Below are 101,999 nucleotides of genomic sequence, written 5' to 3'. Positions count from 1 at the left end.
CGCTGCCGCGCCGCGCTGCGCGCTGCCGCGCCGCGCTGCGCGCTGCCGCGCCGCGCTGCGCGCTGCCGCGCCGCGCTGGCGCCACGGTTGCCGCCGAAAGGTGCGATATCTCGCTCATTCGGCTCCATGACGAACATTTCGCACCTCTCGCGTGCGAGCCTGGCCGACCACAGGTCTGCCACCCGAAGAGGCGACAATGTGCACGGTAACATCGCGGCCGGATTTCCGATAGGATTGCAGCGGCTTGGTTCTCGAATCGATTCGATCGCCCCGAATCGCCAGAGCCGGCCAGCTCCGCCTCTTCCGGCACCGTCCCACATTTCGCACCGCGGCCCCGTCCGCGGTGTTCGCTTTCTCCTGCAACGAATCAAGGAATCCGTACGTGACTACCGTCGTCCACCCTGGTGACTCCCTCACCGGCCGCCAGCGGCTGACCTACATCCTCGTGCTCGGCGCGCTCACCGCACTCGGACCGTTCACGATCGACATGTACCTCCCGGCGCTGCCGACGCTCGAGAACGAGTTCGGCGTCTCGACCGCCGCCATCCAGCTCACGCTCACCGCCACCACGATCGGCTTCGGTCTCGGTCAGCTGATCGTCGGCCCGTGGAGCGACAAGGTCGGTCGCCGGCTGCCGCTCATCCTGGCAACGATCGTGCACATCCTGTCGTGCCTGGCGGCCGCCGTCGCCCCGAACGTCGAACTCCTCGGGGTCGCCCGTGCCTTCCAGGGCATCGGCGCCGCGGCCGGCGGTGTGGTCGCCATGGCCATGGTCCGCGACCTCTTCGGCGGGCGCCCGCTGGTCCGGATGCTCAGTCGCCTGGCCCTCGTCAACGGGCTCGCCCCTGTGCTCGCCCCGGTGGTCGGTTCGCAGCTGCTGCTCGTGATGCCGTGGCGCGGCATCTTCGTCGTGCTCGCCGTCTACGGGCTGTTCGTCGTCGTCTGCGTGTCGCTCTTCATCGTGGAGACGCTGCCCAAGGCCCGCCGTCACGACGCCGGGCACTCGACGGTCGGCCAGCGCTACAAGGCGGTGCTGAGCGACCGCGTCTTCGTCGGCATCGCGATCGTCGGCGCCATGAACTTCACCGGACTGTTCTCGTATCTGTCGTCGAGTTCGTTCGTCTTCCAGGACATCTACAACTTCGACGCCCAGCAATACGGGCTGCTGTTCGCGGTGAACTCGATCGGCATCATCATCGGTGTGCAGTCGTCCGCGCGGCTCACGAAGTACTTCGGACCGCAGTGGATCCTCGCGGTCTCGACCATCGTGATGTTCGTCTCGGCGGTGACGATCGTCGTGCTCGACCAGTCGCACGCCGGGCTGTGGGGAACGGTCATCCCGCTCTGGTTCTTCATCGCGGCCTGCGGCTTCGGATTCCCCTGCGTGCAGGTGATCGCGCTGAACGGTCACGGACACGAAGCCGGCACGGCGGCTTCACTGCTCGGCGCGCTCAACTTCGGCATCGCGGGCATCATCTCGCCGGTCGTCGGCATCCTCGGTGTCGGAAGTGCCGCTCCGATGGGCTTCGTGATGGCCATCTGCGCGGCGGTCAGCATCGCCGCGCTGTGGCTCATCGTGCGCCCGAAGACCGTTCCCGAACTCGCCCACTGAGCCGGATGCCCGCGCGCGGGCAGCGCGCAAGCCCCCGTCGCAGAATCGCGCGATTGGGTACGGTGAATGGATGGAGCACCAGACCGACGTCCACCAGGCCGCCCGGATCGCCCGCCGCTGGCCGGTGGTCTCCGCGTCGGTCGCCGTCGCGGTCGTGATCGTCCTCGGCGCCCTGATCGCCTTCCGGCCGACCGAGCCGTTCGCGATCGATCGCGAGTGGATGGGCGAGATCGTCGAGCACCGTTCGCCGCTCTGGCTCGTCCCCGCCCTCACCTTCAACAACATCGGCGGCGGCATCCTCGGCTCGGTGATCATCCCGTTGCTGATCGTGCTCGTGCTGCTCGCCTTCCGAAGGCCGTGGGGAGCCCTGTACTTCGCGATCGCCAGCATCGCATCCGTCACGCTGGTGCAGGTCATCAAGCACACCGTCGGACGCGCGCGGCCGTCGGAGATTCTCGTGCAATCCGACACCGGTTCATTCCCGTCGGGGCATACAGCGAACGCGGCGACGATGATCGTGGTGCTCAGCATCCTGTTCCCGCGGGTGTGGGTGTGGATCGCGGGCGTGCTGTACGCGGTGCTGATGGCCCTGAGTCGCACCTACCTCGGCGCGCACTGGCTGAGCGACACCATCGGAGGGCTGATCCTCGGGGCCGGCGTCGCCGTCATCGTGTGGGCGCCGCTCGCCTACCGCCTCGCACGCGAGAAGACCGTGCCGCATCCGTTCGTGCTGCGGCGTGGCCCTGCCACGCCGGCCGGGCCTCCGCCGGCCTCGTAGCGGCGCCGGCGTCGACCGGCGATCGGCCTGGCCGCTGCTGCCGCCACCATAAGATGACTGCATGAGCGAGAGTGTCGCGTCGAAAGAAAGTCGCGAGGCCGCCATCGCCCAGGGCAGCGCCGGGCGCGTGATGCTCGAGATCCTGATCCACGGTCCCCTCTCGCGCGTCGAGCTCGCCGAGCGCCTCGGCCTCTCCGGCCCCAGCCTCACGCGCATCACCAAGAGCCTGCTCGCCGACGGCCGGCTGTTCGAGGGCGAGCCCCGGCTGCGCGCGACCGGCCGGCCGCCGCAGCCCCTCGAGCTGGATGCCTCAGCCGAGCATTTCGCCGGGGTGAAGCTCACCGCCGACACGGTCTACAGCGTCGTCACCGACCTGCGCGGAACCGCGCGGGCCGAGCACGAAGAGACGCTCGCCGGCCACGCTCCCGCACTCGTGGCGGATGCCATCGCCCGCAGCGTGCGCAGTCTCGCCGGGTCGTTCGCGTCCGTCGACGGTGTCGGCATCAGCCTCGGCGGCAACAGCGCCGACGGCCTCGTCGTGACGGAGTCGCACTTTCTCGAGTGGACGGATGTCCCGCTGGCGCGTCTTGTGCACGACCGGCTCGCCGTCCCGGTCGTCGTCGCCAACGATGTCACCGCGCTCACTCAGGCGCAGCACTGGTTCGGCGGCGGGCGCGGCCTGGACAGTCTCGCCGTCGTCACGATCGGTGCCGGCATCGGCATGGGGCTGGTCGCCGACGGTCGCCTCATCATCGGTGCTCACGGGGCGCTGGGAAGCATCGGCCACCAGCCGCTGCTCCCGTCCGAGGCCGTGTGCTGGCGCGGGCATCACGGCTGCGCCAGTGCGCTCCTGACGACCGGCGCGGTCGAGCAGGCGGCGCTGCGGGCATCCGGTCGTGCGTTGTCGTACGGTGAGGTGCTGCACGATGCGGAGCAGGGCGACCCGTCGCTGCGCGCGGTGGTCGACGAAGCGGGTGCGGCGCTCGGCGCGCTCCTGGCCGGAGTGACCAACCTGATCGATCCGCAGAAGATCGTGCTCGCCGGCGAGGGGGCGCGTCTCGGCGAGGTCGCGGAGCCGGCGATGAGCGCGGCCTTCGCCGATACGGTGGCCTGGCGGACCGTCTCGGCGCCGATCGACGTGCAGCCGTTCGCGTTCAACGAATGGGCGCGCGGCGCGGCCGCCATGGCCATCCGCGCCCGGATGCTCCGCTGACCGTCAGATCGAGATCACAGCGCGGTCAGATCGCGGTCAGATCGCGGTCACCTCGATCAGCCAGGACTGCTCCGGATACGACTGGGGCGCCTGTACCCCAGCGGTCGCCAGCGCTCGCCCGCTGAGCACGATGCCCTCTGGCTCGTTCCCGGCCGCGATGACAAGAGACCGCGGTGTCACGCCGTCCGAGCCCAGCTGCGCGCCGCCGGCTCGGTCACCGACCCCGAACCAGGGCGGAACGTGGTAGCCGTGCGCGGGGTTGCCGATCGTCAGCGGGCGCACCACGTAGCGACGCTCCGGATCGAGCCCGCGAAGAGTGATCCGGCCGGCGGATTCCGTGTCGGAACGTGCCACGTAGACGAGGGAGAAGAGCGCCGCCGACCGGTCCGCGGCAACGACCCCGCTCACCCACAGTGTTGGATCGACCTGGTCCATCCGCACCAGATCGCCGGTGTGCAGCAGCGAGCGGCGCGACCGGTAGAGCTCGATCCACGCGGCGAGCTCGTCGAGCTCCGCCGGGGTGGCCTTCGTCAGGTCCCATTCGATTCCGAAGTGCCCGAAGAAGGCGGTGGCCGCGCGGAAGCCGAGGTCGTGCACGCGCCTGGTGGTGTGCGAGCGCCCGGAGGCGACGTGCGCGCCGAGCAGTTCCGGCGGCAGCAGCTGCTGGGTCCAGCGCTGCATCTGCTGGCGTTCGAGGGGATCGTTGCAGTCGGAGACCCACACCCGGTCGGTGCGCTCGATCACCCCGAGGTCAACGCGTGCTCCCCCGGAGGAGCACGACTCGATCTCCAGGTCGGGGAACCGCTCCTTGAGCTCGTCCATCAGCCGGTACGTCGCGAGCGTCTGCACGTGCACGCCCGGTTCGCCGCCCGGCGCTGTGCCCGCATCCACCAGGTCGCGGTTGTGGTCCCACTTGATGTACGCGATGTCGTTGGCGGTCAGGATGTCGGTCATCCGGTCGCGGATGTAGGCGTACGCCTCCGGGATCCCGAGGTTCAGCACCTGCTGGTGACGCGACGGCAGCGGGAGGCGGCCGCCCGTCTGCATCACCCATTCCGGATGCGCGCGGGCGAGGTCCGAATCGAGGTTGACCATCTCGGGTTCGAACCAGAGACCGAATTCCATGCCGAGTGCGCGCACGCGATCGATCAGGGGCGTCAGCCCGTCGGGCCACACGTCGTCGTCGACGTACCAGTCGCCGAGTCCCGCCCTGTCGTTGCGGCGGTGCCGGAACCAGCCGTCGTCGAGCACGAAGCGCTCCACGCCGATGGCGGCGGCCGTCTCCGCGAGGGCGAGGAGGCGGTCCAGATCGTGGTCGAAGTACACGGCCTCCCACACGTTCAGGGTGACCGGCCGCGGGGATGACGGATGCTGCGGCCGTGCGCGCAGGTGACGGTGCAACCGCTGCGCCTGGTCGTCGAGACCGATGCCGTAGACGCCGTAGACCCACGGCGTCTCGTACGACTGATCCGTGCTCAGAGCGATCTCGCCGGGCAGGAACAGCTCGCCGCCGCCGATGACCTGCTCTCCGCCGGTGCTGCGCTCGGCGTAGTGCCGGTGGTTGCCGCTGAAGCCGACGTGGAGCCCCCACACTTCGCCGGATGCGAAGCCGAATCCCGGCTCGCCGACGGTCAGCAGCAGGGCGGCATCGGCTCCGGTGCGGCCGCGCCTGCCCTCGCGGAGGTGGGTGCCGACAGTGAGGGGCCGGCGCTGCGGAGTGCGCTCCTTGCTCCAGCGACCCGCGAAGTCGAGCACCTCGCCGGCACGGGCCGGCACCGGCAGTGCGAGCGAGAGCTCTTCGAGCCGGTAGGTGTCTCCCCGGTTGGTGAGAGCGGCGGATGCCCGGAGCACCCCGGCCGCCGAGAGCTCGATGGTCACCACGAGGTCGAGCTGCGCCTCGGGGTCGGTCGCCGCCACCCGGATGCTGCCGCCTCCGTCGATGGTCGTGAACGCGTCGTCCGCGATCGTGGTGGTGCTGGCGAGCGCGTCGGCGCCGGCGGTGGCCGTGGCGGCGAGCTCGGTCGTGCGGAACCAGGGCGACCACGCCCGGCCGTCTCTGCTGCCGCTGAGTCCCGGGCGCCCGAGCCATCCCGTGCGCTGCTCCGGCAGGATCGCCAGTCGCAGCGGCTCGTCCACCGTGTTGTTCGCCTGGGGCGCGACGCCCGCGACCGCCAGGGCGATCGCCTCGTCGGCGCCGATGCCACCGAGGTCGGCTCCCCAGTGGACGATCGAGGGCAGCAGCCCGCCACGAAGATCGAGCAGGACGCTGACACCGGATGCGCGCAGATGCACGAGACGATCGGCGGCCAGCCGGGTCGGCACGACGGTGGGGGATGGCGTGTTCACAGCGGGCATCGGCGCTCCTGATCGGTTACTTTCTGTGCAGAAGTATTGCACGCGCTGGTCGCTGTCGGCCGGGGCGTATAGCGTGTCCCGCATGAGAATCCTGCTCGTCGGCGCCGGCGGAGTCGGCGACGCCATCGCCAAGATCGCGGCGCGGCGCTCGTTCTACGAGACCATCATCGTCACCGACTACGACGTCAGCCGGGCGGAGCGGACCATCGCCTGGATCGCTGCCAAGCACGGCGACGACGTCGCAGCGCGGTTCACCGCGGCCTCGATCGACGCCTCCGATCCGGATGCCGTCGCGGCCGTCGCCCGCGAGCACCGTGCCACGCACGTGATGAACGCCGTCGAGCCGAAGTTCGTGCCCACCATCTTCGCCGGCGCGCTCGCCGCGGGAGCCGACTACCTCGACATGGCGATGAGCCTCTCGGAGCCGCATCCCACCGATCCGTACGCCAAGACCGGCGTAAAGCTGGGCGACGACCAGTTCGCGCTCCGGGGCGACTGGGAGTCCGCCGGGCGGCTCGCCCTCGTCGGCATGGGCGTCGAGCCCGGCCTCAGCGATGTGTTCGCGCGCTACGCCGCCGACGAGCTGTTCTCCCAGATCGACGAACTCGGCACGCGCGACGGCGCCAACCTCGTGGTGCGCGACTCCGACGGCAACGAGATCTTCGCACCCTCGTTCAGCATCTGGACCACCATCGAGGAGTGCCTCAACCCGCCGGTCATCTTCGAGAAGGAGGCCGGCTGGTACACGACCCCGCCGTTCAGCGAGCCGGAGGTGTTCGACTTCCCGGAGGGGATCGGCCCCGTCGAGTGCGTCAACGTCGAGCACGAGGAAGTGCTCCTGATGCCGCGCTGGATCGACGCCGAGCGGGTCACGTTCAAGTACGGCCTGGGCGAGGAGTTCATCGGGATCCTTCGCACCCTGCACCGCCTCGGACTCGATTCGACGACGCCGCTGCGCGTACGCAGCGCGAACGGACCGGTCGAGGTCGCACCGCGCGACGTGGTCGCGGCGGCGCTGCCCGACCCCGCGACGATCGGCCCGCTGATGTCGGGCAAGACCTGTGCCGGCGTGTGGGTGACCGGCACCGGCGTCGATGGGTCTCCGCGCGAGGTCTACCTGTACCACGTGAGCGACAACGACTGGACGATGCGCGAGTACGAGAGCCAGTGCGTCGTCTGGCAGACGGCGCTGAACCCGGTCATCGCGCTCGAGCTGCTGGCGACCGGCGTGTGGTCGGGCACCGGCGTGCTCGGTCCGGAGGCGTTCGAGGCGGCACCGTACCTCGAGCTGATGGCGCGTCCGGAGGCGGACGGCGGCTACGGCCAGCCCTGGGGCCTGCGCGAGGGCTGAGCCTCTCTTACCCCTCGTCGCGAGCGGTGCGATATGTCGTTCATTCGGGGTGAATGAGCGACATTCCGCACCTTTCGACGCGAGCGGGGCGCTCACTAGAGTGAGCGCATGAGCGACGACGCGGATGCCCTTGCGAAAGCCCAAGCGGATGCGCAAGCCGCCGCCGAGAACGCCGCGAGACTGCAGGCCGAGGCCGCCGAAGCGCTGAGGAGGGCCCAGGATGCGGCTGCCGCGGCCCAGGCGCAGGCCGACGCCGCGCAGGCCGCCGTTGCGGCGGCGGCAGCGGCGGCTGCGGTCCCGGCTGACGAGGCTGCGCCGCCCGCGGCAGAGCCCGCCGCGCCACCCACCCCGACTGCAGGACCGCTCGACGCGGCCGCCGTCACCGCCATCCGTGACGGCTACGCCTTCACCGGAGCCGCGCTCGAGATGGGCGCCCTGCTCAACGGCGACCCGCAGCCCGACGTCCCGGTGCGCATCCCGTTGGCGATGACCAACCGCCACGGCCTCGTCGCCGGCGCGACCGGCACCGGCAAGACGAAGACGCTGCAGGTGCTCGCCGAGCAGCTCGCCGCGAACGGCGTGCCAGTGTTCGCCGCGGACATCAAGGGCGACCTCTCCGGCATCGCCAGCCCGGGCGAGCCGAACGACAAGCTGATCGAGCGCACCGCCGGCATCGGCCAGGACTGGGCGCCGCGTGCGACCGTGACCGAGTACTTCTCGCTCGGCGGCATCGACAAGGGCGTGCCGATCCGCGCCACCGTCGCGGGCTTCGGGCCGCTGCTGCTCTCGAAGGTGCTCGGACTCAACGACACCCAGGAGTCGAGCCTCGGGCTCGTCTTCCACTACGCCGACAGCGCTGGGCTCCCGCTGCTCGATCTGAGCGACCTCCGCGCCGTGCTCACCTTCTTGAACAGCGCCGACGGCAAGGCCGAACTCGCCGGGCTCGGCGGTCTGTCGAGCGCGACCGTCGGCGTCATCCTGCGCGAGCTCATCGCGTTCGCCGACCAGGGCGCCGACGCGTTCTTCGGCGAGCCCGAGATCGACACGGCCGAGTTCCTGAAACTCGCCCCGGACGGCAGCGGCATCGTCAGCCTGCTCGAGGTGCCGGGGGTGCAGGACAAACCCGCCCTGTTCTCCACGTTCCTCATGTGGCTGCTCGCCGACCTCTTCAACGACCTGCCCGAGGTCGGCGACCTCGACAAGCCCAAACTCGTCTTCTTCTTCGACGAGGCACACCTGCTGTTCAAGGACGCGTCGAAGGACTTCCTCGCCTCGATCACGCAGACGGTCCGCCTCATCCGGTCGAAGGGGGTCGGCATCTTCTTCGTGACGCAGACGCCCAAGGACGTGCCGTCGGATGTGCTCGCCCAGCTCGGCTCCCGCGTGCAGCATCAGCTGCGGGCGTTCACGCCCGACGACGCGAAGGCGCTGCGTGCGACGGTGTCGACCTATCCGAAGTCGGGCTACGACCTGGCGGAGGTGCTGCAGTCGCTCGGCACGGGTGAGGCCATCGTCACCGTGATGAACGAGAAGGGTGCGCCGACCCCGGTCGCGTGGACGCGCCTGCGCGCTCCGCAGGGGTCGATGTCGCCGACGCCCGAGACGCAGATCGACGCGACCGTCGCCGCGTCACCGTTGTTCGCGACGTACGGCACGGCGATCGACCGAGACTCCGCGCGCGAGATGCTCACCCGCAAGCTGGATGCAGCGGCCGCGGCCGCAGAAGAGCAGGAGCGCGTGATGGCGCAGGCGAAAGCGGCCGTCGATGCGCAGAAGGCCGCCGAGAAGGCGGCGGCCGCTCAGGCGAAGGCGCAGAAGGCCGCCGACGCCGAGTACGACCGGCTCATCAAGGCCACCGGTCCGTCCAGCGGCGGCCGGCGCACGACCGCGAAGCAGCAGCCGAACCTCCTCGAACAGGTGCTCGGCTCCAAGGCGACGGCGTCGATCCTCACCGGCGTCGTCGAGGGGATCTTCGGCACCCGTCGCCGGCGCTGAGCGTCCCGCGCTCCCGCTCAGAGCAGGTCGCGTGCGCGCAGTCCGACCTGCAGCGTGTGACCGGGATCCTCGCCCGACCGTTCCATCCAGCACGACGACAGGCCCGCCCAGGCCAGCGTCCAGCGGAGCATGCGCGCCCGGTCGATCCCGGCCGCCTCGGCGATCACGGCGACCTGCCGCTCCAGGCGACCCGGCGCCAGTGCCACCGGGGCCGTCGGGTTGCACAGGATGTTGGCGAAGTCGAAGCCGGGGTCGCCGAACACCTGCTTCGGGTCGATCGCGAGCCAGCCGTCGGATCCGAAGTCGAGCACGTTCCCGTGGTGCACGTCGCCGTGCAGCACGACCTCTCCCGCCGGCTCCGCCAGGAGCTCGCGCGCCGTGGCGGCCGCCAGCGCGTAGAACCCGCCGTGGGCATCCGGATGCTCGAGCGCATGCGCGAACAGCTCGCGGAACCATTCCGGCAGACCCACGAGTCCGTCGGGGAGCGGCCGATCGTCGACGGCGTGCAGCCGCAGCGCGGTGCGGCACAGGATGCGCGTCGCGTCGTCGTCGCCGGCGGATCCGTCCTGCGCCATCCGGGCCAGGTCGCCGTCGCCGACCGCGCGCTCCAGCACCAACGCGTCGCCGTCGTGGGCCAGCACGGGCGCCGCACCGCGGCCGTCCCACCACACCATGACGCGCCCTCCGACCGCTTCTTCCGCCACGGTCGCGATCTTGAGGAACGCCGGGCGGGAGCGGAACAGCACGGGCTGCAGCACGCTGCTCGGTGTCGCGAAGGCGGGACCATCCGGGGTGAGCGACCACTGACGCAGCCGGGGAGCCGTCAGCGCGGTGAGGTCGGCCGTCATGCAGCACCCGACTGGTACGCGCCCGGGGTCTGCCCGACGACGGCCTTGAACTCGCGCCCGAAGTGGGCCTGGTCCGCGTAGCCGAGCGCCGACGCGAGCTCGGCGAGCGGAGGAGCGTCGTCCGAGCGCAGCGCCGCCGCCGCCTCCTGCAGCCGGTAGCGCTGGATGAGCCATTTCGGGCTGAACCCGATGTGGCCGGCGATGAGCCGCTGCAGGTGCCGCACGCCGATCCCGAACCGGTCTGCCAGCTGCTCGACCCGCACGATGTCCCTGTCGTTCTCGACCGCGTCGACGATCTCGGCCACGAGCGGGCCGTCCGGCCCGGGTGGGGGTACGGCCGCGGTCAGCCAGGCCTCGAACGCCTCGACCGCTCCGCTGTCGTCCTCGTCGCGCATCCGGTCGCGCACGTGGGTGAGCAACTCGGCCGTGCCGGGGACAGGAAGCGCGCTGAGGGGGACCGAGACCGGCAGCGTGCGGACGCTCACGCCCGCCAGCCCGCGCGCGACGCCCGGGTGCAGCAGCACGCCGAACGCCCAGCCCTCGCCGGCCAGGATGCGCGTGCTGCGGCCGCGGCGGGCGCGATGCAGCGACGACTCCTCCGGTTCGATCACGAGGTTGCTCGTCGGGTACTCGAGCACCTCCTGCCGGAGGCTCTCGCCCGCGGGCAACGACCAGCGGGGGAGCCAGTAGTGACGGACGCAGCAGGCCGCGGCGTCGCCCGGCCAGAGGCGCGAGATCCGCACGGGCGCGCCCGGATCCTCGGGGGTCAGCAGCCCCTTGCTGCGCGGCCCGGCCGACGTGGCGGCCGAGGCGGCTGCCGACGTGGCGGCGGAGGTGGCGGTCACACTGCAATACTTTCACGGTGAGCGTGATCCGTCCCTACCGAGCCAGCGACAGAGACGACGTCTACGAGATCTGCGTCCGAACCGGCGACAGCGGCGGTGACGCCACCGGAAAGTACAGCTCAGACGACCTGCTGCCCGACATCTTCGCGGGTCCGTACCTCGCGTACCAGCCCGACCTCGCGTTCGTGGTGGACACCGGCGAGCACGTCGCCGGATACGTCATCGGCGTCGCAGACAGCCGTGCGTACGCCGACTGGTACGACGAGGCCTGGCTTCCGGGGTTCGTGGCCCATCACCCTCTCGACGCCGCGTCCTCCGATGACGAGCGGTCGATCATCGGAATCGGTCTGGACCCGCGCGGTTCGATCGTTCCCGAAGTCGAGGACTACCCCGCCCATCTGCACATCGATCTGCTTCCGGAGCTGCAGGGTCAGGGCTTCGGCCGTGCCCTCATCCGCCGGATGCTCGGCGAGCTCCGCGTGCGCGGCGTACCCGGCCTGTACCTCACGATGTCGTCGTCGAACCGGTCGGCCCGCGCCTTCTACGACCGACTCGGATTCCGCGACCTGCCGTCGAGCAGCTCTGACGGCCCGGCGCTCGCGATCGCGACGGACGCCGAAGTCTGACGCCTCTGCCGTCGTGCCGTCGTGCCCGACGGCTGCGCTCAGCGCCTGCCCTCGGCGGTTGCGCTCAGCCGCCGCCCCGACGGCTGCCTCAGCGGCCGACGTGCGGAAAACGCTCGAACCAGTAGAGCAGCTCCGGCGAACTGCGACGGAGCTCGGTGAGCGTCATGGACTCGGTACGCCGGGTGATCGGCACATCGAGCTCCTCGGCGACCCGCTCCATGTCCTCCACCGCCCAGAACTGGCCGCGCATCCGGATGAGCACCCGTCCGTCTGTACCGGTCACGAACAGCTGCGGCTGGGTGTCGAGCGTGCTGCCCTCGTAGAGGTCGATCAGCTGCACCGTGCCGACGGCACCGGGCCGCACCTCAACGGTGCGCCCGAAGAACCCGCGCTCGCGCACGCCGTCGGGGCCGAGCTGGATGACCGTGCTGAAGAACGCGAGCACGGCGAGGGTGGTCGCGACGATGACGGCGATGTGGATGCCGAGCACCAGCGGCCATCCGCCGTCCGGGATGGTCAGCCAGTAGAGCACGGCGAAGACGGGTGTGGTGAGCGCGAGGACCGCGATGATGCCCCGCGTGAACAGGTGCGGGTGCGGACGCAGCACGACTTTCTGCTGCGTCACGACCATCTCCTGTCTCAGCTCATGCTGCCCCTCCATGCTTTCGAGCCTGACGCACGAATGTCCTGCCCGGTAGCGGCATTTTGGGGGACACGAGGGGTTTTGAACGGTCGAAAGCCGTCGAAAGCGCCCCCAAAGCGGGTGGCAGGCACTGTTTTCCCGCCGCGCGCCCGGTGTCGGGCGGCATCACGATCGTCGTCCGCGCTCTATATGGTGGCGATCATGACTGTCGAATCGCCGAACCTCACGTGGCGCCCGTTGGCCGTGTCCGACGGCGCCGCGATGGCCGACCTCCTGAACGCGGTCGACGCGGAGGACCACGTCTGGGGGCAGTACACCGTGGAAGACGCGACGGAGGAGCTGGACTCGCCGGTCGACGATCTGCCGACGTCCACTCTGGCGGTGTTCGACGGGGCGACCATGCTCGGCTTCTCGGCGGTCCACTACAAGCCTGCAGCCGATATCGTCCACCGGGTGCATGCCGCCGGCGCCGTGCGCCCCACCCATCGTCGCCAGGGGCTCGGGACGATGCTCATGCAACACGGGGTGGCGACGGCCGAGGAACTGCATACGCTTCATCACCCCACGCTCCGCCTGGTCGTCGAATCCGTCTACGGCGAGCATGTCGACGGCGCCGTCGCCCTGTACCGTGCGGCAGGCATGACGGCGACGAAGTGGAGCCGGCACATGCGGCATCCGCTCGGCACCGCCATTCCTGACCTCCTTGTCCCCGACGGCCTGCAGATCGAGGGCTATACGGCCGCGACCGACGAGGAGTTCCGCGCGGTCCGCAATGAGGCCGCCCACGACGCCGGCTCGTCGCAGCTCAGCGCCGAGGAGTGGAAGGTCTGGGCCGTGAACGCGAACTTCCGGCCCGAGTCGAGCTTCCTGCTCCGCGACGTCGAGACCGGGACCGCCGCCGGGGTCCTGCTAGTGGTCTCGTGGGAGGCGGAAACGGCGGCGACCGGCATCCGTGACGCGTACTTCAGGGTCATCGCCACGCGGCCGGCATACGAAGATCGCGGCGTGGCCGAAGCCTTGATCGCACACACGCTCCGGGTGGCGCAGGAGCAGGGCTACGGACGGGCCAGCCTCAGGGTCGATGCCGACGGTTCGAGCACGGAGTTCGGAGTCTACGAGAGCGCCGGGTTCGTCACCCACGACACCCAGGTCCATTACTGCATCGAGTCCGTCGGCAGGTCGTTGTAAATTTCCCTGATTCCCGGCGGGCAGACCGTCAAACGCACGCGCTGCCCGACTCCTCGGCTTGCGGGGGAGACGTCGAGGGTGCCCCAGAGGAAACGACCCTCGGATAGTCGCAGCACCATCATCGTCACCGGCCGCATCCCGTCGCGGGCCGCATCCCGTCGCTGGCCGGAGGAAAAGCGTTAGTACTCCGGTCGACAGCGTATTGATTGCGTTAGGACCGGCATTCGGCGGGTTTCAGTCCACTTGTATGGACCCCGTGGTTCTGGCAGAGCGCCAGATCCCATCGCTTCGCCGGAGCCGGCGAGGCGGATGACCCGGATGGAGAAGTTCCGTGTTGGACCTCATTTGCGTTGTGGGGATTCTCGCGCTCGGCGCGATCGTCGCCCTGGTCGGACGAGGGGTGGAGAAGCTGTGATCTTCTTCAACCTGCTGGCGGCGGCGCTGGCTGTCGCGTCGATCGCCTACCTCGTGTACGCCCTGTTGAAGCCGGAGAGATTCTAGAAATGTTCTGGCTGTTCGTGGCCTTCCTCGCCACCCTCGTTCTGCTTCTCGGCCTTTCGTACCGCCCGCTGGGCGATTACATGGCCGCGACCTTCACCACGCGCAAGGACCTGAAGGTCGAGCGCGGCTTCTACCGGATCATCGGCGTCGACTCCCGCGTCGCGCAGAGCTGGCCGGTGTATTTGCGCAGCGTGCTCGCGTTCTCGGTCCTCGGCGTGCTGCTGGTGTACGCGCTGCAGCGGGCACAGGCGATCCTTCCCTATTCGCTCGGTCTGCCTGCGGTGCCGGAGGGACTGTCGTTCAACACGGCGATCTCGTTCGTGACGAACACCAACTGGCAGTCGTACTCGCCGGAGGTCACCGTCGGCTACACGGTGCAGATAGCGGGACTGGCGGTGCAGAACTTCCTCTCCGCTGCGGTCGGAATCGCTGTCGCCATCGCCCTCGTACGCGGTTTCGCGGCGCACCGCTCCGGCACGATCGGCAACTTCTGGGTCGACATGACCCGGGCCACCCTGCGCATCCTGCTGCCGCTCGCCGTGATCTTCACGATCATCCTGATCGTCGGTGGCGCTATCCAGAACTTCAACGGATTCACCAGTGTGAGCACGCTCACCGGCGGAACGGCGACGATCCCCGGGGGTCCGGTGGCGTCGCAGGAGACCATCAAGCTGTTGGGCAACAACGGCGGCGGATTCTTCAACGTCAACTCCGCGCATCCGTTCGAGAACCCCACCGCCTGGACGAACCTGATCGAGATCTACCTGATGCTCCTGATCCCGTTCTCGCTGCCTCGCACGTTCGGCAGAATGGTCGGCGACAACCGGCAGGGCTACGCCATCCTGGGCGCGATGTCCACGATCTTCATCGTGTCCCTGGTCGCGCTGACCCTCTTCGAACTGCAGGGCGGAGGCACGGCCACCCAGGCGGCAGGCGGCGCGCTCGAGGGCAAGGAGCAACGGTTCGGGATCCTCGGTTCTACCTTCTTCGGAACGACCAGCACTCTGACGTCCACCGGCGCGGTCAACTCGATGCATGACAGCTTCACGCCATTGGGCGGGATGATGACCATGCTGAACATGATGACCGGCGAGGTTGCTCCCGGCGGTATCGGCGCCGGCCTCTACGGCATCCTGATCATCGCGATCATCTCGGTGTTCCTGGCCGGCCTGATGGTCGGCCGCACTCCGGAGTACCTCGGCAAGAAGATCGCGTCGCGAGAGATCAAGCTGGCGAGCCTGTACATCTTGATGACGCCGACGCTGGTGCTGCTGGGCACGGGGCTCAGCTTCGCGATCCCGGCGATCAAGGACAACATCGAGAAGGTCTCGATCTGGAACCCCGGCCAGCACGGCTTCTCGGAGGTCCTCTACGCGTTCACGTCAGCGGCGAACAACAACGGTTCGGCATTCGCCGGGCTCACGGCGAACACCCCGTGGCTGAACGCGGCACTCGGCACGACCATGTTCCTCGGCAGGTTCCTGCCGATCGTGTTCGTCCTCGCGCTCGCCGGTTCGTTGGCGGCACAGGACAAAGTGCCCGCCACCTCCGGAACTCTTCCGACGCATCGACCCCTGTTCGTCGCCTTCGTGGTCGGCGTCGTGGTCATCGTCGCCGCACTCACCTACTTTCCCGTTCTCGCGCTGGGTCCCCTGGCGGAAGGGCTTCACTGATCATGTCCACTCTTACCGACACCGCGGACAGCCGCGGTCAGCACCGGCCTCATGGAGGCAAAGCGCCGACAGGTGCGTTCAACGGGCGCCAGCTTTGGGCGGGCCTACCGGGGGCCTTTCGCAAACTCGACCCGCGGGACATGTGGCACAACCCGGTCATGTTCATCGTCGAGGTCGGCGCCGCGCTGACCACCATCCTCGCGATCGCGGAGCCGTTCCTCGGTCAGCAGAAGTCCGGCGGAACGGTCACGACGATCGCCTTCACCTGGTCGATCGCCGTATGGCTGTGGCTCACCGTGCTCTTCGCCACGCTCGCCGAGTCGGTCGCGGAGGGCCGCGGTAAGGCGCAGGCCGCCAGCCTGCGGAAGACCCGGACGACGACCGTCGCCAACCGCGTCCCCGACTACGACCCGCAGACGGATGCGTCGGCCACTGGCGCGACCGTCGCTCAGGTCGCCTCCGCGGACCTCCGGCTCGGAGATGTCGTAGTGGTGACCGCCGGTGAACTGATCCCTGGTGACGGCGACATCGTCTGGGGCATCGCCTCTGTCGACGAGTCCGCCATCACGGGCGAGTCGGCACCGGTGGTGCGGGAGTCAGGCGGTGACCGCAGTGCGGTGACCGGTGGCACCCGTGTGCTCTCCGACCGCATCGTCGTGCGGATCACCAGCAAGCCGGGCGAGACCTTCGTCGACCGGATGATCAAGCTGGTCGAGGGCGCATCGCGGCAGAAGACCCCGAACGAGATCGCCCTGAACATCCTGCTGGCCGCGCTGACGATCATCTTCGTCGTCGTCGTGCTGGTGCTCGGCCCGACGGCCGGATTCGCGAATGCAGCCCCGAGTGTCACGGTGCTCGTCGCCCTACTGGTCTGTCTGATTCCGACCACGATCGGCGCGCTTCTGTCGGCGATCGGCATCGCCGGCATGGACCGCCTGGTCCAGCACAACGTGCTGGCCATGTCCGGGCGCGCGGTCGAGGCGGCCGGTGACGTGACGACGCTGCTGCTCGACAAGACCGGAACGATCACCTACGGCAACCGCCAAGCGGCGGAGTTCACCGCCGTGCAGGGTGTGGATCAGGCCGAACTCGTGAGGGCGGCGGCCTTGGCGTCGCTGAGCGACCCCACCCCGGAAGGCTCCTCGGTGGTCGCGCTGGCCGGGCAACAGGGCTTCGTGCACGAGGGGACACTCGACGGGGAGGTGGTGCCGTTCACGGCGCAGACCCGGATGAGCGGTGTCGACTTCGCCGACGGCTCGCAGGTTCGCAAGGGCGCCGCATCGATGGTCGTCGCCTGGGCGCAGGAGTCCTCGCCCGTGGCCTCCTCGATCCTGAGCGACCTCGACGAGAAGGTGCTGCAGATCTCCGAAGCCGGCGGAACGCCGCTGGCGGTCGCCACCAGGTCGGCGACAGGAGAGGCCACCATCCTCGGAGTCATCTACCTGAAGGACATCGTCAAGACCGGTCTCACCGAGCGGTTCGCCGACATGCGACGGATGGGCATCCGCACCGTGATGATCACCGGCGACAACCCGGTCACCGCGAAGGCGATCGCCGCCGAGGCCGGAGTCGACGACTTCCTCGCCGAGGCGACCCCGGAGGACAAGCTCGCGCTGATCCGCAAGGAGCAGGAGGGCGGCAACCTGGTCGCGATGACCGGCGACGGCACCAACGACGCCCCGGCCCTCGCCCAGGCGGATGTCGGGGTCGCGATGAACACCGGCACCTCCGCGGCCAAAGAGGCGGGCAACATGGTCGACCTCGACTCCGACCCGACCAAGCTGATCGACATCGTCAGCATCGGCAAGCAGCTGCTGATCACCCGCGGAGCCCTGACCACGTTCTCCATCGCGAACGACGTGGCCAAGTACTTCGCGATCATCCCGGCGATGTTCGTCGGCGTCTTCCCCGGTCTGCAGGCGATCAACATCATGCAGCTGCACTCGTCGTCCTCGGCGATCCTGTCGGCGGTGATCTTCAACGCGATCATCATCGTGATCCTGATCCCGCTCGCCCTGCGCGGCGTCCGCTACCGAGCCACCTCGGCGTCGTTGCTGCTGCGCAGCAACCTGCTGATCTACGGACTCGGCGGAATCATCGCTCCCTTCATCGGCATCAAGCTGATCGACCTGCTCATCAGCCTGATCCCCGGATTCTAGAAACCAGAACGGAACTCATCATGAATGCTTCGGCACGTGGAACCGGGCGCCAGTACTGGGTGGCCCTGCGGGCGCTGCTCATCTTCACCGTCGTCCTCGGCGTCGCCTACCCCCTGGTGCTGACCGGGATCGGCCAGCTCGCCCTCCCCGGCCAGTCGAACGGGTCGACGGTCAGCTCGCACGGGAAGGTCGTCGGATCCAGCCTGATCGGGCAGTCCTTCACCGACAAGAAGGGGCACCCGCTGCCGCAGTGGTTCCAGTCCCGTCCCTCCGCGGCCGGTGACGGGTACGACGGCGGCGCATCCAGCGGCAGCAACCTCGGCCCGAACAACCCCGATCTCGTGAAGGCGATCCAGGAGCGCAAGCAGGCGATCGAAAAGGCCGACGGCGTCAGCGCCGCACAGATCCCCGCCGACGCGCTGACCGCCTCCGGATCAGGGCTTGACCCGCACATCTCGCCCGCTTACGCACAGCTCCAAGTGGATGCCGTCGCCAAGGCACGGGGGATCAGCGCCGACTCGGTCCGCACGCTGGTCGACAGTCACACCCAGCAGCGTGACCTCGGCTACCTGGGCGAGCCCACCGTCAACGTCCTGCAGTTGAACATCGCCCTGGCGGCGATGGACCCCGACGGCAACCAGTAGGCCGCGAGGATGGCAGTTCGAGGCCGGCTCCGGGTGCTGCTTGGCGCAGCACCCGGGGTCGGCAAGACCTACATGATGCTCGAAGAGGGGCATCGCCTGCATGATCTCGGCAAGGACGTGGTCATCGGGGTCGTGGAGAGCCACGATCGCGAGGCCACCGCCGCCCTCCTGGACGGCCTCGAACTCGTCCCGCGCAGAACGGTCGAGCACCGCGGCATCACTTTGACGGAGATGGACCTCGACGCTGTCATCGCACGCCATCCGCAGATCGCCCTGGTCGACGAACTCGCCCACACCAACGCACCGGGCTCCGCCAATGCGAAGCGATGGCAGGACGTGGAGGCGATCCTCGCGGCGGGCATCGATGTGATCTCGACCGTCAATGTCCAGCACATCGAGTCGCTCAACGACGTGGTCGAACAGATCACCGGCGTCCCGCAGCGGGAGACCATCCCGGACTCCATCGTGCGAAGCGCCGACCAGATCGAGGTCGTCGACCTCACCCCCCAATCGCTCCGCGATCGCCTGGCCGACGGGCAGGTCTACCCGGCCACCCGGATCGACGCCGCTCTCTCCAATTACTTCCGCCTCGGCAACCTCACCGCGCTCCGCGAGCTCACGCTGGTGTGGCTGGCTGACGAGGTCGACAGCTCCCTGCAGCGCTACCGTGCCGAACACGGCATCGAGGAGAAATGGGAGGCGCGCGAGCGCGTGGTCGTCGCATTGACCGGCGGCCCGGAAGGAGAGACGCTGCTTCGCCGCGGTGCACGGGTGGCCGCGCGTTCCGGCAGCGGCGAGCTGCTCGCCGTGCACGTCGCGAGCCAGGACGGGCTCCGCGAGGCCGACCCTGCGTCGCTGGCCGCTCAGCGCAAGCTGGTCGAGGAACTCGGCGGCAGCTATCACCAGGTGATAGGCACCGACATCCCCGAGGCGCTGGTCGCTTTCGCCCGGGCCAGCAATGCGACCCAGCTGGTCATCGGCGTCTCCCGCCGCAGCAGGCTCACCGCGTTCCTCACCGGGTCGGGGGTCGGCGCCACGGTCATCCGCGCGTCCGGCGACATCGACGTGCACATCGTCTCGCACGCGTCCGCCGGCGGCCGGAACCTCCCCAAGTTCCGACGCACCGGCGCCCTGAGCGTGCGACGCCGGGTCTACGGTTTCGCGCTCGCCCTGATCGCCGGGCCCGTCCTCACGCTGCTGCTGACCCAGATCCGCAGCAGTGACTCCCTCACCGCCGAAGCCCTCAGCTACCAGTTGCTGGTCGTCGTGGTGGCCCTGGTGGGTGGGATCTGGCCGGCGTTGTTCGCCGCTGTGCTCTCCGGGCTCACCCTCGACTTCGTCTTCGTCAGCCCGTACAACACCCTCACCATCGGCCGCCCGACGCATCTGATCGCGCTCGGCCTGTACATCGTCATCGCGGTGCTGGTCAGCGTGGTCGTGGACCAGTCCGCGCGCCGAACGCGCAGCGCCGCACGGGCGGCAGCCGAATCCGAGCTTCTGGTGACCATCGCCGGCAGTGTCATCCGCGGGGGAGACGCCGTGCAATCCCTGGTGTCGCGGACCCGGGAGGCATTCGGGCTGCAAGCGGTCCGTTTCACCGCCGACGACGGCAAGGTCGAGAGTGTCGACGGCGAACCGCGACCCGACGCCGTGCCGACACGCATCCCCGTCGGATCGCGGGGGACCCTGGAGCTCTTCGGCGACGACCTGCAGGCAGCGGACCGCCGGCTGCTCTCGGTGATCGTCATCCAGCTGGAGGCCGCGCTCGAGCACGCCGACCTGAGCACCGCGGCGCAGGAAGTGGGGCCGCTGGAGGCGACGGACAGAGTCCGCACCGCACTGCTGGCCGCCGTCGGCCACGACCTGCGGCGCCCTCTGGCGGCCGCGACCGCCGCCGTGACGAGCCTCCGCTCCGCAGGGAGCCGGCTCTCCGCCAAAGACAAGACGGAACTTCTGGATACCGCCGAGGTCAGCCTCCGTAATCTCGCCGACCTCCTGACCAACCTTCTGGACGTGAGCCGCGTGCAGGCCGGCGTCCTCGCCGTCTCGCTGCAGCCGGTGGATCTGGAGGATCTGATCCCGCCGGTCCTCGACGAGCTGTCCGTGAAACCCGGCGAGGTCATCGTCGACGTCTCCGACACGCTTCCGCCTGTCACGGCGGACCCCGTGCTGCTGCGACGAGCGATCGTCAACCTCCTCAGCAATGCACTGCGATACTCCCCGCCCGGGCGCCCACCGCGGGTGAGCGCCAGCACGTTCAGCGGACACGTCGAACTCCGCGTGTCCGACCACGGCCCCGGGGTCCCCGACGACCGCAAGGAAGAGATCTTCCATCCGTTCCAGAGGATGGGTGACACCGACAACACTGCCGGCATCGGCCTGGGGCTTGCGCTGACGAAGGGGTTCGTCGAGGGGATGGGCGGAACGCTCGCCGCGGAGGACACCCCCGCCGGCGGCCTCACGATGGTGCTCGCCCTCCCCATCGATCCCAGCGGCCAACCGGAGGATTCCTCGGACGCCGCTGCACGGGACGTGTGAGATGAAGCTCGTCGTCGCCGACGATGATCCACAGATGCTGGGCGCATTGCGGATCATGCTGAGCGCACACGGCTACAGCGTCTCCCTTGCCCGCAACGGCAAAGAAGCGCTCGACCTCATCGTCAATGAGCATCCCGACCTGGTCGTCCTCGACCTCGGCATGCCACGGCTGAGCGGCATCGAGGTCATCGAAGCCATCCGTGGCTGGAACACGGTGCCCATCCTGGTCGTCTCCGGCCGCACCGACTCGGCGGACAAGGTCGGGGCGCTGGATGCCGGCGCCGACGACTACGTCGCAAAGCCGTTCTCCGCGGACGAGCTTCTCGCTCGCATCCGGGCCCTCACCCGTCGTGCGGCCGGCGCGGTGGACATCCCGGTCGTGCGATTCGCCGACGTGTCCGTCGATCTCGGCAACAAGATCGTCCTCATCCGCACAGATGCCGGCGAGCATCCGGTGCGACTCACGCCCACGGAGTGGCAGATACTCACGCTGCTGCTCCGCAACCCGCGCAAGCTGATCACCCAGCGGACCATCCTCACCGATATCCGTGGCCCACAGCACGTCGGCGATTCAGGCTACCTGCGCCTCTACATCGCGCAACTGCGGAAGAAACTCGAGCCCGACCCGAGCCGCCCGCAGTTCATCCTCACCGAGCCCGGAATGGGCTACCGGTTCCAGCCCGACCCGGAGCACGAAGCCGACGCCGGGGCGCCGTCGGAGTGAGGCGCTGAGAGGACCGACGATCGGCGCGAGCACCGTGCAGGACGCATCAGGTCGTACGGTGGGCCGCGTTCGCAGCGTACGAAACCGTGCACCGCGCACGCGTGAAGCGCGCAGAGCAGACGGCAGCCGCGACGTCCCGTTTCCTCGTGCCGGCCACCCGATTCGGTCTGAGCGTGCGCAATCGATCGATCGGCCTCATCCCCCACCCCTCCGCCCTGCGACCGGTTAACGTCCGCACCAGACCCGCGTACCGTGTCGCGGAAAGGACGGATGCATGAGCACCGGCAAAGGAGGATGTCATGGGTATCGAGGACAAGTTCGACGCGGCCGGGGACAAGGTGAAGGGCAAGGTAGACGAAGTCATCGGCAAGGTCACCAACGACGAGTCGCGCGTGATCAAAGGCAAAGCGGAGCAGGCAAAGGGCGATGTCAAGGACACGGTCGCCGACGTGAAAGCGCACGTGAAGGACAGCGCGGAGAAGGCGGACGACGATCGTCTCGATGGCAAGGGCGTTTGAGCGCGGCCACCAGCGCAGACCGCTGAGCGAGCCCTCGGATCCGGATGAACCGGCAGGACGCGCGACAGCGCGTGTCAGTCGACGTCAGGCGCCGATCCAGACGACACGGACGTGAGCGTCGCCGTCGACCCGTTCTGCGGCCCCATCCACCCCGGCTGGAGTTCCGCCTCGGCCTGCCGGCTGACGCGGAACTCCAGGCGGTGGTGGGCCACGTCATCGCTGGTTTGCGCTCGCATCGTCGGACCGCCGCGCGCGTTGGCACGGCGTAGCCCACACTGGGTCTGCCCGTACCCCGGCGACGCGAAGATCTACGGCCCGGACGACGTGCCGGGGATCGCGCCAGGGTCAATCGACCACGACGATCAGTGATCGGCTGACCAGACGGCGGCTCCGGCAGGAAATGACATCCTGCCGGAGCCGCTTCACGCGTTTTCAGCGTCATCATCCCTGTGGCCGAACACCTCCTTGGCGACGGTCATGGCGGACATCGCCTTGGGCCAGCCGGTGTAGAAGGCGAGGTGGGTGATCGCCTCGACCAGCTCCTGCTCGGTCACGCCGTTGTCGCGGGCGAAGGGCAGGTGGAAGCGGAGTTGATCGACGTTGCCGCCGGCGACCAGGGCGGTCACGGTGATGAGGCTGCGGTCGCGTTTTGACAGCTCGGGCCGCTCCCACACCTCGTCGAAGAGCACCTCGTCGGTGTAGTGAACGAGCCCGGGGGCGAAGTCGCCGAACGCGCGGCGCCCGCCCGTCCATCCTGTCTGCTCGTCGCTCATGCCGTCCTCCCGTTGTACTCGTCGTCGGTGATGTGTTTCTTTCCACACGGTGGTCGCGGTGGGGTCGTCGGCGTTCTCGAGCATGGCGATGTGCTCCATGAAGCAGCCCGGTGCCGCCGCGTGCCAGTGGTCCTGGCCGGGCGGCGTGTAGAGGGTCTCGCCGGCACGGACCTCGATGATGTTGCCATCGCGGTCGCCGAATCTCGCCACGCCCTGGGTGACGCGCAGATACTGGCCGCGGGCGTGGCTGTGCCAGGCCGTGCGCGCGCCGGGTGCGAATCGCACGGTTGCGACGACCATCCGCTGATCCGCGTCGTGCGGGACGGAGATGGGGTCGAGCCAGACGTCGCCGGCGAACTGCTCCGGCGGGTTCTTGCTGGTGGGGATGCGAGGTTCGATGTTCATGCTGTCTCCGTCTGCAGAAGTACCTTCGTGGCCCGGCGTTCGTCCATGGCTTTATATCCCTCGGCGGCGTCATCGAGGGGAAGGGTGAGGTCGAACACGGCGCCAGGGTCGATCACGCCATCCATGATGAGCCCGATCAGCTCGGGAAGGAACCGGCGCACGGGTGCGGGTCCGCCATGCAGGTGCACGCCGGAGAAGAACAGCTCGAGACCGGGCAGTTCGACGTCGTGCGAGACCCCGACGTAACCGACGTGACCGCCGGGGCGGGTGGCGCGGATGGCCTGCATCATCGATTCCTGGGTGCCGACGGCTTCGATCGTGGAGTGGGCGCCGAGCCCGCCGGTGAGCTCCTTGATCCTCTCGACGCCGGCGTCGCCGCGCTGGTCGACGATGTCGGTCGCGCCGAAGCGGCGGGCGAGAGCCTGACGATCGGAATGGCGGCTCATCGCGATGATGCGCTCGGCGCCGAGGTGCCTCGCGGCGAGGATGCCGAGCAGCCCGACCGCGCCGTCGCCGACGACGGTGACGGTCTTGCCTGGTCCGGCTTCGGCTGCCACCGCGGCGAACCATCCCGTTCCGAGAACGTCGGAGGCAGCGAGCAGTCCCGGAATTTCCTCGGGTTTCGGCTGCCGCGGTGTTGCGACGAGGGTGCCGTCGGCAAGCGGGACACGCAACCGCTCCGCCTGGGTGCCGAACGACCCCATCCCGATCGCGTGGATGCAGCGCGACTGGTAGCCCGCTTGGCAGATCTCGCAGGAGTTGTCGGAGGCGAAGAACGAGCCGACGACGAAGTCCCCGACCCTGACGTCCTTCACGGCGTCGCCGACCTGTTCGACGACGCCGACGTACTCGTGGCCCATCGGCGTCGGGCCGTTCACCGGCTCGATCCCGCGGTAGGGCCAGAGGTCGGAGCCGCAGATGCAGGCAGCCGACACCCGGATGATCGCGTCGGTGGGGTTCTCGATGACGGGGTCTTCGCGTCGCTCGACCCGGATGTCTCCGGGGGCGTACATGACTACTCCACGCATGTGGGTGTTCCTTCCGTTGTCGGGGTGGGGGACGAATCGGCGTCGGTCGTGGTGGTTCGGCGGGTGAGGAAGATGATTCCGGCGATAGCGGCCAGGCCGATGGACGTCGTGGTGACGATGCCGAGAGGCAGGATGCTGAAGGCTCCGGCGACACCGACGAGCGGGGCGGCGATCCCGCCGAACGCGAACCGGGCTGCTCCGAGGAGCGAGGAGGCGGTGCCGGCGATGTGCGGGTAGTCGGACAATGCCAGCGTGGTCGAGGGCGGGCTCGTGATCGCGGTTCCGCTGACCAGCAGCAGCAACGACACGATCACGACGATCAGCGGCAGGTGTGCGAGTCCGGCGGCCAGCAGCCCGGCGGCGCCGACGCCGGCCAGGATGAGGCCGATGACGAGGGTGCCGATGACACTCCATCGTTCGCTGCTACGCCCGGCGAGGTAGCCGAAGACCATGAATCCGGCGGAGTTCAGTCCGAACGCCAGCGCGTATTGCTGCGGTGTCAGCCCGTACACACCTTGCAGCACATAGGTGGCGCCGCTCAGGTAGGCGAACAGGGCCGCGTAGACGAAGCCCTGCGCCAATACGGCGCCGACGAACCGACGGTCGCGGAACAGGAAGCGCATGTCCTGTCCGACGCGGGTGAAACCGCCGGTCGTGCGCTCCCCTGCTGGCAGTGTCTCCGGGAAGCCGAACGCGGCCCAGGCGAGGATGGCGGCGCCGATCACGGCCAGGACGAGGAACAGACCACGCCAATCCATTAGGGCGGTGAGCGCACCGCCGAGCAGGGGGCCGACGATCGCGGCGAGGCCGCCGATCACCGTGAGCCGACCGTAGAACCGGATCAGTCGCCCGCCCTCATAGACGTCGCGCCCGGCGGCCTGCGCGATCACAATGCCGACACCGCCGGCCAGCCCCTGCACCAGGCGGGCCACGATCAGTATCTCGACCGTGGGGCTGGCGGCACACAACGCCGACACGACCACGTACGCGGTGACCCCGACCAGCAGGGGTAAGCGGCGGCCGAATCGGTCGGAGAGCGGCCCGGCGATCAGTTGGCCGCCGGCGAGGCCGATCAGGCATGCGGTCACCGTCAGCTGCGCCAGCGAGGTCGCAGCGCCGAGCTCGGACGTGAGCGCGGGAAGCGCGGGGAGGTAGAGGTCCATCGAGATCGGGCCGAACACGGTCAACACGAGCAGGAGGGTCGACAACCAGCGGCCGGCCCGAGCCCGGTCATCAGAGGGAGCAAGTGAAACTGTCACATGACAACCAAAGCGCGCTTCGCGGAGCCGGGGGAGTCTCTGACGAGAGGTGTACCGACAGGGAACCCCTCAGTCGCGCTGACGGACGTAGCCTCGTTTGCATGGATAACCGAGCCGAGGTCCGTGAGTTCTTGATGTCGCGACGCGCCAGGCTCACCCCCGAGCTCGCCGGCATCCCCGCCGGCCCAAACCGGCGGGTGAGCGGGTTGCGTCGTTCCGAGGTCGCCATGCTCGCCGGCGTCAGCGTCGAGTATTACGCCAAGCTCGAACGAGGCGCCATCGCCGGCGCCTCCGCCTCTGTCCTCGACGCGGTCTCCCAAGCCCTCCAATTCGACGACACCGAACGCGCCCATCTGCTCGACCTCGCCCGGGCAGCAGACGGTATCCCCGCCTCCGGCCGGGGCCGCCGCCGCACCGCCCGTAACCCGGCGACCCGTCCGTCGCTGCACTGGGCGCTCGGCGCGATCACCGACGGCATCGCGATCGTCCGCAACGCCCAGTCGGACGTGATCGCGTTCAACGATCTCGGGCGCGCCTTCTACTCGGCGGTCATCGGCGACGGCGGACGCACCCCCAACCTCGCCCGATTCCAGTTCCTCGACCCTGCCTCCCACGAGTTCTACCCCGACTGGGAACTCTTCGCCGAGATGTGCGTCGCCGTCATGCGAGCCGAGGCAGGACGGGATCCGCACAACCGGGCCATCCAAGACCTCGTCGGCGAACTCTCCACCCGCAGCGCGACCTTTCGACAGCTCTGGGGAGCCCACAACGTGCGTACCCACGGGGCGGGCACGAAACGCTTCCACCACCCGATCGTCGGGGACCTCACCCTCGCCTACGAAGAACTCGCCATCACCGCCGAACCGGGACACATCCTCCTCATCTACACCGCAGAACCCGGCTCTACCTCCGCTGAGAACCTTCGCTTGCTGGCTTCTTGGGCCGCCGACCGTTCTGGCATCGTCGCTTCCCCGCCGGAGCGGAAGGAAAGTACGGCTGATTGGGATGCTCGGTCCACGAATTGATGCTGCACCAACGGCGACAGCCGTTCGGTCATCCACATAGAACACTCTGAGGGAGTCTCCGCATGACTGAGAACAACGTATGGTTCATCACCGGCGCCGGTCGCGGGATGGGGGTCGACATTGCTCGAGCCGCGCTGGCCGCTGGCTGCGAAGTCGTGGCGACAGCACGCGACGCGGCGAAAGCAGCAGCGGCCGTCGGGGAGGACGAGAACCTGCTGACCGTGCCGCTCGACATTACCGACACCGATTCTGTTGACGCCGCGGTACGGGCCGCAATGGATCGTTTCGGCCGAATCGATGTCCTCGTGAACAACGCCGGAAACTTCCAGCCCGGATTCTTCGAAGAGGTCAGCCCGGAGCAGTTCCGCGCGCAGATCGAGACCAACTTCTTCGGCCCCCTGAACGTGACCCGCGCCGTGCTGCCCATGATGCGCGCCCAGCGTTCGGGTCACATCATCACCATCACCTCAACGGCGGGCATCGTCTCCGGTGGTTTCGGCAGCGCGTATGGGGCGTCGAAGTTCGCTTTGGAAGGCTGGACCGAGTCGCTACGCGAAGAGGTCGAGCAGTTCGGTATCCACGTCACCGCCGTCGAACCGGGATTCTTCCGCACCGAACTCCTGGTCGAGGGATCCTCCACCATCTGGCCTGACCTGTCGATCGATGACTACGCGGTGGAGACCTCAAAGACCGTCGCCGAGTGGAAATCGATGAACGGCCAGCAGAGCGGCGACCCCGCTAAGCTCGCCGCGAACCTTGTCAAGGTCGTCGAGCTGGACCCGGCACCGGCACGTTGGGCAGCCGGCGCAGACGCCGTCGAAGCCATCACGCAAAAGGGCAAGACCCTCATCGACCAGGCGAAAGCACACCTCGACCTCTCCACCGGCCTGGACCACTAGAGAATTCTGATGGGACCGCTATTTGACCGCGGGTGGTGTTGGGAATGCGACTGCTTTGAGGCCGCTGGCGGCGTCTGACCAAACACAGTGGCCCAGGGATCGAATATCCAAGCTGGGCCACTGCCACTAACCAGGCAGAATCCCAGACGTTCCCGATCCGACCTGGGCGCGCCTTCCGGCTACGCCCAACCTACTCCCGCATTGTCGGCCGCAAGGGTACAGTCCAGGTGTCGGGTCTGGACCCCGCTCGACGGCTCTGCCGTCGCGACCCGACGCGTTCAGCAGGGCCGTCGGTCCCGTCCAGACTCGGCGCTGGGTCAGTTTGTCAGCGATCCGTCCATTCCACGATGGCACTGTCCGCCCGCTGAGCGATCCTTGTCTGACCGATCGTCTAACGGCCGAGGTCGTTGAACTCTCGCCGCAGATACTTCGGAGCCTGTACAAGCCACGCCTCCGTCACGAGTTCGGCAAGATGGTCTTCGTCGATGGCGGCCATTCGGAAGGCGACCTTCGGCTGACCCCAGGGGGTCGTGGTGCGCAGGAAAACGTCGGGCGCCATTTCGATAAGAGCGAGCGCGTCCATTTGGTCGGCGACTTTCACCCCGACGACGAGCTCGGCCGCGACTATCGCGCGCATATCAGCGGGGACGCTCGGCCAGGGATGGCACTCCCATGCATACAGCTTGCCGCGAACGAACCATGCAGCACCGCCCGTCGTCGCTCGCTCCTCGCTACCGGGCAACGCGGCGGCAGTCCGGCGCAGGTCGTTGAGAGTTGCCACGGGTTGACCGTAATTCGCACCACCGACACGAAAGCACAAGGCATCTGTTGGTGATCCCTAACCGGCGGGCGGTGGGGCGACGCCAGGCCTGCTCGACGAACCGGCCTCTCCCGTCAGGGTTGAACGTAGGCAGCGACCTCACGCCGTCGCAAAATCAGTGACCATCGGCGGATAGGGGGCGCTCATGGGTCCAGACCTTATCGGCCTCTCGCGCGTATTCATCACCCACGGACGCATCCGTCAAAGAGCGATCGCATGATGTGCCACCGAGCCACCACGCGTCGCAGCGGCCACACGGCACACCCCGAGTCCGGCCAGACACCGCCACGCTCTTCGCCTTGCGTCGCGGGGCGGTCTACTGCGCGAAGAGTTCGGTTCCGCGACGCCAGACCTGTTGGATGTCGAGCGTGCTGGAGATGGAAACGGTGGGATCCCCGTCAACGAGGACGAGATCCGCGCGGAGGCCCTCTGCGATCCGCCCGCGGTCGGTGAGGCCGAATCGGCGGGCCGGAACGGACGTGGCGGCGCGGAGCGCTTCGATCGGCGTGAGGCCGGCTCGAACAAGGAACTGGAGCTCGTGGTGGACGCTGGCACCGTGTGCCATCCCGCCGAGAGTCGGAAGCGGGAACGACACGTCGGTGCCGACGAGGATGTCCACCCCCGCCTCTCGAAGTGCCTGGACGGACGCGAGGACCGCTTCCAGGTCGCCGCTCGGGAACCGGTCGTAGCTACTCTCGAGCGTGGCAATCCATTGATCGTCCAGCTTCGTCCGGATCCGTGGGTCGGCCGCCAGGTCAGTTGCGGGAATTCCCATCATCGACGCATTCAGGACGACGCACGGAACCACGAACGCTCCTGATCGAGCGACGGCGTCGATGATGTCCGGAGTGTGCGGCTTATCCATGAAGAGGTGCACGAGCCCGTCGATCCCAGATGCAACGGCCGATGCGGTGGCGTCGATCGTGAGGGTGTGGGCAACAGTGAGAAGCCCTTCGCGCCGTGCCGCTTCCACGCCTGCCTTGATCGTCGCGTCGTCGAGCATGGGCAGTCCCGGCGCTCCCTCGACGCTGCCGTCGTCGATCATGAACTTGATGTAGTCCGAGCCCGCCGCCTTGAGCTGGGGGACGAACGCAGCGGCTTCTGCCGGTGTCGACGCGAAAGGCATCACGACACCCGACCAGTCCGCGTGTTCGTCGCCGTCCTCCCAGGGGGCTTCCCCGTCGTCCGCGCCACCATCGCCCATCAGTTCACTCGGATGCCCGCCAGGAGGCGTGATCCCGAAGCCGGCCGATCGCACATCCGCCACCCGGTCGTTGTCGGTGACCTCGGCTCGCATTCCCTTGGTGAACACGCCCTGCATTTCCAGCTCTGTCGTCACACCGAAGGTGAGGGCGAGCTCGAGGCCCTCCATCGAGGTGTGAACGTGGGAGTCGATGAGACCCGGGAGCAGGAACGAACCGGCTGCATCGACGACTCGGGCGTCCGGGGGAACTGCGCCTCCGACTGAAGCGATCCGGCTTCCATCGATCACCACCGTGGTGGCTTCGACGACGTCGATCCCGTCGAAAACCCGCGCGTTCGCGATTGCTGTTTTGCCCATTGCGTGCTCCTTATTCGTCGATTAGTCGACGCTATCACGATTCTGCAGTCACTACAGAATTGGTGTGAATACTTTTTCGAGTCCGATACAGATTGAGATACACTAAGCGAATGGCAGCGGGAACCGGTCTCCGAGAGCGCAAGAAGGCTCAGAATCGTCAGTCACTTCATCTGGCGGCATTGCGCCTGTTCCTCGAACACGGGTTCGACAACGTCACGGTCGCTCAGATCGCCGAAGAAGCGAACGTGGCGCTGACCACACTGTTCACGTACTTCCCCGCTGGCAAGGTCGCACTGGTCTTCGAGCAAGACGAAGACCGGCCTGCCGCCCTCAGGCAAGCGGTCCAGAATCGCGCCGCGGGGACGGACGTGATCCGGGCGATCGAGGAGTTCATGAACAGTCGGCTGCCATTCGACACCGAGGACAAGCACTCCAGGGACGTGCTCGAGTTGATCTACTCCACCCCGCAGCTCCGGTCCTACGTCCGAGCGAAATGGACGGACTGTGAAGACGACGTCGCGTCGATGCTCGCCCCATGTCAGCCGACCGCCCCAGCGGCCAGCCTGCACGCCCTCGCGCTGTTCATCCTCGAATGCCCCGACCTAGCCGCGCGCGAACCCTCACCCCATGAAGCGCTGTCGATGCTGCTGGACAACCTACGCCGTGGATGGGGACTCGAAGTCAGCTCGAGTTGATAGCTGGCGGTTTATGAGCGTCAGCGACGAAAATCAACCTCTCCACAAAGTCGAACACGACGCGACGGGCGCCAGTCAAATCGGTTTCGTTGTGCTACCCGACGGGGACTCCGATCCGGTCCCGTTCCAGCGCCGCGCGCAGAGTTGCAAGCGCTGCCCCAACGGTGGCCACCTGGTCGGGCGTGAGCGTTGAGGACACGAGGTCGGACAGGCGCTTCTGGAAGGTGGTCTCAGCGTCCGCGACGACCTCGCTGCCTGCACGAGTGAGGCTGACAAGAGAAGAGCGTCCGTCTGCGGGATTCGGGTGCCGAACGACAAGGCCCCGCGCCTCGAGGCGGTCGACGCCTTTGCTGATGGCGCCAATGCCGGCGGCGAAGTTGAATGCGACATCGGCCACGCGCGACCCCGGATGGTCCCGGAAGTAGCGCAGGAACTCGACCTGGGAGGTTGCGAGGCCATGCTCTCGACTCAGGCTGTCGCCCAGCGCGTTATAGAGACGCGTCTCAGCACGCACGAGATCGTCGAAGAAGGCGCCGAGCGCATCAGTTGTCGATTTGGTTGCCACGGCATGTAGTGTACAACTACATGCCGTGGCATGTAGTTCAGGTGTCGAGAGGGAGAACCGATGAGCGGGGAACAACGGCGCGCGCTCGACGCTCGCCTCCGGTCAGCGCCGCAGGTGAGCGGCCCAGTGCCCGTGAAGCAGATGCGGGAGGGGTTCGCGCGTTTCATGAGCACGTTTCCGGTCCCGCCTGGCGTCACCCGCACCCGGGTGGAGGTGGGCGGTCGACCGGCGGTGCGGGTGGATCCGGTCGGCGAGGCACTCCCCGGCACGATCCTGTACTTCCACGGCGGCTCGTTCTCGCTTGGATCTCCCGAGACGGCGATGGCGCTGACCGCGCACCTTGTTGAGCGGACAGGCGTCCGGGCGATCTCGATCGACTATCGACTGGCTCCGGAGCACCCGTTCCCTGCCGCCATCGACGATTGCCTCGCTGCGTACCGCGCCCTCCTCGCCGAGGGCGTCGCAGCACAGTCGATCGTCTTCGCCGGAGACTCAGCTGGGGGCGGGCTCGCCGTCACGACGACACTCGCCGCACGCGACGCGGGGCTGCCGATGCCGGCCGGGATCCTCGGCTTCTCGCCCGGTCTCGACCACACCCGGTCCGGTGAATCAATGACCACGAAGGAACGTGTCGACCCGCTCTTCACCGGGGACGGGATGAGGCGCACCGGAGATCTCTACCTCAACGGCCAAGACCCCGCCCAGCCCCTCCTCGCGCCTGCCGTCCTCGCGGACCTCACAGGATTTCCCCCGATCATGCTCCAAGTGGGCACCAACGAGCTCCTGCTCGACGACTCAGTTCGCCTGGCGGAGCGCGCACGCGAAGCCGACGTCGATGTGATCCTCGACATCACCGCCGACGTACCACACGTCTTCCCCGCCTTCATCGGCGTGATCGACGAAGCCGACGAAGCCGTGGACCGAGCCGCCCTATTCATCACGCAGCGAATCGGCACAAGAAAGCTCGGAACCCTGGATGAAACGTCCTCCTGACAACAGCGAGCATCGGGCACCGCCCGATAGCCGACGGTCAATGGGTCTTCGGTGTCGTGTGCGTGGTCGCGCAGCACTCGGCGTACCGATTCAGGTGCCGACGCCGAGCGTCGTCGTTCGTTTCTCGAGTCGGGGGAGTGTCACACTGATCAAGATGCCGGGTAGGGCTCATGACGGAGAAGATGGGTGGCTTGTGGCGGGCACGGGTGAGCGGGTTGTGGTTGTGGGTGCCGGTATTACTGGTTCGTCGATCGCATATCACCTTGCCGAGCGGGGTGCGGACGTGGTTGTGCTTGATCAGGGCCTTCCAGCTAGCGGGGCCACGGGGTCATCTTTCGGGTGGGTTGGTCGGCCGGTCTCAAGCCGCCTTCCGTCTGCTCCGCTTCGCTACCTCGCCATCGATGACTGGCACCGTATCGCTCAGGCGCTTCCTGATTTCCCGATCTCCTGGCAAGGTTCCCTGGTGTGGGGTCACGAGGACCCCGACGAAATGGGCCTCGTGAACACGGTCGATGACACGTCGGAGCTTGAGCCATCTCTTCGGGTTGCAGCTCGCGATGTTCAGTACCGAGAGCAGGATGGCAGCATCGAACCTGTCGCGGCGACCGAGTTATTGCTTGAAGAAGCCGCGAAACTCGGTGCGGATGTGCGGCTCGGGCAGGTGGTCGTCGGTCTCATCGAAGACGAGGGCGTCGTGCGAGGTGTGAAGACAGCATCGGAAGTGATCAGCGCATCAGTGGTGGTCCTCGCCTGCGGGCTCGGCAGTGTCGCGCTGTGCCGCGGGGTTGGTTTCGATCTTCCCGTGGATGCGTCCCCGACAGTTCTGGTCCGTCTAGACGCGCCCGCGGGACTCGTCCAACACGTACTGATGTCCCCGGACGTAGAAGTACGCCAACTTCCAAACGGTCAGCTTCTTGCGCCGGTCGAATACTCGGGCGAGCGATCCCGAGGCGACCTGACAGAAACCGCAACCGAGGCAGAACGACGTATCAACACCATGCTGGACAGCAACGACGAGGTCCGGGCACGCTCGGCCGAGATCGGATGGCGGCCCATGCCAGCAGATGGAGAGCCAATCATCGGACCGGTACCCGGCACCCCGGGCCTGTACGTCGCGGTTATGCACTCAGCCATAACGCTCGCGGCATCCGTTGGACGGTTGGTCACCGCCGAACTCCTCGACGGGCTCATGGCACGCGAACTCGAACACAGCCGCCCGGCACGATTCAGAACACGGTAAGTCCTCACGACCCAGGCAGCGGAGGGATCGGCTAGCGGTCAGTGTCCGCCTCTTGAAGGAGTCTCCGCATGTTTTCATGGGCTTCAGCCATCCCGGAGTTCCTTACTCGGACGTCGTCGGATGTCCCTCGGCGTGACAGCTCATCGATGTAGCGGCGGTCCGCGTCTAGGCGAGCCCGCGCGTCGTTTCCAACGTTGCCATGGCCTGGGACAACGACCCTGGCTTGTTCGACGATCGGCGAGAGCAGATCCAGAGCATCGACGTACAACGGAAGGTTGTCCGGATGGTACGGCAGTGGTAGCTCCACATCGCTGAGCATATCGCCGGCGATGAGCACCCGCTGCCGAGGCAGCCAAAGGGCGGTGTGGCCAGGGGCGTGGGCATCGTGGACGATGAGTTCGACTTCGAAGCCGTCAGGAACGGAGGCTGCCGGGATGCGGCCGTCGACCGCCCGAACCCTTCCCATCACATTGACGAGCTGCCGGGGAAATCCCGCGCCGAGCTGCTTGACCAGCGCTGGTCGCTCAAGGTCTGCGAGTTGTGCGGTCTTGGCCGAAGCCCAACGTGGTGCCTCTCCGAACCCCGGGTGCCAGAGTAGGTGGTCGTAGTGAGCGTGGGTGGCAAAGCCGCCGACAACGTTGAGCTGTCGTTCGCGGATGCTCGCCGCGATCGCATCGAGTTCGTCGGGTAGCCACGCCGGATCGATGAGCAAGGCGTCGCCCTGCCCGACCAGCATGGTCGAAGTGGTCAACATCTTTCGACTGGTCGCGACGAACACCCCGGGCGCGACTTCACTGCAGCGCTTCATCCGTCCTCCTCGTCGAACGCCTCAACACTACCGACGCATTTTCAACACCTTCATCTCTTCCACCGTCGGCCCACGACCGGATGGTCATCAGTCGCCCGTCGTCAGGGTTTGCAGCAGTCGGAGGAGGGTCGCACGGTCCTCTTCAGCGAGCGGGCTGAAGAGGTCGGCAAGCACGCTGCCTGCGATAGCGTGCCCGTCGACGAGCATCTGGCGGCCCTCGTCCGTAAGGGTGTGCTCGATGCGCCGCCCGTGCCCGGCGGTCCTCGCGATCAACCCACGTTGGTCGAGCCGATTCGCTAGAGTCCCGAACGCCTGGTCGCTCTGGAACGTCGCAACAGCGAGGTCGTGACCGGAGGCGCCGGGCATCCGCTCGATCGCGCGCAGGGCGTCCCACTGTACGAGGGTCACCCCCAGCTCCCGCAGGGCCGCATCCATCGTCCGGTGGTTACGATACTGCGCCCGCTTGATCGTCTGCCCGAGCATTTCCAGACCTATCGCCATGGTGCTACTGTATCAACATTATTAAATAAACATGTTTAGTTAGGTTGAATTCTCATGGCCCCTTCTATTCTCGACAGCCTCGAAGTCCTCCAGGTCGGCGACCCCGATGCCCGCATCGCGCTTGTCCTGCACGGCGGCGGCGGCCCCCAAACCATCGCTCCGATCGTCGGCCACCTCGCGCCCTCGTTCCACACCCTCGCGCCGACGCACCCAGGCTGGAACGGCACGTCTCGGCCAGACGACATCGACTCTGTCGCGGCCATCGCTGCCGCGTACCTCGACCGTCTCCTCGCCGAAGGCGGCCGCGACGTGACCCTGGTCGGCTCGTCCATCGGCGGATGGATCGCGCTCGAGATGGCCGCGCAGGCTGCCGCAGACGACAAGTACACGGGCGTGATACGTGCCGTGGTCGACATCGACGGCGTCGGTGTCGTCGTCGAGGGTGAACCGATCGCGGATTTCTTCGCCCTCGACGCCCGCGGACTCGCGGAGATCGCCTGGCACGACCCCGACCGCGGCTACCTGGACCCTGCCGGGTTCACCGAGCAGCAACGGGCGATGCAGCAGGCGAACGGCCAGACCATGGCCGCCGTCGCGGGACGGGAGATGAGCGACCCGTCACTGCTCGAAAGGCTCCGCACCATCAACGTCCCGACCCTCGTTGTGTTCGGCGAAAGCGACCGAGTCGTCGCCCCCGCCTACGGACGCGCCGTAAGCGAAGCGATCCCGGGTGCAGAATTCGCCGAGGTGCCCGCTGCCGGGCACCTGCCCCACCTTGAGAACCCCGAGGCGACCTGGGCGGTTATTGACCCCTTCTTGATTCGGGTCGGATGACTACGAGCAGAGAACACCGATGAGCGCTCAACGAACATCACCGGCCGCTGTGTCCTGATACATGAACTGTCAGGAACGTCCTGATGCAGAATCGTCAGAGATGTCCTGATGCATCACACGGATACGACATCACAGAACGCGTGAGCGAAGAGCGAAGGCCCCGACTTCCGCATGATCACGCGGATTTCAGGGCCTTCAACGTCTACGAAAATTGGCGGAGAATGGGGGATTCGAACCCCCAGCGAGGCCCGCGCGTGCCGCTCGGAACGGCCAACTTCCGCGGAATTCCGCGGGAGTTGCATCTCCTGTTATCTCGGTGATTTGCCCCGATCTCAGAATTTTGTGGGCAAAGTGTGGGCACGGGAGTAACCCTCCATCGGCTTCGACGCACTTCATGAATCCCGTGACCTCTCAAGCCCACCAACGTAGGTCAGCCGAGTCGCCCACTTCAATGGCGCCCCGTCAGCACGAGTGTCCGACATGCTAGGGATCCTAGAATCAAGCGACTTTGACTAGGAGGCTTCTAAGGTGGAAACATTCTTCGCGTCGTTCGCCGTCGCCATCGTGGGCGCAATAGTTTCCGTTGCCGTCACTTCCCTGAGCGCATTCGCTCGCCGGTCGCAATTACGACGTCAGGTCAAACAGGACGCCAGCAGTCAACTGTTCGAGGACGGCAGCCGGAGCCTTCCGCGTGGTCTTCAAAATGCTGGCGGCCCCGGAAACTGGTCACTGGACAAGAAAATCACCGAGTTATCGCGTTTGAGTGAACGACTGAGCCAGCTGAGTTCCGAGGTTACTGACGAGTTCACAATTCGGCTCGCTGAGGTCAATAGGCTGAAAGCGGAAGCTGCAGACGCAGAGAACATCGCTGCGATTAGCCGGCCCGCGCTACTTTCTGCGCAATCTCTAGTGAGGTCGGAACTGAACGAAGCCCTGCGGAAGGACGGCCGCGCCGATCGATTGTTTCAAGTGGTTGTTGCGTTCGTGTCCTTTGCAGCCGGCGTGGGAGCCACTCTTGTGATTGGAGCTATCTCCGGGAGGTAGGCGGTGTAGTGCGCAGATCGCTCTTCTCGCCGATTCTCTACCTCGAACATCTTCAGAACTATGCATTGGTCGCCGACCGGAGCCTCAGCGATGAGGTAGCAAGCGCACTCTGAGTTGTCCGGGCAGGCAGTTCTCCAAGAGACGTTGACCGCCGATTGCTGGCCGGCATCGCGGCCATACTTCGAGCCGACCCTGGTTCGGCGGCGCGCATCTCCCGCCGGGTTGGCAGCCGCCATCGGGCGCACGCACCCGCGAGCGATGCTTACCGAGTCCTCAGCACAGTCATCCCGTCTCGCTGATGTTAGCCGCGCCGTGGGCGCGGGTCTTCGTTCATTCGCGCGCGGCCTCCAGATCCAGCAGGCCATCGCTTGAGAGAAGATCGGTGACCCGAGTGGCTTCCTGACTGATGTATTTGAATCGCTCCTGCACTTCCCGGTTGGAGTTGTCTAAGTTCTCGTCGCTTGACATCATCTGCACCTGGAGCACGAGTTGAAGGCGCTTGAGTTCGCGTTGAAGCGTGCCGAGCTCCCGAAGCGACGTCAGTGTCTGGATGTCAGAACGTTCGGCTGCCAGGCGCGGCCGGTATGAACTCGCCGGCGTTGCAGAGAGCCAGCAGTCGAACTCGGCCGCACTCATGCCGTCAAAGTCGTCGCTGAGATTCGGCAGGTCCAGCTCGGCGTTCGGCCTTCCCAACGGGGCGAGAAGCATCGAAGGCGGAACGTTGAGCCCCCGGGCGATATTCAGGAGCTGGCTGACGCTGATGTCTGCCTTTCGTCCCGACTCAATGTTCTCCAGCACCGCCTCTGTGACATTGCCTCCGGGGATGGCTTCCGCCAGCTCGCGTGTGGTGCGGAACCCACGCTGCCGCCGAGCCAGTTTGATCCGCGCTCCGACCGTTTGTTCACCTCGGAAATCCGCCATGTTGACAGCTTAGTGCGGCCTCTGTTGTCAATCCAGCGATTAGTGGTATTGTCGGTTTCACAACACATGAAAACTCTCGTTGTCGAAACGGAGGATGCGAGATGATTGGGGAATTCATTCGGCCCGCTGACGCGGCCGAACTCACTGGACTGTCGGTGGCAGCGCTGGCGCAGCTTCGCTACCGCCACCAGGGGCCGCGCTTCTACAAGCCGACCTCGCACCGGGTCTATTACAAGCGTGCGGAGGTGATCGCATGGCTGGAATCGGGGATTCAGACCGCGACGTCGATGCTGGCGTAGCGGTGCCGGTCGAGGCGCAAACCGGGCCGATTCAGGACTTCGTGGACGGCTACTTGGTGCCGGTAGATCCGTCGGATGCTGTGCAATGCGAGAGCTGTCAGTAGAACAGCCGGTGCACCCGGCGCGCCGCTGCATTGTGACCCCTATTCAGGGGTAGCGTGCGGCACCAAATGGAGCGGCTGATTCTTACCCCACTTGCCGTTACGCCGGACTCGCGATTCGAGTCAGGGCGGCGGTGACGCATCGTGGCTGAGACTCCCGCACTTCAGAGTCGAAGTCGCCGCTCCACCATCGAATCCGGGGGCGCCGCCCCGAGCCCCATGACTTCGGCGCTGCTCGGCTCATCCACACTCCCTTGCCCAGGTGGGCTTTCGCGCGCCCACGCGCGCCAGGTCGCACCGCTGTTCTAACGGGCCTCACGGCTCGAACCCGATCCTTCGCATTAGCCACCTCCATGCAAGGAAGGTTGTGATCTCGTGGCTGGAGGAAATCAAGTCGCAGTGGTGGACGATCGTCTCGGAGAACTTCTCCGCACCGTCGACAGCATGCGCTCATTCGTCCGATACCGTCTGTGGGGCCGGCCGAACGATGTCGACGTCGTTCTGCAAATCGTGCGGGAGTCGGTCTGGCGCCGCTGTTCCGCATATGACCCGGCGAAAGGGACACCGAACGCGTTTGTTTTCGGGATCACGCGCCATGTCGTCCTGCGCGAACTAGCGCGCAAGGTCGTTGAGACCGATGAGTTGCCGGCGGACATTCAGTCGGGCCGCGACGTCGACCCGCTCGATGCGTTGATCGGTCGGTTCGAAGCCAACCGGTGGATGAGCCTGGTCGCCGATTTCGTCGGGCCATCCGACTGGGTAGTGGTGGGCGAGTTGGGGCTCACCGATGGTGACGGCGATCGCGTGGCTGACACGCACCACCTCTCCGCACGCGGGCTTCGGACAGTTCGCGAGCGCGTGAGCCAAGCGGCGCACACCGTGCGCGCTGCACTCGCGGCCGCCGACGCAGGTCTCCCACTCACTGGCTCCGTCGTCGTGCGATGCGTCCCTGAGCGGGGCGGCTTCCGTGAGGTCGCCGAGATGATCGACGACGACGCCGACACGATTGCCGCGAGACTGCATATTCACGCCGGATCGGCGCGAGCGCGGATCGCGACGGCGAAACGGCTGATGATGATCGCCCGGGCCGTCCTCGAGCAGGAGGTCTCGGCATGATCACGGCGGGAACCGCTGCCGCGCACGCAGTCACTCATCCAAAAGCAACGCGGAATCTGCTGATCGTCGTCGCTGTCCTTGTCCTCGTCGTCCCCGCCAGCTTGGTCGCTCTGCCGGTCACGATGGTGCTCGCAATGGGCGCCAACGGGTTCGGCAGTGGGGGAGTGTGCGGCGGATCCGCGCCCAGCGTGGCGGTCGGCCAGAGCGTCGACGGGTATGGGCCGGACCAGTTGAGAATCGCCGCAACAATCGTCACCGTCGGCCAGCAGATGAACATCCCACCGCACGGTCAAACGCTCGCGCTGATGGTCGCGATCGGGGAGTCCGGCCTACGGAACCTCGACCATGGCGATGCCGTCGACAACACCACTATTGGGGTCTTCCAGCAGGGCGCCGGCTACGGCACCCCCGCCCAGCGAATGGACCCAGCCACCGCTGCCGCAGCGTTTTACAGGCGGATGCTCCACGTGCCGGGCTGGCAGACCACCGCTCCGACCTTGGTCGCCCACGCCGTCCAGATCAACGCGGACCCGAATCACTACGCACCCTTCTGGACTCCCGCCCAACACGTCCTCGCCGCGCTCACCGGGGCAACCGCCGGCGCGTGCCAAATCCCGGCGGACGCCCGCGCTGCCGCGGCAGTGCTGGTGCAAGCGATTCAGGCAAAGAAGCTGAACTTCCTCGAGGCCCGGTATCAGCAGCAGGTCATCAACATGGCTAACGGGACCGACCCGAACTGCGTGATTGACGCACACGTCCTTCAGCTGATCGTCGTCGCCGTCCAGTCGTTCCAGCAGGTCGGCATCAGCGACCTCAATCGCCGCTGCACCGGCACAACACCTGGCGCCGGGACCAAGTCGGCGCACTGGAAGGGCAAAGCCGTGGATTTCTACGCCCTCAACCGTCGATCCCTCACCGGCGCGGACGACCTCTCCATCCAATTGATCCATGTGCTGGATCCCTACGCCCCGCACGGGTCGAGTGCCGGTCAAAGCGACTGCCGCGCCCAGGCTGGCGTGGCTCTCGGCCCGACGATGAACATCACACACACCTTCGCCGACACCTGCAACCACCAGCACATTCAAGTGCCCTGACCAACCCAACTCACCAATGCGCGCCAAAATCCACCCCGAACCGGAACGTGTAGGTGAAGGCGCAGACGAGAACCGAGGTGACTCGAGATGAACAAGAAGCTGATCGCAATCGCGGCACTCCTGCCATGCCTTGCGCTGGTCGGCTGCGTCACCACGGGGTCCGCCAGAAGCCCATCATTCACGACCGTTGCGCCGGCCAAGCCGACGCCGACTCCGTCGAGCGCTGCAGTACCGGCTGCGGACGGCATCGTGGACACCGTCTACATCCAGGTCTTCCCCAGCCGCACCTTCAAGTCGAAGCACGGCTGCCGGTGCACCCTCCCGGATTCGAACCAGGAGCTCTTCCCTGCCGGAACCCCCGTGGTGTTCATGAAGCTCACGATGACCGGCGAATGGAAGCCCTCGCAGGGGAATCAGACCTACCAGATCGTCACCGGCACCACATTGAAGGGAACCCAGTTCGATGGGCGCCCCGAACCGGCCGTCCTCGACACGGCTGACGGACCTCCAGCCGCGAAAGCCGCAGGCCTTCCATGGCTCCCGACCGGTCTCTTTGGTAGCAAGACCGACTGGACGGTACCGAACGACAAGGAACGCTCCTTCGCCGCGGCCTGGTACCTCCCGACCGGCGTCGACCGCCTTCTGCTCACCGTGGATGTCCCCTCCGAGGGACAGCCGCTGCACCTGATCGTTCCACTACCGAACGCCGCCGCGAACGCGAGCGGGGAGTGAACCAACGTGGACCTCCTGCTTAACCTGCTCGGCCTCCTGCTGATTGTCGGCACCGCATTGCTCGGCATCGTCGGCAGCGGACTGCTGACCGCCAAACGAATGGCTGAAACGAACGAACCCACTCCGAAAACGGACACCGCGGAAAGGAATACCGAATCATGAACGCACTCAACGAGGCCCTGGTGACCGTGCACTCGCGCGTCATCACCGTCCTGACGGTGGCCAACCCGTCGCCGGACTTCTCCGGCCCTGGCGTATCCGCCCTCCAGTCAATTGCGAACGTCGTGTTCGCCATCGTGCTCACGCTCGCCGTGATCGGCGGACTCGTCGCCGCCGGATTCATCGTGGTCGGCCACATCTCCAGCAATGGGCGGGTGCAGAAGATGGGCATGGTCGGGCTGGTCAGCTGTATCGCCGGCGTCGCCGTCGCGGGCGGCATCGCCGGACTGATCAACTGGGGTCAGTCGCTGAAGGTGGCGTGAGCATCATGTTGGTTCTCTCCGCACCGCCCGATCCGTTCTCGCCGAACTACGGCTGCTTCCTCTCCGACTTCAGCTGCCAAGCCTCACAAACGGTGGCCCAGTTCATGGCGTCCACCATCCGCAATCTCGGCGACTTCATCGCCACCATGATCGCCGGGGCATTCAACACCAACATCGACCAGAACAGCTGGAACATCGCCCACTCCCAATTTCTGTTCTGGGTCGCGGTCACCGCACCGGTCATCCTGATCGTCGCGCTCGTCCAGATCGGGATCGCAACGATCCTGCAGGACTGGCACCGGATCGGCCGCACCGCCGCCGGCGCCGCGCTCGCCATCCCGTTCTCCGCGATCTGCGTCTGGGGGATGCAGAAGGCGTCCGGTGTCACCGACGCCATCACGACCAGTCTCACCACCACCGTCCAAGGCGGCGACCTCAGCAAGGGGCTGCTGCGCGTGATCGGCATCCTCGACCTGTCGAAGCAGGGCCCCAACGCCGTCATGCACAACTCTCAATTCACGCAGGGCGGCGTGATCTTCAGCATGGTCTCGCAAGGAGCACAGGGACCGGCATCAGTGGGTGAGTACGTGATGGCGCTGCTCGTCGTCGGCCTGATGATGGTCGCGTCGCTGTTCTTGTTCATCGCCATGTCCATCCGCGAGTTCGGTCTGCTGGCGCTTGCTGCAATGGCTCCGGTCGGGTTGATGATGATCGGCCAGCCCAAGCTCACCGCCTGGGCACAAAGGTGGATGAACCTCACCATCGGGCTGCTGATAGCCAAGCCGCTCGCTGCGGGCGTCGTCCTGCTCGCGGTGGAACTGACCAAGGCCAGCTTGAGCATCGGGGTCATCCTGATCGCAGCCGGCGCGGTGATCGCCGCCTCGTTCAGCCCACTCTGGGCCACCAAGCTCGTTTCGTTCGCCGGAGCTGAGGTCGGAACGGCGCTTCATCACCGGTTCTCAATGCGTGACCAGTTCTCACGCGTCAACACCGCCGCAGCACCCGTCCGCTCGGCTGCGCGGGTCATCAAGGTTGGGAGATAACCCATGACCACGTTCATCGCCGACCAGCTCATCAGTGACGAGGGTGCACCCCGCGTCCGCTTCGCCGCCCGCGAGCGCCGGGGGATCTTCCTCGGGCTGACGTTTCTGCAACTCATCGTGGTCGGCGGAGCCGTCGTCGTCCTGCTGGCAACCTTGCTCATCAACCCCAATGCGATCTGGGTGATGTTGCCGATCGTCGCTCTCGTGGCCTTTTTCGCCCTCGCCACGTATCGACGCGAACCCGTCCTTGTGATTGCCGCGCAGGCTGCCCGCTACGCGTACCGCAGCGTCGCCGGGCAGACGGTGTTCCGCCGCGACGTGTGGCTGCGGGTCACCATGGCGTCCTTGAAGGTCGGCCACGCCCAGATCGAAGCTGTCACACCGACCGTGACCTCGAAGTTTCTTCTGCCCGGTGCGCTCGGGGACGTGCAGGTCGTGCAGATCCCGGGTGCGGGCGCGTTCATCTACAACGCCCGCGGCCGCCTCGCATCGGTCACTGTCCGCGTCGGATCCCGAGCGTGGGCGCTGCGCGACAGGGGAACCCAAGAAGCCGCCTACGACGGATTCGTTGAATGGCTCAGCTCCTTGGAAAGCCTTCCCGGCGTCCGCGAGACCACCATTCGTATCCGCGTCGACCGCGCTTCGTCCAACGAACTGCGCGACTACCTGCTGGCCCGCGAGACCGAACATGCGCCGCGGGTCAGCCCCGAACTGCGTCAGCAGTATTGGGATCTGACTCAGACCGCGTCCAAGCGGTCGATGGGGTTCACGAATTTCGTCACTCTCACCTTCGACACCGGCATTCTGAACGCTGCGATCCGCGACGCTGGCAAGGGCCTGACCGGTCTCGCGGCTGTACTGAAGGAGCGGGTCGCCGGCATCGAGACCTCGATGGAACACGCCCGACTCACCCCGGCCGGATGGCTCACCTCGGACGACCTCGACGAACTCCTGGCCCTCTCAGCCGACCCTGTTTCGGCGGCGACCCGACGCGAGCAAGACGCTGCGACGGAGGCGCAGCCTGCACCGCCGGTGATGGGGATCGACGAGGGCTGGGACACGATGCGCGTGGATGAGTCGTGGCATCAGACCTTTTGGGTGGCTGAATGGCCCCGCACCGATGTCCGCACTGGATTTCTGGAGCCGCTGCTCTACGCCGGCGACGCGACCCGAGTGATCACCCTGCAGGTTCGTCCGGTGGCGACGCACAAGGCGCTGGCCCAGCTGAACCGCGCCCAATCCGACATGGAAACCTCAGCCACCATCCGGATGAAGCTCTCCTCCCGGATCCCGCTCACTCACTTGCGTGAGGAGGAGGACCTTGCGGTACGGGAGCACGATCTGGTCGATGGGTTCGGTGATGTGCAGTACCGGGGGTTCGTGACCGTCTCCGCTGAGTCGAAGGATGCCCTGTCCAAGGCCCGCACGGATATCGAGCAGGCGTCACACCCGGCTCGGCTGGTGTTGGCGTCGATGTCTGGTCAGCAGGCGGCCGGGTTCGTCACCGGAGCCCTGCCAGTGCCGTTGGAAGGGGAGTGAGATGAAGACCAACACCGTCATCGGCCGCATCCCAGCTGGCGAGAAGCCTGGAGCCAACGGCCGCAGCCGCCAGCCGGAATCTGCTGACAAGGGTTCGAGTTGGAAACTGCAGTCGACGGAGTTGCCAGCTTCGAAGATGCCGGCGTGGGGATGGAAGCAGCCGCGCAATCTGCGCGGCCCACTGCGCGCCACCCCACCTGCACACCGCTGCTCGTCCAAGGTCCTCGGTGGTGCGTATCCGTTCTTGGCGGAGACGGGCGACATCCTGACCGGTGCGTACATCGGGGAGAACGAGCTCTCCCGAGCTCCATTCTGCTTCGACCCCTGGGACGCCTACTCGGCCGAGGCTGTCCGCTCCCACTCGGTCGCCATCCTCGGGGTCAAAGGCACCGGCAAGTCGATGCTCGCCAAGTCCTGGTCCTCCCGCCTGGCGCGGTTGGGTCGCAAGGTGGCCGTCCCGCACGACCCGAACGGCGAATGGGTGCGCGTTGCCGAGTACGTCGGCGGAACCTCGATCAGCGTTGGCCCGGGCAAAGCCGCCCGGATCAACCTGCTCGACGAGGGTCCGCGGGATGCGACGTTTTCGGATGAGGACTGGAACCAGAACGTGCTCCAGTATCGCCGGGCCACGGTCAAGACGATCATTCGCCGCCTCCGCGAAGGCGGAAATCTGGAACCGGTCGAACACACGGCGCTCGACGTCGCACTCGACGCACTCCGCGGGCAGTCGACGGTCACCATCACGCACGTCTACAACCGCCTCGTCGATCCCGACACAGACCAGCCCGCTGAGGTCGCCGACGCCGGACATCGGCTCGCGCATTCGCTCCGGCGGATGGTGTCCGGAGACCTGACCGGGTTCTTCGACGGGCCATCCACGGTTCGCTTCGACGCGGACGCCCCGATGATGGTCGTGGACACGTCCGCGCTGAAGGGCGCATCCCCCGAAGCGCAGGCTCTCGCCCGGCTCGCGACAGCGAACTGGATCCGCCGCTCCTCCCTTGGCGCCAACAGGCAGGCTCGAGTCATCATCCACGAGGAAGCCGCCGTCGAACTTCTCAACGATGTCTCGGGCGGTGACGGGCTCGCAGACCGGGTGGAAGACGAGAAGGTGGCACGCCACCTTGGCACCAGCAACTGGTACCTGCTGCACCGCGTCGCCGACCTCGACGCGCTCGGCGACCGCAACAGCGCCCTCCACTCCCGCGCACTCGGCCTCCTCGCCGACTGCGAGACCCGCATCTCGTACGCCCAGCACTCCGGCGAGATCGCCCGGTCGCGAGAGATCCTCGGCTGGAACGACACCCAGGCCGACCTCGTCCGCAAACTCCACAAAGGCGAGGGGCTCTGGCAGATCGGTCAGGACCGGGTGGCGAAGGTCCGCAACATCTGCACCGACTACGAACTCGGCATCTTCCGTACCGACGCTCTCGGAGGCGAAAGGGCATGAGGACTCACGGCTCGTCCTGGACGCGCATCGCCCTCTATTCGCTCTTCGGGCTGATCGTCGCCGGTGCACTCGCGACGGGGATCGCAGCAGGAACGATCCACCAGGTCTGCGGCACAGGCGGTCAACCGTCGAGCGTCTTCGCCGGCCTCCAACTCGCCCTCAATGGCAGCGTTGCCGGTTTCACCCACCCGTCAACGTGCGTGACACCCGTCGCCCTGATTCGCGTGCTGGACCTGCTGGCGCTCCTGCTGATCCTCGGAGCGGTCGCCGCCGCGGCCATCTGGTGGCTCCGCTACCGCCAATCTGACCGGCACTTCGTTCACGAGCTCCGCGGCCGCGATGGGCTGGCCAAGCCCGGCGAAGTCCGCAAGCACACCTCCGCTCACACCGCCCTTCGCCGCGCCAAGACCCTCCGCCCGTCCCTAGCCAATCCGACACCGTCGGCAGTCGGATGGAAAGTCGGCCAAGCCCACGGCCAGGACGTCTACGTGTCCATCGAGGACTCCATCGTCGTCGAGGGCGCGCCGCGCTCCGGCAAGGGGTACAGGTTCATCATCAACGCCATCCTCGACTGGGACGGCCCCCTGATCACCACCTCCACCCGCAACGACAACCTCTCCGCCACGATGCGGGAACGCGCCCGCGTCGGAGAAGTGACCGTGTTCGACCCTCAGGAACTTTCCGGCGTCCGATCCGCCTTGCGAATCTCCCCCGTCACCGGCTGCGAGGACCCGCTCGTCGCCGACCAGCGAGCCCAGGCGATCGTCGCCGGAACCGCCCTCGGCGCATCGAAGACCAACCAGGAATGGGCGCAAGTCTCATCCTCTGTCCTCTCCCGGCTCCTGCACGCCGCCGCTGTCTCCGGTCGCGGCACCGATGCCTTGGCCCGGTGGGGATCCAATCCACGCCTTGCGTTGGAAGCGGTCGGTGTGCTCGCTAACCAAGGATCGCCCGGCTGGTCCGAGGACCTGGACGCGATCATCAACGGCGACGAGAAACTCCTCGCCAACTCCTGGTTCGGCGTCTTCGGCGCCCTCCGCCCGCTGTCAATTCCCGCGATCCGGAACGCAATGACGCCCGGACCGGGAGAGCAGTTCGACCTCGACCGGTTCCTCGCCGGATCCAACAGCCTCTATCTCGTCGGCACCGGTGCCGGCGCAGGCTCCGTCGGCGGCTTCCTGGGCGCGATCCTGGACGACATCGTAGAGACCGCCCGCCGCAAGGCGCTCGCCTCCGCCGGCTCTCGCCTCGACCTGCCGCTCGCTCTGATCCTGGACGAGATCGCGAACATGTTCTCCTGGCCCGCGCTTCCTCGGATCATGGCCGACGGTGGCGGCATCGGCATCTCCACCGTCGTCGTCCTCCAAGCACTCTCGCAAGCAGAGACTGCCTGGTCACGATCGGAAGCTGACACAATCTGGTCCGCCGCCACCGCCAAGCTCCTCCTCGGCGGCGCATCCGACGTCGACCACCTCCGCGACATCGAATCGCTCCTTGGCCTCCGACGGGTCCGCAACACCGGCCACTCCTACAACGACACCGGGTCGTCCACCAACGTCAACAACGAGAAGGTGCCCGTCATGACGATCGACGAGATTCGTCGCATGCCAGAAACCGTCGGGCTTCTCGCCTACAGGACGCGTCGCGGGATCCTTCTGGACCTGCGCGGTTGGACCGACCGCGACGACGCCCGCCAAGTGAGAACAGGTAAGCAGCTCACCGAGCTCGACCAGCAGGTCGTGTTCGCCGAACAATATCAAGCTGGTCTGGACCGCCGAGGATCCGCCCGGGAGGAACACTGATGTCCAACCGTCGCCGTCCCGCGAGGGACAATAACTACCGCACCCGCTACCTCCATTCGCCAGTTTGGTTCGGCCGCCGAGACCGCTGGTTCATCGAGGAAGCACGCCGCGCCAGCACAATCCGCTGCGCCCTGTGCCTGGGCGCGGGCAGCGCCCGAACCCTGGAGCTGCACCACCTGGACTACCGCGGCGTCACCCAGACCCCGCGCGGCTGGACCGCCCGCGAGCGCCATGAGGACCTCACCGCCCTCCATCCGCGCTGCCACGAATACGTGCACCAGCTCATCGAACGCGACCGCGCACTCTCCGGATTCGTCTCCCGCCGCACCGCCTCCCTCCAAGCCATCAACCGCCTCCGCGCAAAGATCGGCCGCTACATCGATGCCCTGGACCAGCCGTGACAGACGACATCCCGCTCGATGACCTCGTGGCCTCCCTCCCCGAGACCTGGGACGAAGCGCCCCGACGTACCCCGGGGATGCTCGGTATTACGGTCATCAACTGGCGCACCCTCGAAGACGCCGACGCCGCACAGGTCTGGACCGAGCTGCGGGACTGGGTCACCTGGTTCACCCACCGCTACAACCTCCCGATCCGGAAGATCCCACCCTGCTGGTACAAGCACGGCGCGCTCGTCGAAGAGCTCTCCGCCCTCCACACCGCCTGGCTCGTCTCCTACGACAGCCTCGACGCCGGCTACGGACCTATCGGCTGGCACGAACGCCTCGCCGTCGCCATCCCGAGACTCGCCGGTTGGTACAACGGCGAATGCCACAACGGCCACACCGAACTCCCGCAGAACGGCGCCGATGCGGCGCCGACGGGCTGGGTGGACTGGATCAGTCAGAGCCATGCGCGGCCGTAACCACGGGATCCGAGGTTTGCGCGCCACCAGCGCGCATTTTCCCAAGCCCAACCGGAACGTGTAAGCGAAAGCGACCCGACGAAAAGGCCGCACAATCGAAAGGAAGAGAACGATGAGCACACGAGTCCCGATCAGCATCGAAGGCAACCTCGTCGCCGACCCCGACTACGGCGAATCACAGAACGGCACCAAGTTCGCCAAGTTCACCGTCGCCGTCACCGACCGCAAGCTGGAAGACGGCAAGTGGGTCGACGGCGACACCCAGTACCACCGCACTACCGTCTTCGGCCGCACCGCCGAGAACGTCCGCGCCAGCCTTGCAAAAGGCGACACCGTCATCGTCAATGGCAACCTCGAGTTCCGCCACTGGACCGACCAGGCCACCGGCGAACCCCGAGCCGCTACCGAAGTCGTTGCCGATAGCGTCGGCCCCTCCCTCCGCTACGCCACCGCGGAGGTCACCCGACGCGCCCCAAAAGCTGACGGCCCGGCCGCATCGGCTACCGGGCCCAGTTTCGACGGGCGGACAACCCAGGATCCGTCCGCCGTGCTTGCGTAGACATTGCCATCTGGTGGGGCCGACCGACGTCGTCCCCACCAGACGCGCTTTAGGGAGATGCCGACATGATCTCGACGATCTCCACCTGCTCGGTTTACTTGAGAGAGGCAACTCCGCGAGAGTCCCTACGCCATCTCCAGGGGTTCGGTCAGATCTATCGGCAACCGATGAAGAACTTCTGCCTGTCCAGACAACCTTCGAAGGTTGCGGTACCAAATTCTCCGCACATCGCCAACGCCCCTTCGGGTCAGTCGAGCTACCGATTGCTCCAACGCGCGTATATCGCCCGGCATTCGTGCCCCTGTTCGTGCGCGAGAAGACGGAAAGTCCGTTTCGGGTAGTACGCGGTCAAGGGGCAGCGCTGTCAGCTGTGCATCCGACATCGCGGAATTAACGGAGAAGTAGCACCCCATCGCCGTAGCGCGAGAGACGTCTTCCGAGTCGCCGAGGAACCAATGAAGGATGATCCCCGGATGCCGATTCTGTTCGATTGCGTCGACCACCTGGCGAGTACGCCCAGTCGAATGAACCGAGATGAGCGATGCGTCGGTATTCGTGAGGACCTGGCGAAAGATGCGGGTTTGAGCTTCTAAGTCACCGCGTCTATCGAGGCCGACCTCGCCAATTAGAGGAGTCTGCTTTGCCAGCTGGCTGAAGCGATCCTCCGACCATTGCTCCATAGATGACATCACGCGCGGGTGCGTGCCAACTGCCCAGAGCAGCCCAGACTGCCGATTGCGGATGGCTGCCTGAAATTCGTTGAGAGATCGCGTCATCGCGAAGATTTTGGCGCCTTCAAGGGTTTTCACCTGAGCGTCCGTCACGTCATGCGCAATATGCGCGTGGCAATCAAGGGGCGGGAAGTTGAACATTTCCGATCTCCGATAGTCCACGCCGCACGAGGTCCATGACGGCCGCGAAATCAGTCTCGAGTGGCCAACGAGCGGAGGACAGCACAAGCTCTTCCGGGATCCCGAATTCTGCAGCCTCGCGAATGCTTACGACATCTCGCCATCGTTGCTTGAGTAGTCCCTCAAGGGCATCTCCGGTCAGGACCTCGCAGTCATAGTCGCTTGGATCATCGAGGCCCGCGCCCAGGAACGCTCCTCGCCTAACTGCGCACGCTACGCACAATCCGCAATTATGGTTCGAGTCGCCCCCATAGAACTGGGTGCCACCTTTGGCGCACGAGAAGGAAGCCCTGAGGGCATCCGCGTACGAGGCGGTCGAAAGGTCTGGAAGAGCCGCGGAGACAAGCTCGCCCTTGGTCATCGATGTGAAGGGGTTAGTGATTTCGACGTCGATACCCAACTTTTCCAAGAGTCTGGACACGAGAAGAAACGTAAATGGATGAGTTGATCGAGTCGTCAGAGTTCCGCCCCGGCCGGCGTCCAGCGGCGGATTGATGCTCGTGAATCCGTTCTCCGGCACCCAAAGGCATCTTGCGCCGTGAGATCGCGCCGACAAAGTCCCGAGAGCCATGAACATTAGCGATCGCGATCGGGGACCATGATTCTTGCGGCGTGATGTCTCGCGAAGATAGAACTCATAGCGATCGTAAGGTGCGTCCCCAACCGCCACGTCAATGAGTCGCTGGGCATGACGAACTGCACGCGATGCATCGCGGTGCCCGACGAATCGAATACTTGTCTTATCTCGGAGGCCGATTGCGGCTCCGCAAAGCGAATCCAGCCCTCCGGAGAGCAGCTGAATTCGGTCGGCCGGCTCGCTGACCTGAAGCGCAAGGTTTGCATCCGCCGACTTCAGTGTGAATCTCCATGTGTCGCCCGTTAGCCAATGCAGCAACTCAGCAAGGTCGGTTAGAGCGCCTGTCTCCCACGGCTGAGTGTCCTCAACGAACGTGGTGACTCGAAGCTCCCTGTGAAGCGAAACCGCTGGCTTTGCTACCGCGCTGTCCGCGAGATAGGCGGCCGCGGCGATTCTATAGAAATCTCGAGCTGCGGAACCGCCCGCGGCAAATTCTTCAAGGTCCCAGTTCAACGTCGAGATCACGTTCGTCTTGGATTCGCCGTTGCGCGGCCAGACGAGGGTGATCTCGTCTGCGTCAACTTCGAATCCCGCTGGGAGAACCGCGATTGCATGGCTCGTCATTTGTCGTCTCCTCGGCCGAACAATCGGCAGGCTTTTGCGGCTAGCTTGGATGCGAAATCAGCGACGTTCTGCGGCGTCGCATTCATGAGTTGCCCGTTTACCTGCTGGACCTTGCCGCTGATGTACGTTCGGACGCGCTGTTCCAGGCGCCGCATTGAGGTTCCGAGGGCTGAGACACGACGTTGGCTAGTTGTTAGCTGAACCACTGTCCGCCGCCAGGCGAGTTCGCTCACGAACCGTCCAATGGTTTCAGCAAGTGTTCCTCCGGCTTCTCTCTCGGCTGACCGCATGGTGGCCATCAAAGCTTGCTGGAGCGCGACGTCGTCCGGGTGAGAAGGAGGACCGAGAATCAGTCCAATGAGCTCGGTCAGCAGTTTTAAGCCGCTGAGCCCCTCGAGCGACGAAAAGTCGACGCCGTATTCCACGAGGTGCGGTATTTCACCACTCTCAATCGACGCAAGGGCGTCGAGGACCAGCGAACCGCGGGCAGCCTCTCTAGTAAAGGGGGCTCCGCTGCTATCTCTGCCATCGCCGGAACTCGATGCGCCATGGACTCGTCGTGACCCAATTAGATCGCCGACGTCGTACGACTTGCCGCGGCGGTCGCCTCGCGCCAACGACCTTCCAAGTGTCGCCATCGCGGGTGCTGAGATCGTTGCGTTTGTCTCGGATCCCAGACTGTCAGCTACGTCATAAAGCGAATCGACTGTGTCCGACCACGCGCCCGAACCGCCAAACGCCCCAGAAGTACCCACTAGAACAGATCCTCCTGCAGCTCTTCTTCGATGGCGGTTCTCAAGTCCTCGGTTGTCGTGTCACGATCGCGTAGGACCGTAAGCACGTCGCGGAAAGGTCCGCTTAGCCAGGGGAGATGTTCAGCGCCGAGCGCGTTCAGGACGTAGTCGTCCATGAGTGATTCAAGCACGCAGGGCTTGAGGTCGGGACGGGCGTGGGCAAGAGCTTGCAGAGACTGCAATGCGGCAGTCTCTCGCTCTCCGACGATCGCGGTTGCGAGATGGCGAGCGACGTCCTCGTCTCCCGTCGCGGGCGCATCCTGCATCCGCTGGATAGCAGCAGCCCTTGTCACTTCAGATACGTCGAGCAACTCTGCGAGCAGTGCCGCCTGAGCGTCGTCTAGAGCAGCGGATGATTGCAGGGTCGCCACAACGGCCGTCGCGAACGACACATACCGATCGACCCAGTTAGCTGCGACTGACGCGGCAGGAGCTTCCTGGGCCCACGAAACGATCTCCGCCGGCGTGGAATCAGAGCCCTCTTCCCAGTCGCGAAGGAGTTGGACCCTCCCATCCGCGCTCGCCCCGACGAGATCGCGAAAGTAGTGGGGATAGTTTTGCTCGAGGAGCCAAAGCTTCATCAGCACGTCAATCGGAAAGCCCTCGAATTGGGCTCCGAGCATCTCAGCCCTGACTGCGAAGTTGTTCAAGAATCTCTTTAGCTGTCGGGGCGTCTCCCGTCGAGAGCTACTCATCCCTCGCACAATCTGATTAGCGAGGCGGAGGTGCTCCTCGGTAGGCATCTCTCCGACGGCGTTCACCACTGCGTATGGAATTTCACCGTTTGCTCGTCGTTGACTTGCGCGTTCAGCTACGGCAATGGCCGCGGCTTCGCCCTCCTCTGCCTGAACGAAAAGGGCGGCCAAGTAGGCAATGGCATCCTGCGACGAGAGACGCGGCAAAGTGAAGGGAAGCTGCACGATCTTCTCGGTGTAGCGCTCCGCGAACTGACCTCTTGATCCACCATTACGGTCAAGCGCATCACGGAGGCTTTCTCTGATGAACTCGTCGTCCGCAGCGATGACGAACGCCATCCCTTTCACGCTGAGGAACAGTTTGATCGCTTCCAGGGCGCCAAGGACGTCGTCAGGAAGTGAACGGTCCAGATCGTCGATTAGGACGACAACTCGAGCGATGTCGGGCAGCTCGGAAAGTAGCGCAGCGAAGTCCTCGCGAAAACTACGCATGCCCTTCGCGGCTGCTTCCTTTTCGGGCTCGGGAGTTAGTGCATCAACCATCCCCGAGATGTCCGGCGTAAGCGTGAGTGCCGACTTAATGGCGACCTGAGCTACCTTGCTCCAGGAGACTCTCTTTCGCAGGGCATTTAGTCGATCTATCGCCTCGTGCGCGAAAGACGCGAGCTTGCTGCCCTCGTTGACGTCTTCAGCATCGGCACGAAGTTGTAGCTCAGCTGCGATACCTTCCAGGACGCGCGCAATCAGAGTGCCGCGCGGATCGCCCGAGTCTACGAACTCCCAAGGGTCGATCTCAACGACCACCGTCGACGGTCGGGTCCTTAGTTCGACACCTACGAGATTGAGCGCAGTGCTCTTTCCTCCGCCCCAAGGAGAGTTAAGGCCGACTGTCACAGTCTCAAATCGCTCGTCGATAACGACATTCGCAATTGTCTGAGCGACCGATTTCAGACCTGTCAAGTCGTGCGTGGCGGGATTGTCGTCGAACAGGTATTGCGATGCCCCCACGGTTACTCCCGATCTGTGTCCAGCGCGCAAAATGGCTGCATCCCCCTCGCGGCTGGCCGGGCGCTCGTACCCAGCTGGGCCAGGCAAAGCAGCTCCGCGCAATCCTGGGTGTCTGGTGTCACCCCAATACTGGTGTCTGAAGCGTAGCCCTACTGGCCGACTCATCAGGTCTTTCTGATTGCCCCAGTTTGGATGTCGCGATCAACCGGAAGATGTCGTCGACTTTCTGGATCGCTCGTTGATCCCGAGTTCGGTCTCTGATGCACACTGGGGTCATGGACATCGAACCGCCTCCCCCAATTCCATCGGGCGTGTCCTGCGATGGGGCAGTCGAACTGTGCCGCGATTGGATGCGCTATCTCGGCGCGACCGACGCTGTCGTGGCGTCTGGCCATGTTCGCGAGACTTGTGACCTTTACAGCAGCCGGTTCGTTGCTTGGGTGGACCATCACCGCGGAAACCTAGAGCCGGACCTTGTCGAGCATGCCGCCCTTGTTTCTTCGGCCGATGGACGTCGAGCACTGGTCTTCGTTCGGGGAGGCGTCTTTCCCGCCGCTAAACGGCGTGCCGATGCTCTCGGCGTTGCCCTGTTTTGCTACGTGGCAATCGACGGCTCGCTTGAAGGAGCAAATCCGCTTGGCTTCAAGCTGCGCGCTGACGGCTTGAACTGACAATTCGCATCCTCGCTAGCGATGGATCGAGACTGCGGGGCCGCTTGCTGAGTGTGAGATCTGGGCCGGTCCGGACGCCGACGGATCGGGAGTCGCCGCCCGGCGAAGCTCCTGCTGCGCTGCGGCCCGCGACTTTTCAAGCGCCTCCTCGATTGGCTGCCGCCGCATCATCTCAACTAGCTCGCCATGTGCAGCGGACGGAGTCGGAGCAATCAGAACGATGTCGTTGCGCTGACGCCCTCGAGTCAGTCCCACGTATAGGCCGGCCGCGTCAACCCCGGGGCCGACCAGCGACCTGTCGGTAGTTTCACCCTGCACGCCGTAGACGGTCGATGCGTAACCCAAGTGCATATGGTCTGCGGCGTATGAGGTGCTGACTTTCCGCAGGTCGGACGAGTCGCCTACGGCCGCCAGGACGACCTGGTCGTTCCTGATCTTCCGCACCGTCCAGGACTGACGATTATCGACGCCGGCGGTTGAGTCGTTACGCCGCGTTTGTACGATGTCACCGACGCCGATTACCTGCCCGTCTTGTCCGATGACCTGCCGTCTCGTCGAAACCTGGCCGATCGCGAGTCGGCGGGCCTGGATCGCTTCACTGATGTTTTGCGATTCAGCATGCGTCGCTGTGACGAGCGCAATCGTTTCCCCGCGCCGATTGGCGTCAAACCACGCATCGACCATCGCGGCGTTCGCACCCGCATCGCTGTGCGTTAGAAGGACATGTCCAGCGTTGATCAACTCATCGGCGATCGCGTGCATGTCTTCGGAGCTGTCCGGGTCCCTGAGCCGCAAGCTGAGCTGTGCCCACTCGGGATCGCGGAAGCGATGGATCGTGGTGAGTTCGACACGGCGCGACGCTCGCCGCCAGAACAACGCCATGGCCCCCGAGTGCCCGACCGGGAGGGCTTGGCGCTGGTCACCCACCATCGCGATCCCTGCTCCGGTTCGTCCGAGAACATCCAGAAGCGCGTTGGCGGCTTCGAGTTCCAGCATCCCTGCTTCGTCTACAACGATCCGATCGCCCGGGCGAATCACATTCTTAGGTCCTCGGTAGGTGAGTCCAGGACCCCCTTCCGCGTCTCCGGGATTTAGTTTGATCCACTCAGTGCTACCAGTGCCCCTTGTATTCCATCTCCACCCGTAGTCGTACAGAAGCTGGTGTAGCGAAGATGATGCGCTGCTGGCTTCCCTGCCGGCTACCGAAGACGCCTTCTTTGTCGGCGCGACGATGATCATCTTTCGACCGCTCTGTCGAAGCGCGGCGCCCGCGATCTTGAGCATGGTGGTCTTGCCCGCCCCAGCAGCACCGCTCACGCAGACGATTCTGGCGGCACCTGCAAGAGACGACGCACCCGCTAGCTGCTCGTCGTTCAATTCACGCTCCGGCTCGACGCGCGAGGCGATGGCGACAACTTCGTTGTGCGCCCTGTCTTCTCCGTCCACCGAGATCAGGTCGATGCCGTGAGCGACAGCGGTCTTCAGAGCGGCTGTCGAGGTAGCCATTCGGTGCTTGATGTGGTGCGGGATGTCCGCCGCATCTATCAGCGTGACCGTGTGCGATTGCGCGGCGAGACTTGAGACGTTGTCGACAATGGAATCGAGTTCCGATCGACTGACGCACACCCCGGTTGCCGCGATTGCGCGGATCGCCCCGGCCCGGACATCCATGTCGCTGAACCGTCCACCTGTCGCTGTAGACCGGGCGTCCGCGTCCACGATCGCCTTCGCCGCCAGCCACTCAAGATCGAGGTCCTCGATGGCCACCGACGGTGCCCGAACCGCGGTCCGCGGTTGGCCGAGTTCCAGGTCGGCTTGCAGGAGTTCGGCCATCACAACTGCGGCCCAGTCGTCCTCGTTCAGCTGCCCCGGCTTGTTGGGTCGGCCGGCTGCCCACGCCCACTGATCTATCTGAGTCAGGACGGTTGACGAGGGCTCCTCATCGGGGTGCTGCTCCTTCCAGTGACGCATATGTATGGCCTTGTTCGCTTCGATTTGCGCGGACCGCTTCGACAGCGGCCGCACCAGGTGCTGCAATTGCGCGATCTCGCCATCCGAGTTCAGGGTGAAGCCCTTCGATGCCAGCGCCATGATCCACGCCGGATCGGTCCGGGAGGCGAGATCGCCTTCGGCGTTGATGACGTTCTGGAATCGCAACGCGACTCGGGTGTCGACGTTTGACCACTTCCCGTCAAGACCCTGGACTTTGACGTTCAGCCAGAGGTGACGGTGCTTGTGCGGGTCCAACGAACGCGACCGTTCGTGCCGCAACTCAACGACTTCGATCCGGGCGAGGTCCTCACGGATGGCTCCCTGCTTCCCGCGTCGGGCGTTGAGCTCGGACTGCCACAGCTTGACGATTCGGTCCCGCAACCGGTCCTGCAGATCCTCGTACGCGGCCGCCAACTCCGGGTCCAGCATCGCCGCGATCGAGAACGACTTCGGTGCGTTGATCGTCGCATCCAGGATCAGATCCGCAACAGGGGACTCCAGATCCCGCCCGCGACGCTCACCGGTGAGCGGGTCGACGCCGTCGACCCAATCCTTCAACTGCGAACGCGTGAGGAGGTCGTCGCGGATGGCGCCGTTCTCGACGATGTACCGGGTCATCACCGCATCCGCGTAGCCGGCCGCGGCGAGTGCGCCGTCGGCTGTTTTGGCTGTCAGAGTGGCGTCGCAGACACCCCCGAAGGCGTAGTGCACCGCTTGCTTGACCCCTTGGGCTTGCTGTCCGCGCTTCCAGCGGGCTACTCCACCTCTCACACTTACACGTTCCGGTTGAGCGCTCATTTTGGCGCGCAATTTGTAAGTTCATCTCAAAGAGTGCCTACGTGCATTGGCTTCTTCTATTCCTCGTCTTCGCTTGCCTGCTTCTTTCTCTTGGTTCCTTCCTCTTGCCTGTGTCCTGCTTGGATACTTCCTTCGTTCATCCCTTCGTGTTTCGTCCGTCTCTCCTCATGGCTCCAGGACCATCGCCGCCACCGACCTGCTGAAAACATCCGAGCGAGCGCGCGTGGGTTAGGCCGACGGAGCGGCCACGCGTCCGGGCCAGGGAGTCCTTCCTGCGGCCGAGCCGCAGCAAGCGTGAAGCGTTTGCCGCGCCTTCACCGGGCATTTTTGCGGGACAGGCATACGGGAATCCCTTGCTCACTCGCTGTTGACATCGTCGCCGTACTTTGCGATGCAGGGGCGTTTCGGTGAGCGACCGGCTAATGAAACAGACGCTGGGGTGCGCTGGATATGACGGCGTGGACGTGGTTTACTCCACCCATGGCAATCGCTCCCGTGTTCAACGGGGACGCCTTGGTCGCTGCGCTAGACGCCCGACGCTCCGAGTTGGGCCTCGGGTGGCCCGACCTGGCACAGGAACTGACCGACCAGTCAAGCAGGTTGAGGGCTGCGCTGAACGACCACGCGGTCTGTTCAGGCGCATTGGTCCGCACAGTCAAGCGCGGCTCGATGTCCTGTCAGTACGCCCTGATGCTGCTGCAATGGCTCGACCGAGCCCCCGAGGAATTCCTGATCGGAGACCGGCGGGAGCTCGATGACACACGCTTACCCACCATCGGGACTGACGTTCGCCTGCGGTGGGACCTACCTCAGCTTTACGCCGCCGTGAACGATCAGCGGCGCAGGCACGAACTCACCTGGACTGCACTGGCCGCCCAGTTCGGGTGCACGCCGAGCCGCCTAACCAACTTACGCACGGCACGGCTGGCCGACATGGATCTCACCATGCGGCTCACGCAATGGCTCGGCCGGCCAGCGGCAGACTTCGTACACCCCGCCACCTGGTGAGAGGGGCATCCCGATCCAACCAAGGCCACGCCGCCCGCTGATGGATCCGCTTGCGCCCACGACGCCTGAGACACGTCTACCACAACCGAAGCGACTAACCGCCACTCAGCGATAGCGTCGCGGTGTGCGAAGTCGACAGAAAAGCTCCGGGTGGGCAGCGACGGTTGTCGTGCTGCTAAGCATTGGCCTGACAGGCTGCGGCCAGGCCGGAGGCTGCGGCATGGCGGTCACGCCAGCTCCCCAAATCTCGGTGGATGTGAAGGCTTGGATCAAAGCTCATCCGGACACCAACGTGCGGGTATGCGTCGGCGGCAACTGCACCGCCGGAAACAGCAATGTCGTGGTCACGGGGCAGGACCCGATGACACCGTTCCACCACGGCGATACAGTCGACGTCACAATTGATCCGATCCGCGACTCGACTCCGGTCGGGTCCATCCAGGCGATTGCTCGTCTCTCCGACGGGCAGTGCGGCCAGTGGGGAGCGCACCTCCAGCTCACGGCCGGCGGTCGCGTAAGACCACTAGCCGGCTGACGCCGCACGGATTACGGGGCACTTCAGAGCCAGCTCGTTGTCCCGGTGAGCGATCGGCTTACGGGCGATAAGTGACGATCGCTCTGTGACCGGTTCGCCGCCTCGAGCGTGTTGTAGCGCCGGGGAGTTGATCGGATCTCTATGGTGGGCGGGTGAGCGACCCGGATTGGATTGAAAGCACTCGCCAGTCGTATGACACCGTTGCAGATAACTACGCGGACTTCACTCGGGCTGCGATGGGCCGGGCGCCGGTCGCAAATTCATTCTTGGACCTCTTCTCATCGCTTGTTGACCGGGAGGGGCGCGTCCTCGACGCAGGCTGCGGCCCTGGTTGGGTCACGGCCTACCTGCGCGACCGCGGCCTCAACATCAGTGGCATCGACCTTTCACCCCGGCTCATTGAGATAGCGCGCACGAATTACCCGGAAATCGGTTTCGAGGTCGGGTCGATCACAGAGCTTCCCTCCCCAAACCGGAGTCTCGCCGGCATCACCTGCTGGTGGGTTCTCCATCACGTCCCCGACAGCTCTCTCAGCACTGTCCTCGCGCAGTTCTTCGAAAAGTTGAAGCCCGGCGGCTACCTGCTCGTCGGCGGCCACCTCGGAGCATCAACGCACACGAAGACCGAGGGCTACGGCGGGCTCCCCATGAACGTGAACATGGTCAAGCGTTCTCTGGACACCTTTGCCGAACTCCTCGAGGCGCGCGGCTTCGTGATCGACCTGCAAGCAACTCTCGACCCCGCATCGACGGCGCCGGGGCTCATACTTCTCGCGCACAAGACGGTCTAGAGCTGCCAACGACGAGAACGCGAGCGCGAGCGCGAGAGCACGCTGATGGATCGTCTAGAGGGCACGTTCTGGAGCACAAAGGCGATCCGATCGGACCGCGATAGTAGGGTGCCGATCGTGACGACCCGGAAGTGTGGGTGTCGAAGGGAGGCGCCATGATCGCGGACCTGAACAGGCTGGTCGAACTGGTCGAGGATCGTCTGAACGACGACCTCGACGTTGCATCCTTGGCGCGGGAACTCGGCACGACGGAGTACCACCTCCGGCGGATGTTCTCGTCGCTCGCTGGGATGCCGCTGTCGGATTACATCCGGCGTCGCCGAATGTCAGTCGCGGCAGCGGATGTTCTCGGAGACGACGACCTGCTGAGCATCGCGGTGCGGTATGGCTACGGCTCAACCGAGGCATTCGGCCGAGCGTTCCGATCAGTGCACGGCGTCAGCGTCGGCAGTGTCAAGCGAAATGGCGGCCCCCTTCGAACGCAACCGCAACTCAGGTTCCGCCTGACTGTAGAAGGGAACATCACCATGGACACCCGAATCATCGACCGGCCGGCGTTTCTCCTCGTCGGCCACGCCGCCCGCGTGCCCCTCATTCACGAGGGCATCAATCCGCACATCCAATCCCATATCGCCTCCCTGCCGGCGGCAGAGCACGCGCGCCTCAAAGCCCTAAGCGATGCCGAACCGGCCGGCCTGCTCCAGGTCAGCGCCGACGTCGACCCGGACTACACCGAGGGAAGCGAACTGACCTACCTGCATGGAGTAGCTGTCACGGGCACGGCTCCGGTGGCGGACGATCTCGACACGATCGAGGTTCCGGCCGGCACGTGGGCGGTGTTCCACACCGAGGGCGAGTACCCGGCTGCGCTGCAGGAGGCATGGGCTGCGACCGCGACGGACTGGTTCCCGTCGAACCCCTGGCGGCTCCGGCCTGGGCCGTCCATCGTCGCCGTACTCGACCGTGCCGATGACTTCAGCACAGCCACCTGCGAGCTCTGGCTCCCCGTCGAGCGCGCCTGATCAAGCGGGCCTGTCGGCCGTGAGGCCCCTGGGGGCCCGCGCCCGCTGGGGATCGTCTACTGGGACAGCCTGCGGGTTGTCGAGCGCGGCACATGCGCTTCTCGGGGACAATCTATTTGGCGGAGATGGCGGATAATCTGCTGACGAGAATGTGCGAGAACACGCTGTGTAAGGACAATCTGCTGAAGTGGTCGACAGCTGTGTCGACCGTCGGGTCGACCGTCGCCATAGATTGTCTTTCCGCCGCACAGGTTGTCCGCTTCGGCGCGCTCAGTCAATCTATGTGGCGGGACCGCACTCAGGCCGCTGGGGACTGGCTGATTGCGTCGTACTGGACGGTCAGCGGCGTTGGCTTGAATCCCTTGATGATCAACCAGATGCCGAGAGACAGTTCGAACAGAGCGACGGGCAGAGCAGCGAGAACGGCGATCGGGGACACGTTCGAGTAGGCGCCGAAGAAGACAGCGATGTCGGAAACGAGGAGCAACGGTGCACCGATGAATGCGACGATCGGCCAGATGCGAGGAACAAGGGCGGACTTGTACAGCAAGTAGCCGAGAAGCAGGTCACAGGCGACGGGCATCAGGCTTCCGGAGAGCAGGAACGTCCAGTTGTAGTTGGCGAGCAGGCTGTGGCCCATTGTGGTCAGCGCCCCTCGGTTCGTCCCGGCGAGGTCGTGTCGCAGCGTTGTCATCGTGAGCAGGTTGACGACGCTGACGAAGATCAGGCATGTTTCCAGGAGCCGCGCGGCAACCAAACCCAGGGCCGCCGTTTGGTTGATTCGCTTGGTGAGCGGGTACAGCACTACGGCAGTGCTGATGCCGGCCAAGCCGACAATGATTTCGGACAGAACCCCCCACTGCAATGCGGATGTGCTTCCGGATCCGAGGATGAAGGCGTCGACATTGTCCTTGATGGGCTTGTAGAGCGCGAGGGTGGGGATCGAGACGAAGGTGAGCACGTACAGTATGCCGACGGTCAGGGAGATCCGCCTCGTCGGGCGCATTCGGCGCCGCAGAGTGGGAACTCTCACCGGAGGGGTGATGTCGGTGTTGGCGGCCATGGTGTGCTCCTTAGAAGGTGCGTTGGCGCTAATTGTGGTGAATCGTGCTGCGGAGTCGGCCCGATGATGCTCGGGACCTCAGCGGTGGGCGGGCGTTCGGTGCCGCCCCGCGTCCATGCGGAGGGGTGGGTAGTGGTCGATCTTCAAGAAGTAAGCGCTCACCCGGTAACCCAGCCGTTCATGCCCGTGAGCATCTCGCAAATACCGAGGGGGTTGCCCGGCCGTTGGGAGCTTCCGTGCCGGTGCTGGCAACGTTATCCTGTTGTAGGTGACATGGCAATGAAAACATGTCGCAAATGACAGGAGACTTGTACCTATGGCCGAGTGGGGCTTTCTGACGAATCACTTGCATGCGCTCTACTGCGTCGCACGCCACCCCGGAATTCGGATCCGGGAGATCGCCGAAAGCGTAGGTGTCCAGGAGCGTGCGGCACACCGCATCGTGGCGGATTTAGTCGAAAGCGGATACCTGACTCGCCGTCGCGTAGGGAGTCGCAATTTCTACGAACTGCATCCGAACCAGCCGATCCGCCGGGAGGGGCTGGACGAAGTCGCCGTCGGTGAGATTCTCGACGTCCTCCTCAAACGGAAGTAAGACGGGACCAGGCTCATCCGGAGTCTCCGCTCTTAGCTCAGGCAGAGTGTGTGAACGGGGTTCGCCGAAGCGCTGCGAGGCCCGCTCCATCCGCCGTCGGTCCTCTTTGTCGTGATTTGCGCACGGCGCTGACGTGCAACACCGGGACCCGGGCCCGGACAGGGCGGGCTGGTCGCAGGGGTCGGTGCTGCACGTCCCAACATTCGGAGCGGCCAAGCTGGTGGAGGAGGGATTCTTCAACGGCGCCAGCCGATTTGCCATCGGCGCTCTCTCGGCACCACCGCGATTGTGTAACGTGTGACCCGTTTTAGAACGTGAACCCACGACTCCCTACCAACACCAACACGACCGTTGTATTCAGGGAACGGCAGGCATTCGCACGGTCACCTGGCCGCCACCGTCCGGGCCGTCGTTCGTCGCCGTCACGACTCCACCGTGGCGGGTGACAACCTCCAAGACGAGCGCGAGACCGAGCCCGTAGTGTCGCCGGCTGGTGTGCTCGTCTGACTCTGCGCGCGCTGAAGCGAAGCGTTCGAACACCCGCCTTTCGGAGCCGACGGTGAAACCGGGTCCGTCGTCGCTGACGGCGACGACCACTTCGTCGTGTTCGCGCGTGCATTCGATGGTGACAGTGGATGCCGCGTGGTCAACGGCGTTGTCGACGAGGGCGACGATCATTCTGCGCAGCGAGACACTGGCGCCGGCCACGATCGGGTTCCCCGTGTGTGACGCCGTGACGGCGACGCCGCGCTCGTGCGCGCGCCCTTGAATGGCGGCAGCGACGGTGGCTGCCAGCTCGCCGAGGTCGACGCGCTCGCTCTCGGCGTCTTGCCGAGGGTCTGCTGCGGTCAGGAGGTCTTCGACGATCTCCGTCAGTGCTTTGCTGTCGTCGACGAGTTCGTCTGCCCCGGTGATCACTGGTTGGGGGATGGGTGAATCGGAACCTCGAATGCGGCGGCGTAACAACTGGGCGCGGGTGCTCAGCAAGGTCAACGGGGTTCGCAGTTCGTGGCTGGCATCGGCGACGAAGCGTCGTTGTAGAGCTAGCGCGTCGGCGAGCGGACGCATTGCCCGTCGGGCGATGAACACTCCGACACCTGCGGCTAGTACGGCGGCGATTGCCCCTGAGATAACCAGCGCAACGAGGAGGCGTGTGAGTTCTTCCTTCTGCTCACCAAGCCCGTATGAGATCTGCACGACCTTGCCCCGCCGGACGTCGGTCTGGGTTAGATAGCTCTGGCCGCCTGCGTCGATCGACTCGGATTCGGGGGGTCCGCCCCGGGCTACGCGAGCGATTGCGGCTTCGTCCGGAAGTCCGGCGGGCATTCTTGGTGAGCTTTGCCTGCCTTGCCCCGGATCTCCATCATTCTCAGGCGCCGTGCTGCTGTTGTCGCCAGTCAGGGGGACGACCGTGATCAGGAGATTGCTGGGCGCGTCATGGACTGAGTCGATCATCGATGCGTCGGCGAGTGTGCGTTTGGCAGCTTCAGCTTGGCCGGTGGAAACCACGACGACTATGACCACGCCAAGCAGCGCGAACAGGACGAGGATGATCGCGGCGAATTGGATGGCGAGGCGTCTGGCCGCGGTACGCATCTCCTGGTCGTCGGAGGCGGTCATCCCAGCCCGCCCATCCGATAACCGAGGCCGCGCACCGTTTCAATCAGGGACCAGCCGAGCTTCTTGCGCAGATGGTGCACGTACGTATCGACGACGCCAGGATCGTCGGCATCGGCGAACACCGTGTCAAGGAGCATGGCGCGCGAGAAGACCTGTGTGGGTCGGCGACCGAGCTGCTCGAGAAGTGCGGACTCGCGCTCGGATAGGACGGTGCGTTCGTCTGTGTCGAGAATGACCGTTCGGTTGCCGGTATCGAGAATGCCGCCGGCAAACCGAATCGACGGAGCAGTGACCGTTCCGCGTCGACGCAGGACCCGCAAACGGGCGAAAAGCTCGTCGATATCGAACGGCTTGGCCATATAGTCCTCAGCGCCGCTATCCAACCCTTCGACACGGTGGGCTGGGTTGCCGAGCGCCGAAAGCACAAGGACTGGAGAAGTAATTCCCTGCTGTCGGATACTCCGCAGGACATCCAATCCGTCCAGAACCGGCAGACCCCGGTCGAGGAGCACGACGTCGAATGGTTGTGTCAGACCCAGGTGTAAGGCTTTTTGGCCGTCGCTCGCGACGGTCACCTCGTATCCCTCTGACTCGAGGAGTTCGGTGAGCATCCCGGCGAGTTCGAGATCGTCCTCGGCGACGAGTACGCGCGGTTTTGTCGCCACAGTCACAGCATAGGCGGGTGCGCCGTCGGGTTCGCGTGACATTGTCACCTCGTAGACCGAAACTCGCACACTCGAAGTGATCCAAGCCCTCGCGCCGTTGCCTCGTGACATGCGAACGGAAGGCCGCGCGATCCGTATCTTCGACGATCTCTTCGACAATCAAGTTCGAATCCCGGATACCCCGTGTTTAGCCGGACCCAGGACACACGGTCGAAGGACTCCCCGGTATGAACGAACCGGCAGGAGAGATCGTCATGAAGATAGCCACCCCAGTCACTCCGCCGATGATCATCGATCGCTGACATTGGGCCACTCAGAAGCGCAACAGCAGTCACATCCCAGGCGACAGGCTCCCGACGACACACCCAGTGATTCCGCTTGGCAAAGCCCTCGCCCACCACTTTGACAACACGCGCTAGAGGTCAAACCTCACCTGTAGCTCGTCAGGTCTCTCCTTGCAGCGCAGCCGATCTCATGGCAGATAGACCGGTCGGGGGCGTCGGAGATCGGCAGGATCAGCCCGGGTGCGTCAACAACCTGAAGGGTCTATTTGAGCCGCCGGTGGCGGCGCTGTCCTTGCCGGTTTGTGTGTCTTTCCGCCGCCCGATCGTAGCTCGTTCCCGCGGCTTCCGTGCCGGGCTTTCGCGGCATATCCTCACTCGCTTACGCTCCCTCCGGTATTCCACGGTCCAGGCACTTACGCCCCTCCCTCTCGCCACAGATCTCCCCGCCGGAAAGGCAAACAAAACGATTGACCAAGGGGAGTGATCATCATGCGGGTATTCGTCATCGATACGAGAAACATGGGTCCGGAACTGCAGGGCGGACTGATCGGGGTGGTCGGCTCAACGAGCCCGTCGGCGGAGGAGAAGCGGCAGTGCGTCGAGATGGTGAGCCGGTATGCCGTGGATGGGTGGGCGATCGCCGCGGATCCGCGCACTCCGATCGGCCGGCTCGCCGCTCTGACGGCCGAGACGGCGTGTGTACGGTTCCTGGCCTTCAACCGGGTAGCCCAGCGGGGAGGTCCGATCGTCGGGCCGTCGATGGTTGGGTTTCCGGCCCACGAAGTGTCCTGATCGTGCATAGGAGAAGCGGGCCCTGTGTGCACGGGGCCCGCTTCGTCCGGTGGTGGTCAGTCGACTGCCCCAGGTTGCGCGCCGAGTGAAGCAAGGTCTCCGTCAGCTTCGGTGGTCTTGTTGACGCTCACGATCTGCTCGACGTCGCTGAGGCTGTACCCCCAGCTCGCGAGCAGGGTGAAGTAGTCGGCGTCGGTGGATGTCGGGTACCGCCAGGTCTGCTTGCTGGTGACGGATTCGCACGCTCCGAGCACGACCGCGAGGGCGACGTGCTGAGCTTTGGCCGGGGTCTGCTCGATCAATGCCGTGAGCTTGTCGTTCTCGAAGTGGCCGGACGGCTCCATTCCGAGTAGTCGGTGGGCGAGATCGTTCCCGTCTCGGGTGGCGGAGCTGATCGCCTGCCTGTGGATGGTGAGTCCCTTGGCGATCGCGATCGCCGCGTCCTTGGGGAGGGTTTTGCGGGAGAGGAGCGTGGTGAGCCATTCCCGGCGGACGATCTCGGCGGATCCCCACGCCTTGTTGTTGGCGATCAGGGTGCGCCGCTCGGCCTTCTCCTCGTCCGTCATCTGGCCGGACTTGGACTGGGTACCGCCGTAGCTGTGGAACCCAGCCGCCTTCGCGTTCTGGACGAAGTAAGTGACGTTTGCGTCACCGTCGGCGTAGACGCGAACGTGGGCGGCGCGGCCTCCCAAATTCTCAATGTTCTCGACGGTGACCCGCTGGTCGTCGGCGGTGAGCAGTTCGCTAATGCGGGTGTAGGTGGTGTCGTAGTAGCCGGGATCGCTGTCGAGGATCAGGTAGCCGCGTCCCACCAGGTCGCCTTCCGTATCCGCCTTGGCCTTGGCCCGCGCTTTCTCGTCACGTGCCCTCTGCGCCGCGTGCGCGAACTGGGCCGGATCCGTGGTCGCGACGCGGATCAGGTCGGCGCGGAGCTCGTCGTCGACGTCGAACTCGATCAGCACCGCCGCCTGGTCCAGGGTCAGCTGGTGCTCGTGGATTGCGCTCGCCGCAACCTCGTTCTCGACCACCGCCAGGGCAGTCTTGACCTCCTTCGGCTTGGTTCCGGTCCGTCTGGCGATTGCCGTGACGGTGAGTCCTTCGAAGGCGAGTTGCTGGAACGCGGCGGCACGGTCGCCGTCGGTGAGGGCTTCGCGCTGATCGTTCTCGACCATCTGTTGCACGATCCGTTCCGCTGTCACGTCTTCGGTGTCCACGAGGTAGACGGGGATGGTGGCGAGTCCTGCCTCGCGGGCGGCGAAGACCCGACGCTGTCCCGCACGCACGGTGACGATGCCCTGGTCGTCGAGATGTCCGAGCACCGGCGTGAGGACTCCGTTCTCGCGGATGCTCTGCACGAACGCGGGTGTGATGGGTGCGGAGGGCCGCACGTTGGTTTCGATGGTCAGGGTGTGCGGGTCGAGGTGTTCAATGGTGCCCGCAACCGCAGTGGTGGTGTCGCTCATTTCGTCTCTCCGATCAACTGTTCTTGTTCGCCTGTCTGGCAAGGGGATCGATCGAGAGCGGGAGCGGGCGGAGTGCCGGGACGTGGAATACCGGAGGGAGCGTAAGCGAGTGAGGATATGCCGCGAAAGCCCGGAACGCAGCCCGTGGGAGCGAACTACGATCGGTTGGCCAGGCAGGCGGAAAGCTAGCGGGCGCCGTGCCGCTTGCGGCTCCACTCGGTCATTGCTTGACGTGAACCGAGCACGCGCCGACCTAACGCTCGTACGGGTGGGTATGCCAGTGTCGGATGGCTCGCGCCAACGATACGGCGGCGATTTTGATTGCCGGAAGCAACCGTTAGCTGTCCACTCATCGCGATGAATAGGCCGCGCATCCCGCCCCCCGCGAGATACGCGGCAACCCGCCACCGGGAATGCAGGGAGCTGGCCTGCGTCTTACGCAGGTATAGCCTGCTCGTCCAGTGACGTCACTCGGCGACACCGTCGGGCTCTGCCAGGTATGCGTCTTGCGCCCTATCGAAACGGTTGGGATCAGTCTCGGGGGAGCGGTCGAGCATCGCCCGGAGAGCGGTTGCACGTGCCATCTTTCGTTCTGGCGTCTCCCTGCCGAGGGATTCAATACGGTCGTACATATGTCGCCTCAGTTCTTGGCGCGATTGGCTGGTCCGGCTCTGGCTGCCTGCCGCCGGCAGCTGCCCTTCAAGGCCTCGCTAGGGGCCCAGACAAGACCCTGGCACGGGTCGAAGTTCCCTCGAGGAGTCGCGCATCAGTTGCGGATCAGAACTTTGAGGGCGTCGTGCTCTGCGGCGTTTCCGAACACGTCGTAGGCGTCCTCAACATCGTCGAACGTGAATTTGTGGGTGACAAAAGCCTGTGCAGGCAGGGCCCTCTGGGCGACGAGCTCGGTCGCTGAAACCGGTCCCAACCGCGGCACACAGCTACCTTTCTTCGCGGTCATCCTGCGGTTGCGCCGGTGTGTCCCATCCGCTGCGCAATCAGTAGGGCGATGCCAAGCCCTTCCCCCCAGTCGCGCGCCCGGGCAGCTTCACCGCCCTCCAGATGTGTTGCTTTGTTCACGAGGAAGCTCTCGGGGCCCTGCAAGCGGGTCGATCCGAGGGAGCGTAATGATTTGTCGATCTTTGCACCGGCGGAGCCGCTCAGCATTTTGGCGATGTCCGCACGGGTGTCGAAGGCGGCGAACCGGGGTGCGACGTCGACGCAGCTTTCGACCCATTCGCGCATCCCGATGCCTTGTGCGTTCGGCTCGAGGGTGAGGTGTTTATCGGGATCGTCGGCCCATTGGCCGGCTTCCATGCGCGACGCGGGTCGGCTCAGACCGTGGACGTGGGTGGGTGCGCCGGCGATCAGGAGGTCGACATCCGCGGTCGACTCGGGCGCGTCCGAGACGGGCAGGAGCACGACTTCCATCGTCTCGCGAAGCCCCTCCGCGATCGCTTCAGCAACAATCCGGGTGTTGCCGAACATTGACTCGTAGACGATCATTGCCTTCATTTCGTCGCTTTCTCTTGTTTCGGGTGAACCACGAGCACTGGGCAGGTCGCATGGGCAGCACAGGCCGAGCTGACCGAGCCGAGTAGAAGGCCGGCGAAGCCGCCGAGACCGCGGCTGCCGACGACGAGCATTTCGGCTCCGGTGCTTTCGTTGAGCAACTGACGTGTGGGTGAACCTTCGCGAACAACACTCGAATACCAGTCAGGGGGCTGTCCGCCAAACACGGCGTCGGCAGCGTCGGAAGCGATGCTCTTCGCGTCGTTTTCGGGCGACCAGCCGTTGTTCTGATAGCCGGGCCAGGATTGCGGGAACTGCCACACCGTCACCCCGACAAGGTTGCAGTGCAAGCCTTCGGCGATGTGTGCTGCCCTGCGGAGCGCGCTGATCGACGTGGCGGATCCGTCGACGCCGACCACGATGCGGCCTCCGGAGTGGATCCGGTCGTCGAGTTGCGGTTCACGTGAGGGGTTGTCGTTCATGGTTCAAGCCTCCCGTGGTTCATGCGTTTGCTGCAGGGTCAAAGGTCACTCGGTACGTCAGTACCGGTCGGGCTCGGGTAGCCGCATGAAGGTGCGGCCGGTGATCGAGTCGGGTTCGATCCGCACGTAGCGGAACTTCAGGGTGGGGATCCACGGTGTGAGGGGAGCGCGATCGGCCTCGTCGATCTCGGCCTGCAACTCCAGTTGCCGCGCGCGCCCCTTGACGACGACGCTCCAGGCGTTGTCGGCGGTGTTCGCGTCGGTTTCGAAGGCGACCTGGTCGTGCACGGTGAGCGCGAGGAGCTTCGTTCCTGGGGCGGTGCGGAGCAGGAGGGTGCTCCCGTCGGCATAGAAGTTCACGGGGAAGATGTCGACGTCTCCGTGCACGTCGATTGCCAGGCGCCCGAGACTGGTCTCCTTCAGCCGTTCCCAGCATTCTGCGGTGTCCAAGTCGCGGACGACTTCATCATCGGATGGCATGATGTGTCCCTTCCTTCTGTATGTCGTCGGATTCGGCGGCACGGCCGGTACGTGCGGGTTCTGGTGCGTGAACGACGATCGCGGGCGAGGTCAGGTTGAGGAGTACGTCGTAGGCGACGGACCCCAGGGTGCCGGGCTGGGCTCCCGGCCGGCGGGAGTCGCCGATGATCAGCAGCTCGGCGGTTCTGGCCAGTTCGTTGAGCGCAGCACCGGCGGGCCGGCGGACGACCCGACTGCGGATGATGGTCTTTGGGCAGCGTTCGCGCACCCGTTCGACGGCCGTTGCGAGGGTCTTTCGGGCGGCGTCGTCGGTCCACTCTTGCCAGTCGTGGCGTTCTTCGCTGTCGGTGCTGCTCCATGGCAGTTGCGTCGACGCCCTCACCAGGGTGAGTTCTGCGCCGCGGCGCACGGCCTCCTCGGCGGCGCAATCGATCGCCGCGATTCCTGCGGGCGTTTCATCGACGCCGGCGACGACCCCGCGGCGGAACCGTACGGCGGATTCGGGGATGATGGCGATGGATCCGGATGCGAGATTCGCGAGCTGGAGACTGCGGGAGCCGAAGGCGCGCCCGTAGTGGAAGCCTGACTTGTGGGTGCCGACAGCGATCAGAGTGTCGGCGGTCGACAAACGCGACAGCTCCCACATGGGGCTGCCCTCGAGCAGCAGCGCACTGACGGCGAGATCTTCCTCGAGGCTCAATGCGTACGCGAGGTCGGTCTCGAGCAGCCGTTCAGCCGACGTGCTGACTTCGCTCACCATTCGGTCGCTGATGGTGCCCCATTCGTCGTCCACGACGTGGACGAGCACGAGTTGGGCCCCCCAGGAGACAGCTTCTCCCGCCGCCCAGCGGACGGCGGCACGACTCGGAACGGATCCGTCCACCGCGGCAATGATCGTGTCCATGCTCACCAGTCCTCCTCGATGCTGTCGTCGACTTCGTTGGTGACGAAGTCGTAGTCGTCTCCGACGACGATCACCGGACTGGTGATGTTCGTCAGCACGTCGTGGCTGACCGAGCCGAGCATTGCCGACCGGATGCGGCCTCGTCCTCGACTGCCCACGACGAGCAGTCGGGCGCGGCTGGCGCGCTCCACCAGCGCGTGCGCGGCGTTCAGTCGCACGATCTCCGGCACGATGCGCACCGCCTCGGTCGGCCCGAGTTCATGGATCGCGTCGAGCACGATCTGCTGTTCAGCGTCTTCGAACCGAGGGTCCGGATGGATGTCGGGAGTGAGATCTCGTCGCAGAACGGGTGGGACGCTCCAGGCATGCAGTGCGATGACATCGTCGTCGGCCCAGCTCGCCTCCCGCACCCCGAGCGCCAGGGCGCTCATTGCCTCGGCAGATGCGTCGATTCCGACGACCACGTCGTGGCGTTCAGTGTGGCCGAGGTCGGGGATCACGGCGACGGGACATCCGGCTTTGCCCGCGACGGTCAGCGGTAGCGTGCCGATGCGTGGACCCGCCCGGCCGGGCGTCTTGTCCGTGCCGACGACAAGGAGAGCCGCGTCCATGCTGCGGCGGATGAGTTCATGGGCAGGGCGCCCGTCGCTCCAGCGGGTCGTGAGATCGAGCCCCGGATGTCGGCCGCGGACCGCCGCCTCAATCCGGGTGAGGATGAGGCTGGCGTTGGCGACAGGATCGAAACGCGGTCCGTACAGGGCGGCGCCGAACGCGAGATCGACCACGCAGAGGATCTCGAGCCGACCTCCTCGCGTTGCCACTCGGTCCGCCGCCCAGTCGAGAGCCCGCATCGCCGACGCCGACCCATCGACTCCGACGACCGTTGTTCTGTTCACCACGTCGTGTTGACCCGTCATCCCTTGAGTGTCTCCTCGCCGTTCACCGTGGCGAAGTGCCGAAAGTCCCGCGGGACTTTCGCCCTCGATGCACCGCCGCCGGCGGTGTTGACTCGGGTGCGTCGAAGGGAGGCCGTCATGGGTGATCGGATGCGGGCGTGGGCGGCCGGCGAGAACGCCGGCACGATCGAGCAGGTGGAGCGGGACCGTCCCGTTCCCGCGGGTGACGAGGTGCTCGTGGAGATCATGGTGTGCGGGATCTGCCGCACCGACCTCCATGTCGTCGATCACGACATCCCGGTGCACCGGCCGGGCGTCGTTCCGGGCCATCAAGCGATCGGCCGGGTGGTCGGTACGGGCGCCGTGGTGTCCACGCTGGTGGACGGCGACCTGGTGGGCATCGCCTGGCTCCGGCGCACCTGCGGTGTGTGTGAGTGGTGCCGTGCGGGCGCGGAGAATCTTTGCCCTCGGTCCGAGTACACCGGTTGGGATGCCGACGGCGGGTTCGCTGAGTACGCGACCGTACCCGAGGCCTACGCCTACCCGCTGCCCTCCGATGTCGATCTGGTCGAGCTCGCACCTCTGCTGTGCGCCGGCATCATTGGGTTCCGCGCCCTGCACCGGGCTAATCTGCCCGCGGGGGGAGTGCTCGGCATCTACGGGTTCGGTTCCAGCGCGCACGTGACCGCCCAGCTGGCAATGGCGGCCGGAGCCCGTGTCTTCGCCATGACGCGCGGTGAGCAGAACCGGGAGCTCGCCCGCACGTTGGGGGTCGCCTTCGTCGGCGCCGAGGCCGAGCAACCGCCGGAACCGCTGGACTCCGCGATTGTCTTCGCCCCGGCCGGAGGGCTCGTACCCGTCGCGCTGGCCGCGACGAAGCCGGGCGGCACCGTCGCGCTCGCCGGCATCCACATGACGGACATTCCGCAGCTCGACTACTCGTCGACACTGTTCCACGAACGCGACCTGCGAACCGTCACCGCGAACACGCGGGAGGACGGTGCGCGGTTTCTCCGCGCGGCCCGGAATCTGGGCCTGCGGCCGACTGTCACCCCGGTCGACTTCAATCGTCTTGCCGACGCGCTGACGGACCTGCGCGCGGGGCACGTGTCAGGGTCGATGGTGCTTAAAGTCCGCCCATAGCAACGTGACCTGGCGTGGCTAGACTTCGAGCAAATGCGTACCCACCTTTTGTTGAGACCTGGCCGCTCTCCCCGCGACCGGCGAACGGACAGGACTGCTGGTGCCTGACGACGACGCGATCACGTTTCCTGATGCGCCGCGGGGTGAACTGGACCGCGCCCTGCAGGACTTGGTCGAGCGTGCCCGCGAGGTGATGAAGACTCAGGGGCGGCTGCGGGCCCTCGTGCGCGCGAATCAGGCTGTGGTTTCGCATCTCGACCTGCCGACGGTGCTGCGCACGATCATCGACGCCGCCGTTGAGTTAGTGGGGGCACGATACGGGGCGCTCGGCGTGATCGCCCAGCAGGGCGGTCTGGAACAGTTCATCCACGTTGGGATGAGCCCGCGGGAGGTCGATCAGATCGGCCATCTCCCCGAAGGGCATGGCTTGCTTGGTGCGCTGATCGACGACCCCAGACCCATCCGGCTCGACGATATCGCCGCCGACAGCAGGTCGGCCGGTTTCCCTGTCGGGCACCCGGCCATGGATTCGTTTCTTGGGGTGCCGATCCGGGTGCGCGATTCCGTCTACGGCAACCTCTACCTGACCAATCACATCGACGGCAGTTTCACGCACGAGGACGAGCAGCTGGTCAAAGCGTTGGCCGGCACCGCAGGGTTCGCGATCGACAATGCTCGACTTTTCGCCGAGACGGAGGCCCGGCAGGCGTGGAGCGCAGCGTCCGCCGAGGTTACGTCGGCGCTCCTCTCCGGCGACGCCGGGGACGCCCTCGTTGAACTGGTCGAGCATGTGGAGCGACTCACCACTTCCGATCTGGTGTGCGTGCTCACCGCGGAGCCATCGGCCGAGCGGGTCACCGTCATCCTTGCGCGTGGTCGACACGGTGTGGGGCTGGATGGTGCGGAGCGCCCGCTGGACAGCGTCCTCCTTCGCGGAGCGCTCGAGAGCGCGCAGCCGCAACGAGTCGACGCCCTCGACGGTGACGCCTTCTCCGACGCCGACTGGCGGCCGGGCGGCGCCATCATCGTGCCCTTGCCGGCCGCGGGAGCGGCGACCTCCGTGCTCCTCGCCATGCGCACGCGAGGTGCTCCCGGCTACTCCACCTTCGAACTCGAACGCGTTGCCGACATCGCCGGGCAGGCGGGGCTCGCGATGGAACTGGCGGCCGCACGCGCCGATCGGCAACGCATGCTGCTGCTGGAGGATCGCACCCGCATCGCGCGAGACCTCCACGATCACGTGATCCAACAGCTGTTCGCCGCCGGCCTGGACCTGCAGAGCATCCAGGCAGAGGCCGGGCGCGGCCGGGTCGCCGACCGGATCGAGACGACCGTTGGCACGCTCGACGCCGCGATCACCCAGATCCGCACCATCATCTTCGCCCTGTCGCACCGCGCAGACACTGACAACGCGAACAGTCTGCGTCATCAGCTGATTGACCTCGCCGACCAGCTGAGCCCCGGCCTCGCCCAGCCCGCGACGCTCGCCTTCAGCGGCCCCCTCGACCTGGTGGTCGACGGTGAAATCGCCGACGATGTCGTCGCGTTCGTGCGGGAAGCGCTGACCAATGTCGCACGGCACGCGCACGCCGAAACAGCCGCGGTCATGGTTGACGCGACCGCGGGCGAGGTCATGGTGGTCATCGAGGACGACGGGGTCGGGATCGGCGACGCCACCCGGCGCAGCGGGCTGCGCAACGGGGCGGAGCGTGCCGAACGCCATGGCGGAACCCTCGAGATCGATTCGGATTCGCACGGCACCCGACTCACCTGGTCGGTACCGTTGCGGCGAAAGGAATGAACGTCGCATGACCGCCTCGCTGATCCGTGTGTTCCTGCTCGATGACCACGAAGTCGTCCGACGGGGTATCGCCGCGCTCCTCGACGCGGAACCCGACATCGAGGTGGTGGGTGAGGCGTCTACCGCTCGGGAAGCGCGAGCACGCATCCCAGCCACCATGCCGGATGTGGCCGTGCTCGACGTGCGCCTTCCGGATGGCAGCGGCATCGACGTCTGCCGTGACGTGCGGCAATCAAGTCCACAGGTGGCGTGCTTGATGCTCACTGCCTACGATGACGAGGAGGCGTTGCGATCCGCCGTGATCGCCGGAGCCGCCGGTTACGTGATCAAGGACATTCGGGCGTCGAAGCTGCTCGAGGCGGTGCGCGCAGCTGCCGCCGGAAAACAGCTGATCGACCCATCGGTGAGCAGCAAGATGGTCGCACAGCTCAAGCGGTCGCAGCACGACCCCACGTTCGACAGTCTCGGGCTCCGCGAGCACCAGATTCTCGCGCTGATCGCCGACGGGCTCACCAACCGACAGATCGCCGAGCGACTGGGGCTCGCCGAGAAGACGGTGAAGAACTACGTCAGTTCGCTGCTCGCCAAGCTCGGTCTCGAACACCGCACCCAGGCGGCGATCCTGCATCTGGAGCACAAGGCATCCCCACAGACGCCGTAGCGGCGCGGATCCCGTAGGACTTTGGACACTGCTCACGCCGACGCATCCGTCGCACACTGACCTCACTGGTTGTCAGAGCATCGGAGGTCGTGGTGAACGAGAGCATCGTCGTCGCGGTGGATGGAGACCTCGCGCATCGAGCACCGATCGCGTGGGCCGTCGAGCGCGCGCTTCACACGGACGCCCGGATCGAGTTGCTCACCGTGATCGAGCGTTCCTGGGGAGACCACGATCCGGGCCCCGGCCGCCTTCTCACCGCGGCGGCGCAAGCCTTGCTGGACAACGCGGTCCGGTATGCGCGGCGCCGACTCGACACCGTCCCCGAGGGGCGAACCGAGCTGACGACGCGGTGGGCGTACGGCCACGTTGCCGATGAACTCGATCGAACCTCCTACGACACGGACATGCTCGTGATCGGCGCGCGTCGCACCCGTGACGTGGCCGATGCCTTCCATGGCAGCCTGGCCCTGCGGGTCGCGTCGACTGCGGCCTGCACGGTCGTCGTCGTGCCCCATGACTGGGCAGGTGCGGGCGACGGGATCGTTGTGGGTGTCGACGGCGATCTGCCCGCCGAGACCGCTCTGTGGTTCGCCGCCGACGAAGCCGTCGCTCACCGGCAATCGTTGACCATTGTCTGCGGCGGGTACAGTTCCAACCCGCTCCTCGCCGGGCTCGTACCCGAGAGATCGTTGGGCGACCGACGCCAGCACATCATGGAGGCCGCAGCCGAATCCGTGCGGCAGTCCTATCCCGGACTGCGGGTGGACAAGCGAATCATCGAAGCGTCGCCGCCGGTCGCTCTGATCAACGCGTCGGTCGGACGGCGGCTGCTCGTGGTCGGCAGCCGCGGCCGACACGGAGCAAAGCGAGTGCTCCTCGGTTCGGTCGGCCACGATGTCCTCCTCAACCTGAGCTGTCCTGTCGCCGTCGTGCGAAACCGATCAATGGGTGAGGAACGCACCGATGACTGAGCGAACCGTCGTCTGTTGGAACGGAAGCCCCGCGGCCGATGCCGCATTGTCCTGGGGAAGCGCGCGGGAAGCGCTCCACGGTGGCACGGTCACCGTTATAGACGTGGTCGACGCTGGAACGTACTTGGGTGACGACGACGCGTTCGACCGCGCGTTCGAAGCCCAAGAGGTTGAGCTCGAGGGAGCGATCAGGCGTGTGCGCACGACCTGGCCCAACGTCGACGTGCGCAGCGCAGTGGTGAAGGGTGACCCCGTGGAGTTGCTGTTTGCCGAGACGGGACCGAACGTCCTGGTCATCGTCGGGACGAAACGGAGGACGGCGCCACGCGCCCGCTACGGGTGGTCGTTCGGTGCGCGCCTGGCCGCCGGTGCGTCCGGCCCCGTCGCGATCGTGCCGCAAAGTGTTCCTGACGAGCCCCCACGAACGGGGATTGTGGTTGGCGTCGACGGCACACCGGTTGGCGATCGTGCCCTTGACTTCGCGGCACGGGAAGCCTCGCTCCGCGGCGAACAGCTGACGATCGTTCACGCGTGGCAGGAGCCGTTGGCCTGGTATCCGACCGCGAAACCCGACGATGACTTCCTGGAAGCGATGCGCCGGGCACGTCGGGAACTGCTCGACGACCGCGTGCAGAGTATATCCGCGCACTATGCCAGTCTGACGGTTGAATCCATGTTGGTGCACGGTGAGCCCGTGATCGCGCTCCGGGACGCCGCCCGATCAGCATCGGCTCTGGTGGTCGGCAGTCGCCGCCTCGGCGATTGGAAGCGTGCGTGGCTCGGCTCGGTCTCTCACGGAATGATTCTTGAACTGGTCAGCCCGACCATCGTCGTTGGACCGGAGGAAGACCACGATGACTGATACAACCGCGAACGTACCCGTCGACCGAGCGCCCCGACCGCGATTAGACGAATGGAATCAGTCGACAAGTGAGGAGCACACGATGACGGAGCGAACCGTCGTCTGCTGGAACGCGACGATGGCAGCCGACGCGGCCCTGGCGTGGGCGGTCGAACGTGAGTCCGGACGCAACGGAACAATTACGATCATCGATGTTGTCGACAGTGGTGTGTATCTGGGCGACGTTGAGGCCCTCGACCCGGTGTACGAAGCGCAGGAGCAGGAACGTCTTGACGTGAGGATCGCGCAACTGCGCATCACCGCGCCGCAGCTGGCGGTGCGCAGCAGCGTGCTCGTTGCTGATCCGCTCGATGCGCTGTTCGCGGAAACGTCGCCGCGCACTCTCGTCGTGGTCGGCACCGAGCGTCGCACTGGCCCGCGTGCCCGCTTCGGCTGGTCGTTCGGGGCTCGGCTGGCGGCCGCGGCCAACGGTCCGGTCGCGATCGTCCCTGCGACCGACCCGGACGAGCCGCGGCGGGTTGGCATCGTCGTCGGCATCGACGGCACGAGTGTCGGCGACCATGCACTCGAGTTCGCGGCACGGGAGGCGTCGCGCCGTGGTGAACCGTTGACGATCGTGCATGCCTGGTTGGAGCCGTTGGCGTGGCAGCCGACCGCGGTCCCGGATGACGACTTCGTGGAATCCACCGATCGGGCGCGTCGCGAACTGCTCGACGACCGGGTGCGAACCGTGGGCCGGCGGCACGCCGGGCTGACGATCGAGTCGGTGCTGGTGCACGGTGAACCCGTCATCGCCCTGCGCGAGGCGGGAAGAACGGCTACCGCCGTCGTCGTCGGCAGCCGCCGGCTCGGTAGATGGAGACGCGCCTGGCTCGGCTCGGTCTCGCACGGAGTGATCCTCGAACTGGTGAGCCCGGTGATCGTCGTCGGCCCGGAAGGCGAGCATCATGACTGACACGCCGGTGAAGGAGCGCGTCAACATGGTGCTGGAACAGGATGTGCCCGTCCGGCTGATCTGGCACGGGACCCCGTTCTATGTCGACGAGACACCGATAGCTCTCGGACGCACCCAGCCCACGCCCGACGGGTCGCACCCGCACCCCGCCATCGTCACCGGCTGGCTGCTGCGTTGCTCTTCGGCGGCAGGGGAGGCCCACACCTTCGAGGTGAAAAGCTCCGGTGCCGCGCAGTGGAATCTCGCGTCGGTGCAGGGCTGAGCGTGGTGGTTCGCGAATCCGCTCCGGCCGCGACCACCGCACCGGACGCTCTCCGCGATGCTGCCGCGCGACCGCAAGGCGAGGTCCTCGAACGGGTGGGCTCCGGCCCGGAAGGGTTGTCGTCGTCGGAAGCGGCGGCACGCCTCGCGACCGTCGGCCCGAACGCGATCCGTGGCCACCGTGCCCGGCCGTGGCGTGTCCTTGGCCGTCAGCTTAAGAGCCCGATCCTGCTGCTCCTGCTCGTCACCGCGATCGTCTCGGCCTTCGTGGGGGACGCCGCGAACTCCGTCATCATCTTCGTCATCTTGGTCGTCAGTGTCGGACTCGGGTTCGTCAACGAGTTCCGTGCCGAACGGGCCGCCGACGCGTTGCACGACCGGGTGCGTTACAACGCGGTCGTAACGCGGGACGGTGCTCGCCGCAGTGTCGATGTCGTCGACCTTGTTCCAGGCGACGTGGTGGCGCTCGCCGTGGGCAGCGTCGTCCCCGCTGACATCCGGTTGCTCGTCGCCGACGACCTGCTCTGCGATGAGAGCATCGTCACTGGCGAATCGCTTCCGGTGGCCAAGAGTCCGCAGCCGACGCCCGCCGGGGCGGCACTCGGCGACCTCTCGAGCTGTGTCCTCATGGGAACCGTGGTGCAGTCGGGGGGAGGAACGGGCGTGGTGGTGGCGACCGGACCGAACACGGAGTTCGGCCGGATCGCCGTCGGACTCGGCACGCAGCAGCCGCAGACGGAGTTCCAGCGCGGTCTCGGTCGGTTCTCGCTTCTTCTGCTTGAGGTCGCTCTCGTGCTCACCACCGTGATTTTCGTCGCGAACCTGTTACTGCAGAGGCCTCTTATCGAGTCGTTGCTCTTCTCGCTGGCGATCGCGGTCGGAATAACCCCGCAACTTCTGCCGGCGGTCGTCAGCACGAGCCTGGCCACCGGTTCGCGTGCCCTCGCGAAGCGCCGCGTTCTGGTGAAACGGCTGGTCTGCATCGAGGATCTCGGCGATCTGGACATGCTGGTGACTGATAAGACCGGCACCCTCACCGAGGGGCGCATCAGTTTCACATCCGGTATAGCGGTCGACGGTGTCAGCACGAGCGGCGACGTCGTTGAACTGGGGCTTCTCGCCACGGAGACCGACTACTCCGTCGCGGGCCCATCGACCGTCGGGCTCAACGCGCTCGACACGTCCCTGTGGGAGAGCGACGTTGCCGGCGGATTCGACCCGGCGGGGCACCGCAAGCTCGCCACGCTGCCGTTCGACCATGAGCGCAGGATGACCAGCGTGCTCATTACCGGGGCCGACGGCCGAACCCGGCTGGTCAGCAAGGGAGCGCCCGAGGACCTGATGCGTCGCTGCGTCGCAATTCCTCCCGCGGCGCAGAGCGTGCTCGACACACAGTACGAGGCGGGCGCCCGGGTCGTGGCCGTTGCGGTGCGGGATGCCGTCCCTGGCTCTCGTCTCACACCGGACGACGAGCACGGGCTCACCCTCGTCGGTCTGCTGGTCTTCGTCGACCGGCCGAAAGCGGACGCAAGCGCTTCGCTGGAACGCCTCGCGGAGCTCGGAATCGCTGTCAAGATCGCGACAGGCGACAACGCGAAGGTCGCCGAGAAGGTCTGCGCCGACCTTGGCATGACGTCCGGCGGCACGCTGGTCGGTGACGACATCGATCGTCTGAACGATGACGAGCTCGCCGACGCCGCCAAGCAGGCGACCATCTTCGCCCGGGTTTCCCCCGAGCAGAAGGCGCGCATCATCACCCAACTCCGGCAGAAGGGGCGGGCAGTCGGCTTCCTCGGCGATGGGGTCAACGACGCCCTGGCCCTTCACAGGGCAGACATCGGCATCTCCGTCGAGTCTGCCGCCGACGTGGCGAAGGACGCGGCCGACGTGCTGCTTCTCGACAAGGACCTGAGCGTGCTGGCGGACGGTGTGATGGAGGGGCGCCGGATCTTCGCGAATACCATCAAATACGTGCTGATGGGGACGTCGAGCAACTTCGGGAACATGTTCAGCGCGTCGATCGCGTCGATCGTGCTGCCGTTCCTGCCGATGCTCCCCGGCCAGATCCTGCTGAACAACCTCCTCTACGACACCGGTCAGCTCGCCATCCCGACCGATCGCGTCGATCGGGAGCAACTGCAGGCGCCCGCGCATTGGGACATCGCGTACATCCGACGGTTCATGCTGCTGTTCGGCCCGATCAGTTCCCTCTTCGACTTCGCGACGTTCGCGCTGATGATCTTCGTGTTCAGCGCGGCCCCCGCGGAGTTCCGCACCGGCTGGTTCATCGAGTCGATCGCCACCCAGACCCTGATCATCTTCGCCATCCGCACCCGCCGGGTGCCGTTCTTCCGCAGCAGACCATCCCTCGCCCTAGTTCTTGCGTCGCTGAGCGTGGTGGCGGTGGGTGCGTGGTTGCCGTTCTCTCCGCTTGCCGGTGTGCTCGGCTTCGCGCCCATCCCGCTGCCGTTCCTGCTCGCGGTCGTCGGGATGATCGTGGCATACCTGGTGCTCGTCGAGTTCGCGAAGGCCTGGTTCTTCGCCCGCGCCGCCCAGCGGCCACCGAGCGCTGCACTGCGCCGGCGCGGGTACCAGCATCGGGTGGGGCGGCGTGCGGCGCGCTTCACGGCGAAGTCACCGCAAGCCGCGGGGTGACCACGGCGCTTCAGCTGCGGGCGATCTCGGTGACGTTGACCGTCTCGCCGAGGTCGGGAACATGAGCCGTCCAGCCGAGGGTGTTCTGGATGCGCCGGCGCAGCGCGTCGGACGCGTCGGGTTCGCCGTGGGTGACGAACGTGACCTTTGGGGGTGTCGGGGACGCCCGCAGCCAGTCCAGGATCTGCGATGCATCGGCGTGCGCCGACAGCGTCTGCAGGGTGAGGACCTCAGCGCGGATCGAGACATCCCTACCGTAGATGCGAAGTGTCCTTTCGCCGCGTTGCAGGGCTGCTCCTCGTGTCCCGCCGGCCTGGAAACCGGTGAGCACGATCGCGTTCCGCGGATCGGACCCGTAGGCGACAATGTGATGAAGAATCCGTCCGCCCTCGAGCATCCCGCTGGCGGAGATGATGACGGCGGGTCCGCCACGTAGGTTGAGGAGCTTGGACTCGTCGACCGTCCGCACCAATGTCGCCAGCGAGTACATGGCCTTGAACTCGTGGGAGGAAATGCGTTGCTCCTGCGGATAGCGCCCGTAAATGTCCGACGCGTTCACCGCCATCGGACTGTTGAGGTAGACGGGGACGTCCGGGATCTCGCCACGACGGCGAAGACGTGAGAGGTGCAGCAGCAGAGACTCGGCGCGGCCAACCGCGAACGCCGGAAGAAGAACCACGCCTCCACGGGAACAGACCCGGGTGATGATCTCCCCGAGCGGTGTTGACGGGTCCTCGAGCGGATGCGTCCGGTTGCCGTAGGTCGACTCGGTGACTAGCACGTCGGTCTCTTCGAGAGCACGCGGCGGCTGCATCAGCGGGTCGTCCTGCCGGCCGAGGTCGCCGGTGAGGTGCACGCGAGCGCCCTGCGCGTCCACATGCACTTGAGCGGCGCCGAGAATATGCCCAGCCGGCACGAAACGGGCGGAGACGCCGTTGCCGAGCGGCACCTGGTCGTCGAACCGGTGGCTCCGGAACCGCTCCAGCGCGGTGAGCGCGTCCTGCTCCGTGTACAGCGGGCGCGGCGTCTCGTGCTTGGAGGTGTGATGACGAGTGGCGAACGACGCCTGTTCTTCCAACAGCCGGCCGCTGTCCGGGAGGATCAGCCGACTGAGATCGGTGGTGCCGTGGGTGGCGTGGATCGTGCCGCGGAACCCGTCACGCACCAGCGCGGGCAGATATCCGGTGTGGTCGAGATGCGCATGGGTGATGAGGACTGCGTCGATCGACGCCGGGTCCACGGCGAACGGTTTCCAGTTGCGTTCACGGAGCGTCTTGTAGCCCTGGAACAGGCCGCAGTCCACCAGGATGCGCCCCGCCGGCGTCTCGAGCAGGTAGCGGGAGCCGGTGACCGTATCGGTCGCGCCCAGGAAACGCAGGAAGGTGTCCATGGTCAACGGCCACCCGAAACACGCGCCGTCGTGCGGGCCGGCGTGAACAGGCCGAGGCCGAGCATCAGCAGCCCGAGTTCGGCCAGACCACCCGCGAAGTAGAGGGCCTGCAGCACGCTGAACGGGATGAACATCATTTGCACGAAGATCCAGATGAGCAGCCCGAATCCGGCGACAGCGACAGCGACCGGTGCTGCTGACGCGCGGCGGCCGACCAGGACTGCGGCGGCCAGGTGGGTTCCGCCGACGACGACCGCCAGAAGCACGCCGGGCACCACATATGAGGTGAACGGACTGTCGCCGAGGAACGCACGATCCGGCACGATCGCTTCGGATTCCTCGTTCGCGAACGAACCGACCAGCAGCGCGGTTCCTCCCGCGATCGCGGTGAGGCCGATCGTCGAGGTCAGAGTGGTGAGAGTGACGCGGATCCAATGCTTCATGATGCCTCCCGACGGTGTGCTCCCAGGGTGCGCGGTATCGCGCCTGTGCTGTAGGGACGAAAGACCCGTGGACGGTCGCGGCGGGACCTTGTGCCCATCCATGAAAGGGCGGTGGCGTCGAGACTGACTGCACGTCATCTGAAGGAGAACCCCATGCGTGCAGCGGTCGCCATTGCTTTCGACAAGCCCCTCATCATCGAGGACCGTCCTGTTCCCCGTCCGGGTCCCGGGCAGGTGCTGGTGCGGTTGGAGGCATGCGGCCTCTGTCACACCGACATTCATGCCATCCGCGGGGACTGGCCGGTCAAGCCCGACCTTCCCTTCGTTCCCGGTCACGAGGGCGTCGGAATCATCGAGCAACTCGGTGATGGTGTCCGCGCCCGCACGGTCGGTCAGAGGGTCGCGATGCCGTGGCTCGGTTACGCCTGCGGTGAGTGCCGGTACTGCATCGACGGACGTGAGAACCTCTGCGAGCAGCAGCGCAACACCGGCTATGCCGTCGACGGCGGATACGCGGAGTACGCGCTCGCCGACGCCCGGTTCGCCGTTCCCGTCCCTGACGACGTCTCGCCGTTCGACGCCGCTCCGCTGACCTGTGCCGGTGTCACCACCTACGCGGCGATCAAGGCGGCGAAAGTCGTTCCCGGCGAACGCGTCGCCGTCTTCGGTGTCGGCGGGCTCGGCCACCTGGCGGTGCAGTATGCACGCCTGGTCGGTGCCCAGGTCACAGCGATCGACGTGACTGACGCGAAGCTCGAACTCGCTCTCGAGCTCGGCGCCGACCATGTGGTCAACGCTCTCGATGTCGATCCCGTTCAGGCGCTGACGCATGTCGGCGGCGCCGACGTGGCCGTGGTGCTAGCCGTCGCCCCTACCGTGTTCGCGCAGGCGTTCGCATCACTCAACAGAGGAGGCCGGCTCATCCTTGTCTCGCTGCCCGCCGACGGCGCCCTGACCGTGCCGGTCTTCGACACCGTGCTCAAAGGCATCTCGATCATCGGATCGATCGTCGGCACCCGGCAGGATCTCGTCGAGGTCTTCGCGCTGCATGCCGCCGGTCGCACCCGGGTCGTCGCGATGCCGCGCAGCCTCGAGAACGTCAACGAAGCGGTTGACGACGTGCTCTCGGGAGAGATCCCGGCCCGGCTGGTGTTCACCTACGACGGCTCCGCCCCAACCAACCCATCTCTGGTGGATTCGGCACGGGACACCGCCCGCGGCTGACCTCCGCGTCAGCGGGTGCGGGAGGCCTGAGGCATCCCTGTCGCTAGGGTGGCCATCGTGAGCTTCTCGCTGCTGGCGCTGATCGTGCTCGTCGGGCTGCTCGGCCCGCTGCTCGCACTCCGATCGGGGTGGCGTATCCCGGTCATCGTCGGCGAACTCGTCGGCGGCCTGCTGATCGGCGCCTCGGGTTTCGGGCTGGTCGACGCGAGCAACAACGAGTTCCGGTTGCTGGCGGATATCGGATTCGGACTGACGATGGTCGTCGTCGGCTCCCAGATCCCGGTGCGCGACGTCGCCGCGAGAGCCGCTCTGCGGCGCGGCATCGCGGGGGCTGCCGTCGTCGGGACGGCGGCAGCGATTGGAGGAATCGCTCTTGCGGCGCTCTTCGGCACCGGCCACGCCGCTGTTTACGCCGTGGTGATTGCCTCGTCTTCGGCGGCGATCGTGCTGCCGATGCTCCAGTCGGTGGGCGTCCGGCGGGCGACGGTGGGGCAGTTGATGGCGCAGATCGCCGTAGCCGACATCGCCTGCATCGTGATCCTCCCGATCGTGGCTGCACCTGGGCGGGCAGGTCTCGCGGCACTCGGCGCAGCGGTCATCGCGGTCGCCGCCTTGCTCCTTTTCTTCGCACTGCGGCGTTTCGACCGGTCGGGAGCCCGTTCCCGCCTGCACCAGTACTCGGAGAAGCGACGATTCGCCCTCGAACTGCGGTTCAGCCTGCTGACGCTGTTCAGCTTCGGGGCGATCGCTCAATTCACCGACATTTCCATCATGCTCGCCGGGTTCGCGCTCGGCCTTCTCCTGTCGGCGACGGGTGAACCGCACCGCCTCGCGCGTCAGCTGTTCGGGATGACCGAGGGCTTCTTCGGCCCGCTGTTCTTCGTCTGGCTCGGAGCCTCACTTGATCTTCGATCGTTCGCCACGCATCCGGCGATGATCCTGCTCGGCCTCGCTCTCGGCGTCGCGGCCGTCGTCGTGCACACGCCAGCGCGAATCACCGGATTGCCGTGGGTTCAGACTCTCGCGTCGGCCGGCCAGCTCGGTGTGCCTGTCGCGGCCGTGACCCTGGGAATCCAGGCCGGCACGCTCGCACCGGGAGAAGACGCGGCCATCGTTCTGGGAGCGTTGATCAGTGTCGCGGTCGCGGCGGTCGCGATCGGCACCATCGGGCGGCGAGCCGCAGCTGGCAAGCAGGCTGACCCGATGTGACTTACGTTTCCTGAGGGTGGCCGAGCTGCTCGGGCTCGCCGACGGCCGCACGCAGCACGGCGTCGTCCCGCTCATGCCGACGCCGGGCTCCATCGACTCCGAACAGGTAGATCGCGTCAAGGATGCCGAGCGTGTTGGAGACCAGCAGAACACCGAACCATGGTTTGCTGTCGTTCTTCGCGGCGCGCCACAGCGATGCGCCCTTCCACGCGAGTGTCCACACGACGGCCGCCGCGATCGCGGCCTGCGCGCCCGGGCTGGGCATGTGGTTGTAGTTGTGGTTGTGGTGGATATGATCGGTCGATTTCGAGTGCAGCATCATGGTGGATCCAATCGGACAACCCGGCACATCGTGCGTGAAGGGGGTGGGTTTCGGTTGGTCCCACCCAAGCCGGTGCGCGCCCCACGGGCAAGAGTCGAAGGTCCTCCTGCCTGTCATTGCTGAACGGCGTACCTCAAGCGGCACGAGCGCGAGAGTGACGCGTCCTCGACGGCGCCGACCGGCGGAATCTCGAGGTAGCGCCCGGCGAAGACAGGCCGCCGTCCTGTCGAACCAACGCGGGCCCGCTTTAGCTCCTAGCGGTACGACCGTTGTATGCAGTTGACGCGACCAGCTAGGTGAGTAAGCGCACGGTACCTTCACGATGGTTTCGGGCGGGAAGCGGAGCCGCACGGAGGCGGCGCCGTCATTTGCTGGAAGGAACGCCTCCGGCGAGCTGTTCCCCTAGGTTTTCTTTCCGATCCGGCAGCCGATCATAGCGGGCTCCATCGGCTACGTTCCCTCCGATCGCTTTTTGCAGATTCCACTCGCTTCGCTCCCTGCGCTTAGCAACCACTCCCTGCGGGCACTGCGCCGCCTTCGCCCGCTCTCGATCTTTGTGCCGGAACGGCAAGAAAGACGATCGGGAGCAGGACAGCACAAACGCCCCACCTGCTCACCCCCGCCCGGGCAGACAAATTTGGCACGGACCCATCGAAGGGTCGATCGACAGGGGAGTAAAGCATCATGCGGGTATTCGTCATCGACACCAGAAACATGGCACCAGAACTACAACAGGCCTCCTTGGCGTCACAGGATCCGAGACACCCGACGCTGAAGAGAAGAAGGCATGCGAGCACATGGTGAGCCGCTACGAGGTGGACGGATGGGTCATCACTGCCGACCCGCACACCCCGATCGGCCGGCTCGCCGCCCTCACCGCCGAAACTGCCTGTGTCCCATTTATCAATCTCAACCGGATCACGACGCCGGCTATACCGCTAGCGGGCCGGGCGGCAGGACCCGCACTGCACGGGTTGAGCTGACGATCGTCCCGAGCGCAAACACTAACGGGGACGCACCTTTCCCGGTGGGGCCCCGTTCGTGGGCGATCACGCTGTTGTGCGAGGGCGCCTACCGCAGTTGCCGGCGCCCGCTGAGGTCGTACCCGTCCGGCGCTCGGTCTTCTGCGCGTCGGTCCTGTTGGCGGAGGCCGCCCGAATCGAGGAATCCCTCGGACTGCGGCGGGGATGCGTGACCTTCCCGGTTCGGTACGGAGGTGTCGCACCCGCTACAGCAAGAACTTCCTCGGGTGGGCGGGACCTTCGCCTCTCACGGCTGTCCGATGAGCGCAGTTGGATGGCAGAGCAGGGCGTCCGCTGGACGCACCGAGGGCACTTCTGACGGAATGCTCTCTGACGAAGATCGGAGCCCAGAATGTGGCAAGCACGTCTCAGGTCGGCGGTGTTCTGGTCGCTGGTGGTCGTCACTGCCTTCAACGCGGTCTCTGCGGTGGTCGGGGGGATCGCGATCTTGGCGACGGGTGGCCTGGGAATGCCTGCCAGCATGCTCGACGACGGGCCGTTCACGAGCTTCACCTGGCCAGGGCTGATCCTGCTTGTCGTGATCGGGGGAAGCCAGGTTGTCGCCGGAATGCAGTTAATCGGCCGCCGTCCGTCCGCGTTGCTGTGGTCGGCGGTGGCTGGCTTCGGAATGCTCATCTGGATCTTCGTCGAGACGGGGATCATTCGTGGAATGTCCTGGTTGCAGGCGCTCTACTTCGCGAGCGGGACGCTCCAGCTGGTTCTCGTTCTGGCGCTGTTGGGTGCCGCCGGTTGGCTTCCTCGTACGTCTCTGCCCTCCCGGCGGACCGCGAGTGCGGGGCACGGCGACTGATGACCGCTGCGCCGGGTGTGCATGGCCGCGATGTCGGCCACCGCACGACCGTCCCGCGCCTCGGCCGCGCGGTGGCCGTGTTCGTGGGAGTGACGTTTGGCTTCAGCTGGCTCATTTCGCTGCCGCTCGTGCTCGCGCCTCCGCTGACGGTGATGCCGTGGTATTTCTATCTGGGCGAACTCGGGCCGGCGGTCGGGGCTGTCGCAGCGACCCTCGTGCTGCGGCCCACCGGCGGGCTCAACGGGTGGGCACGACGCACGTTCTCGTTCACGGGCATCGGCCGGGCGCTGATCGTGGCGGTCGTATCGCTCATCCTTTATCTCGGGATCGGCTTGGTCGTTGAGCAGCTCACCGAAGGCTCCCTCGATCGCCTGCCGTTGATCGGCTTAACCTCGAAGCTGCCGGGGATTCCTGCGATCGTCGTCTTGCTGATCTGGGTGCTCACCAGTGGTCTCGGTGAGGAGACAGGATGGCGCGGCTGGCTCATGCCGACGCTCACCGGTCGTTTCGGCTTCATCTCCGCGGCGCTGGTGGTCGCGGCGGTGTGGATGCTTTGGCACGTGCCGCAATTCCTCTTCAACCCCGGCTTCCGCGGAATGGGCTGGGCGGCGATCGGTTGGGCGCTCGCCCTCGTCGCCGGTTCATTCTGGTTGGGCTGGCTGGCCAGGCTTGGACGGTGGAGCATCATCCCCGTCGTGCTCTGGCACGGGGGATTCGACCTGATCACGTCCGGCGATCTCGGTCCCGCAAGCTTGCCAGCCACGGTGAGCACCATCGTGATCGTGCAGGCGCTCGTCGTGGTCGCGATCCTGATCGTTCGCGGTGAGCGACGCGGCCGCCTCGCACACACCGATCGGCGGGACGCACCAGGAGACGCCGCCAACCGGTGAACTTGCGCGCGACCGCCCTACCTGCGCGCTGTCCGCCGCCAAGGCAACGCGTCAGAGAAGCAACTAGAGGCGCTGCCCAATACGGCCCATGTTGTTGGCGATCGGACTGGGGTGGCCCGACCGCGGTAGCTATCGCGGAAACCCGGAACGGGTCGCAGGCGTAGATCAGTTGTTGGACTCAGTCGTCCATGAACTCTCTGAGCGCAGCAGCGACTTCCTCTTCACTGGAGCCCGTGGCTTCCGCCAACTGGTCGACAAGCCACAGCATGGACACGATTGTGGCGCCCAACAGGTCGCTCGCGTCAACGCGGACGGTGTCGGCATCAGGGTGGGTCGTCACAGTGACGGCCCCGAGGTCACCGAGGGTTTCCAGCGCGAGAGATACCGCGCGCGCATTCTGTGTGTCGTCCCCGTCGGCGTCGTACGCCATGACTGCGTCAATGAGAACGTGGGCGATCTGTCGACCGCTTTCTGGGACGTAGGGCATAGGTCAAGAGTGGCACGGGCATCCGACAGTGAAGGCGTTAAGGCTCGTCGGCGGGAAAGACGATCGAACTCATCACGTATGGCCTGCGACCTGACTCCGGGGCGTTGGTGGTGAGCGGGGCGACGATCCGACCCATCTCTGCCAGCACCGCCTCGAGCTCGTCCAGCGTGAGCCAGAGTGTGCCTTGGCGATGGCCGACGGAGTCGGTAACCGGGTTGGAGCAGGGGCGGTCGAGTTGGGCGTTGAACTAGGCGATCAGGTCTGCCATGGCGGCGGCGAACCCGTTTCGATGTTCGGCTGTCGTCATCGCGGCACTCGCTTCGGGAGTGACGGTCGGCCGGTCGGGCGGCAACCGATAGGACCTCTCAACCGCGCCGCGCCCCTGCGCCCTGCGCTCGTCGCCGGCCTCGATCATTCCCCCGTCGAGGAGCCGCCCGACGTTACATCGGCTGCGCACCTGCCGGCGGAGCCGGAGACACCGCGCTCGTCGGCGGCGCTGGCACGTCGGCAGCCGCCGGGTGATCCGGTGTCACCACCCTCGACGTCGTGCTCCACGGACGCTGCCGCTGGATCGCCAGAAGCTGTGCGCCGAGGCCGAAGAACACCATGGCGAGCCAGACAATGATGTTGAGCCACGGGATCTGCAACCCAACGATCAGGATCAGGCCGCCGATGAACGTTTGGAGCACCGGGTGGTGGGCGCCCCGGAGCACGACGCGTCCGAGGTAATGAGCGCTGAACACGAACGTCGCCAACGTCATCACCGTCCACACCAGCAGGCCCGCAAGTGAGAGGGGTGCGCCGATGATGGTCACCAGCAGGAAGAACAGCGCGAACGGAACGATGAGGGCTGCCACAAATCCAACCAGCAGGGCCCGCCACGGCGACGGGATCAGCTGGTCGGTGACGCGTTGTAGCACGCGCGGGAGGAGGAGCCCGGCGGCGACGGTGATGAGGCTCAACGCGACGAGGGCGTAGAGGAGGCCGAGGGACCAGCCCAGGAGCACGGCCCATGGGGAGATCTCGACCGGGGTCGACGGTTGCGGCCGGATATGCTGCACGACGCCGCTGACCGCCCCATCGGCGATGTGCGCAATGTTCTGGCTGGAGTAGGTGACGTCTCCGCCGACCGTCCCGTCGATGCGGAGGTCGCCCGCGCTGACCAGGAGGTCCCTGCCGACATCGCCCGCGATCCGGATGGCGCTCGCAGTGGCCACGATGTCGTTCTCGACCCTTCCCTGCCCCCCGACGATCAGGTTCGAGGCGAAGATTGTCCCGCTGCGCGTGACGTCGCCGCTGATGGTGACGTCCTGACCTGCTAGCCGCACGTTCCCGTCGACATGACCGCTAATCGTCACGGTCTGTGCCGCCGCGATCACGTCGCCGGTGACGTCGCCGCTGATCGTGACGCTCTGGCCTGCGGCGTACACGTCGCCGATGACCGAGTCGGAGACGTCTACCGTGACGCCGCTGTAGAAGTGTGGTCCCTCGCCGTTCGCGGCCTGCAGCGGTGGGGCGGCGGCGGCGCCCCCGAGGGTGATGACCAGAAATCCGGCTGTGGCCGTCGCTGCGGTCAGCTGGAAAGTGCGCGACCAAATACTCATTTCAGGGATCTCCCGGCAGTTTGGTGGATCCCCTCAGGATGTCGGCGCGGAGCGAAGGTCAGTAGGGCCATAGGTCCTAGATTCGGGGGGAGACGATCGCGACGCACCGTTCACGTTTTGCCGAAAGTTGTGACAGAACGGGGTACTGCGCGTGCGCTGAGAGCTGGGGCTCGCCGGCGCCATCGGCAGTCCTGGGGATCCTCCGAGGTCAAGGTTCCTTTGGATCCAACACGTACGCGTCACAGGCTTTTCGAATGCGTTCCGGATCGTTTCGAGATGTCAATTTGAGTGACTCCCACGCGCGAACGACGCGCCGTTCGGCTTCTTCGTCTGAATCGTCAGGGAAAAGAAAATCGGCCATGGCTGCTCCTCTGGTGGGGCCGGAGCCGCACCCAGGGCATGGGGGCACAGATTGTGCCGCGAAGAACTGTGTTCGCTGCCGTATCCTCCCAGCAACTGTCCCGCGTGTTGAGACTACGCCGACCCAAGCCCGAAATACCCATGCAGTAGAACCTTGGCCGGGTCGGCTACAGCTGCGACTCACGTTTGCGAATGACCTCGCACCTCTTAGAGCTAGCACCCGGGCGATCTAGCCACAGCCTTCTCAGTGAATCTATTCTCGGAGGGCAGGGGAGCAGCGCCGAGGAACGCTCACCGGGTGGGTCTTTCGGACGATCATGAGGACGGCGCATCTGTTGTCAGGACCTGGAGCGCCTCGAGCAGCGCCGCGCGTTGCTCCTCGTCGAGAGGCGCGAAGAGCTCGTCCAACACCCCGAACGCTATCTGGTAGCCCTCCCTGAGAGCTGCACGTCCCGATTCGGTCAGCGCGTGCTCGAGCCGACGACCTTGGCCCGCTGACCGAGCGATGAGACCACGGGCGAGGAGTCGGCTCGCAAGGGTGCCGAACGACTGGTCGCTCTGGAATGTCGCGATGGCGAGGTCGTGCCCGGACGCGTGGGGCATTCGCTCGATGGCACGTAACGCGTCCCACTGCACGAGGCTGATGCCGATATCTCGAAGCGCGGCATCCATCGTGCGATGGTTCCGAAACTGCGCGCGTTTGATCGCCTGACCGAGTACTTCCAGGTTCGTCACGGTGCTACTGTATCAACAACAGTATATAAGTATGTTGATTTAGGAGCATGATGAGCCTCACCTTTCTCGAAGACCTCCCCGTCATCCAGGCTGGCGACCCTGCGTCGCGAACGGCGCTCGTACTTCACGGCGGCGGCGGACCGCAGACCGTTGCCCCGATCGTGGGACACCTCGCCTCGACCATGCACGCTTTCGCGCCGACGCACCCCGGATGGGACGGGACGCCACTCCCCGACTCGGTCACCTCGGTCGCAGACCTCGCATCCGGTTACCTCGCCCGCTTGTTCGACCGCGGAGAGCGTGACGTCGCGCTGATCGGTTCCTCGATCGGCGGGTGGATCGCACTCGAGATGGCGTTGCAGGCCGCCGCCGACGGCCGATACGCCGGGCTTATCGGCGCCGTGGTCGACATCGACGGCGTCGGAGCAGTCGTCGAGGGTGAGCCGATCGCGGACTTCTTCACCCTCGATGCTCGCGGTCTCGCCGAGGTTGCCTGGCATGACCCTGACCGCGGCTACCTGGACCCTGGCCTATTGACCGACGCGCAGCGCGCCATCCAGCAAGCGAACGGTCGCACGATGGCCGCCATCACCGGCGCCGGAATGAGCGACCCCGCCCTGCTCGGTCGGCTCGGTGCCGTTCAGATCCCGACCCTGATGGTGTGGGGCGCAAGCGACCGAATCGTCACACCGAAATACGGACGGGCAGTCGCTCACGCGCTTCCCGGCGCGCAGTTCGTAGAGATCCCCGAAGCCGGGCACCTTCCCCACCTGGAAGCGCCGGAAGCAACATGGGCGGCGATCGACCCATTCCTCGCGTGGTCCTAACTGGCGTCCCTAAGCGTTCCACGCCAGCGCCACGATCTCCAGGCCGATCCCGGTCCGGCGCAACCGGATGGCGTTGGTTTCGCTCACCCTCTGACCTTATGCGGGCCGGGAACCGAAGCCGCACGCTTGCGGCGCGACCATTGCTGGATCGAACGCCTCTGGTGTGCTGTCTTCGCATGTCTTTTCCGATCCGACAGCCGCGGTGACGGGCGCATTCCGATCGCGTCGGCGGCCGGCCTGACCTGTGCCGCCCGCACGCCGCAGCCGGAGTAGTTGTCTTTGGCCTGCGGTCGGGCGGAAGCAGCCTTTCCGCGAAAGACCGAGCCGATCTGCGAACCCGCTCTCGGCGTCCTTCAGTCGTGCGCGCGTTTTCGTGCCCGCGGCGCATCCTCGGCGTTCGCCGGGTCTTGTTCGCGGCGCTCGAATCGTCTGCCGAGCGGCCCTGCTGAGATCCCGTGTGCGACGACGCTCAAAAGTACCGTGAGCGTGACGGCCGCGATGGCTGTATCGACCACGTCGGATGTCCCGAGTTGTTCGATCGCGATGAGCGCGAATACCACTGATGCCAGGCCGCGGGGGCCGAACCAGCCCATGAACAGGACGGTTGCGCGATCGTCTGGCGTGCTGATGAGGGCGAGCGCGACCGGGAGGATGCGGAGCACGGTCAGGCTCAGGAAGGCATAGAGGAGAACTGTCAGCGAGAAGTGCTCGAAAGCGAGAGGGACGAGGACCGCTCCGAAGAAGAACCACACGACCAGTGCTAGGAGTTCGCCTCCGAGCTCGGGAAGCTCCGTGAGCGTATCCCTGTCGGGAATCGATCGCGGCAGCGCCGATCCGAAGGTGATGCCGGCGACAAAAGCTGCGATGAAGCCATTGCCGTCGAGCGTGATCGTCACGGTGAAGCTTGCGACGGCCGCTGCCAGCGCGGCGAGCCGTCGCCCTCCTGGCTGGGTCCATCCGAAGCGTGATCCGAGACCGATGAGCCCGGCGGCGGCGAACCCGATCGCTGTTCCGACCACAATTCCGAGGCCCAACTCGAACAAGGGTCGGATGACGACCTCCGCGTGCTCGTCGCCGCTCACGCCGAGCTGCCCGGCGGCTACGGCGAGGCAGAACACCACGATTGGTGTGACGATTCCGTCGTTCAAGCCGCTCTCGACGTTGAGCGCGCGGCGAACGCTCAGCGGAAGGGAAGCGTCGTTGATCACTTGCGAGCTGAGGGCCGCATCGGTCGGGGCAAGAGCGGCACCGACGAAACCGGCGAGCGCCCAGGTGAAGTCGTGAAAGATCAACGCCGCGGTAACACTGCCCAGAATGACGGTGAGGGGGAGTCCAATGCCGAGAAGTCGTGATGGCACCAGAAGGTTCCTGCGAAGAACAGAGAGGTTCACCCGAGCAGCATCGGAGAAGAGAAGGAGTGCGAGGGTGATCTCGGCGAGAGCGTGGACAGACGGGGCATCGACCTCGACAGGAACGAGGCCCCACTGATCGTTGGCCAGAAGGAATCCGGCTGCCGTGAAGAACAGCGGGCCGGTGACATTCCACTTGGCGAGCCGCTCGGAGACGACGGACCAGCCCAAAACGAGAACCGCGAGAACAGCCAGCGTAAGGTCGCTCATCGCATCGCTCGCATCCTGGATCGGGAGCCCCTCGATCCGATGGTAGCCGTCGCATGAAATGAAGCAGCGCTGTTTCGCTGACTCGGGCGGAGCGTGGCGGGCCCAGTGAGGGTTTCCTTAGCTTCCTGGTGGGTCCGCTGGAGGGTCCTTAGGCTGTGCCCATGACTGGACTCAACGGTGGGCACCCTGGCGAACCGCATAAGCAAGGGCTCGCGCAACGCTTGAATTGGCTTCGCGCCGGCGTGCTCGGCGCGAACGATGGCATCGTGTCGGTCGCGGCCGTGGTTGTTGGCGTGGCCAGTGCCACACCGATGGCGGCGGCGATCCTGACGGCCGGGCTCGCAGCCCTAGTGGGTGGGGCGATCTCGATGGCGTTGGGAGAGTACGTTTCCGTCAGCAGCCAGCGTGACAGCGAGCATGCGTTGATTCTGAAGGAGAGCCGCGAGCTTTCTGAAATGCCAGAGGAGGAGCTCGCCGAACTGACTGGCCTTTATGAGGCTCGCGGACTTCGCCCCGAGCCCGCACGGCAGGTCGCGGTCGAGCTGACCGAGCATGACGCACTGGCCGCGCATCTGTCGGTAGAGCTTGGGATCGATCAGAGCGATGTGGTGAGCCCGTGGCGTGCCGCGTTCGCCTCGGCGATCGCATTCACGATCGGCGGTGTGCTTCCGCTGCTGACGATTCTTCTGCCCGGCGGGGTGCGTATTGTCGTGACCTTCATTGTTGTGCTGGTCGCGTTGGCCATCACCGGCTATGTTGCCGCGTGGATCGGTGGCAGTTCGCGTGGCAGGGCGATGCTTCGCGTGGTGGTCGGAGGTGCACTCGCGCTTGCGGCCACATTCGCCATCGGCGCCCTTCTCGGCACCACCGGGATGGTGTAAGCGCCAGAGGGCGTGCACCATCAGCGCAGCGACCACAGTCGGATAGGGGGGGGGCGAGCTGACCGCCGTTCTTCCTGGAGGCACTAATCAGTCGGCGCGGAGCAGTTTCAGGGCGAGGACGGGGCACATGCGAACGGCCTCTCTTGCGTCGTCGATTTCTGCGGAGCGGATCGGGATGTTGGTTCGTGACAATGCCCGGCGCGACAGTGGGTAGCCCCAGTCGTCCCGGGTGATGGCGTCTTCGAGGATCTCTGCACACAGGCCCCGTCCGTCGCAGCGAGTCCAGTCGATGTGCAGAGTGTGCTGTGGCGACATGATTCAGCCCTCCTGCCGCGTGCAATGGCCGTGCCCGTGGGCTCGGACGTCTGCGGCGAAGACGGTGAGCGCGCTGCGCACGAGCCGCACGGTTCCGTCTGGGTGGTGACACACGCCACGGCCGACGATGAGGTCGGAGAGCCGGATCAACTCGGCGGCGTTCGTGGCTGGTGAGATGCCGGCTGCCAGTTCGCTCAGCCGGGAAGCCATCGTCGGGAGCCCGAACATGCACGGACCGCACTGCCGCGCGGACTCTCCCGCGAGGTACTCGGTGATTTCCGCCGTCGCGGTGAGACCGCAGGACCCGCGTCCAAGAACGTGCACGATTCCGGCGCCGGGTTGGGCGCCGAAGGAGGCGAGGTCGGATGGCGCGAGGGTGGCGTCGAGGGCCGCCGGCCCCACCCACGAGCCGTGGTAGCCACCGATCAGGGCGGCGGCCACGGAGCGCGGGTCTGTCTTCGTGGTCTGCAGGATCTGTGCGATCGTGGTGTCGGTCGTCACCTCGAAGACGCCCTGCCGTTCGACATCGCCGGAGACCGTGACGAGCCGCGTTCCTGGATCGTCTGACGCGCCGATGCTCCGGAACCAGTGAGCGCCGTAGCGGGCGATGAGCGCGACGTGGGCGAGCGTCTCGACGTTCTGCAGCAGCGTCGGCCGACCTTTCAGGCCAGACTCCGTCATCCGTGCCATGCGGTCGGTCGGGCGAGGATCGTCGTTCTCGATGGCGTTGACGACCGCGCTTGCCTCACCGGAAATGAAAGAATCCGCCGCTTCGACGACCTCGATTCCGCGACTGTCATCGCGTTCACCGATCGCCCGTTCGACGGATTCCAGCGAGCCACGCCCGACGTACAGGATGGTGTTTCGTGCACCCACGGTGTGCGCAGCGACGAGCAGCCCGTCGATCACGAGGTGGGGCGCATTCTGCAGCAGGACTTCGTCCTTCCAGCTCAGCGGTTCCCCCTCCGCGCCGTTGCCGATCACGATCGGAGAGCGGCCGCGGCGTCGAGAGTGGACGCTGCTGCTGGCGGAGGCAACCTTGCGCCAGGTCGCGAACCCGGCTCCGCCGCGCCCGGTCAGCCGCGACGCCTCCAGCTCGGAGAGCATGCTGCTGCGCTCCGGAAGCGACAGGGCACCGAAGGTGCGCAGATGGGTGGCGAAGTCCGCCTCATGGCCAGCGGCGAGGAGGCGACGGACGCCGGCCGGCCGTTGGTGCGTTGCCGGTGCGGCGGGGTCGTACATCATGGTCATCGCACAGCCTTCCTCTCCATCACGGAGGACCGACGCGCGGCGGAGGTCTCGAGATATCCAGCCGACAATCGCCAGATGATGGCGGCGCCGACGATCACCGTGGATCCGATCGCGAGCACGAGGAACCAACGGTCCAGCCCATTCGTGCCATTGCCGATGCCATGCAGAACTGCGATCGGCCACATGGCGTAGGTGAACCAGTGCACGAAACGGAAAGCGCGGTGCCCGATGCGTGACCGTAGAAGCCCGGTCACCACGACCGCGATCACCAGGTCGAACGCCACTGTTCCCAGTCCCTGCCAGAACGGTTTGAATGCGCCGACGAACGGGAGCACGAGATCGACCGGGTTCAGTTTGGCGTAGGAGTCGAACAGGAGTGTGCCGACGTGGAGCACCAGAAACACAACGGCGAGCAGCGAAGCGTTGCGGTGGACTAGTGACACAGAGAATCGCGGAAGCCCCGGGAGTGGGCGCCCCGAGCGTGTCACGATTCCGAGCAGGAGGGTGACCGTGAAGAGGACAAGGGCGATGATCCCGCTGGCCCGCCCGAACGCCCAAAGCATTTCGCTCATCGGGACGCTCCGCTCATATTCGGGACCGCAGCTCCGGGCTCAGGCTCCGGCCAGTCTCCGACCGTGATGACACGGCCGTCGAGGTCGACGAGGCGGGCGTCTGCGCCGCGCGTGGCCAACCATCCGACGGCCGTGTGGCCCCGCACGATCGCGGCTGTGCTGAGCGCATTCGCCATTAAGCAGGTCGAGGCGGCGACGCTGACCGAACGCCACACGGGGACGACGGGTACCCCGAACGCAGGGTCGAGGATGTGCTGCACCGGCCGCCCTTCATGCATCCAGCGACGCTTCTGCGTGCTCGAGGTTGCCAGGCACACGCCGGACGGGAGGTGAACTTGTTGCGCCGGGTCGTCGTCGAGGTCCTGCACCGTGATCTCCCATCCGCCGGAGCCAGCCGGTCCAGCAGTCGCGATGTCTCCGCCGAGCGAGACGAGAACTCGCGCGCGGAGGACGTCCGTGATCCGCTGCGCGATGAGGTCAGCCGCAAACGCTTTCGCTGTCGCGCCGAGATCGAGCGTGATCCCGGCGGGGATGCTCAGCCGGCAGCCATCGAGGCGGACGCGGGGCCACGCGGACTCACGGACCCTGGCGGAGACCGAGAACCCCTGCCTGGGGGAGTTGTCTGGAACAGGCGGAAGGAGGGCCGCGTCGCGGTCGTATCCCCAGGCGGCCAGGTCGTTTCCGAGTGTCGGGTCGACGCTGCCATCCGTGGCTGCGGCGACGCGAATGGCGGCTTCCACCAGTTGGGCGAGCAGCGGCGAGACATCGACTCCGTCGACGATCCGCCGGTCGCGTGAGAGGCGGGACAGTTCCGACATGTCGTCGAAGCGGCTGCAGGCCGCGGTGACATCGGCCAGGACCACCTGAGCCAGTGCGACAGCAGCTGTCAGAGCGTCTGAGCGGCCGACGGCAATGGATGCGTCCGTGCCCCACACCGGCCAGTCGAACCGTGCAGGGCCCTGGTCAGGATCCGGATGATCGACCACTGCTCTGCCCTCCCTGGCTCGGCTGAACGCTCGTGCCCTGCGACTGGTCGGAGGAGGTGCCGGACGTATTTTGGGAGGAGGATCCCGACGAGCTGTCGGAGGAAGAGCCCGTCGACGATTCGTCCGGCGTACCAGTGGAATCCGATCGGTCGCCCGTCGAGGTCGACGAGGAAGATGACGATCCTCCGGTCGTGGAGGTGGTGTTCGTCCCGGTGTAGAGGAAACCGGATACGATCCCGGCCGTGGCGAGGCTCCCGGCCCCGACGATCCCGGTCAGCCAGCCGACGATCTTTCTGCCGCGCGTTCGTGTGCTCATCTGGACACTTCCCCGTTCGTAGTCGATACCTCAACGATCCGGTGCATTTCTTGGCGAACTCTTACTCCACCTGCAAGCGCGCTGACGATGCCCTGTCGGTCTGCATTGAGACGGCGCAATGACCGGCGCCCATACGTCATGGGGACGATCGAGCATCGTTATGACCGTGTCGATCTGACGACTCTGTGACAACAGTTTGATGCGATCAGACAGCGTTCAAGAGTGGCCCGACGGCGCAAGAACTGTTGAGCTGCCTGGGATGGCAGTCTCCTTTCACGCGGTTCCTGGGCTGGGCCAGGGTTCGAAGCCCGCGCCCTCCACGGGGGATCGACTCACGGGACGACCGGTGTGGTGATGAGGGCGATGTCGTGCTGCAGTGCGGGAAGTTCAGTGTCTCTGGATGCCATGGAATGCGGGAGGAGGGCGACGCGGCCGAGGGGGCCGGATAGTTGGTGCATCCAATAGGCGGTGGCGAACCAGACGGGCAAGCGTAGGAAGATCAGTCGAAGCGATTTGGGCGTGACCTGGGTGCCCGTGCGGTGGAGGGCGCGCAGGTCTTTACGGATACGGAGCACGAGCTTTCGAGTCTTATTCCGATTCGCGGCGAGGGCTGCCAGATCACCGTTCTCCGCGACGATCGCGGATTCGATCGCACAAATGAAGACGGCGTGCGACTCGAGCCATGACGTCATGTCGGGTACGACAGCGGTTCGAAAACCAGCTGAGTTCAAAACGTCGGCAACGGTTGAGGAATCTGGGCCGACTTGGATCGTGGTTGGTTGTTGGCGCACATCGATGAATTCAACAACTCCCTGATCGTTGATCCTGCCGCCGATCCCAGGGAAGGCGGCAACATATCGTCGGGGTCCGACGACCTTTGCGAGGAAGTCGAGTCCGACGGGGAGATCGATCAGGCTGACGATGATGTGAGCGTGGATCTTCCCGATCGCGGAGGCGGCCCCTTCAATCTGGTCGCGCCGCACCGCGATGAACGCGAGATCGAACTGATCGACCGTGCTGACGTCGGTTACGACGGCCAATTGTGCGTCCACCGGCGGTTGGCCCTCGGGGGCTATGCGCACGCCCGAAGCGGCCAATTGAACCGCGGTTGGTCCACGGGCCAGCAGCGTCACTACGTGTCCCGCGAGGCTCAATCGAGCGCTGTACACCCGGCCGATCACTCCTGCACCAAAGACCAGGATCCTCATTTCGACTTCCTCGATCGGGGCGGGGAGCAGCTAGGGATAGCTGAAGCCCTGCCGACATCCGCCGCGGGATGTACGCGGTAGGTCCTCCGTTCACCACGCACAGGATGACGCTGTTGCCCCTGTCGGTGTAGGGGCGAAAGGCCTGCGGAGACGGAGGATTCGCGAGACACGGGTGGCAAATGAACCAAATGCGTTCCAGCTTCGTGTAACCCTCTGAGGAGAAAAGCAGGCCTCGGGCTGACGCAACCGGACGTCGCCGACCCGAAGCCGACCACATGACATTCAGAACCGAGAGCCACATCGAGGTCGCCGGGAGCATCGGTGACGCGTGGACCTATTTGTGCGACGTCGGACGGTGGCCGGAGTGGGCGCCGACGGTGCTCGAATGCTGGATTCGCGGTGGCGGTCCGTTGCAACCCGGCGCGTGGGTGGAGCAGCGGGCCAGGGACCTGGGGTGGAATCACCGGCGGTGTGAGCAGGTGGCAGCCGTCGACGCGCCTCGCTCCATGGCCTTCGCCGGCACGATCGGAACATCGGTAGCGCGCTGGGGAATGGAGTTCCAGCCGGCAGGAGACGAGCACACGAATGCCATGATGTGGGTCGCGGTCGACCTGGCGAACATCATGCGCGTCATCCCTGGCCATGCCCTGCAAGGCCGGATCCAGCGGGTGAGCGATATCGAGATGGCGGCGATCAAGGTCGCGGTCGAGGCAGACGTGCAGGCAGGAAGGGGTCGCCGTGAGCCAGGCAGACAGGACGCGAGAGCGTTTGATCGAGACCTACCGCAAGAAGGCCAAGCACTATGATGTGACCTCGCGGCTCTACCCCGCGCCCGGCTACCCGCAGCACGCGCAGCGCGCGCGCGCTGTGCGTGCACTCGGCCTCCGCCCGGGTGACACGGTGATCGACGTCGCCTGCGGCACCGGCCTCAACTTCCCGCTGCTCGAGCAGGCCATCGGCTCTGGCGGCCGACTGGTCGGCGTCGATCTGACCGATGCGATGCTCGAACGCGCTGAGGATCGGGTCGAGGCGTACGGGTGGAGAAACGTGTGCCTGGTGCGGAACGACGCGGCACAGTTCGACTTCCCTGGCGACGTCCATGCGATCCTCTCAACCTACGCCCTGACGCAGGTGCCCGGACGCGAACAGGTCATCGCCCACGGTGCCGCGGCCCTCCGCGCCGGTGGTCGCTGGGTGGTGCTGGATCTCAAGATCCCCGATAGCACCCCGAGGTGGCTGTCGAAGGTCGGGGTTGCGGTGGTGCACACGTCAGGCTCCCTCGATGAGTGGGTAGCGCGCCGACCGTGGGAGACGATCCGCGAGGCCATGCAGGCGAGTCTGGAGGATCTCACCTGGACAGAACTCTGCTTCGGAACGGCGTTCCTCGCCGCCGGGTTGGGCCTCGACCGCGGCAGGTGATGCACTGGGTTGTGGGGGCTTCGGTGATGCGGCTGTCGTGCATCAGGTCCGTACATGATGAGATGAGCGCTGCCGAGCACACCCGTCAGGTGAGCAATTTGCATCCAGCCTGGTTTTATGGCTTTAATCTGCGTATGGATGCAGATAAAGCAGTATGCGGGCGACTTCCTGATAGCCAGTTCGTCGAACTCGCCGTGGAAGTGTTCGGCATGCTCGCCGACGCGACCCGAGTGCGGATCGTCCTCGCGCTCAAGGATGCGGGCGAGCTGTCCGTGAACCACCTCGCCGACATCCTGGACAAGCAGCCCGCCTCGGTCTCCCAGCACCTCGCGAAGCTCCGCCTGGCGCGGATTGTCTCGACCCGACAGGACGGCCAGCGGGTGTTCTACCGTTTGGAGAACGAGCACGCCAGCCGACTGGTGACCGATGCGATCTTCCAGGCCGAGCACTCGCTCGGCGGAACACCGCGCCACCATCACACCGAGGCCGCGCTCGGCGCGGAGGCGACCGCGTGAGCGCGACACATACCCACGATCATCTTCACGCTCACTCGCATGACCATCACGGCGGGCACGGCCACGACCATGAGCACGGCCACGAGCATCCGACCGGCTTGAAAGGCTTCCTGTACGGGTTGTTCGTCCCGCACTCGCACGACGCCGCCGACTCGATCGACGATGCCCTGGAGGCGAGCACAGGGGGCGTCCGCGCGCTGAAGATCAGCCTGTTCGTGCTACTGGGCACAACGCTCTTGCAAGCCGTCATCGTCGCCTTCAGTGGATCCGTGGCCCTCCTGGCCGACACCGTGCATAACTTCTCCGACGCGCTCACGGCCGTGCCGCTCTGGGTTGCGTTTGTGCTCGGTCGCCGCGTCGCATCGCGCCGCTACACCTACGGGTACGGGCGTGCTGAGGATATTGCCGGCTTGTTCATCATCGCCGTTGTGGCGCTGTCAGCGGTCGTCGCTGCGTGGCAGTCGATCGATCGACTCTTCCATCCGCATCCGCTCGAAAACCTCGGCTGGGTGATTGTCGCGGGCGTCATCGGCTTCGCGGGCAACGAAGCAGTCGCGATCTACCGCATCCGGGTCGGGCAGCGCATCGGCTCGGCTGCGCTCGTCGCGGACGGCGTCCACGCCCGTATCGACGGGTTCACGTCCCTCGCTGTCGTGCTCGGCGCGCTCGGAGTCATGCTCGGCTTCCCGCTTGCCGACCCGCTCGTCGGCCTGCTCATCTCCGCGGCGATTATCGTCCTGCTCTGGGGCACCGTTCGCAGCATCGGTCGCCGCCTTCTTGATGTGATCGAGCCGGCGCTCGTCGACCAGCTCGAGCACGCGCTCGAAGGGACTCCAGGGGTGGCAGCCGTGCCTCGGGTACAGCTGCGATGGGTTGGGCACCGTCTCCAGGGCGGCGCGCAGATCGTCGTGAACGCGGACCGCCTCTCGGAGGCACACGCAGTTATGAACGCCGCTCGTGCCCATGCTCGGGAACACCTGCGCAACCTCGATGAGCTGCAGCTCGAGGTAGTACCAGCGGTACCGGCTACGCCGTCGTGACTTCGCGGAACGGGTCCGACTAGGGTCGGTGGTGGGTCCGTCACGGGAGCCTCCCTGCGGAGGATCCCTGACCGCACACCTAGCTGGCTGTTGATACTCGAAGGCGCCGTGGAGCAGGCGTCGCCTCCCTCAGCGAGAGGGTCGCGTGACGCCATGGGAGACGATTTACAAGGCTATGCAGGCGACCCTGGAGGATCTCGCCTGGGGTGAGCTGTGCTTCGGAACGGCATGGGTGGGTGCGCCGGCGACATCTGGGGCGATGCGCCATCAGTAATCTCCGAGCAGCGCGGCCAGGTTTTCGAGCAACTGTCCCCATCCGATCTCGAGCCCTCCCAACGCTGATGCTGCGGCCGGGCTGGTGTCGTCGACGCGGATGGTGAGCAGCAGGTCGGTCGTGTTGT

General features: G+C 65.9%; 102 protein-coding genes and 1 pseudogene. 60 read left to right on the top strand and 43 right to left on the bottom strand.

Features of this window, described 5'->3' with window-relative positions:
- Positions 1-382 precede the first annotated feature (382 nt).
- From PKE84_RS10870 to PKE84_RS10860, 3 genes are all read left to right on the top strand, one after another.
- Positions 383-1,612, top strand: a complete 1,230-nt coding sequence (locus tag PKE84_RS10870; protein ID WP_271177261.1) for a multidrug effflux MFS transporter — start codon at positions 383-385, stop codon at positions 1,610-1,612.
- Positions 1,613-1,682: 70 nt separating this feature from the next.
- Entirely contained in the window at positions 1,683-2,390 is a 708-nt protein-coding gene (locus PKE84_RS10865) for a phosphatase PAP2 family protein (protein ID WP_271177260.1), read from the top strand.
- Between the two features lie 61 nt (positions 2,391-2,451).
- Positions 2,452-3,603 (top strand): ROK family transcriptional regulator, encoded by a 1,152-nt coding sequence (locus PKE84_RS10860; protein WP_271177259.1) that lies wholly within the window; start codon positions 2,452-2,454, stop codon positions 3,601-3,603.
- Positions 3,604-3,639: 36 nt separating this feature from the next.
- On the opposite strand, the gene PKE84_RS10855 is transcribed toward PKE84_RS10860, so the two are convergent.
- Positions 3,640-5,958, bottom strand: a complete 2,319-nt coding sequence (locus PKE84_RS10855; RefSeq protein WP_271177258.1) for an alpha-galactosidase — start codon at positions 5,956-5,958, stop codon at positions 3,640-3,642.
- 82 nt (positions 5,959-6,040) lie between these two features.
- On the opposite strand from PKE84_RS10855, the gene PKE84_RS10850 reads away from it, so the two are divergent.
- Both PKE84_RS10850 and PKE84_RS10845 read left to right on the top strand, forming a co-directional pair.
- The gene (locus tag PKE84_RS10850) at positions 6,041-7,309 is read left to right on the top strand and encodes a saccharopine dehydrogenase family protein (RefSeq protein WP_271177257.1); all 1,269 of its coding nucleotides are present in this window, start codon (positions 6,041-6,043) and stop codon (positions 7,307-7,309) included.
- 108 nt (positions 7,310-7,417) lie between these two features.
- On the top strand, positions 7,418-9,304 hold the full coding sequence (locus tag PKE84_RS10845; RefSeq protein ID WP_271177256.1) for a helicase HerA-like domain-containing protein: 1,887 nt from the start codon (positions 7,418-7,420) through the stop codon (positions 9,302-9,304).
- 17 nt (positions 9,305-9,321) lie between these two features.
- Here PKE84_RS10845 and PKE84_RS10840 read toward each other — a convergent pair whose 3' ends face one another.
- On the bottom strand, positions 9,322-10,152 hold the full coding sequence (locus PKE84_RS10840; protein WP_271177255.1) for an aminoglycoside phosphotransferase family protein: 831 nt from the start codon (positions 10,150-10,152) through the stop codon (positions 9,322-9,324).
- A complete protein-coding gene (locus tag PKE84_RS10835; RefSeq protein ID WP_271177254.1) occupies positions 10,149-10,997 on the bottom strand; it encodes an AraC family transcriptional regulator in 849 nt (282 codons plus the stop codon). Before PKE84_RS10835 ends, PKE84_RS10840 begins: the two co-directional genes overlap by 4 nt.
- Before the next feature lie 17 nt (positions 10,998-11,014).
- On the opposite strand from PKE84_RS10835, the gene PKE84_RS10830 reads away from it, so the two are divergent.
- Positions 11,015-11,623 carry a GNAT family N-acetyltransferase gene (locus PKE84_RS10830; RefSeq protein WP_271177253.1) on the top strand — a complete coding sequence of 203 codons (609 nt, stop codon included), beginning with the start codon at positions 11,015-11,017 and terminating at the stop codon, positions 11,621-11,623.
- Positions 11,624-11,711: 88 nt separating this feature from the next.
- Here PKE84_RS10830 and PKE84_RS10825 read toward each other — a convergent pair whose 3' ends face one another.
- Positions 11,712-12,254: a hypothetical protein gene (locus PKE84_RS10825; RefSeq protein ID WP_271177265.1), complete on the bottom strand. Its 543-nt coding sequence runs from the start codon at positions 12,252-12,254 to the stop codon at positions 11,712-11,714.
- A gap of 213 nt (positions 12,255-12,467) precedes the next feature.
- Here PKE84_RS10825 and PKE84_RS10820 point away from each other — a divergent pair, with 213 nt between their 5' ends.
- Positions 12,468-13,454 (top strand): GNAT family N-acetyltransferase, encoded by a 987-nt coding sequence (locus PKE84_RS10820; protein ID WP_271177252.1) that lies wholly within the window; start codon positions 12,468-12,470, stop codon positions 13,452-13,454.
- Here the strand turns inward: PKE84_RS10820 and PKE84_RS19535 are convergent.
- Complete coding sequence (locus tag PKE84_RS19535) at positions 13,421-13,573, bottom strand: DUF6611 family protein (protein ID WP_309297488.1); 153 nt, start codon at positions 13,571-13,573, stop codon at positions 13,421-13,423. The genes PKE84_RS10820 and PKE84_RS19535 overlap by 34 nt on opposite strands.
- A gap of 292 nt (positions 13,574-13,865) precedes the next feature.
- On the opposite strand from PKE84_RS19535, the gene kdpF reads away from it, so the two are divergent.
- The 7 genes from kdpF to PKE84_RS10785 all read left to right on the top strand — a co-directional run bounded on the left by kdpF (position 13,866) and on the right by PKE84_RS10785 (position 22,211).
- Positions 13,866-13,955 (top strand): K(+)-transporting ATPase subunit F, encoded by a 90-nt coding sequence (gene kdpF, locus PKE84_RS10815; protein ID WP_064110145.1) that lies wholly within the window; start codon positions 13,866-13,868, stop codon positions 13,953-13,955.
- Between the two features lie 2 nt (positions 13,956-13,957).
- On the top strand, positions 13,958-15,628 hold the full coding sequence (gene kdpA / locus PKE84_RS10810) for a potassium-transporting ATPase subunit KdpA (protein WP_271177251.1): 1,671 nt from the start codon (positions 13,958-13,960) through the stop codon (positions 15,626-15,628).
- 2 nt (positions 15,629-15,630) lie between these two features.
- Positions 15,631-17,787, top strand: a complete 2,157-nt coding sequence (gene kdpB / locus PKE84_RS10805) for a potassium-transporting ATPase subunit KdpB (RefSeq protein WP_271177250.1) — start codon at positions 15,631-15,633, stop codon at positions 17,785-17,787.
- 20 nt (positions 17,788-17,807) lie between these two features.
- Positions 17,808-18,431: a K(+)-transporting ATPase subunit C gene (gene kdpC / locus PKE84_RS10800; protein ID WP_271177249.1), complete on the top strand. Its 624-nt coding sequence runs from the start codon at positions 17,808-17,810 to the stop codon at positions 18,429-18,431.
- A 9-nt stretch (positions 18,432-18,440) separates the two neighbouring features.
- Entirely contained in the window at positions 18,441-20,969 is a 2,529-nt protein-coding gene (locus tag PKE84_RS10795) for a DUF4118 domain-containing protein (protein WP_271177248.1), read from the top strand.
- A 1-nt stretch (position 20,970) separates the two neighbouring features.
- Positions 20,971-21,693 (top strand): response regulator, encoded by a 723-nt coding sequence (locus PKE84_RS10790; RefSeq protein ID WP_271177247.1) that lies wholly within the window; start codon positions 20,971-20,973, stop codon positions 21,691-21,693.
- 299 nt (positions 21,694-21,992) lie between these two features.
- Positions 21,993-22,211, top strand: a complete 219-nt coding sequence (locus PKE84_RS10785) for a CsbD family protein (protein WP_271177246.1) — start codon at positions 21,993-21,995, stop codon at positions 22,209-22,211.
- Between the two features lie 74 nt (positions 22,212-22,285).
- On the opposite strand, the gene PKE84_RS10780 is transcribed toward PKE84_RS10785, so the two are convergent.
- The 5 genes and pseudogenes from PKE84_RS10780 to PKE84_RS10760 all read right to left on the bottom strand — a co-directional run bounded on the left by PKE84_RS10780 (position 22,286) and on the right by PKE84_RS10760 (position 25,676).
- A complete protein-coding gene (locus tag PKE84_RS10780) occupies positions 22,286-22,447 on the bottom strand; it encodes a hypothetical protein (RefSeq protein WP_271177245.1) in 162 nt (53 codons plus the stop codon).
- A 186-nt stretch (positions 22,448-22,633) separates the two neighbouring features.
- Positions 22,634-22,984 (bottom strand): carboxymuconolactone decarboxylase family protein, encoded by a 351-nt coding sequence (locus PKE84_RS10775; protein WP_271177244.1) that lies wholly within the window; start codon positions 22,982-22,984, stop codon positions 22,634-22,636.
- A pseudogene (locus PKE84_RS10770) lies at positions 22,981-23,389 on the bottom strand ((R)-mandelonitrile lyase). Before PKE84_RS10770 ends, PKE84_RS10775 begins: the two are co-directional and overlap by 4 nt.
- Positions 23,386-24,417, bottom strand: a complete 1,032-nt coding sequence (locus PKE84_RS10765; protein ID WP_271177243.1) for a zinc-dependent alcohol dehydrogenase family protein — start codon at positions 24,415-24,417, stop codon at positions 23,386-23,388. The pseudogene PKE84_RS10770 and the gene PKE84_RS10765 overlap by 4 nt, the downstream one beginning before the upstream one ends.
- A complete protein-coding gene (locus PKE84_RS10760) occupies positions 24,405-25,676 on the bottom strand; it encodes a multidrug effflux MFS transporter (protein WP_373877135.1) in 1,272 nt (423 codons plus the stop codon). Before PKE84_RS10760 ends, PKE84_RS10765 begins: the two co-directional genes overlap by 13 nt.
- A 101-nt stretch (positions 25,677-25,777) precedes the next feature.
- On the opposite strand from PKE84_RS10760, the gene PKE84_RS10755 reads away from it, so the two are divergent.
- Both PKE84_RS10755 and PKE84_RS10750 read left to right on the top strand, forming a co-directional pair.
- The gene (locus PKE84_RS10755; protein WP_271177241.1) at positions 25,778-26,701 is read left to right on the top strand and encodes a helix-turn-helix transcriptional regulator; all 924 of its coding nucleotides are present in this window, start codon (positions 25,778-25,780) and stop codon (positions 26,699-26,701) included.
- Between the two features lie 62 nt (positions 26,702-26,763).
- Positions 26,764-27,600: an SDR family oxidoreductase gene (locus tag PKE84_RS10750; protein WP_271177240.1), complete on the top strand. Its 837-nt coding sequence runs from the start codon at positions 26,764-26,766 to the stop codon at positions 27,598-27,600.
- Between the two features lie 391 nt (positions 27,601-27,991).
- Here PKE84_RS10750 and PKE84_RS10745 read toward each other — a convergent pair whose 3' ends face one another.
- Positions 27,992-28,381: an MmcQ/YjbR family DNA-binding protein gene (locus tag PKE84_RS10745; RefSeq protein ID WP_271177239.1), complete on the bottom strand. Its 390-nt coding sequence runs from the start codon at positions 28,379-28,381 to the stop codon at positions 27,992-27,994.
- A 355-nt stretch (positions 28,382-28,736) separates the two neighbouring features.
- A complete protein-coding gene (locus PKE84_RS10740; RefSeq protein ID WP_271177238.1) occupies positions 28,737-29,981 on the bottom strand; it encodes an amidohydrolase family protein in 1,245 nt (414 codons plus the stop codon).
- A 110-nt stretch (positions 29,982-30,091) separates the two neighbouring features.
- On the opposite strand from PKE84_RS10740, the gene PKE84_RS10735 reads away from it, so the two are divergent.
- Complete coding sequence (locus PKE84_RS10735) at positions 30,092-30,676, top strand: TetR/AcrR family transcriptional regulator (RefSeq protein ID WP_271177237.1); 585 nt, start codon at positions 30,092-30,094, stop codon at positions 30,674-30,676.
- 94 nt (positions 30,677-30,770) lie between these two features.
- On the opposite strand, the gene PKE84_RS10730 is transcribed toward PKE84_RS10735, so the two are convergent.
- Positions 30,771-31,241, bottom strand: coding sequence for a MarR family winged helix-turn-helix transcriptional regulator (locus PKE84_RS10730; RefSeq protein WP_271177236.1), 471 nt, complete (start codon positions 31,239-31,241; stop codon positions 30,771-30,773).
- A 165-nt stretch (positions 31,242-31,406) separates the two neighbouring features.
- Here PKE84_RS10730 and PKE84_RS10725 point away from each other — a divergent pair, with 165 nt between their 5' ends.
- Positions 31,407-32,234 carry an alpha/beta hydrolase gene (locus tag PKE84_RS10725; protein ID WP_271177235.1) on the top strand — a complete coding sequence of 276 codons (828 nt, stop codon included), beginning with the start codon at positions 31,407-31,409 and terminating at the stop codon, positions 32,232-32,234.
- The gene (locus PKE84_RS10720) at positions 32,218-33,474 is read left to right on the top strand and encodes an NAD(P)/FAD-dependent oxidoreductase (protein WP_309297487.1); all 1,257 of its coding nucleotides are present in this window, start codon (positions 32,218-32,220) and stop codon (positions 33,472-33,474) included. The genes PKE84_RS10725 and PKE84_RS10720 overlap by 17 nt, the downstream gene beginning before the upstream one ends.
- Before the next feature lie 31 nt (positions 33,475-33,505).
- Here PKE84_RS10720 and PKE84_RS10715 read toward each other — a convergent pair whose 3' ends face one another.
- Together PKE84_RS10715 and PKE84_RS10710 are read right to left on the bottom strand one after the other, a co-directional pair.
- Positions 33,506-34,282, bottom strand: a complete 777-nt coding sequence (locus PKE84_RS10715; RefSeq protein WP_271177233.1) for an MBL fold metallo-hydrolase — start codon at positions 34,280-34,282, stop codon at positions 33,506-33,508.
- A gap of 87 nt (positions 34,283-34,369) precedes the next feature.
- Positions 34,370-34,783 carry a MarR family winged helix-turn-helix transcriptional regulator gene (locus PKE84_RS10710; protein ID WP_271177232.1) on the bottom strand — a complete coding sequence of 138 codons (414 nt, stop codon included), beginning with the start codon at positions 34,781-34,783 and terminating at the stop codon, positions 34,370-34,372.
- A 54-nt stretch (positions 34,784-34,837) separates the two neighbouring features.
- On the opposite strand from PKE84_RS10710, the gene PKE84_RS10705 reads away from it, so the two are divergent.
- Positions 34,838-35,617 (top strand): alpha/beta fold hydrolase, encoded by a 780-nt coding sequence (locus PKE84_RS10705; RefSeq protein WP_271177231.1) that lies wholly within the window; start codon positions 34,838-34,840, stop codon positions 35,615-35,617.
- A gap of 528 nt (positions 35,618-36,145) precedes the next feature.
- Entirely contained in the window at positions 36,146-36,661 is a 516-nt protein-coding gene (locus tag PKE84_RS10700) for a hypothetical protein (protein ID WP_271177230.1), read from the top strand.
- 330 nt (positions 36,662-36,991) lie between these two features.
- Here PKE84_RS10700 and PKE84_RS10695 read toward each other — a convergent pair whose 3' ends face one another.
- Positions 36,992-37,582: a helix-turn-helix domain-containing protein gene (locus PKE84_RS10695; protein WP_271177229.1), complete on the bottom strand. Its 591-nt coding sequence runs from the start codon at positions 37,580-37,582 to the stop codon at positions 36,992-36,994.
- Positions 37,583-37,683: 101 nt separating this feature from the next.
- Between PKE84_RS10695 and PKE84_RS10690 the strand changes: the two genes are divergently transcribed.
- The 13 genes from PKE84_RS10690 (at position 37,684) to PKE84_RS10630 (ending at position 48,664) form a co-directional block, all read left to right on the top strand.
- The gene (locus tag PKE84_RS10690; RefSeq protein WP_168688734.1) at positions 37,684-37,881 is read left to right on the top strand and encodes a helix-turn-helix transcriptional regulator; all 198 of its coding nucleotides are present in this window, start codon (positions 37,684-37,686) and stop codon (positions 37,879-37,881) included.
- A 503-nt stretch (positions 37,882-38,384) separates the two neighbouring features.
- Positions 38,385-39,098: a sigma factor gene (locus tag PKE84_RS10685; protein ID WP_271177228.1), complete on the top strand. Its 714-nt coding sequence runs from the start codon at positions 38,385-38,387 to the stop codon at positions 39,096-39,098.
- Positions 39,095-40,192, top strand: a complete 1,098-nt coding sequence (locus PKE84_RS10680; RefSeq protein ID WP_271177227.1) for a hypothetical protein — start codon at positions 39,095-39,097, stop codon at positions 40,190-40,192. Before PKE84_RS10685 ends, PKE84_RS10680 begins: the two co-directional genes overlap by 4 nt.
- 87 nt (positions 40,193-40,279) lie before the next feature.
- Positions 40,280-40,924 (top strand): hypothetical protein, encoded by a 645-nt coding sequence (locus PKE84_RS10675; protein WP_271177226.1) that lies wholly within the window; start codon positions 40,280-40,282, stop codon positions 40,922-40,924.
- Positions 40,925-40,930: 6 nt separating this feature from the next.
- Positions 40,931-41,086, top strand: a complete 156-nt coding sequence (locus PKE84_RS10670) for a hypothetical protein (RefSeq protein WP_271177225.1) — start codon at positions 40,931-40,933, stop codon at positions 41,084-41,086.
- On the top strand, positions 41,083-41,406 hold the full coding sequence (locus tag PKE84_RS10665) for a hypothetical protein (protein WP_271177224.1): 324 nt from the start codon (positions 41,083-41,085) through the stop codon (positions 41,404-41,406). The genes PKE84_RS10670 and PKE84_RS10665 overlap by 4 nt, the downstream gene beginning before the upstream one ends.
- 5 nt (positions 41,407-41,411) lie before the next feature.
- Entirely contained in the window at positions 41,412-42,449 is a 1,038-nt protein-coding gene (locus PKE84_RS10660) for a hypothetical protein (protein ID WP_271177223.1), read from the top strand.
- A gap of 3 nt (positions 42,450-42,452) precedes the next feature.
- Positions 42,453-43,988, top strand: coding sequence for an SCO6880 family protein (locus PKE84_RS10655; protein WP_271177222.1), 1,536 nt, complete (start codon positions 42,453-42,455; stop codon positions 43,986-43,988).
- Between the two features lies 1 nt (position 43,989).
- Positions 43,990-45,438, top strand: coding sequence for a putative type IV secretion/conjugal transfer ATPase (locus PKE84_RS10650; protein ID WP_271177221.1), 1,449 nt, complete (start codon positions 43,990-43,992; stop codon positions 45,436-45,438).
- Positions 45,435-47,240, top strand: coding sequence for a type IV secretory system conjugative DNA transfer family protein (locus tag PKE84_RS10645; RefSeq protein ID WP_271177220.1), 1,806 nt, complete (start codon positions 45,435-45,437; stop codon positions 47,238-47,240). Before PKE84_RS10650 ends, PKE84_RS10645 begins: the two co-directional genes overlap by 4 nt.
- Positions 47,240-47,641 (top strand): hypothetical protein, encoded by a 402-nt coding sequence (locus PKE84_RS10640; RefSeq protein WP_271177219.1) that lies wholly within the window; start codon positions 47,240-47,242, stop codon positions 47,639-47,641. The genes PKE84_RS10645 and PKE84_RS10640 overlap by 1 nt, the downstream gene beginning before the upstream one ends.
- On the top strand, positions 47,638-48,105 hold the full coding sequence (locus tag PKE84_RS10635; protein ID WP_271177218.1) for a hypothetical protein: 468 nt from the start codon (positions 47,638-47,640) through the stop codon (positions 48,103-48,105). Before PKE84_RS10640 ends, PKE84_RS10635 begins: the two co-directional genes overlap by 4 nt.
- Before the next feature lie 112 nt (positions 48,106-48,217).
- Positions 48,218-48,664, top strand: a complete 447-nt coding sequence (locus PKE84_RS10630) for a single-stranded DNA-binding protein (protein WP_271177217.1) — start codon at positions 48,218-48,220, stop codon at positions 48,662-48,664.
- A 125-nt stretch (positions 48,665-48,789) separates the two neighbouring features.
- On the opposite strand, the gene PKE84_RS10625 is transcribed toward PKE84_RS10630, so the two are convergent.
- From PKE84_RS10625 to PKE84_RS10610, 4 genes are all read right to left on the bottom strand, one after another.
- A complete protein-coding gene (locus PKE84_RS10625; protein WP_271177216.1) occupies positions 48,790-49,536 on the bottom strand; it encodes a TatD family hydrolase in 747 nt (248 codons plus the stop codon).
- Positions 49,514-50,776 (bottom strand): hypothetical protein, encoded by a 1,263-nt coding sequence (locus PKE84_RS10620; protein WP_271177215.1) that lies wholly within the window; start codon positions 50,774-50,776, stop codon positions 49,514-49,516. Before PKE84_RS10620 ends, PKE84_RS10625 begins: the two co-directional genes overlap by 23 nt.
- On the bottom strand, positions 50,773-51,201 hold the full coding sequence (locus PKE84_RS10615) for a hypothetical protein (protein ID WP_271177214.1): 429 nt from the start codon (positions 51,199-51,201) through the stop codon (positions 50,773-50,775). The genes PKE84_RS10620 and PKE84_RS10615 overlap by 4 nt, the downstream gene beginning before the upstream one ends.
- A 329-nt stretch (positions 51,202-51,530) precedes the next feature.
- Complete coding sequence (locus PKE84_RS10610) at positions 51,531-53,273, bottom strand: KAP family P-loop NTPase fold protein (RefSeq protein ID WP_271177213.1); 1,743 nt, start codon at positions 53,271-53,273, stop codon at positions 51,531-51,533.
- Positions 53,274-53,548: 275 nt separating this feature from the next.
- Between PKE84_RS10610 and PKE84_RS10605 the strand changes: the two genes are divergently transcribed.
- On the top strand, positions 53,549-53,944 hold the full coding sequence (locus PKE84_RS10605; protein ID WP_271177212.1) for a hypothetical protein: 396 nt from the start codon (positions 53,549-53,551) through the stop codon (positions 53,942-53,944).
- Positions 53,945-53,959: 15 nt separating this feature from the next.
- On the opposite strand, the gene PKE84_RS10600 is transcribed toward PKE84_RS10605, so the two are convergent.
- Positions 53,960-56,647 (bottom strand): AAA family ATPase, encoded by a 2,688-nt coding sequence (locus tag PKE84_RS10600; RefSeq protein WP_271177211.1) that lies wholly within the window; start codon positions 56,645-56,647, stop codon positions 53,960-53,962.
- A 567-nt stretch (positions 56,648-57,214) separates the two neighbouring features.
- On the opposite strand from PKE84_RS10600, the gene PKE84_RS10595 reads away from it, so the two are divergent.
- From PKE84_RS10595 to PKE84_RS10580, 4 genes are all read left to right on the top strand, one after another.
- Positions 57,215-57,742, top strand: coding sequence for a hypothetical protein (locus tag PKE84_RS10595; protein WP_271177210.1), 528 nt, complete (start codon positions 57,215-57,217; stop codon positions 57,740-57,742).
- 220 nt (positions 57,743-57,962) lie between these two features.
- Positions 57,963-58,277 carry a hypothetical protein gene (locus PKE84_RS10590; protein WP_271177209.1) on the top strand — a complete coding sequence of 105 codons (315 nt, stop codon included), beginning with the start codon at positions 57,963-57,965 and terminating at the stop codon, positions 58,275-58,277.
- A 152-nt stretch (positions 58,278-58,429) separates the two neighbouring features.
- The gene (locus tag PKE84_RS10585) at positions 58,430-59,068 is read left to right on the top strand and encodes a class I SAM-dependent methyltransferase (protein WP_271177208.1); all 639 of its coding nucleotides are present in this window, start codon (positions 58,430-58,432) and stop codon (positions 59,066-59,068) included.
- 155 nt (positions 59,069-59,223) lie between these two features.
- The gene (locus PKE84_RS10580) at positions 59,224-60,090 is read left to right on the top strand and encodes an AraC family transcriptional regulator (protein WP_271177207.1); all 867 of its coding nucleotides are present in this window, start codon (positions 59,224-59,226) and stop codon (positions 60,088-60,090) included.
- Between the two features lie 298 nt (positions 60,091-60,388).
- Here PKE84_RS10580 and PKE84_RS10575 read toward each other — a convergent pair whose 3' ends face one another.
- Complete coding sequence (locus PKE84_RS10575; protein WP_271177206.1) at positions 60,389-61,153, bottom strand: DUF4386 domain-containing protein; 765 nt, start codon at positions 61,151-61,153, stop codon at positions 60,389-60,391.
- Between the two features lie 316 nt (positions 61,154-61,469).
- Here PKE84_RS10575 and PKE84_RS10570 point away from each other — a divergent pair, with 316 nt between their 5' ends.
- Positions 61,470-61,748, top strand: coding sequence for a helix-turn-helix transcriptional regulator (locus PKE84_RS10570; protein ID WP_271177205.1), 279 nt, complete (start codon positions 61,470-61,472; stop codon positions 61,746-61,748).
- Between the two features lie 357 nt (positions 61,749-62,105).
- On the opposite strand, the gene PKE84_RS10565 is transcribed toward PKE84_RS10570, so the two are convergent.
- Both PKE84_RS10565 and PKE84_RS10560 read right to left on the bottom strand, forming a co-directional pair.
- Positions 62,106-63,368, bottom strand: a complete 1,263-nt coding sequence (locus PKE84_RS10565) for a sensor histidine kinase (RefSeq protein ID WP_271177204.1) — start codon at positions 63,366-63,368, stop codon at positions 62,106-62,108.
- Positions 63,365-64,075, bottom strand: a complete 711-nt coding sequence (locus tag PKE84_RS10560; protein ID WP_271177203.1) for a response regulator transcription factor — start codon at positions 64,073-64,075, stop codon at positions 63,365-63,367. The genes PKE84_RS10565 and PKE84_RS10560 overlap by 4 nt, the downstream gene beginning before the upstream one ends.
- Before the next feature lie 722 nt (positions 64,076-64,797).
- On the opposite strand from PKE84_RS10560, the gene PKE84_RS10555 reads away from it, so the two are divergent.
- A complete protein-coding gene (locus tag PKE84_RS10555) occupies positions 64,798-65,109 on the top strand; it encodes a hypothetical protein (protein WP_271177202.1) in 312 nt (103 codons plus the stop codon).
- 56 nt (positions 65,110-65,165) lie between these two features.
- On the opposite strand, the gene PKE84_RS10550 is transcribed toward PKE84_RS10555, so the two are convergent.
- The 7 genes from PKE84_RS10550 to PKE84_RS10520 form a co-directional block, all read right to left on the bottom strand.
- Positions 65,166-66,572, bottom strand: coding sequence for a ParB/RepB/Spo0J family partition protein (locus tag PKE84_RS10550; protein ID WP_271177201.1), 1,407 nt, complete (start codon positions 66,570-66,572; stop codon positions 65,166-65,168).
- A 766-nt stretch (positions 66,573-67,338) separates the two neighbouring features.
- Positions 67,339-67,530, bottom strand: a complete 192-nt coding sequence (locus PKE84_RS19530) for a hypothetical protein (RefSeq protein ID WP_309297486.1) — start codon at positions 67,528-67,530, stop codon at positions 67,339-67,341.
- The gene (locus tag PKE84_RS10540) at positions 67,527-68,084 is read right to left on the bottom strand and encodes a flavodoxin family protein (protein ID WP_271177200.1); all 558 of its coding nucleotides are present in this window, start codon (positions 68,082-68,084) and stop codon (positions 67,527-67,529) included. Before PKE84_RS10540 ends, PKE84_RS19530 begins: the two co-directional genes overlap by 4 nt.
- Positions 68,081-68,563, bottom strand: coding sequence for a universal stress protein (locus PKE84_RS10535; RefSeq protein ID WP_271177199.1), 483 nt, complete (start codon positions 68,561-68,563; stop codon positions 68,081-68,083). Before PKE84_RS10535 ends, PKE84_RS10540 begins: the two co-directional genes overlap by 4 nt.
- A gap of 57 nt (positions 68,564-68,620) precedes the next feature.
- A complete protein-coding gene (locus PKE84_RS10530) occupies positions 68,621-69,043 on the bottom strand; it encodes a pyridoxamine 5'-phosphate oxidase family protein (protein ID WP_271177198.1) in 423 nt (140 codons plus the stop codon).
- A complete protein-coding gene (locus tag PKE84_RS10525) occupies positions 69,030-69,947 on the bottom strand; it encodes a universal stress protein (protein ID WP_271177264.1) in 918 nt (305 codons plus the stop codon). Before PKE84_RS10525 ends, PKE84_RS10530 begins: the two co-directional genes overlap by 14 nt.
- Positions 69,948-69,949: 2 nt before the next feature.
- The gene (locus PKE84_RS10520) at positions 69,950-70,864 is read right to left on the bottom strand and encodes a universal stress protein (RefSeq protein ID WP_271177197.1); all 915 of its coding nucleotides are present in this window, start codon (positions 70,862-70,864) and stop codon (positions 69,950-69,952) included.
- Positions 70,865-70,981: 117 nt separating this feature from the next.
- Between PKE84_RS10520 and PKE84_RS10515 the strand changes: the two genes are divergently transcribed.
- The 8 genes from PKE84_RS10515 (at position 70,982) to mgtA (ending at position 80,152) form a co-directional block, all read left to right on the top strand.
- Positions 70,982-71,986, top strand: a complete 1,005-nt coding sequence (locus PKE84_RS10515) for a zinc-binding alcohol dehydrogenase family protein (protein ID WP_271177196.1) — start codon at positions 70,982-70,984, stop codon at positions 71,984-71,986.
- A gap of 100 nt (positions 71,987-72,086) precedes the next feature.
- Entirely contained in the window at positions 72,087-73,787 is a 1,701-nt protein-coding gene (locus tag PKE84_RS10510; RefSeq protein ID WP_271177195.1) for a GAF domain-containing sensor histidine kinase, read from the top strand.
- A gap of 7 nt (positions 73,788-73,794) precedes the next feature.
- A complete protein-coding gene (locus PKE84_RS10505) occupies positions 73,795-74,448 on the top strand; it encodes a response regulator (RefSeq protein ID WP_271177194.1) in 654 nt (217 codons plus the stop codon).
- A 92-nt stretch (positions 74,449-74,540) separates the two neighbouring features.
- A complete protein-coding gene (locus PKE84_RS10500) occupies positions 74,541-75,419 on the top strand; it encodes a universal stress protein (RefSeq protein ID WP_271177193.1) in 879 nt (292 codons plus the stop codon).
- Positions 75,412-76,281, top strand: coding sequence for a universal stress protein (locus PKE84_RS10495; protein ID WP_271177192.1), 870 nt, complete (start codon positions 75,412-75,414; stop codon positions 76,279-76,281). The genes PKE84_RS10500 and PKE84_RS10495 overlap by 8 nt, the downstream gene beginning before the upstream one ends.
- Positions 76,282-76,363: 82 nt before the next feature.
- On the top strand, positions 76,364-77,236 hold the full coding sequence (locus tag PKE84_RS10490) for a universal stress protein (RefSeq protein ID WP_271177191.1): 873 nt from the start codon (positions 76,364-76,366) through the stop codon (positions 77,234-77,236).
- Entirely contained in the window at positions 77,229-77,498 is a 270-nt protein-coding gene (locus PKE84_RS10485) for a hypothetical protein (protein WP_271177190.1), read from the top strand. The genes PKE84_RS10490 and PKE84_RS10485 overlap by 8 nt, the downstream gene beginning before the upstream one ends.
- Before the next feature lie 2 nt (positions 77,499-77,500).
- Positions 77,501-80,152, top strand: coding sequence for a magnesium-translocating P-type ATPase (mgtA, locus tag PKE84_RS10480; RefSeq protein ID WP_271177189.1), 2,652 nt, complete (start codon positions 77,501-77,503; stop codon positions 80,150-80,152).
- 10 nt (positions 80,153-80,162) lie between these two features.
- On the opposite strand, the gene PKE84_RS10475 is transcribed toward mgtA, so the two are convergent.
- Both PKE84_RS10475 and PKE84_RS10470 read right to left on the bottom strand, forming a co-directional pair.
- Positions 80,163-81,542, bottom strand: coding sequence for an MBL fold metallo-hydrolase RNA specificity domain-containing protein (locus tag PKE84_RS10475; RefSeq protein ID WP_271177263.1), 1,380 nt, complete (start codon positions 81,540-81,542; stop codon positions 80,163-80,165).
- A gap of 2 nt (positions 81,543-81,544) precedes the next feature.
- Positions 81,545-81,985, bottom strand: coding sequence for a hypothetical protein (locus tag PKE84_RS10470; RefSeq protein WP_271177188.1), 441 nt, complete (start codon positions 81,983-81,985; stop codon positions 81,545-81,547).
- Between the two features lie 153 nt (positions 81,986-82,138).
- On the opposite strand from PKE84_RS10470, the gene PKE84_RS10465 reads away from it, so the two are divergent.
- Complete coding sequence (locus PKE84_RS10465) at positions 82,139-83,209, top strand: alcohol dehydrogenase catalytic domain-containing protein (RefSeq protein ID WP_271177187.1); 1,071 nt, start codon at positions 82,139-82,141, stop codon at positions 83,207-83,209.
- Positions 83,210-83,266: 57 nt separating this feature from the next.
- Entirely contained in the window at positions 83,267-84,418 is a 1,152-nt protein-coding gene (locus PKE84_RS10460; RefSeq protein ID WP_271177186.1) for a cation:proton antiporter, read from the top strand.
- 1 nt (position 84,419) lies between these two features.
- Here PKE84_RS10460 and PKE84_RS10455 read toward each other — a convergent pair whose 3' ends face one another.
- Positions 84,420-84,740, bottom strand: coding sequence for a DUF5652 family protein (locus PKE84_RS10455; protein WP_271177185.1), 321 nt, complete (start codon positions 84,738-84,740; stop codon positions 84,420-84,422).
- 1,401 nt (positions 84,741-86,141) lie between these two features.
- Between PKE84_RS10455 and PKE84_RS10450 the strand changes: the two genes are divergently transcribed.
- Positions 86,142-86,573: a hypothetical protein gene (locus PKE84_RS10450; protein ID WP_271177184.1), complete on the top strand. Its 432-nt coding sequence runs from the start codon at positions 86,142-86,144 to the stop codon at positions 86,571-86,573.
- The gene (locus PKE84_RS10445) at positions 86,573-87,463 is read left to right on the top strand and encodes a CPBP family intramembrane glutamic endopeptidase (RefSeq protein WP_271177183.1); all 891 of its coding nucleotides are present in this window, start codon (positions 86,573-86,575) and stop codon (positions 87,461-87,463) included. The genes PKE84_RS10450 and PKE84_RS10445 overlap by 1 nt, the downstream gene beginning before the upstream one ends.
- 178 nt (positions 87,464-87,641) lie before the next feature.
- Here the strand turns inward: PKE84_RS10445 and PKE84_RS10440 are convergent, their stop codons facing one another.
- The 3 genes from PKE84_RS10440 to PKE84_RS10430 form a co-directional block, all read right to left on the bottom strand.
- A complete protein-coding gene (locus tag PKE84_RS10440) occupies positions 87,642-87,950 on the bottom strand; it encodes a hypothetical protein (protein ID WP_271177182.1) in 309 nt (102 codons plus the stop codon).
- Positions 87,951-88,390: 440 nt separating this feature from the next.
- Positions 88,391-89,554 carry a DUF8173 domain-containing protein gene (locus tag PKE84_RS10435; RefSeq protein WP_271177181.1) on the bottom strand — a complete coding sequence of 388 codons (1,164 nt, stop codon included), beginning with the start codon at positions 89,552-89,554 and terminating at the stop codon, positions 88,391-88,393.
- A 675-nt stretch (positions 89,555-90,229) separates the two neighbouring features.
- Positions 90,230-90,649: a MarR family winged helix-turn-helix transcriptional regulator gene (locus PKE84_RS10430; RefSeq protein WP_271177180.1), complete on the bottom strand. Its 420-nt coding sequence runs from the start codon at positions 90,647-90,649 to the stop codon at positions 90,230-90,232.
- A gap of 50 nt (positions 90,650-90,699) precedes the next feature.
- On the opposite strand from PKE84_RS10430, the gene PKE84_RS10425 reads away from it, so the two are divergent.
- The gene (locus PKE84_RS10425) at positions 90,700-91,476 is read left to right on the top strand and encodes an alpha/beta fold hydrolase (protein WP_271177179.1); all 777 of its coding nucleotides are present in this window, start codon (positions 90,700-90,702) and stop codon (positions 91,474-91,476) included.
- Positions 91,477-91,829: 353 nt separating this feature from the next.
- On the opposite strand, the gene PKE84_RS10420 is transcribed toward PKE84_RS10425, so the two are convergent.
- A complete protein-coding gene (locus tag PKE84_RS10420) occupies positions 91,830-93,095 on the bottom strand; it encodes a cation:proton antiporter (RefSeq protein ID WP_271177178.1) in 1,266 nt (421 codons plus the stop codon).
- A gap of 161 nt (positions 93,096-93,256) precedes the next feature.
- Between PKE84_RS10420 and PKE84_RS10415 the strand changes: the two genes are divergently transcribed.
- Positions 93,257-93,976, top strand: a complete 720-nt coding sequence (locus PKE84_RS10415) for a VIT1/CCC1 transporter family protein (protein ID WP_271177177.1) — start codon at positions 93,257-93,259, stop codon at positions 93,974-93,976.
- An 87-nt stretch (positions 93,977-94,063) separates the two neighbouring features.
- On the opposite strand, the gene PKE84_RS10410 is transcribed toward PKE84_RS10415, so the two are convergent.
- The 4 genes from PKE84_RS10410 to PKE84_RS10395 are packed head-to-tail and all read right to left on the bottom strand — an operon-like array spanning position 94,064 to position 97,100.
- Positions 94,064-94,291, bottom strand: a complete 228-nt coding sequence (locus tag PKE84_RS10410; protein WP_271177176.1) for a ferredoxin — start codon at positions 94,289-94,291, stop codon at positions 94,064-94,066.
- A 3-nt stretch (positions 94,292-94,294) separates the two neighbouring features.
- Entirely contained in the window at positions 94,295-95,542 is a 1,248-nt protein-coding gene (locus PKE84_RS10405) for an NADH-ubiquinone oxidoreductase-F iron-sulfur binding region domain-containing protein (RefSeq protein ID WP_271177175.1), read from the bottom strand.
- Positions 95,539-96,114, bottom strand: a complete 576-nt coding sequence (locus tag PKE84_RS10400; protein ID WP_271177174.1) for a ferric reductase-like transmembrane domain-containing protein — start codon at positions 96,112-96,114, stop codon at positions 95,539-95,541. The genes PKE84_RS10405 and PKE84_RS10400 overlap by 4 nt, the downstream gene beginning before the upstream one ends.
- Entirely contained in the window at positions 96,111-97,100 is a 990-nt protein-coding gene (locus tag PKE84_RS10395; RefSeq protein ID WP_271177173.1) for an FAD:protein FMN transferase, read from the bottom strand. The genes PKE84_RS10400 and PKE84_RS10395 overlap by 4 nt, the downstream gene beginning before the upstream one ends.
- A 56-nt stretch (positions 97,101-97,156) precedes the next feature.
- Between PKE84_RS10395 and PKE84_RS10390 the strand changes: the two genes are divergently transcribed.
- Positions 97,157-97,318: a hypothetical protein gene (locus PKE84_RS10390; protein ID WP_271177172.1), complete on the top strand. Its 162-nt coding sequence runs from the start codon at positions 97,157-97,159 to the stop codon at positions 97,316-97,318.
- 430 nt (positions 97,319-97,748) lie between these two features.
- Here the strand turns inward: PKE84_RS10390 and PKE84_RS10385 are convergent, their stop codons facing one another.
- Positions 97,749-98,624 carry a ketopantoate reductase family protein gene (locus tag PKE84_RS10385; protein ID WP_271177171.1) on the bottom strand — a complete coding sequence of 292 codons (876 nt, stop codon included), beginning with the start codon at positions 98,622-98,624 and terminating at the stop codon, positions 97,749-97,751.
- A 275-nt stretch (positions 98,625-98,899) separates the two neighbouring features.
- On the opposite strand from PKE84_RS10385, the gene PKE84_RS10380 reads away from it, so the two are divergent.
- The 4 genes from PKE84_RS10380 to PKE84_RS10365 all read left to right on the top strand — a co-directional run bounded on the left by PKE84_RS10380 (position 98,900) and on the right by PKE84_RS10365 (position 101,598).
- Positions 98,900-99,430 (top strand): SRPBCC family protein, encoded by a 531-nt coding sequence (locus PKE84_RS10380; RefSeq protein ID WP_271177170.1) that lies wholly within the window; start codon positions 98,900-98,902, stop codon positions 99,428-99,430.
- Positions 99,363-100,043: a class I SAM-dependent methyltransferase gene (locus PKE84_RS10375; protein ID WP_271177169.1), complete on the top strand. Its 681-nt coding sequence runs from the start codon at positions 99,363-99,365 to the stop codon at positions 100,041-100,043. Before PKE84_RS10380 ends, PKE84_RS10375 begins: the two co-directional genes overlap by 68 nt.
- Positions 100,044-100,177: 134 nt before the next feature.
- Positions 100,178-100,558, top strand: coding sequence for an ArsR/SmtB family transcription factor (locus PKE84_RS10370; protein WP_271177262.1), 381 nt, complete (start codon positions 100,178-100,180; stop codon positions 100,556-100,558).
- The gene (locus PKE84_RS10365) at positions 100,555-101,598 is read left to right on the top strand and encodes a cation diffusion facilitator family transporter (RefSeq protein WP_271177168.1); all 1,044 of its coding nucleotides are present in this window, start codon (positions 100,555-100,557) and stop codon (positions 101,596-101,598) included. Before PKE84_RS10370 ends, PKE84_RS10365 begins: the two co-directional genes overlap by 4 nt.
- The last annotated feature ends 401 nt before the right edge of the window (positions 101,599-101,999 follow it).

This window comes from Leifsonia poae (assembly GCF_027921845.1).
In the GTDB taxonomy this organism is placed as follows: Bacteria; Actinomycetota; Actinomycetes; order Actinomycetales; family Microbacteriaceae; genus Leifsonia; species Leifsonia poae.
The sequence above is the reverse complement of the archived record's forward strand: the minus strand, read 5'-3'. Positions and strand labels throughout refer to the sequence as shown.

Coding starts and splice junctions, on each gene's coding strand:
- PKE84_RS10865 (WP_271177260.1), top strand. CDS start 1,683: ATGGAGCACCAGACCGACGTCCACCAGGCCGCCCGGATCGCCCGCCGC.
- PKE84_RS10860 (WP_271177259.1), top strand. CDS start 2,452: ATGAGCGAGAGTGTCGCGTCGAAAGAAAGTCGCGAGGCCGCCATCGCC.
- PKE84_RS10855 (WP_271177258.1), bottom strand. CDS start 5,958: ATGCCCGCTGTGAACACGCCATCCCCCACCGTCGTGCCGACCCGGCTG.
- PKE84_RS10850 (WP_271177257.1), top strand. CDS start 6,041: ATGAGAATCCTGCTCGTCGGCGCCGGCGGAGTCGGCGACGCCATCGCC.
- PKE84_RS10845 (WP_271177256.1), top strand. CDS start 7,418: ATGAGCGACGACGCGGATGCCCTTGCGAAAGCCCAAGCGGATGCGCAA.
- PKE84_RS10840 (WP_271177255.1), bottom strand. CDS start 10,152: ATGACGGCCGACCTCACCGCGCTGACGGCTCCCCGGCTGCGTCAGTGG.
- PKE84_RS10825 (WP_271177265.1), bottom strand. CDS start 12,254: ATGGTCGTGACGCAGCAGAAAGTCGTGCTGCGTCCGCACCCGCACCTG.
- PKE84_RS10820 (WP_271177252.1), top strand. CDS start 12,468: ATGACTGTCGAATCGCCGAACCTCACGTGGCGCCCGTTGGCCGTGTCC.
- PKE84_RS19535 (WP_309297488.1), bottom strand. CDS start 13,573: ATGGTGCTGCGACTATCCGAGGGTCGTTTCCTCTGGGGCACCCTCGAC.
- kdpA (WP_271177251.1), top strand. CDS start 13,958: ATGTTCTGGCTGTTCGTGGCCTTCCTCGCCACCCTCGTTCTGCTTCTC.
- kdpB (WP_271177250.1), top strand. CDS start 15,631: ATGTCCACTCTTACCGACACCGCGGACAGCCGCGGTCAGCACCGGCCT.
- kdpC (WP_271177249.1), top strand. CDS start 17,808: ATGAATGCTTCGGCACGTGGAACCGGGCGCCAGTACTGGGTGGCCCTG.
- PKE84_RS10795 (WP_271177248.1), top strand. CDS start 18,441: ATGGCAGTTCGAGGCCGGCTCCGGGTGCTGCTTGGCGCAGCACCCGGG.
- PKE84_RS10790 (WP_271177247.1), top strand. CDS start 20,971: ATGAAGCTCGTCGTCGCCGACGATGATCCACAGATGCTGGGCGCATTG.
- PKE84_RS10785 (WP_271177246.1), top strand. CDS start 21,993: ATGGGTATCGAGGACAAGTTCGACGCGGCCGGGGACAAGGTGAAGGGC.
- PKE84_RS10780 (WP_271177245.1), bottom strand. CDS start 22,447: ATGCGAGCGCAAACCAGCGATGACGTGGCCCACCACCGCCTGGAGTTC.
- PKE84_RS10775 (WP_271177244.1), bottom strand. CDS start 22,984: ATGAGCGACGAGCAGACAGGATGGACGGGCGGGCGCCGCGCGTTCGGC.
- PKE84_RS10765 (WP_271177243.1), bottom strand. CDS start 24,417: ATGCGTGGAGTAGTCATGTACGCCCCCGGAGACATCCGGGTCGAGCGA.
- PKE84_RS10755 (WP_271177241.1), top strand. CDS start 25,778: ATGGATAACCGAGCCGAGGTCCGTGAGTTCTTGATGTCGCGACGCGCC.
- PKE84_RS10750 (WP_271177240.1), top strand. CDS start 26,764: ATGACTGAGAACAACGTATGGTTCATCACCGGCGCCGGTCGCGGGATG.
- PKE84_RS10740 (WP_271177238.1), bottom strand. CDS start 29,981: ATGGGCAAAACAGCAATCGCGAACGCGCGGGTTTTCGACGGGATCGAC.
- PKE84_RS10735 (WP_271177237.1), top strand. CDS start 30,092: ATGGCAGCGGGAACCGGTCTCCGAGAGCGCAAGAAGGCTCAGAATCGT.
- PKE84_RS10725 (WP_271177235.1), top strand. CDS start 31,407: ATGAGCACGTTTCCGGTCCCGCCTGGCGTCACCCGCACCCGGGTGGAG.
- PKE84_RS10720 (WP_309297487.1), top strand. CDS start 32,218: ATGAAACGTCCTCCTGACAACAGCGAGCATCGGGCACCGCCCGATAGC.
- PKE84_RS10715 (WP_271177233.1), bottom strand. CDS start 34,282: ATGAAGCGCTGCAGTGAAGTCGCGCCCGGGGTGTTCGTCGCGACCAGT.
- PKE84_RS10710 (WP_271177232.1), bottom strand. CDS start 34,783: ATGGCGATAGGTCTGGAAATGCTCGGGCAGACGATCAAGCGGGCGCAG.
- PKE84_RS10705 (WP_271177231.1), top strand. CDS start 34,838: ATGGCCCCTTCTATTCTCGACAGCCTCGAAGTCCTCCAGGTCGGCGAC.
- PKE84_RS10695 (WP_271177229.1), bottom strand. CDS start 37,582: ATGGCGGATTTCCGAGGTGAACAAACGGTCGGAGCGCGGATCAAACTG.
- PKE84_RS10690 (WP_168688734.1), top strand. CDS start 37,684: ATGATTGGGGAATTCATTCGGCCCGCTGACGCGGCCGAACTCACTGGA.
- PKE84_RS10680 (WP_271177227.1), top strand. CDS start 39,095: ATGATCACGGCGGGAACCGCTGCCGCGCACGCAGTCACTCATCCAAAA.
- PKE84_RS10675 (WP_271177226.1), top strand. CDS start 40,280: ATGAACAAGAAGCTGATCGCAATCGCGGCACTCCTGCCATGCCTTGCG.
- PKE84_RS10665 (WP_271177224.1), top strand. CDS start 41,083: ATGAACGCACTCAACGAGGCCCTGGTGACCGTGCACTCGCGCGTCATC.
- PKE84_RS10660 (WP_271177223.1), top strand. CDS start 41,412: ATGTTGGTTCTCTCCGCACCGCCCGATCCGTTCTCGCCGAACTACGGC.
- PKE84_RS10655 (WP_271177222.1), top strand. CDS start 42,453: ATGACCACGTTCATCGCCGACCAGCTCATCAGTGACGAGGGTGCACCC.
- PKE84_RS10650 (WP_271177221.1), top strand. CDS start 43,990: ATGAAGACCAACACCGTCATCGGCCGCATCCCAGCTGGCGAGAAGCCT.
- PKE84_RS10645 (WP_271177220.1), top strand. CDS start 45,435: ATGAGGACTCACGGCTCGTCCTGGACGCGCATCGCCCTCTATTCGCTC.
- PKE84_RS10640 (WP_271177219.1), top strand. CDS start 47,240: ATGTCCAACCGTCGCCGTCCCGCGAGGGACAATAACTACCGCACCCGC.
- PKE84_RS10630 (WP_271177217.1), top strand. CDS start 48,218: ATGAGCACACGAGTCCCGATCAGCATCGAAGGCAACCTCGTCGCCGAC.
- PKE84_RS10625 (WP_271177216.1), bottom strand. CDS start 49,536: ATGTTCAACTTCCCGCCCCTTGATTGCCACGCGCATATTGCGCATGAC.
- PKE84_RS10620 (WP_271177215.1), bottom strand. CDS start 50,776: ATGACGAGCCATGCAATCGCGGTTCTCCCAGCGGGATTCGAAGTTGAC.
- PKE84_RS10605 (WP_271177212.1), top strand. CDS start 53,549: ATGGACATCGAACCGCCTCCCCCAATTCCATCGGGCGTGTCCTGCGAT.
- PKE84_RS10595 (WP_271177210.1), top strand. CDS start 57,215: ATGGCAATCGCTCCCGTGTTCAACGGGGACGCCTTGGTCGCTGCGCTA.
- PKE84_RS10590 (WP_271177209.1), top strand. CDS start 57,963: ATGGCGGTCACGCCAGCTCCCCAAATCTCGGTGGATGTGAAGGCTTGG.
- PKE84_RS10580 (WP_271177207.1), top strand. CDS start 59,224: ATGATCGCGGACCTGAACAGGCTGGTCGAACTGGTCGAGGATCGTCTG.
- PKE84_RS10575 (WP_271177206.1), bottom strand. CDS start 61,153: ATGGCCGCCAACACCGACATCACCCCTCCGGTGAGAGTTCCCACTCTG.
- PKE84_RS10570 (WP_271177205.1), top strand. CDS start 61,470: ATGGCCGAGTGGGGCTTTCTGACGAATCACTTGCATGCGCTCTACTGC.
- PKE84_RS10565 (WP_271177204.1), bottom strand. CDS start 63,368: ATGACCGCCTCCGACGACCAGGAGATGCGTACCGCGGCCAGACGCCTC.
- PKE84_RS10560 (WP_271177203.1), bottom strand. CDS start 64,075: ATGTCACGCGAACCCGACGGCGCACCCGCCTATGCTGTGACTGTGGCG.
- PKE84_RS10550 (WP_271177201.1), bottom strand. CDS start 66,572: ATGAGCGACACCACCACTGCGGTTGCGGGCACCATTGAACACCTCGAC.
- PKE84_RS19530 (WP_309297486.1), bottom strand. CDS start 67,530: ATGACCGCGAAGAAAGGTAGCTGTGTGCCGCGGTTGGGACCGGTTTCA.
- PKE84_RS10540 (WP_271177200.1), bottom strand. CDS start 68,084: ATGAAGGCAATGATCGTCTACGAGTCAATGTTCGGCAACACCCGGATT.
- PKE84_RS10535 (WP_271177199.1), bottom strand. CDS start 68,563: ATGAACGACAACCCCTCACGTGAACCGCAACTCGACGACCGGATCCAC.
- PKE84_RS10530 (WP_271177198.1), bottom strand. CDS start 69,043: ATGCCATCCGATGATGAAGTCGTCCGCGACTTGGACACCGCAGAATGC.
- PKE84_RS10525 (WP_271177264.1), bottom strand. CDS start 69,947: ATGGACACGATCATTGCCGCGGTGGACGGATCCGTTCCGAGTCGTGCC.
- PKE84_RS10520 (WP_271177197.1), bottom strand. CDS start 70,864: ATGACGGGTCAACACGACGTGGTGAACAGAACAACGGTCGTCGGAGTC.
- PKE84_RS10515 (WP_271177196.1), top strand. CDS start 70,982: ATGGGTGATCGGATGCGGGCGTGGGCGGCCGGCGAGAACGCCGGCACG.
- PKE84_RS10505 (WP_271177194.1), top strand. CDS start 73,795: ATGACCGCCTCGCTGATCCGTGTGTTCCTGCTCGATGACCACGAAGTC.
- PKE84_RS10495 (WP_271177192.1), top strand. CDS start 75,412: ATGACTGAGCGAACCGTCGTCTGTTGGAACGGAAGCCCCGCGGCCGAT.
- PKE84_RS10490 (WP_271177191.1), top strand. CDS start 76,364: ATGACGGAGCGAACCGTCGTCTGCTGGAACGCGACGATGGCAGCCGAC.
- PKE84_RS10485 (WP_271177190.1), top strand. CDS start 77,229: ATGACTGACACGCCGGTGAAGGAGCGCGTCAACATGGTGCTGGAACAG.
- PKE84_RS10475 (WP_271177263.1), bottom strand. CDS start 81,542: ATGGACACCTTCCTGCGTTTCCTGGGCGCGACCGATACGGTCACCGGC.
- PKE84_RS10470 (WP_271177188.1), bottom strand. CDS start 81,985: ATGAAGCATTGGATCCGCGTCACTCTCACCACTCTGACCTCGACGATC.
- PKE84_RS10465 (WP_271177187.1), top strand. CDS start 82,139: ATGCGTGCAGCGGTCGCCATTGCTTTCGACAAGCCCCTCATCATCGAG.
- PKE84_RS10455 (WP_271177185.1), bottom strand. CDS start 84,740: ATGATGCTGCACTCGAAATCGACCGATCATATCCACCACAACCACAAC.
- PKE84_RS10445 (WP_271177183.1), top strand. CDS start 86,573: ATGACCGCTGCGCCGGGTGTGCATGGCCGCGATGTCGGCCACCGCACG.
- PKE84_RS10440 (WP_271177182.1), bottom strand. CDS start 87,950: ATGCCCTACGTCCCAGAAAGCGGTCGACAGATCGCCCACGTTCTCATT.
- PKE84_RS10435 (WP_271177181.1), bottom strand. CDS start 89,554: ATGAGTATTTGGTCGCGCACTTTCCAGCTGACCGCAGCGACGGCCACA.
- PKE84_RS10425 (WP_271177179.1), top strand. CDS start 90,700: ATGAGCCTCACCTTTCTCGAAGACCTCCCCGTCATCCAGGCTGGCGAC.
- PKE84_RS10420 (WP_271177178.1), bottom strand. CDS start 93,095: ATGAGCGACCTTACGCTGGCTGTTCTCGCGGTTCTCGTTTTGGGCTGG.
- PKE84_RS10415 (WP_271177177.1), top strand. CDS start 93,257: ATGACTGGACTCAACGGTGGGCACCCTGGCGAACCGCATAAGCAAGGG.
- PKE84_RS10410 (WP_271177176.1), bottom strand. CDS start 94,291: ATGTCGCCACAGCACACTCTGCACATCGACTGGACTCGCTGCGACGGA.
- PKE84_RS10405 (WP_271177175.1), bottom strand. CDS start 95,542: ATGACCATGATGTACGACCCCGCCGCACCGGCAACGCACCAACGGCCG.
- PKE84_RS10400 (WP_271177174.1), bottom strand. CDS start 96,114: ATGAGCGAAATGCTTTGGGCGTTCGGGCGGGCCAGCGGGATCATCGCC.
- PKE84_RS10385 (WP_271177171.1), bottom strand. CDS start 98,624: ATGAGGATCCTGGTCTTTGGTGCAGGAGTGATCGGCCGGGTGTACAGC.
- PKE84_RS10380 (WP_271177170.1), top strand. CDS start 98,900: ATGACATTCAGAACCGAGAGCCACATCGAGGTCGCCGGGAGCATCGGT.
- PKE84_RS10370 (WP_271177262.1), top strand. CDS start 100,178: ATGGATGCAGATAAAGCAGTATGCGGGCGACTTCCTGATAGCCAGTTC.